General features: G+C 72.7%; 93 protein-coding genes and 2 tRNA genes (2 of these 95 cut by a window edge). 50 read left to right on the top strand and 45 right to left on the bottom strand.

The genetic code is table 11. From position 1 onward, the window contains the following. Positions 1–573 carry the 5' portion of an aldo/keto reductase gene (locus SCA03_RS10090; protein WP_030882738.1) on the bottom strand. 450 nt of this gene lie to the left of the window's left edge, so the window shows 573 of its 1,023 coding nt (coding positions 1–573); it begins with the start codon at positions 571–573; the stop codon falls past the left edge of the window. Positions 574–800: 227 nt separating this feature from the next. Between SCA03_RS10090 and SCA03_RS10085 the strand changes: the two genes are divergently transcribed. Continuing rightward, complete coding sequence (locus SCA03_RS10085; protein WP_086815266.1) at positions 801–1,649, top strand: helix-turn-helix transcriptional regulator; 849 nt, start codon at positions 801–803, stop codon at positions 1,647–1,649. A 3-nt stretch (positions 1,650–1,652) separates the two neighbouring features. Here the strand turns inward: SCA03_RS10085 and SCA03_RS10080 are convergent, their stop codons facing one another. After that, positions 1,653–3,275 carry a CehA/McbA family metallohydrolase gene (locus tag SCA03_RS10080; protein WP_169729627.1) on the bottom strand — a complete coding sequence of 541 codons (1,623 nt, stop codon included), beginning with the start codon at positions 3,273–3,275 and terminating at the stop codon, positions 1,653–1,655. Positions 3,276–3,360: 85 nt separating this feature from the next. On the opposite strand from SCA03_RS10080, the gene SCA03_RS10075 reads away from it, so the two are divergent. The 3 genes from SCA03_RS10075 (at position 3,361) to SCA03_RS10065 (ending at position 8,150) form a co-directional block, all read left to right on the top strand. Next, positions 3,361–4,188 carry a TIGR03619 family F420-dependent LLM class oxidoreductase gene (locus SCA03_RS10075; RefSeq protein WP_086815265.1) on the top strand — a complete coding sequence of 276 codons (828 nt, stop codon included), beginning with the start codon at positions 3,361–3,363 and terminating at the stop codon, positions 4,186–4,188. A 65-nt stretch (positions 4,189–4,253) separates the two neighbouring features. Beyond that, on the top strand, positions 4,254–6,827 hold the full coding sequence (locus tag SCA03_RS10070; protein ID WP_086815264.1) for a bifunctional FO biosynthesis protein CofGH: 2,574 nt from the start codon (positions 4,254–4,256) through the stop codon (positions 6,825–6,827). 177 nt (positions 6,828–7,004) lie between these two features. Next, a complete protein-coding gene (locus SCA03_RS10065) occupies positions 7,005–8,150 on the top strand; it encodes an ADP-ribosylglycohydrolase family protein (protein WP_030891220.1) in 1,146 nt (381 codons plus the stop codon). A 222-nt stretch (positions 8,151–8,372) separates the two neighbouring features. On the opposite strand, the gene SCA03_RS10060 is transcribed toward SCA03_RS10065, so the two are convergent. The 3 genes from SCA03_RS10060 to SCA03_RS10050 form a co-directional block, all read right to left on the bottom strand. After that, positions 8,373–8,579 carry a DUF397 domain-containing protein gene (locus SCA03_RS10060; protein WP_030882755.1) on the bottom strand — a complete coding sequence of 69 codons (207 nt, stop codon included), beginning with the start codon at positions 8,577–8,579 and terminating at the stop codon, positions 8,373–8,375. Positions 8,580–8,941: 362 nt separating this feature from the next. Then, on the bottom strand, positions 8,942–9,802 hold the full coding sequence (locus tag SCA03_RS10055) for a helix-turn-helix domain-containing protein (RefSeq protein WP_030882758.1): 861 nt from the start codon (positions 9,800–9,802) through the stop codon (positions 8,942–8,944). Positions 9,803–10,120: 318 nt separating this feature from the next. Beyond that, positions 10,121–10,897 carry a GOLPH3/VPS74 family protein gene (locus SCA03_RS10050; RefSeq protein WP_030882761.1) on the bottom strand — a complete coding sequence of 259 codons (777 nt, stop codon included), beginning with the start codon at positions 10,895–10,897 and terminating at the stop codon, positions 10,121–10,123. 298 nt (positions 10,898–11,195) lie between these two features. On the opposite strand from SCA03_RS10050, the gene SCA03_RS10045 reads away from it, so the two are divergent. Then, positions 11,196–14,237 (top strand): serine hydrolase, encoded by a 3,042-nt coding sequence (locus SCA03_RS10045; protein WP_230988566.1) that lies wholly within the window; start codon positions 11,196–11,198, stop codon positions 14,235–14,237. Between the two features lie 603 nt (positions 14,238–14,840). Next, positions 14,841–16,700, top strand: a complete 1,860-nt coding sequence (locus SCA03_RS10040) for a DUF8823 domain-containing protein (RefSeq protein WP_230988565.1) — start codon at positions 14,841–14,843, stop codon at positions 16,698–16,700. 58 nt (positions 16,701–16,758) lie between these two features. Here SCA03_RS10040 and SCA03_RS10035 read toward each other — a convergent pair whose 3' ends face one another. Together SCA03_RS10035 and SCA03_RS10030 are read right to left on the bottom strand one after the other, a co-directional pair. Further along, the gene (locus tag SCA03_RS10035; protein ID WP_030882772.1) at positions 16,759–17,154 is read right to left on the bottom strand and encodes a VOC family protein; all 396 of its coding nucleotides are present in this window, start codon (positions 17,152–17,154) and stop codon (positions 16,759–16,761) included. A gap of 257 nt (positions 17,155–17,411) precedes the next feature. Then, positions 17,412–18,053 (bottom strand): flavoprotein, encoded by a 642-nt coding sequence (locus SCA03_RS10030; RefSeq protein WP_051856671.1) that lies wholly within the window; start codon positions 18,051–18,053, stop codon positions 17,412–17,414. Between the two features lie 243 nt (positions 18,054–18,296). Here SCA03_RS10030 and SCA03_RS10025 point away from each other — a divergent pair, with 243 nt between their 5' ends. Both SCA03_RS10025 and SCA03_RS10020 read left to right on the top strand, forming a co-directional pair. Then, entirely contained in the window at positions 18,297–19,541 is a 1,245-nt protein-coding gene (locus SCA03_RS10025) for a helix-turn-helix domain-containing protein (RefSeq protein ID WP_086816318.1), read from the top strand. A gap of 172 nt (positions 19,542–19,713) precedes the next feature. Beyond that, complete coding sequence (locus tag SCA03_RS10020; protein ID WP_086816316.1) at positions 19,714–20,121, top strand: hypothetical protein; 408 nt, start codon at positions 19,714–19,716, stop codon at positions 20,119–20,121. 31 nt (positions 20,122–20,152) lie between these two features. Here the strand turns inward: SCA03_RS10020 and SCA03_RS10015 are convergent, their stop codons facing one another. From SCA03_RS10015 to SCA03_RS09995, 5 genes are all read right to left on the bottom strand, one after another. Further along, positions 20,153–21,457, bottom strand: a complete 1,305-nt coding sequence (locus SCA03_RS10015) for an alpha/beta fold hydrolase (protein WP_141275319.1) — start codon at positions 21,455–21,457, stop codon at positions 20,153–20,155. 183 nt (positions 21,458–21,640) lie between these two features. Next, on the bottom strand, positions 21,641–22,717 hold the full coding sequence (locus tag SCA03_RS10010) for a 2,5-dihydroxypyridine 5,6-dioxygenase NicX family protein (RefSeq protein ID WP_030882783.1): 1,077 nt from the start codon (positions 22,715–22,717) through the stop codon (positions 21,641–21,643). Between the two features lie 103 nt (positions 22,718–22,820). After that, positions 22,821–24,713, bottom strand: coding sequence for an OPT/YSL family transporter (locus tag SCA03_RS10005; protein WP_141275318.1), 1,893 nt, complete (start codon positions 24,711–24,713; stop codon positions 22,821–22,823). A gap of 186 nt (positions 24,714–24,899) precedes the next feature. Further along, the gene (locus tag SCA03_RS10000) at positions 24,900–25,694 is read right to left on the bottom strand and encodes an IclR family transcriptional regulator (protein ID WP_030882788.1); all 795 of its coding nucleotides are present in this window, start codon (positions 25,692–25,694) and stop codon (positions 24,900–24,902) included. An 894-nt stretch (positions 25,695–26,588) separates the two neighbouring features. Beyond that, positions 26,589–26,867: a hypothetical protein gene (locus tag SCA03_RS09995; RefSeq protein WP_141275317.1), complete on the bottom strand. Its 279-nt coding sequence runs from the start codon at positions 26,865–26,867 to the stop codon at positions 26,589–26,591. A gap of 84 nt (positions 26,868–26,951) precedes the next feature. On the opposite strand from SCA03_RS09995, the gene SCA03_RS09990 reads away from it, so the two are divergent. Then, entirely contained in the window at positions 26,952–27,428 is a 477-nt protein-coding gene (locus SCA03_RS09990) for a hypothetical protein (protein WP_030882795.1), read from the top strand. Between the two features lie 34 nt (positions 27,429–27,462). Here SCA03_RS09990 and SCA03_RS09985 read toward each other — a convergent pair whose 3' ends face one another. After that, on the bottom strand, positions 27,463–27,762 hold the full coding sequence (locus SCA03_RS09985; RefSeq protein ID WP_030882797.1) for an acylphosphatase: 300 nt from the start codon (positions 27,760–27,762) through the stop codon (positions 27,463–27,465). Positions 27,763–27,999: 237 nt separating this feature from the next. Continuing rightward, positions 28,000–29,031 (bottom strand): nitronate monooxygenase, encoded by a 1,032-nt coding sequence (locus SCA03_RS09980; RefSeq protein WP_086817904.1) that lies wholly within the window; start codon positions 29,029–29,031, stop codon positions 28,000–28,002. A 399-nt stretch (positions 29,032–29,430) separates the two neighbouring features. Between SCA03_RS09980 and SCA03_RS09975 the strand changes: the two genes are divergently transcribed. The 3 genes from SCA03_RS09975 to SCA03_RS09965 all read left to right on the top strand — a co-directional run bounded on the left by SCA03_RS09975 (position 29,431) and on the right by SCA03_RS09965 (position 33,554). Continuing rightward, a complete protein-coding gene (locus SCA03_RS09975) occupies positions 29,431–30,291 on the top strand; it encodes a LysR family transcriptional regulator (RefSeq protein ID WP_086817903.1) in 861 nt (286 codons plus the stop codon). 527 nt (positions 30,292–30,818) lie between these two features. Further along, positions 30,819–31,814 carry an acrylyl-CoA reductase family protein gene (locus tag SCA03_RS09970; protein WP_051856675.1) on the top strand — a complete coding sequence of 332 codons (996 nt, stop codon included), beginning with the start codon at positions 30,819–30,821 and terminating at the stop codon, positions 31,812–31,814. A gap of 252 nt (positions 31,815–32,066) precedes the next feature. After that, positions 32,067–33,554 carry a CoA transferase gene (locus SCA03_RS09965; RefSeq protein ID WP_230988564.1) on the top strand — a complete coding sequence of 496 codons (1,488 nt, stop codon included), beginning with the start codon at positions 32,067–32,069 and terminating at the stop codon, positions 33,552–33,554. A gap of 174 nt (positions 33,555–33,728) precedes the next feature. Here SCA03_RS09965 and SCA03_RS09960 read toward each other — a convergent pair. The 5 genes from SCA03_RS09960 to wrbA all read right to left on the bottom strand — a co-directional run bounded on the left by SCA03_RS09960 (position 33,729) and on the right by wrbA (position 39,023). Further along, positions 33,729–33,804 (bottom strand) — tRNA-Arg (locus SCA03_RS09960). A 132-nt stretch (positions 33,805–33,936) separates the two neighbouring features. Then, positions 33,937–35,178 (bottom strand): sensor histidine kinase, encoded by a 1,242-nt coding sequence (locus SCA03_RS09955; RefSeq protein WP_141275316.1) that lies wholly within the window; start codon positions 35,176–35,178, stop codon positions 33,937–33,939. 80 nt (positions 35,179–35,258) lie between these two features. Next, positions 35,259–35,930, bottom strand: a complete 672-nt coding sequence (locus tag SCA03_RS09950) for a DedA family protein (protein WP_086815694.1) — start codon at positions 35,928–35,930, stop codon at positions 35,259–35,261. A gap of 405 nt (positions 35,931–36,335) precedes the next feature. Next, complete coding sequence (locus SCA03_RS09945) at positions 36,336–38,201, bottom strand: glycoside hydrolase family 3 protein (protein ID WP_086815696.1); 1,866 nt, start codon at positions 38,199–38,201, stop codon at positions 36,336–36,338. Between the two features lie 183 nt (positions 38,202–38,384). Further along, a complete protein-coding gene (wrbA, locus tag SCA03_RS09940; RefSeq protein WP_030882822.1) occupies positions 38,385–39,023 on the bottom strand; it encodes an NAD(P)H:quinone oxidoreductase in 639 nt (212 codons plus the stop codon). A 322-nt stretch (positions 39,024–39,345) separates the two neighbouring features. Between wrbA and SCA03_RS09935 the strand changes: the two genes are divergently transcribed. The 6 genes from SCA03_RS09935 to SCA03_RS09910 all read left to right on the top strand — a co-directional run bounded on the left by SCA03_RS09935 (position 39,346) and on the right by SCA03_RS09910 (position 48,250). Then, a complete protein-coding gene (locus SCA03_RS09935) occupies positions 39,346–40,014 on the top strand; it encodes a TetR/AcrR family transcriptional regulator (RefSeq protein WP_086815698.1) in 669 nt (222 codons plus the stop codon). Positions 40,015–40,481: 467 nt separating this feature from the next. Next, on the top strand, positions 40,482–42,029 hold the full coding sequence (locus SCA03_RS09930) for an MFS transporter (RefSeq protein WP_086815700.1): 1,548 nt from the start codon (positions 40,482–40,484) through the stop codon (positions 42,027–42,029). Between the two features lie 634 nt (positions 42,030–42,663). Continuing rightward, positions 42,664–43,680, top strand: coding sequence for a sigma-70 family RNA polymerase sigma factor (locus SCA03_RS09925; RefSeq protein WP_030882828.1), 1,017 nt, complete (start codon positions 42,664–42,666; stop codon positions 43,678–43,680). A gap of 565 nt (positions 43,681–44,245) precedes the next feature. Continuing rightward, positions 44,246–45,007, top strand: a complete 762-nt coding sequence (locus SCA03_RS09920; protein WP_086818303.1) for a DeoR/GlpR family DNA-binding transcription regulator — start codon at positions 44,246–44,248, stop codon at positions 45,005–45,007. A gap of 43 nt (positions 45,008–45,050) precedes the next feature. Beyond that, positions 45,051–46,016: a 1-phosphofructokinase gene (gene pfkB / locus SCA03_RS09915; protein ID WP_086818302.1), complete on the top strand. Its 966-nt coding sequence runs from the start codon at positions 45,051–45,053 to the stop codon at positions 46,014–46,016. Next, positions 46,016–48,250 carry a PTS fructose transporter subunit IIABC gene (locus SCA03_RS09910; protein ID WP_141275315.1) on the top strand — a complete coding sequence of 745 codons (2,235 nt, stop codon included), beginning with the start codon at positions 46,016–46,018 and terminating at the stop codon, positions 48,248–48,250. The genes pfkB and SCA03_RS09910 overlap by 1 nt, the downstream gene beginning before the upstream one ends. An 80-nt stretch (positions 48,251–48,330) precedes the next feature. Here the strand turns inward: SCA03_RS09910 and SCA03_RS09905 are convergent, their stop codons facing one another. Beyond that, a complete protein-coding gene (locus SCA03_RS09905; protein ID WP_086815481.1) occupies positions 48,331–49,437 on the bottom strand; it encodes a P1 family peptidase in 1,107 nt (368 codons plus the stop codon). A 47-nt stretch (positions 49,438–49,484) separates the two neighbouring features. On the opposite strand from SCA03_RS09905, the gene SCA03_RS09900 reads away from it, so the two are divergent. Continuing rightward, positions 49,485–49,721, top strand: coding sequence for a hypothetical protein (locus SCA03_RS09900; RefSeq protein ID WP_030891361.1), 237 nt, complete (start codon positions 49,485–49,487; stop codon positions 49,719–49,721). Positions 49,722–49,947: 226 nt separating this feature from the next. Here the strand turns inward: SCA03_RS09900 and SCA03_RS09895 are convergent, their stop codons facing one another. Then, positions 49,948–50,424 (bottom strand): MscL family protein, encoded by a 477-nt coding sequence (locus SCA03_RS09895; RefSeq protein ID WP_230988581.1) that lies wholly within the window; start codon positions 50,422–50,424, stop codon positions 49,948–49,950. Between the two features lie 304 nt (positions 50,425–50,728). Here SCA03_RS09895 and SCA03_RS37185 point away from each other — a divergent pair, with 304 nt between their 5' ends. Next, positions 50,729–50,989, top strand: a complete 261-nt coding sequence (locus SCA03_RS37185; RefSeq protein ID WP_107428998.1) for a hypothetical protein — start codon at positions 50,729–50,731, stop codon at positions 50,987–50,989. Between the two features lie 611 nt (positions 50,990–51,600). Here the strand turns inward: SCA03_RS37185 and SCA03_RS09885 are convergent. The 4 genes from SCA03_RS09885 to SCA03_RS09870 all read right to left on the bottom strand — a co-directional run bounded on the left by SCA03_RS09885 (position 51,601) and on the right by SCA03_RS09870 (position 56,458). Continuing rightward, entirely contained in the window at positions 51,601–52,437 is an 837-nt protein-coding gene (locus SCA03_RS09885; protein WP_037866234.1) for an S-methyl-5'-thioadenosine phosphorylase, read from the bottom strand. A 159-nt stretch (positions 52,438–52,596) separates the two neighbouring features. Beyond that, the gene (locus SCA03_RS09880) at positions 52,597–52,968 is read right to left on the bottom strand and encodes an FmdB family zinc ribbon protein (RefSeq protein WP_078873314.1); all 372 of its coding nucleotides are present in this window, start codon (positions 52,966–52,968) and stop codon (positions 52,597–52,599) included. 68 nt (positions 52,969–53,036) lie between these two features. Continuing rightward, positions 53,037–54,368, bottom strand: a complete 1,332-nt coding sequence (locus SCA03_RS09875; RefSeq protein ID WP_230988562.1) for an MFS transporter — start codon at positions 54,366–54,368, stop codon at positions 53,037–53,039. A gap of 416 nt (positions 54,369–54,784) precedes the next feature. Continuing rightward, positions 54,785–56,458: a potassium/proton antiporter gene (locus SCA03_RS09870; RefSeq protein ID WP_086815482.1), complete on the bottom strand. Its 1,674-nt coding sequence runs from the start codon at positions 56,456–56,458 to the stop codon at positions 54,785–54,787. Between the two features lie 388 nt (positions 56,459–56,846). On the opposite strand from SCA03_RS09870, the gene SCA03_RS09865 reads away from it, so the two are divergent. After that, complete coding sequence (locus SCA03_RS09865) at positions 56,847–59,669, top strand: penicillin acylase family protein (RefSeq protein WP_086815483.1); 2,823 nt, start codon at positions 56,847–56,849, stop codon at positions 59,667–59,669. 147 nt (positions 59,670–59,816) lie between these two features. Here SCA03_RS09865 and SCA03_RS09860 read toward each other — a convergent pair whose 3' ends face one another. Then, positions 59,817–60,428 carry a 5-formyltetrahydrofolate cyclo-ligase gene (locus SCA03_RS09860; RefSeq protein ID WP_086815484.1) on the bottom strand — a complete coding sequence of 204 codons (612 nt, stop codon included), beginning with the start codon at positions 60,426–60,428 and terminating at the stop codon, positions 59,817–59,819. Positions 60,429–60,518: 90 nt separating this feature from the next. Between SCA03_RS09860 and galU the strand changes: the two genes are divergently transcribed. From galU to SCA03_RS09825, 7 genes are all read left to right on the top strand, one after another. Next, entirely contained in the window at positions 60,519–61,421 is a 903-nt protein-coding gene (gene galU, locus SCA03_RS09855; RefSeq protein ID WP_030882868.1) for a UTP--glucose-1-phosphate uridylyltransferase GalU, read from the top strand. Positions 61,422–61,425: 4 nt separating this feature from the next. Then, the gene (glp, locus tag SCA03_RS09850) at positions 61,426–62,763 is read left to right on the top strand and encodes a molybdotransferase-like divisome protein Glp (RefSeq protein WP_030882871.1); all 1,338 of its coding nucleotides are present in this window, start codon (positions 61,426–61,428) and stop codon (positions 62,761–62,763) included. 105 nt (positions 62,764–62,868) lie between these two features. Next, positions 62,869–63,375: a cyclic pyranopterin monophosphate synthase MoaC gene (gene moaC / locus SCA03_RS09845; protein ID WP_030882875.1), complete on the top strand. Its 507-nt coding sequence runs from the start codon at positions 62,869–62,871 to the stop codon at positions 63,373–63,375. 56 nt (positions 63,376–63,431) lie between these two features. Further along, on the top strand, positions 63,432–63,977 hold the full coding sequence (locus SCA03_RS09840) for a MogA/MoaB family molybdenum cofactor biosynthesis protein (protein WP_107429000.1): 546 nt from the start codon (positions 63,432–63,434) through the stop codon (positions 63,975–63,977). Beyond that, entirely contained in the window at positions 63,974–64,606 is a 633-nt protein-coding gene (locus tag SCA03_RS09835) for a GNAT family N-acetyltransferase (RefSeq protein ID WP_086815485.1), read from the top strand. Before SCA03_RS09840 ends, SCA03_RS09835 begins: the two co-directional genes overlap by 4 nt. Before the next feature lie 161 nt (positions 64,607–64,767). Then, the gene (gene sepX / locus SCA03_RS09830; RefSeq protein ID WP_443098229.1) at positions 64,768–66,141 is read left to right on the top strand and encodes a divisome protein SepX/GlpR; all 1,374 of its coding nucleotides are present in this window, start codon (positions 64,768–64,770) and stop codon (positions 66,139–66,141) included. Between the two features lie 72 nt (positions 66,142–66,213). Continuing rightward, positions 66,214–66,287, top strand: a tRNA-Ala gene (locus SCA03_RS09825). 444 nt (positions 66,288–66,731) lie between these two features. Here SCA03_RS09825 and SCA03_RS35500 read toward each other — a convergent pair. Beyond that, positions 66,732–67,826 (bottom strand): hypothetical protein, encoded by a 1,095-nt coding sequence (locus SCA03_RS35500; RefSeq protein WP_174864487.1) that lies wholly within the window; start codon positions 67,824–67,826, stop codon positions 66,732–66,734. Positions 67,827–68,040: 214 nt separating this feature from the next. Between SCA03_RS35500 and SCA03_RS09810 the strand changes: the two genes are divergently transcribed. Together SCA03_RS09810 and SCA03_RS09805 are read left to right on the top strand one after the other, a co-directional pair. Further along, positions 68,041–68,913: a hypothetical protein gene (locus SCA03_RS09810; RefSeq protein WP_141275314.1), complete on the top strand. Its 873-nt coding sequence runs from the start codon at positions 68,041–68,043 to the stop codon at positions 68,911–68,913. A gap of 3 nt (positions 68,914–68,916) precedes the next feature. Further along, entirely contained in the window at positions 68,917–70,047 is a 1,131-nt protein-coding gene (locus SCA03_RS09805) for an SRPBCC family protein (RefSeq protein ID WP_141275313.1), read from the top strand. Positions 70,048–70,514: 467 nt separating this feature from the next. Here SCA03_RS09805 and SCA03_RS09800 read toward each other — a convergent pair whose 3' ends face one another. Further along, positions 70,515–71,276: a DUF2637 domain-containing protein gene (locus SCA03_RS09800; RefSeq protein ID WP_030877258.1), complete on the bottom strand. Its 762-nt coding sequence runs from the start codon at positions 71,274–71,276 to the stop codon at positions 70,515–70,517. 371 nt (positions 71,277–71,647) lie between these two features. Beyond that, positions 71,648–72,490: a LysR family transcriptional regulator gene (locus SCA03_RS09795; RefSeq protein ID WP_308697686.1), complete on the bottom strand. Its 843-nt coding sequence runs from the start codon at positions 72,488–72,490 to the stop codon at positions 71,648–71,650. Positions 72,491–72,676: 186 nt separating this feature from the next. Between SCA03_RS09795 and SCA03_RS09790 the strand changes: the two genes are divergently transcribed. After that, positions 72,677–73,336 (top strand): maleylpyruvate isomerase family mycothiol-dependent enzyme, encoded by a 660-nt coding sequence (locus tag SCA03_RS09790; protein WP_141275312.1) that lies wholly within the window; start codon positions 72,677–72,679, stop codon positions 73,334–73,336. Positions 73,337–73,445: 109 nt separating this feature from the next. Beyond that, positions 73,446–74,339, top strand: a complete 894-nt coding sequence (locus SCA03_RS09785) for a putative RNA methyltransferase (protein ID WP_030877265.1) — start codon at positions 73,446–73,448, stop codon at positions 74,337–74,339. A gap of 108 nt (positions 74,340–74,447) precedes the next feature. Here the strand turns inward: SCA03_RS09785 and SCA03_RS09780 are convergent, their stop codons facing one another. Beyond that, positions 74,448–74,768, bottom strand: a complete 321-nt coding sequence (locus SCA03_RS09780) for a DMT family transporter (protein ID WP_283249782.1) — start codon at positions 74,766–74,768, stop codon at positions 74,448–74,450. A 142-nt stretch (positions 74,769–74,910) separates the two neighbouring features. On the opposite strand from SCA03_RS09780, the gene SCA03_RS09775 reads away from it, so the two are divergent. Further along, a complete protein-coding gene (locus SCA03_RS09775; RefSeq protein WP_086818232.1) occupies positions 74,911–75,705 on the top strand; it encodes an acyltransferase domain-containing protein in 795 nt (264 codons plus the stop codon). A gap of 79 nt (positions 75,706–75,784) precedes the next feature. On the opposite strand, the gene SCA03_RS09770 is transcribed toward SCA03_RS09775, so the two are convergent. Then, positions 75,785–76,678: an NADP-dependent oxidoreductase gene (locus SCA03_RS09770; protein ID WP_030877272.1), complete on the bottom strand. Its 894-nt coding sequence runs from the start codon at positions 76,676–76,678 to the stop codon at positions 75,785–75,787. Between the two features lie 321 nt (positions 76,679–76,999). Beyond that, positions 77,000–77,497, bottom strand: a complete 498-nt coding sequence (locus SCA03_RS09760) for a GNAT family N-acetyltransferase (protein ID WP_030877274.1) — start codon at positions 77,495–77,497, stop codon at positions 77,000–77,002. 173 nt (positions 77,498–77,670) lie between these two features. Here SCA03_RS09760 and SCA03_RS09755 point away from each other — a divergent pair, with 173 nt between their 5' ends. Then, on the top strand, positions 77,671–78,474 hold the full coding sequence (locus SCA03_RS09755; RefSeq protein WP_030877276.1) for an exodeoxyribonuclease III: 804 nt from the start codon (positions 77,671–77,673) through the stop codon (positions 78,472–78,474). Here the strand turns inward: SCA03_RS09755 and SCA03_RS09750 are convergent. Next, on the bottom strand, positions 78,462–79,331 hold the full coding sequence (locus tag SCA03_RS09750; RefSeq protein WP_086818104.1) for a MerR family transcriptional regulator: 870 nt from the start codon (positions 79,329–79,331) through the stop codon (positions 78,462–78,464). The genes SCA03_RS09755 and SCA03_RS09750 overlap by 13 nt on opposite strands. A 463-nt stretch (positions 79,332–79,794) precedes the next feature. Here SCA03_RS09750 and SCA03_RS09745 point away from each other — a divergent pair, with 463 nt between their 5' ends. The 3 genes from SCA03_RS09745 (at position 79,795) to SCA03_RS09735 (ending at position 83,413) form a co-directional block, all read left to right on the top strand. Then, positions 79,795–81,378, top strand: coding sequence for a flavin-containing monooxygenase (locus SCA03_RS09745; protein ID WP_086818103.1), 1,584 nt, complete (start codon positions 79,795–79,797; stop codon positions 81,376–81,378). 125 nt (positions 81,379–81,503) lie between these two features. Then, positions 81,504–82,529, top strand: a complete 1,026-nt coding sequence (locus SCA03_RS09740; protein ID WP_169729695.1) for an alpha/beta fold hydrolase — start codon at positions 81,504–81,506, stop codon at positions 82,527–82,529. Then, positions 82,526–83,413, top strand: coding sequence for an SDR family oxidoreductase (locus SCA03_RS09735; protein ID WP_086818102.1), 888 nt, complete (start codon positions 82,526–82,528; stop codon positions 83,411–83,413). The genes SCA03_RS09740 and SCA03_RS09735 overlap by 4 nt, the downstream gene beginning before the upstream one ends. A 189-nt stretch (positions 83,414–83,602) precedes the next feature. Here SCA03_RS09735 and SCA03_RS09730 read toward each other — a convergent pair whose 3' ends face one another. Further along, positions 83,603–83,803 (bottom strand): hypothetical protein, encoded by a 201-nt coding sequence (locus SCA03_RS09730; protein ID WP_030877295.1) that lies wholly within the window; start codon positions 83,801–83,803, stop codon positions 83,603–83,605. A 276-nt stretch (positions 83,804–84,079) separates the two neighbouring features. After that, positions 84,080–87,559, bottom strand: coding sequence for a S41 family peptidase (locus tag SCA03_RS09725; RefSeq protein WP_141275310.1), 3,480 nt, complete (start codon positions 87,557–87,559; stop codon positions 84,080–84,082). Positions 87,560–87,873: 314 nt separating this feature from the next. Here SCA03_RS09725 and SCA03_RS09720 point away from each other — a divergent pair, with 314 nt between their 5' ends. Beyond that, positions 87,874–90,120, top strand: coding sequence for an MMPL family transporter (locus SCA03_RS09720; protein ID WP_086814309.1), 2,247 nt, complete (start codon positions 87,874–87,876; stop codon positions 90,118–90,120). A gap of 235 nt (positions 90,121–90,355) precedes the next feature. On the opposite strand, the gene SCA03_RS09715 is transcribed toward SCA03_RS09720, so the two are convergent. Then, positions 90,356–90,769 carry an SsgA family sporulation/cell division regulator gene (locus SCA03_RS09715; protein WP_030877304.1) on the bottom strand — a complete coding sequence of 138 codons (414 nt, stop codon included), beginning with the start codon at positions 90,767–90,769 and terminating at the stop codon, positions 90,356–90,358. A gap of 622 nt (positions 90,770–91,391) precedes the next feature. Here SCA03_RS09715 and SCA03_RS09710 point away from each other — a divergent pair. Both SCA03_RS09710 and SCA03_RS09705 read left to right on the top strand, forming a co-directional pair. Beyond that, positions 91,392–92,621, top strand: a complete 1,230-nt coding sequence (locus tag SCA03_RS09710; RefSeq protein ID WP_141275309.1) for a serine hydrolase domain-containing protein — start codon at positions 91,392–91,394, stop codon at positions 92,619–92,621. Between the two features lie 126 nt (positions 92,622–92,747). Further along, positions 92,748–93,209, top strand: a complete 462-nt coding sequence (locus tag SCA03_RS09705; RefSeq protein ID WP_086817262.1) for a MarR family winged helix-turn-helix transcriptional regulator — start codon at positions 92,748–92,750, stop codon at positions 93,207–93,209. 9 nt (positions 93,210–93,218) lie between these two features. Here the strand turns inward: SCA03_RS09705 and SCA03_RS09700 are convergent, their stop codons facing one another. Continuing rightward, a complete protein-coding gene (locus SCA03_RS09700) occupies positions 93,219–94,034 on the bottom strand; it encodes a siderophore-interacting protein (RefSeq protein ID WP_230988561.1) in 816 nt (271 codons plus the stop codon). A 134-nt stretch (positions 94,035–94,168) separates the two neighbouring features. On the opposite strand from SCA03_RS09700, the gene SCA03_RS09695 reads away from it, so the two are divergent. After that, the gene (locus SCA03_RS09695) at positions 94,169–94,816 is read left to right on the top strand and encodes a TetR/AcrR family transcriptional regulator (RefSeq protein WP_086817258.1); all 648 of its coding nucleotides are present in this window, start codon (positions 94,169–94,171) and stop codon (positions 94,814–94,816) included. Positions 94,817–94,837: 21 nt separating this feature from the next. On the opposite strand, the gene SCA03_RS09690 is transcribed toward SCA03_RS09695, so the two are convergent. The 6 genes from SCA03_RS09690 to rsmI form a co-directional block, all read right to left on the bottom strand. After that, a complete protein-coding gene (locus SCA03_RS09690; protein ID WP_086817256.1) occupies positions 94,838–95,761 on the bottom strand; it encodes a 4-(cytidine 5'-diphospho)-2-C-methyl-D-erythritol kinase in 924 nt (307 codons plus the stop codon). Beyond that, on the bottom strand, positions 95,758–96,705 hold the full coding sequence (rsmA, locus tag SCA03_RS09685; RefSeq protein ID WP_211293548.1) for a 16S rRNA (adenine(1518)-N(6)/adenine(1519)-N(6))-dimethyltransferase RsmA: 948 nt from the start codon (positions 96,703–96,705) through the stop codon (positions 95,758–95,760). The genes SCA03_RS09690 and rsmA overlap by 4 nt, the downstream gene beginning before the upstream one ends. 140 nt (positions 96,706–96,845) lie before the next feature. Continuing rightward, entirely contained in the window at positions 96,846–98,723 is a 1,878-nt protein-coding gene (locus SCA03_RS09680) for a resuscitation-promoting factor (RefSeq protein WP_371863908.1), read from the bottom strand. A gap of 179 nt (positions 98,724–98,902) precedes the next feature. Further along, positions 98,903–99,778: a TatD family hydrolase gene (locus SCA03_RS09675; RefSeq protein ID WP_078872862.1), complete on the bottom strand. Its 876-nt coding sequence runs from the start codon at positions 99,776–99,778 to the stop codon at positions 98,903–98,905. Positions 99,779–99,875: 97 nt separating this feature from the next. Next, complete coding sequence (locus tag SCA03_RS09670) at positions 99,876–100,169, bottom strand: hypothetical protein (RefSeq protein WP_086817252.1); 294 nt, start codon at positions 100,167–100,169, stop codon at positions 99,876–99,878. A gap of 205 nt (positions 100,170–100,374) precedes the next feature. Continuing rightward, entirely contained in the window at positions 100,375–101,223 is an 849-nt protein-coding gene (rsmI, locus tag SCA03_RS09665) for a 16S rRNA (cytidine(1402)-2'-O)-methyltransferase (protein WP_030877334.1), read from the bottom strand. A 59-nt stretch (positions 101,224–101,282) separates the two neighbouring features. Here rsmI and SCA03_RS09660 point away from each other — a divergent pair, with 59 nt between their 5' ends. From SCA03_RS09660 to SCA03_RS09620, 9 genes are all read left to right on the top strand, one after another. Further along, positions 101,283–103,040: a dolichyl-phosphate-mannose--protein mannosyltransferase gene (locus SCA03_RS09660; protein ID WP_086817249.1), complete on the top strand. Its 1,758-nt coding sequence runs from the start codon at positions 101,283–101,285 to the stop codon at positions 103,038–103,040. Between the two features lie 617 nt (positions 103,041–103,657). Then, the gene (locus SCA03_RS09655; protein WP_030891436.1) at positions 103,658–105,301 is read left to right on the top strand and encodes a penicillin-binding transpeptidase domain-containing protein; all 1,644 of its coding nucleotides are present in this window, start codon (positions 103,658–103,660) and stop codon (positions 105,299–105,301) included. Between the two features lie 148 nt (positions 105,302–105,449). Further along, positions 105,450–105,992, top strand: coding sequence for a YbaK/EbsC family protein (locus SCA03_RS09650; protein ID WP_086818038.1), 543 nt, complete (start codon positions 105,450–105,452; stop codon positions 105,990–105,992). Next, on the top strand, positions 105,989–106,852 hold the full coding sequence (locus tag SCA03_RS09645) for an EamA family transporter (protein WP_086818037.1): 864 nt from the start codon (positions 105,989–105,991) through the stop codon (positions 106,850–106,852). Before SCA03_RS09650 ends, SCA03_RS09645 begins: the two co-directional genes overlap by 4 nt. A 94-nt stretch (positions 106,853–106,946) precedes the next feature. Continuing rightward, positions 106,947–108,800 (top strand): ABC-F family ATP-binding cassette domain-containing protein, encoded by a 1,854-nt coding sequence (locus SCA03_RS09640; protein ID WP_141275308.1) that lies wholly within the window; start codon positions 106,947–106,949, stop codon positions 108,798–108,800. 525 nt (positions 108,801–109,325) lie between these two features. After that, the gene (locus SCA03_RS09635; protein WP_086818192.1) at positions 109,326–110,036 is read left to right on the top strand and encodes an outer membrane protein assembly factor BamB family protein; all 711 of its coding nucleotides are present in this window, start codon (positions 109,326–109,328) and stop codon (positions 110,034–110,036) included. After that, positions 110,033–110,662 (top strand): PQQ-binding-like beta-propeller repeat protein, encoded by a 630-nt coding sequence (locus SCA03_RS09630; RefSeq protein ID WP_141275307.1) that lies wholly within the window; start codon positions 110,033–110,035, stop codon positions 110,660–110,662. The genes SCA03_RS09635 and SCA03_RS09630 overlap by 4 nt, the downstream gene beginning before the upstream one ends. A gap of 223 nt (positions 110,663–110,885) precedes the next feature. Continuing rightward, positions 110,886–112,643 (top strand): PQQ-binding-like beta-propeller repeat protein, encoded by a 1,758-nt coding sequence (locus tag SCA03_RS09625; protein WP_086818190.1) that lies wholly within the window; start codon positions 110,886–110,888, stop codon positions 112,641–112,643. 248 nt (positions 112,644–112,891) lie between these two features. After that, the gene (locus tag SCA03_RS09620; protein ID WP_037851020.1) at positions 112,892–113,599 is read left to right on the top strand and encodes a LuxR C-terminal-related transcriptional regulator; all 708 of its coding nucleotides are present in this window, start codon (positions 112,892–112,894) and stop codon (positions 113,597–113,599) included. 78 nt (positions 113,600–113,677) lie between these two features. On the opposite strand, the gene SCA03_RS09615 is transcribed toward SCA03_RS09620, so the two are convergent. Both SCA03_RS09615 and SCA03_RS09610 read right to left on the bottom strand, forming a co-directional pair. Beyond that, a complete protein-coding gene (locus tag SCA03_RS09615) occupies positions 113,678–114,031 on the bottom strand; it encodes a hypothetical protein (RefSeq protein WP_371863907.1) in 354 nt (117 codons plus the stop codon). A gap of 22 nt (positions 114,032–114,053) precedes the next feature. Next, positions 114,054–115,343, bottom strand: the 3' portion of a protein-coding gene (locus SCA03_RS09610; RefSeq protein WP_030877365.1) for a sodium:solute symporter family protein. 381 nt of this gene lie beyond the right edge of the window; 1,290 of the gene's 1,671 nt are visible here — the last part of the coding sequence; its start codon lies beyond the right edge, outside the window — the gene reads right to left on this strand; its stop codon occupies positions 114,054–114,056.

The following is a 115,343-nucleotide window of genomic DNA, read 5'->3' as shown; positions in this document are numbered from 1 at the left end:
CAGCAGTGCGGCCTCCGCCCCGCGTGCCAGCATCGAGTACGGCGGCTGCTCGGTGCGCGGCCGGACATGTCCGCGCCGCTCGGCCGTCCACTGCGCCTCGACCTGGAGTTCGGCCGGGAACGTGGAGGTGCCCACGGCGCGGACCTTGCCCGCGCGGACGAAGTCGGTGAGCGTCGCGAGAGTCTCGTCGATGTCGGTGTGCGGGTCGGGCCGGTGCAGCTGGTAGACGTCCACATGGTCGGTCCCGAGCCTGCGCAGGCTGTCGTCCAGCGCACGCGTCAGCCAACGCCTGCTGTTGCCCCGCTCGTTGGCGTGCTCGCTCATCGGCATGCCCGCCTTGGTGGTCAGCACCACCTCGTCCCTGCGCCCCTTCAGGGCCCGGCCGACGATCTCCTCGCTCACGCCCCTCTCGTAGATGTCGGCCGTGTCGATGAGGTCGATGCCCGCGTCCAGCGCACGGTGGACGATCCGCACGCAGTCGTCGGGATCGGTGTTGCCCGTGCCGAACATCATCGCGCCCAGCCCGTACTCGGGCACGGAGATGCCCGTACCGCCCAGGAACCTGCGTTGCACAGCTGTGCTCCTTCGCCGGCCGCACACCGCGGCCACGTCGTCATCTGCCGGTGCGCACCCGCCGTCCCGCCCCGGCCGCGCACGGATGCCGGCGCGGCCGCGGGTGCACAGCTGTGCGCCGGAACCGTCCGGCCCCGCACACCAGAGCCTCGGCGCCGCCGCGGGCGCGAACCAGAGCAGGCGCAACCTGGGTCCGCCGGTACCACCCCGCGGCGGATACTGGGCCCATGCAGCCGGACAGCATGAGCATCAGCGCGTTCCTCAAGGCCCGCCGGGCAGCGCTCGACCCCGCGGACGCCGGCCTCCCGCCGGTGCACAACCGCCGCAGGGTGCCCGGGCTGCGCAGAGAAGAAGTGGCACAGCTGGCGGGCATCAGCGTCGACTACTACATCCGCATCGAACAGGGCCGCGCCCAGGGCATCTCCCCACCGGTGCTCGACGGGCTGGCCCGCGCCCTGCGGCTGACCGGCGACGAGCACGCACATCTGCGCAACCTCGCCGAGCCGCCCGCCGGCCACGACCGGGGGCATCTGCCGGTGGTCCGCCCGCAGATACGGCGGCTGCTGGACGCCATGGACCCGCGGGTGCCCGCCCACGTCGTGGGCCCCGGCCTGGACTACCTGGCCTGGAACCGCCTGGGCGCCGACCTCTGCTTCGACCTGGAGACCCTGCCGCCGGACCGGCGCAACGCGCCGCTGCTGGTCTTCCTGCACCCCGAACGCCGCAGCCTGCACCCCGACTGGGACGACGTCGCCGCGGAGACCGTCGCCGCCCTGCGCTCGGAGACCGGACGCCACCCCTCCCACCCCCGCGTCAGGGACGTCGTCGCCGAACTCCTCGACAGCAGTGCCGAGTTCCGGGAGCTGTGGCAGCGCCAGCAGGTCCGCGAGAAGCTGACCGGCCGCAAACGCATCCGTCACCCGGAGGCGGGCGTCCTGGAGGTCACGTACGAGACCCTTCAGCTGCCCGTCGACGAGGGCCAGACGCTGTGCACGTACACCGTCGAGCCCGGCTCGCCCTCCGAGGCGGTGCTGCGCCGCATCGCCGCCCTCCGGCAGACGTCCCCGGCAGCGTAGCCGTCAGCGCCGACCGCCGCCGAGCCACACCGGGTTGGTCATGGCCGCCATCGCCCCCGGCAGCTGTGCCCCCTTCCCGGCCGGGTGCCGCAACTCGGCCCGCACATAGGTGGCCAGGCGCGGTGTGGTGTCCCAGCTGAGCGAGGGAGCGGGGCCCGTGCACATCTCGCCCTCGTCCGTGAGCAGCCGCAGCGTCGCGCCTTCCGGCGCCCCCTCCGCGCGGACGGTGACGGTCACCCGCCTCCCCGCGTCCGCGTGCAGGGTGCCGCCCGGCAGCGCGTGCCCGCCGTACTCGTCGACGGCCTCCAGCAGCAGAACCACCCGGGAGGACTCGGCCAGATAACTGCGCCCGGCCCGCAGCGCCTCCAGCAGCGGTCCGCGCGCCAGATCGTCCGCGTACACGACGGTCTGCGGCAGCCCGACGTCCTGGCCCTCGCGGTGCGCGTCGCTGTTGCCCATGGCGGGCAGCCAGTCGTCCCGGGCGACCAGCAGGTTGTCCCAGGCGGCCACGGCGTGTTCGTCGTCGGCGGTCCACGGCCCGTTCCACACCTCGACGGCGTCGGACCCCTCGTACCCGAACTTCCACCGGCAGCCCACGAACGGGCAGTGCGGGTGCGCCGGGACGACCAGGCCGCCCGCCCGGTGGACGGCGCGGGCGAAACGGGGCCACACCCCGTCCCGCGCGCGGTAGCGCCAGTCGACGAAGGTGCCCGGGTCGGTTCCCAGCGCCAGCCAGTGCCCGTTGCGGGTGGTGACCTCCTCGCCGCACAGCACCAGCAGATCGTCGCCCCACAGGCCCTCCCAGGCCGCGTGCCCGGAGGTCGTGTTGTGCTCCGTGGTGGCGAGGAAGTCCAGCCCGGCCCGGCGCGCCGCCGCGGCCACCTCGGCCGGGGTGCGGGCGCCGTCGGAGTGGACGGTGTGCAGATGGCAGTCGCCCCGGTACCAGGCCCGGCCCCGGCCGCGGGCACGCTCCGGCGGGTACACGGGCCGCGGCGTGGAGCCGGGGGAGCCGTACCGCAGCTCCACGGTGACCTCGTAGTCCATCCCCCGCGGCGCGACCGTGTACGGGCCGAGCACCACGTGCCACGTCCCCGGGCGCACCGGGCCCGGCAGGTACCCGGGCGTCGCCTTCTCGGCGGAGAGGGTGAACGCGTCGCGGAACCCGCCCGACCACCCGCGGAATCCGCGCCCGCCCAGCTGCGTTCCGCGCTCGTCGAAGACGCCGATGTCCAGCGCGTTGCCGGGCGTCCCGGCGGGCACCTCCAGCCGGTCGTAGCGGTAGCGGACGGTCAGCTCCCGCACCCCTTCCGGCACCCGTACCGGCAGATGCACGAAGTCCGGCGCTCCCGCCGCCAGATGACCGCGCACGGTGCGCCGCACCGGCCGCCCCTGGGCTGCCTCGGCCTCCGCGCCGTCGAAGCCCACAGCCGCGAGCGTCGACACCCCGGCCGCCGCCCCGTACGCGAGCACCGCACGTCTGCCGGGCTCTTCCCGCCCGCCCGTGCCGTCCGGGCCGGGCCCGTCCGCCGCGTCCGGCGAGCGGCCCCCGGCGCCGGGAGTCCGTCCACAGCTGTGCGCGGTCTCGTCCCCGGCAGCGCCCGCCTCTGCGTCCGCGAAGGGATCCATGCCCGGGTTGTACGCGCTCACGGTGTGCGCGGAAAGTACCGCGGGCGTCATGGAGTCCTCCGAAGGGTGAGGGCACAGTGACCCCATGCGGATTTCGACGACGGCGCTCCTCACGGACGAGACGATCCGGCCCGGCCGGCTGGCGGTCGAACTGCAACAGCGCGGCTTCGCCGGCCTCTTTCTGCCCGAGCACACCCACATCCCCGTCAGCCGGCGGACCCCGTACCCCTTCGGCGGGGACCTGCCGCGCGCCTACGGACGCACCCTCGACCCGTTCGTCGCCCTCACCGCGGCCGCGGCCGTCACCGACACCCTGGCGCTGGGCACCGGCATCGCACTCGTCGCCCAGCACGACCCGATCGCCCTGGCCAAGCAGATCGCCACGCTCGACCTCCTGTCCGGCGGGCGCTTCACCCTGGGCGTCGGCTTCGGCTGGAACATCGAGGAAGCCGCCGACCACGGGGTGAGCCGGGGCAGCCGCCGCGCCGTCGTCCGGGACCGCATCGCGCTGATGCGCGCACTGTGGGCGCCCGAACCGACCGCATATGAGGGCGATTTCGGGTCCGTGAGCGCCTCGTACGCCCACCCGAAGCCGACGCGGCCCGGCGGCCCGCGGCTGCTGCTGGGCGGCGCCGCGGGCCCGACCCTGTTCGCGCACATCGCCGCGTACGCGGACGGCTGGCTGCCCACCGGCGGCAGCGGGCTCACGGACGCCCTGCCGCAGCTGCGGGCCGCCTGGCGGGAGGCCGGCCGCGCGGGCGAGCCCGAGATCGTCCCCAGCTACGTCGTCCCGACGGCCGGGAAACTCGCGCACTACCGCGACCTCGGCGCCGAAGAGGTCGTCCTGATGCTGCCGTCGGGCGGCACCGACGAGGTTCTGCGGGCCCTGGACGACTACGCGCAGTACCTGTGAATCACCAGGTCATCCGGCACCGAGCAGCTGTGCCCAGGGCAGCGACGCGGCGCTACGCTCGACGGATGAGCTCACACGGACAGGCGCCCACGGCGAACGCGATGCGCCGCGCCCTCAAGCGCGCCCGCGACGGCGTCGCCCTGGACAGCACCGAGGCCGCCGTCCTGCTGCAGGCACGCGGCGACGACCTGACCGACCTGGCCGCCTCGGCGGCCCGCGTACGGGACGCCGGGCTGGAGGCGGCCGGCCGCCCCGGCGTCATCACGTACTCCAAGAGCGTCTTCATCCCGCTGACCCGGCTGTGCCGAGACCGCTGCCACTACTGCACCTTCGTCACCGTCCCCGGAAAGCTGCGCCGCGCCGGCCACGGGATGTACATGTCCATGGACGAGGTCCTGGACATCGCCCGCCGGGGCGCCGAACTCGGCTGCAAGGAAGCCCTGATCACCCTCGGCGACAAGCCCGAGGACCGCTGGCCCGAGGCCCGTGAGTGGCTGGAGGCCGAAGGCTACGACGACACCATCGCCTACGTCCGGGCCGTCGCCATCCGCATCCTGGAAGAGACCGGACTGCTGCCGCACCTGAACCCGGGCGTGCTCAGCTGGACGGACTTCCAGCGGCTCAAGCCGGTCGCGCCGTCCATGGGCATGATGCTGGAGACCACGGCCGAACGCCTGTGGAGCGAACCGGGCGGCCCGCACCACGGCTCACCCGACAAGGAGCCCGCAGTGCGGCTGCGCGTCCTGGAGGACGCGGGCCGCTCCAACGTGCCGTTCACCAGCGGCCTGTTGATCGGGATCGGCGAGACGTACGAGGAGCGCGCCGACTCGCTGTTCGCGCTGCGCCGGGTGCAGCGTGCCTACCACGGCCTCCAGGAAGTCATCGTCCAGAACTTCCGCGCCAAGCCCGACACGGCCATGCGCGGCATGCCCGACGCCGAACTGGACGACCTCGTGGCCACCGTGGCCGTCGCCCGGCACATCCTCGGCCCGACCGGCTGCCTCCAGGCCCCGCCCAACCTCGTCGAGGGCGAGTACCGGCGGCTGATCGACGCCGGCATCGACGACTGGGGCGGCGTCTCGCCGCTCACCCCCGACCACGTCAACCCCGAGCGGCCCTGGCCGCAGATCGACGAACTGGCCGCGCACAGCGCCGAGTCCGGGTTCGAGCTGCGCGAACGCCTCGCCGTCTACCCCGGGTACGTCCGGCGCGGCGAGCCGTGGCTGGACCCGCGCGTACTGCCGCACGTCGCCGCCCTCGCCGACCCCGAGACCGGCCTCGCCCGCGCTGACGCGCTCGCCACCGGGCTGCCCTGGCAGGAACCCGACGAGGGCTTCACGCCCATGGGCCGCACCGATCTGCACCGCACCATCGACACCGAGGGCCGCACCGGCGACCGGCGCGACGACTTCGACGAGGTGTACGGCGACTGGGACGAGCTGCGCGAGCGCGCGGCCTCCGGCATGGCCCCCGAACGCGTCGACACCGATGTGCGCGCCGCGCTCACGCAGGCGGCCGACGATCCCACGAAGCTCACCGACGACCAGGCGCTCGCCCTGCTGCACGCCGACGGCCCGGCGCTCGACGCGCTGTGCCGCACAGCTGACGACGTACGCCGCGACGCCGTCGGGGACGACGTGACCTACATCGTCACCCGCAACATCAACTTCACCAACGTCTGCTACACCGGCTGCCGCTTCTGTGCCTTCGCACAGCGCCGCACCGACGCCGACGCCTACACCCTCTCCCTCGACCAGGTCGCCGACCGCGCCCAGCAGGCGTGGGACGTCGGCGCCGTCGAGGTCTGCATGCAGGGCGGCATCCACCCCGATCTGCCGGGCAGCGCCTACTTCGACATCGCGCGGGCCGTGAAGGAACGCGTGCCGGGCATGCATGTGCACGCCTTCTCGCCCATGGAGGTCGTCAACGGCGCCACCCGCACCGGGATGTCGATCCGCGAGTGGCTCACCGAGGCGAAGGCGGCCGGGCTCGACTCGATTCCGGGCACAGCTGCGGAGATCCTCGACGACGAGGTCCGCTGGATCCTCACCAAGGGCAAGCTGCCCACCGCCACCTGGGTCGAGGTGATCAAGACGGCCCACCAGGTCGGCCTCGGCTCGACGGCCACCATGATGTACGGCCACGTCGACCAGCCCCGGCACTGGCTCGGTCATCTGCGGCTGCTCGCGCAGATCCAGCAGGAGACCGGCGGCTTCACGGAGTTCGTCACCCTGCCGTTCATCCACACCAATGCGCCCGTCTACCTCGCCGGCATCGCCCGGCCCGGGCCCAGCACCCGCGACAACCGTGCCGTGACCGCCATGGCGCGGCTGCTGCTGCACCCCTGGGTGCCCAACATCCAGACCAGCTGGGTCAAGCTCGGCACCGAGGGCGCGGCGGAGATGCTCCGCTCCGGCGCCAACGACCTCGGCGGCACGCTCATGGAGGAGACCATCTCCCGGATGGCCGGCTCCTCCTACGGCTCCTACCGCTCCATCAAGGACCTCGTCGCGATCGCCGACGCCGCCGGCCGCCCCGCACGCGCCCGGACGACGACCTACGGCGAGGTACCGGAGGAACGCCGCCGCGCGGCGCAGGACTCGGACGGGCATCTGCCGCAGCTGCTGCCGGTGGTCTGAGCCCCGGACGCCCGGCGGGCGCGTACACACCGCCCCAGCTGCGGTGGCGCACGCGCCCGCCGGGAAAACCCCTACAGCAGAGGGGAGTTTTCCCCGCGGCCCGGTGATTCTCTTCGCAGTGCGCCGCCACCGGTGTCCATTAGAGTGCGCCCCGGATCCTGGGGAGGGGGAGCGAGCATGACAGGAACGGACGGTGGCGCGGAGACCGGCCCGGCCGGGGTCACGGCGATCTGGGGCAGGGCCGAGCAGCAGGACTTCCGCAGCAGAGTGCGCGGGTGCCTGCTGGGCGGCGCGGTGGGCGACGCACTGGGCGCCGGCGTCGAGTTCGACTCCCTGGACGCGATACGCGCGGCCCACGGGCCCCAGGGGGTGACGGACTACGTCACGGCGTACGGCCGGCGCGGCGCGGTCACCGACGACACACAGATGACGCTGTTCACGGTCGACGGCCTCATCCGCGCCCATGTACGGCGGGACACCGGCGCCTGGCATCCGCCCACCGATGTGCACGCCGCCTACCGGCGCTGGGCCGCGACCCAGCGGGACTGGGGCCCCGACGAGCGGCGCGAGGAGGACGGCTGGCTGGCCCGCGAGGAGTGGCTCTACGCCCGGCGGGCACCCGGCAACGCCTGTCTGACGGGCCTGGCGGACGACCGCATGGGCACCCTGGAGAACCCGAAGAACCCGGGCTCCAAGGGCTGCGGCACGGTGATGCGGTCGGCGCCGTTCGGCCTGCTGGTGGGCTGGGAGCCGCAGTTGGTGTTCCAGCTGGCGGTGGAGTGCGCGGCCCAGACGCACGGACATCCGACGGGATGCCTCGCCGCGGGCGCCTTCGCCACGATCGTGCACGGGCTGGCGCGCGGCGAGAGCCTGGACGCCGCCGTCCAGCGCACCCTGGTGCAGCTCGCCACCCGCCCGGGACACGAGGAGACGACGGAGGCGCTCAAACACGCGCTGGGCGCCGTACGCCAGGGCATGCCGTCGCCGGAGCGGGTCGCGGCGCTGGGGGAGGGCTGGACGGCCGAGGAGGCGCTGGCGATGGGTGTCTACTGCGCGCTGGTCGCCGAGGACGTCCGGCACGGTCTGCTGCTCGCGGTCAACCACGGCGGGGACAGCGACTCGACGGGCTCCATCTGCGGCAACCTGCTCGGCGCCATCCACGGTGAGACGGCGCTTCCGCCCGCCTGGGTCGCGGAGTTGGAGGGCCGCTCGACGATCCTGGAGCTGGCCGACGACTTCGCCATGGAGATGACGCAGGGCCCCGCCCTGCACGGCCCCGCCGGAGCCTCGTCGGCCTGGCTGAGCCGCTATCCACGCGCCTGACGGCCCGCACACGATGTCCGGGACGCCGCCCCGCCCGGAGGACGGCAGACGGCACCGGAGGGCCCGCGGTGGGCTCACACAAAAGCCCCCTCGACCGGGCGGCGGGCCGGGCGAGGGGGCGGGGCTGTCGATGCCGGGGCGCGGACAGGCCGTGCGGTACGCGGGGAGGCGTGGAACGCGCACGGTCACGGAGCGGTCGCGGCCGACGGGCCCCGGCGCGGCTCAGGCGGTGGCGGAGCCGTCGTCGAGCCGTGCCACGAAGGTCCCCCACACCTCGGGCCGGAAGCTGAGCTCGGGGCCCCGCGGGTCCTTCGAGTCACGCACGGCCACGACGCGCACGGCGGGCGATTTGACCTCCACGCACGCACCGTTTCCGGTGGAGTAGCTCGACTTGGTCCACGTGTGGGTCGATCCCTGCTGAATTGGCATGTCTGCTCCGGTGTTCCGGTGGTTCCTGACGTGCGGGCGACGTTACGCGGCAAAACCAGCTGGGAAGAGCGCCGTTCACTCGACCGGATGGCATATTCCAGAGTGCTCTTCACACTGCACTTGTCACCGGTGTACTCTCTCCGATTTCCGTGCGGTCGTCTGTCCAGCAGCAGATGACGAAACCCCGAAAACCCCCGCAGGAACAGGCGGATCGGCCGCCATTGCCGCGGCACGGATGCGTGGCTGCATGACCGCATGACCGTACACAGATGTGCGGCACACTCCGCCGGGGAGCGTGCCGCACATCTGTGTACGGGAACGAGCCGGGATCTCCGCCGGGCGCCGGGCCGGGCGACGACCGCTCAGCGCCGCGCGTACTCCTTCGCCACGTCGTCGATGAACTCCCGCGTCTGGTCCGGGTTCAGCGCCTGCGCACGCAGATGCTCGTACATCACGCTGTAGCTCTGCACGTCGTTCGCCTTCTCCAGATACAGGTCGCTGGTGACGCCCTCCAGGTAGATGACCGTCGAATCCGAGGCGTCGGGGAATTCCAGAATGGCGTACTGCCCGTTGACCCCGGGATGCGCGCCCATCGAGAACGGCATGACCTGGATCGTCACATGCGGCTGCTGCGAGAGTTCGTTGAGATAGCCCAGCTGCTCCGCCATGGTGTGTCTGCCGCCGACCTCGCGACGCAGCACCGACTCGTCCAGAACCGCCCACAGCCGCAGCGGATTCCGCGTGCCCTGGATGCGTTCCTGACGGCGGATGCGTACCTGGACCCGGCGTTCGATGTCGGCGGCGGTCGCCTCGGGTAGCGCGCCGGCGACGACGGCTTCCGCGTAGGCGCGCGTCTGCAACAGTCCCGGAACCACCTGTGGCTCGTACACGCGCAGCGAAGCCGCGTCCGTCTCCAGCCCGATGTAGACGCTGTAGGGAATGTCGCCGAAAGCGTGCCACCAGCCCTGCTGCCGCGACTCCTTCGCCATCTGCATCAAGGAGTCCACTATGCGGTGGTCGTCGACCTCGTAGACCCCGCACAGGTCGCGTACGTCCCGCTGACTGATGCTGCGCCGGCCGTTCTCCAACCGGCTGATCTTCGACTGCGACACCAGGAGCCGGTCCGCGACCTCCTCGGCCGTCATGCCCCGGTTCTCACGCAGTTTGCGCAACTCCTGGCCCAGCCGGCGGCGCCGGACTGTGGGATTGACGTTCGACGCCACGTGACCGCACCTCCGCGTCAAATACGAATACCTTCCAGCAGATTGCCACCAACAGGCGTGGTGGCGCTGCCAAATGGCAACAGAGAGTGCGGGTTCGAGTACAGCGAATGCAGAAGAATCGCACGTCCGGGGTGACGATCCGGCCGACAGGTTCCTGTTCTGCCGTCCGGATCGTCACCCCGTGCGGTGGTGCGGCCGACCGCCCGGCCCCGTCGGCAGCAGCGGCTTCCCCGGTGACCTGGGGGTGACCAGCCGCCGCTCCACCGGCCGGCGCGAGCGTTCGGAACGGAGCGTTCGAGGGGGGTGGAACGTGGAAGGTCAGCGTGCTCCCGCGCGGACCATTCCGCCGGACACCTGCCGCGCCTGCCCCGGCATCCGCCGGGACGAGGCACCCGCGGGCGCCGCCGTGCGTGCCGCCGGACGCCCCGCGGGAGCCCCCGCGCCGCCGCCCTGGGAGCGCCGTGGCTGCCCCCCGACACCGTTCTGCACATCCATCACCGCGTGGGCGACGAGGCCGCCCATCGGGTCGTGCCTGATCAGATCCCGGAGCCTGGAACGGCACGAGCGTCCCTCGTTCCCGGGATACAGATGCTTGCCGAGCCCGACCGCGTGGGCGAGCGCGGCGAGCGCGGCCGTCCTCGGGTCCGGGGGTACGCCGGTACGGATCGCGGAATCGAGCCGGGCCCTGATCTCCCTGCTGATCTCCGTGTCCGTCGCCTGGTAGCGCGTTGTCGGCAGTACTCCGCACATCTGGCCGGAAACCGCATGCACCATGCCGCACCGTTCCAGATGTGTGAGATAGGTTTGACGAAGCCCCAGGCGGGGCCCGCCGATCCAGTGGACCGCGCGCACCGGACTGCCGCGCCTGCGCAGCAGTTCCAGAGCGGAGTCCAGGGTCGGATCTCCGGTCGGCCGTGGAAGAACCACGGCGATACGATCCCCATCAGGGGCTATCCGTCCTGCCAGAGCCAGCTCCACTAGCTGGGCCCCGGCCAAGCCGAGGTCAAGCGACTGCGGCTGCGCCGTGGTACCCGTGGCCGGGTCCAGGGCGAGCAGCAGAAGCTCCTCCGGAATTGTTCTGCGGCTCCTGCCCATCCATGCCTCCCCGCGTGGATGAATGACAGGGTGACCCCTCTCACAATGGTCTGTCGAGAGTGCGCGAGCGTTATGGACGGGAACCAGTAGGTATGTCGTTCTCGTCTGCCGAGTGGGGAGGCCGCGACAGCCCTCCCGAGCCCGAGTGCCCCACCGAGGGTGGCGGCTTCGGTGCACAGGACACGGTTAACTGGTATGGCGAGCGGCTAGCAGCAAACGGGAGGCACAGGTGGCGGGCGAGTCCCCCGACAGGTCGGAACGGGAGAGGTCGTCGGGGGAGACGACGGTGGGTGGCGGCGTGGTTGCGCGCCCTGAACAGACGGCCGAAAACGAACGGCAGCACGGCGAGACGACCACGGAGCAGGCACCACAGGCCGGTGGAAGCAGCGGCCCGGACGGCGCCGAGGAGGCCCCGAAGGGGTCCGCTGAGCGCGCGGACGGGGCGTCCCCCGGCGGTACCGCGGCGTCGGGCACGGCCGACACGACCAGCACTGACGGGTCCGGCGGAACGGACGAGGCCGCGGCCGGAGCCGGTACGGCCGAGGGCGCCGGAACCCGGACGGACGAGGGCGACGCACGGCTGAAGTCGGCGGTCGCGGCGTGGGTGGCGGGCGACCACGGCCCGGACGGCGACGGCCAGGAGAGCGACGGACGCGGGGACACGGGCGCCGCGAGCGTGCCCGCCTCGCGCAGCGGCGACAGCGGAACCTCCGCCGAGGACGCCAAGGAAGGCAAGGGCGCCAAGGATGCCGAGGACGCGGCGTCGGGCTCTGCCGACGGCTCCTCGGGCGGTACTTCGCGCACCTCGGACACCGAGGACGCAGCGGACAAGGGTGGCGGAAGTGCGCGACGCCCGGCAGCTGCCGACCTTCCCGTGCGGCCCAGGCCCGGCGAGGGCAGCGGTTCCGCGGGCACGGCGGGGGACGACGGAGGCGACAGCCGTTCCGGTGACGACGCCGGGTCCGCCGGAAGCGCCCGGGGCGGCCGCAAGGGCGCGAAGGGCGGGAAGAACTCCGGCGGCAAGGGTGCGGACGCGAAGGACACGGGGAAGCGCGATGCCGCCGTGTCCGGCGGAGACGCCCCCACGGCCATGTTCGGGATCGTCCGCCGGGGCGAGGCCAAGGACAGCGACGAGGCGGCGGCCGAGCGGGCCGAGCGGCTGACGGCCGCGTTCTTCGGCTCGTCGAAGGGCCGTGACGACGCGGAGGAGGCCGAGGCGGAGGCCGCGGACGGCTCGTCCACCAGCGGGGGCGCGACGGGTTCCGGGGGCGCCGCGGGCGCCGGCGAAGCCAAGGCCGCGAAGGCCGCGAAGAAGTCCCAGGGCGCGAAGAGCGCCACAGATGCGGGAAGCTCCGGCGGCGGTCAGGGAGGCCGGAGCGCCGAGGGGAGCGAGGACGCCGAGGAGCGCCGGGCTGCCGACGGCCGTGGTGAGGACGGCGCCGGGCGGGACGGCGGGAAGGACGCCGGCGGCGGTGCCCGGGGCGGGAAGGGCCGGGCGGCGGCGTCCGGTTCCGTCGATCAGGCGACCGCGGTCTTCCGGGTGCCCGAGGGCAAGGACGGCGAGTCCGGTCCGGCAGCGGGTGCCGAGGCGAAGGGCGGTACGTCCGGCAAGGGCGGAAGCGGGCCGGTGGTGGATCAGCCCACGGCTGTCTTCCGCTCCCCGGCGGCGTCCGGCACCGACGGCTCCGGGGCGTCCGGCACCTCCGCGAAGGGCACCGGCGGCCGGGACGGCGAGAAGGCCGGAACGGCTGCCTCCGGCAAGGCCGGTGCGGCGACGCGGGATCCGCGGCTGCCGGACGAGGAGTCGGAGTCGGAGCAGACCAGCACGTTCGTTCCGCTGCGCTCGGCCGACGAGCCGCGCACCCCTGCCGCCTCGCTGCCGCCCGAGTCCTCGTCGGCGACGGTGCCGCCGAAGCCGTCCGCCTCTCCGGCGGCCGGTGCGGGCACGGCCAAGAGCGGCAAGACCGCGGCCCCGTGGTCCTCGGCGCCGCCGATGCCGGCGGGAGAACCGGCCGAGGGCGCGGACCCGGAGCGCACGCGTCAGCAGCAGGCGCCCGGTGCGTCCCCCGAGCCGCTCGATCTGCTGGCACAGCTGACGAACACTCCGCCGCCCCCGGAGACGCCGCTGCGGGCGACCGTGCGCCGGGTGAAGATCTGGACGCCGCTGGTGCTGCTGCTCGCGGTGATCTTCGTCGTGGTGCAGGCCGTGCGCCCGCTGCCGGACCCGAAGCTGTCGATGACGGTGGCGGAGAGCTACACCTTCGAGGGATCCAAGCCGTCCGTGCCGTGGCCTTCCGAGGGGCAGGCCGTGCTGGACGTCGAGGGCCTCGGCTCGCTCGGTTCGTACGGTGCGCAGAAGCCGGTGCCGATCGCCAGTGTGGCCAAGGTGATGACCGCCTACGTCATCCTGCGCGACCACCCGGTCAAGAAGGGCTCGGCCGGTCCGCGCATCCCCGTCGACGAGAAGGCGGAGAAGGACGCCGGGCTGAGCGCGCAGAACGAGTCGACCGTCGACGTCAAGGCCGGTCAGAAGATGACCGAGCGCGAGGCGATCAACGCGATCATGATCGCATCTGCGAACAACGTGGCGCGGCTGCTGGCGCGTTGGGACGCGGGGTCCGAGAAGGCGTTCGTGAAGAAGATGAACGACGCCGCCAAGGACCTCGGCATGACCAACTCGACGTACACCGACCCCTCGGGCCTCAGGCCGGAGACGGTGAGCACTGCCGCCGACCAGGTCAAGCTGGCCAAGAAGGTCATGGACATCCCGCTGTTCCGGGAGATCGTGCGGCAGCCGCAGTACGAGGACATGAACGGCAAGACGCAGCAGAACTGGAACAAGCTCGTCCCGGTCGACGGCGTCGTCGGCATCAAGACCGGCACGACCACCAAGGCGGGCGGCAATCTGGTGTTCGCGGCCGAGAAGGAGATCGGCGGTACCAAGCAGCTGGTCGTCGGCGCTGTGCTCGGCCAGTACAAGCCCTCGATCCTCGACACCGTCCTCGGCGAGAGCAAGAAGCTGATCGACACGGCGCAGAACGCCCTGACGTCCCGCAAGGTCGTCAAGAAGGGCGACGTCGTCGGCTATGTGGACGACCGGCTCGGCGGGAAGACGCCCGTCGTCGCCACCCGTGACGTCTCCGCCGTCGGCTGGTCCGGGCTGAAGGTGAAGCTCGGCCTCACGGACAACGGCAAGGCCGTACCGCACGAGGCGAAGAGCGGTACCAAGGTCGGCACGCTGACGGTAGGGGACGGCCCCGGCCAGGTGAAGGTGCCGGTGGCCCTCCAGAAGCCGCTCGGTGAGCCCGGCTTCGGCTCCAAGCTCACCCGCGTGTCCTGAGCCGCGCACCGCGCGCCGCCTCTCCCGCCCTCCCTTCCGGCCGTCGCTCCCGCGGTGGCGCGGGGGGAGGGCGGGGTCGTTTCCGGCGGCACAGGTGGGGCAGGCGGTGGCGTGGCGAGGGCCGTCCGGTAGCGTCGGGCCGATCCGGCCGCCGCGAGGGGACGCGCGGCACGACAGAGCATCCGGGCTCGACGGGCCCGGGAAGCCGCACGTGTACGGGGAGTCAGCGCAGTGGCCACTGTGCATCCATCGCGGACGCCGGCCTCGACGGCGGACGCGGACAGCGGAGCAGGAGCAGCAGGAGAGGCGGGCAGGAGCGGAACGGTGGGCGCCGCCGCCGAGGGTGCCGAGCGTGAGGCCCTCGGCGCGGGCACGGCACCGTCCGGTGTGCTGCCCCCGCGGCAGACGCCGCGCCCCGGGCCCGGCCTTCCGGACGCCGGGGACATCGCCCCCGGCGGGCCATCGCCGTCCCGGCCCGACACGGGCACGAGCACGCCGGGCACAAAGAGCCCGGGCGGCCCGGCGGGCGGCACAGATGCGGAAGAACAACCGGCGGGCCGGGCCGCGAGGAAGACGGCTCCGGAGGCCCGGAAGGCACCGGGCGTGCCGGAGCGCGGCGCTGACCCCTCGGGCAGGCGGGCCACGGACGCGCAGGGGGACGAGAAGCCGGAACGCCGTCGGATGGCGCGGCGGCCGCTGTTCGTGACAGCTGCGGCACTGCTGGCGGGTGCCCTGCTGCATCTGATCTGGTTCCGGTTCTTCGCCAGCAGTGGCGGGGATCTGGCCGCGCAGGACGCCTGGGCGGAGTTCGTGGGCGAGCACCCGGGTTCCGCCTACAACCTGGCCTGGTACGGGGGGCTGCATCCCGTCTCGTACAGCGTCATCTCGCCGTATCTGATGGCGGTCATCGGGGTGCGGACGACACTGATCCTCTCCGGGGTGCTGTCGGCGGGTCTGCTGGCGCTGCTGTTGGCGCGGACCGTGCACAGGCCGCTGTGGCCGTCCCTGTGGGGCGCGTTCGCGTTCGCGTGCAATGCGGCTTCGGGACGCGTCACGTTCGCGCTCGGGGTGTGTTTCGGGCTCGGCGCCGTGGCGGTGGTGTGGACGTGGCCGGACCGGTGGCGAGGGGCGCGGGCGAGCCGTCTCGCGCGCTGGACGCGGGCCGTGCTCGCCATTCTGCTGGCGGTGCTGGCCACAGCTGCGAGTCCCGTCGCGGGGCTGTTCCTCGAAGTCGTGGCGGCCTCGCTGCTGCTGGCGCGCCGCTACGCGGCCATGCTGTCCGTGGCGCTGCCGCCGCCCCTGGTGGTGGCCTGTTCGGCGCTGCTGTTCCCGTTCACGGGTGTGCAGCCGATGCCGTTCGTGTCGCTGGTCTTCCCGGTGCTGGGCGCCGTCGCCGTGATGCTGCTCGTGCCGAAGAGCTGGGTGGCCGTCCGGGTGGGCGCCGCCGTCTACACGGTCGGGATAGTCCTGACGTGGGCGATCCCGTCCCAGGTCGGCTCCAACGTGGAGCGGCTCGGGCTGCTGTTCGGCACGGTGGCGCTGCTGGCCGCCGCTCCGACGGTCGTCGGCAGCGGAGCGCGGGCGTGGCGGAGCCGCAAGGGTGTCGCCATGCTGCTCGCGCTCGTCGTCACCATCGGCTGGCAGGTCGGGAAGCCGACCTGGGACGTGCTGCACACCACTCCGGAGAGGGCGTGGAACCGCGAACTGAAGCCGCTGGTGCAGCAGCTGCGGAAGGTGGACGCGGACCGGGCGCGGGTCGAGGTGGTTCCGGTCAGCAGCCACCGTGAGGCCTCGGCGCTGGCGCCGTACGTCAATCTGGCCCGCGGCTGGAACCGGCAGGCGGATCTGGAACGCAATCCGCTCTTCTACGACGAGCACCTCAGCCCCGAGCGCTACCGGGACTGGCTGCGCCGCTGGGCCGTGCAGTACGTGGTGCTGCCGGCCGACCCGCCCGACCTGGCCGGGGGCGTGGCGGAAGCCCGGCTGGTACGCGACGGGCTGCCGTATCTGAAGGAGATCTGGTCCGACGACAGCTGGCGGCTCTTCCGGGTGAAGGGCGCGGAGCCGATGGTCGGCAAGGGCGCCTCCGTCGTACGGGCCGACGCGGAGCGGGTGACGCTCCGCGTGAGCAGGAGCGGGCCGGTGCTGGTGCGGGTGCCGTGGTCGCCGTGGCTGGGCCTGGTGGACCGCGCCGGGGAGCGGGTGGAGCCGCCCTCCGAGCACGGCCCCAACCGGTACGGGTGCCTCCGGGAGGCCGAGCCGACGTTCGGCGGGCCGCCACCCGAGGGCGAGGACGAGCCGGTCGTCGACACCTGGACGGTGCTGGACGCCCCGCGCCCGGGCACCTACCGGCTCGCCGCCCCGTACAAGCTGCCGAGGGGCACCCCCTGCCCGGACGGCAGGTCCGGCAGCCCGGCCGACGGCACGCCGCTCCCGTCCGGCACGGCGGACGCCACGCCCTGAGCCCGACCGGCTGCCCGGGCGGGCTCAGGCGGCGGTGCCGACCTCCGCTGTGCGGGCGTCAGCCGGTGCGGCCGTCCGCGCCGTAGTGCTGCGTGATGATCTCCAGGACGTGGCCGTCGGGGTCGAGCCAGTAGACGCCGCGGCCGCCGTCGTGGTGGTTGATCTCGCCGGGCTGCTCGCGCCTCGGGTCGGCGTAGTAGGTGAGGCCGGCCGAGCGGACACGGCCGAAGATCTCGTCGAACTCGGGCTCGGAGACGAGGAACGCGTAGTGCTGCGGGGTGATGGGTTCCTCACCGGCGTCGGCGAAGTCGAGGGCGACGTCGTTGTCCGTGACGACGGGGAGGAACGGGCCGAACTGCGGCTGCACTTCGAGCCCCAGCAGCTGTGCGTAGAAGTCCGCCGAGCGCTTCTTGTCCGTGGCGCGCACGATGGTGTGGTTGAGCTGGACCGGCATGGATGCCTCCCTGTTGCTCGTGCGGCGGGCCCGGCTCCGGTGCCGCGCCCTTGCGAAGTGTCCAACTCCCCGCGGAGCGCCCGCATTTCGCCGATCGGCACGGACCTTCGTCCTACGCCCTGGGACGGAGCATGCGCACCGTTTTCCTGCGCCTGCGTGGATGTGCCTCTTTCTCCAACGCGCAGATGTGCGTGTTTCTTCAGCAGCAGTGGGCCCGGAGCCCTGGCCGAACGGCACCGAGCGCCCGGCGGCGGCTGCTACGGGCGGCCGTGCTCGGTCCGCCCGGGCACACACCGCGCGTGCCGGGCGCCGGCCGGGTCCGCCGCAGCTGTGTGCGGGGCGGCCCCGTCCCCGTCGGCCGTGTCGAGGGCGGCGGACGCGGCCTCCAGGGCGAGCGGCCAGGGGTAGGAATCCGGCCGCCCGCGGCCCGGCGGATTCGGCACGAAACCGCCCTCCCCGTACAGCACCCGCACCCCCGCGTCCCGGAGCGTGGCCAGCGAGCGCGGGAACTGCGGATGGCGTGCGTAGGCGGCGTTCACACACGGCATGGTGACGAGCGGGATGCCCTTGCCGATCGCTTCAGCGGCGAAGCCCACCACGAACTTGTCGGTGAGCCCGAGCGCCCACTGGTTGAGCGTGTTGAACGTCGCCGGGGCCACCAGGGCGACCGAGGCGGGCGGCCACACATCGGGCCGGCCGGGGCGTTTGTAGCGGGAGCGCACCGGGTGACCCGACGTCTGCTCCAGCTGCGGCAGTTGATCCTCCAGCCAGTCAGCAGCCGTCGGTGTGAGCCCCAGGCACACGTCCCAGCCGCGCCGCCGGGCCTCCTCGACCACCGTGCCCGCCTGGAGCACCGGAGGGGCGGCGGAACCGAGCAGATAGAGCACAGGGGGAGCCATGCGGGCATCCCACCACAGCTGCTGCCACGAACCGCGCTCGCGGCGCAAGTCCCCGGAACCCGTTCGAGTGGCACAGCTGACCGGAAAGCGCTCGTACGGCCCGCTCGTGCCTACGGTCCGAACGTCAACTGGGCGTGGGGGACGGGGACGACGGAGCGCAGCATGCACGCACCGCACGGAACGAACGGGCAGCACGCCGGGAAAGCCGCCCCGTCGGCGACGCGGAAGAGAAACGGAGTCCCGATGCGCGGGCCGCACGAAGAGCACGCGGGCGTTCGGATCGCCCACCAGCGCAAGCTGGCCGGCCTCACCCAGCGGGGCCTGGCCGCCCGCCTCCCGTACTCCTACAGCTTGTTGCGGCAGGTGGAGGAGGGACGCAAGAACGCTTCGCCGGATCTGGTCTCCGCCGTCGCCCGTGCCCTGCGGATCGATGTCACCGTACTGACGGGGCAGCCCTACGTCACCGAGCTGCAACAGGACCGCCTGGCCGCCCTCATCCGTCCCATCCGGGAGGCGCTGGACCTCTACGACCTGGAGGACGCCGCGCGCGAGGCCGCGACCGCGGGCGACCCGGCGTCCGACGGGACAGCTGAGCACAGCAGCGGCGGAACCCGCACAGCTGAGGAACTCGCCGCAGAAGCGGACGAGTTGTGCCGCATGGTGCGTGCCACGCATCTGAGCCGGGCGGCGCACGCGCTGCCCGCGCTGATCGCCGAGGTCACCGTGGCCGCGCACCGCGCCCCGAGCACCGCGCTGTGGCGGACCCTCGCCTCCGCCTACCGCACCGCGCACGACATCGCCACGAAGCTGGGCTTCTACGATCTGGCCACCATCGCGCTGGACCGGCTGGGCTGGGCCGCCGAACGGGGCTCGGACCCGCTGCTCGCCGCGGTGCGCCAGTACATGCGGGCCCTCGCGTACTTCCGCGAGGGCGAACACAGCATCGGTCTGCGGCTGATCGAGGCGGGACGTGCGGTGGCCGGACAGGCGCGGGACCAGGACGACCACATCTCTCTGGTGGTGCGCGGCCAGCTGCATCTGGGGGCGAGCGTCATCTCCGCCCGGGCACACGACGCCGACGCCGTCTCCGCCCATCTGCGCGAGGCGCTCGCCTACGCGACGCGTACGGGCGAGGCCGGCCGTGTGCACTGGCTGAGCTTCGGCCCGGCCAACGTCGCCGTCCACGAGGTGTCCGCGCACGTGGAGATGCGCCGCTACGGCAAGGCGCTGGAGAAGTCGCGCGCCGTGCGGCTGCCGCACGACTGGCCGCTCTCGCGCAGAGCGCACTTCTACATCGACCGGGCGCGCGCGGAGATGGAGACAGGCCGCAGCGACGCGGCGCTCACGTCCCTGATGGCGGCGCGCAAACTCGCACCGCAGCAGACCCGTTACCACCCGGGCGCCCGGGAGACGATCAACGGTCTCGTCGCCCAGCGGCGCCGTACCCCCGACTCCCTGGACAACATGGCGGCCTGGCTCGGTCTGTGAGCCCGTGGGCGTTGTGCTCCGCCGCGACGCGAGTCACCGGAGGGGCCCCGGAGAGGCATGCGATCTCTGTGACGAAGCAGATGCGGACTGTCACTTACCAGTGACACTTATCCGTGTCGCCGCCGCGCACCCTGACCGTGTGCCAGGAATCGCGATGACGCCAGGAGAGACCGTGACCGTGACGTGGCCCCTCCCCTCGGGCCCCGATGCCGTCCTGCTGCCCGCAGGCCAGTGGTGGGACGCCGTCCGTGTGCCCATCTACCTGGGCAAGGACGTCTTGAGGCGCCTCGGCTCCGGGTCCGGAGCGGTCATCCGGGACCCGTACGGCTGCCGGCTCTACTGGCTGATCAAACCGGGCAGCGCACGGGAATGGACCTTTCCGGAGTTCGCCGCCGTGCAGGTGCTGTCCACGGCGAGCTGGGTCACCGTCCCGCCCCGCACCCGCCTGCGCCCGCCGGGCCCGCACTGGGCGGTGCCCTGCTGCCCGGGCGCCACCTTGACCTCCACCGGGCAGCTGCACGAGGCGCTGCACGCCACCATCGGACGGATGCTCGGGCCGCGGGAGGGCAGCTCCCTGTGAACGTGCGGACCGGCGCGGGCACCTGCCGGGCTCAGATCTCCCCGCGGGCCATGGCGAGCAGCCGGTCGAAGACCGCCCCGTCGACGCGCACACCGTCGTGCGCATGGGTGTTGGTGATCCACGGCCGCAGTCCGCGCACAGCTGCGGCCGTTTCCAGCGACTGCTCACGGTCGACGAACATGTCGTCGTAGTAGACGGCGGCGGCGACGGGCACCTCGTTCCGCGCCAGCTGGTCGAGGTCGTACAAGGCGGGCCAGTCGGTGCGTTCCGCGAGCAGCTGTGCCGCGTCGCGCAGCGGCACCAGGGCCGGGTCCTCCTCGAACTGCCAGGGGTAGATCATCTCCCCGGTCAGCCGCAGCGGCCGGTCGGTGGCCGGTGCGAACGCCGGGAACTCCTCCCGTATCCGGTGCGCCGACCAGGCCGTCGCCCGCCCGCCCTGCGCGTAGATCGGCTCGTGCAGCACGGCGTACAGCGGACGTTCGGCGAACGACACCGCGGCGTCGACGCCGCGCAGGAAGCCGTCGGAGAGCGTGGGCCCGGCCGGGCCCGGCACGAAGGCGCTCTCCAGCAGATAGTGCAGGGCGTCGAACTTCGAGGCGTTGCCGAGGCCGATGCCGACCGTCTGGAAGCGGCGTACGGTCAGCCGCTCCCCGGTGGGCATCCGGACGTCGTGGGTGTCGAGGTGCGCGGCGATCGCGTCCACGAGGCGCTGGTCGTCCGGGTAGCGGGCGAAATAGCGCTCGTTGTGGGCGAGTACGCGCGCGTAGGCGGCGCGGTAGACGTCGTCGGCGTGGCCGGTGAGCGTGGGCAGCCCACCGGTGATCAGGACCCGCTCCAGTCCTTCCGGGGCCGTGCTCAGATAGCTGAGCGCACAGAAGCCGCCGAAGCTCTGGCCGAGCACCGTCCACGGGCGGTCCTGTTCCCGGTCGCCCCCCAGATGACGCCGGAGAAGCTCGGCGTCGCGCACGATCGCGTCGGCGCGGAAGTGGCCGAGGTAGGCGGCGGTGGCCGCGGCGTCCGGCTGTCCGGCGAGCGTGGTGCGGTCGGCCGGGGTGCTGCGCCCGGTGCCGCGCTGGTCCATCAGCACCACCCGGTACGCGCGCAGGGCGCGGCGCAGCCAGGCGCCGGGTGCCGAGGGGCGGTCCGCCCGGCCGCCGGGGCCGCCCTGGAGCCATAGCAGACGGGGCAGATCCTCGTGTTCCCGCCCGGCGGCGACGACTTCGCGGGCGAAGAGGGTGAGGGCGGGACCGTCGGGGCGGTCGTGGTCGAGGGGGACATCGAGCGTGTGATCGGTGCACACGAGGCCGTCGTGGCGGTAACGGATGGCGTCGGGCACGGTGGCTCCTCACGGGACGCGGACGGACGGGGCGGTGGCGGGCGGGAACGGGAGGGCGGGGGCAAACGGAGCGGCGGGAGGCCGCCGGGCCCCGGCAGCGACCGGGAGCGCGCGGCGGCGACGGAACCGCCGGGGCGTACGGAGCGGCACCGGCCGCCCGCGTACACCCCCGGCGCAGGGCCGTCAGTAGCCGGGCACCTCCAGTTCCTTGCATATCTGCACGAGTTCGGGGTGCACATAGCGGCCGTCGATCTCGATCGCCTCGCCGTCCAGGTAGATGGACGGGCCCAGGATGCTGCCGTCGGTGTGCGCGGCGGCCACCCACGGCTCACCCCCGATCCACGCGCCCTTGGTGCCGATGCCGAGTTCGACGCATCCGAAGACCCGCTCGTCCTCGACGATCCGGCCGGTCGGCGCGGGCACGCCCGGGTTGAAGCCGAGCGACCAGTGCGCCACCCGGAACATGTTCGGGTCGTCGAAGGACTCCATCCAGCTGCGGAAGATCTCCGCTTCCTGCCCACTGCTGTCCGCACCGTCGATGGCGGTGACGACGCCGTCCTCGATCGTGCAGCGCACGGGGGAGCGGAGCAGCCCCAGCTGGTCCGGCGGCCACAGCGCCCCGTCGAACACCAGGGTGCCCTGCTGCGTCTCCTCCAGCGGGTTCCAGGAGATCTGGCCGGAGAGCATCACCGTCTCGCCGGGCCGCTCGGCGGGCTTGCCGCGCAGATTGATGGGCCGGTCGCCGTTGCGTCCGGTGATGTCGGTGCCGTTGCGCGAGGTGATCCGGACCTCGTCGGCCTGCTCCAGCAGCCGTACCAGCGCGTTGCCGAGCCGCATGACCCCCGCGAAGTCGGGGCGTCCGACCGTCGCGACGAGCATGTGCACATCCATGGCGGTCAGGTTCGTGTAGCGGCAGCCGTTCGCCATGGCGGTGCGGAACGCCTCGGAGTGCATCACGTAGGAGACCGCGAACTCGATCCACACATCGGCGTCCGCGATGGCCCCGGCCACGGGCCGCGGCGGTTCCATCGAGGAGCCGGGAAGCGTCTCGTACCAGACGACCACGGGGTGCCCGCCGGCGGCGGCCACGGCCTGTGCGGTGGCGTCCACGACGCGCCGGTCGCTGCTGGTGTCGCCGGTCAGGACGACGTGTTCGCCCGGCTTGACGAGCATGACCTGCTCGACCAGCTTGCGTGCCGCGACGGCGAGTTCGAAACCGAGGTATTCGCCGCGGGGTTCGAGGCGGCTGTGCATCTCCATGGGGTCTTTCTCCTTGCTTCGGCGTCGGACGGTACGGGCGGCGGCGCGGGCGGCGGCCGGGCGCGGGCGGGCCCGCGGGCCGGGGCGGAGCAGGCCACGCCGGTCACCGGGCCCGGAAGATCTGCGAGGTGTCACCGAGCGAACTGCCGGCGATCAGGCCCGCGCCGACGAGGTTCAGCTCCTGGTCGGCGCCCGGGCCGCGGTAGTGGCGGTACAGCACCCGGCCGGCCAGCCCGGCCAGCACGAGCCATCCGGCGTGCGGTGTGAGCATGAGGAGGCCGGTGGCGAACATGACGCCCAACTGCCGCTTCGTTCCGCCCAGCAGCTGGAGCAGGGCGCCGGGAATCGCCCACAGCAGCATGGTGCGCAGCACGCCCGGGTCGTCCAGGCCGTGCTTGACGGTGTCGGCGTACACCTTCGCGATCGGCGGGAAGAGGCCCTGCCGGAAGTACGTCTGCCACAGCACGGCGACGACGGCGATCGCCACGGCGAAGCCGATGAGGGCGGCCCGGAACTGCTCGCGCCTGCCCGCGCGTTCGAACGGGTCCCACGGCCGGTGGTCCCGCCGCAGCAGCCAGCCCGCCTTGAGGTCGTAGCCCATGTCGGCGAAGGCCGGGCCGGTGGCGGACACATAGCCGACCAGGAGCGCCAGCGGTGTCGAGGGGATGCCCAGCAGCAGACCGGCGATGAGGAAGATCAAGGTGACGGCGAACGCGGGAAACCAGCCGGACTGCATGGCCGCCAGCCCCACGATCAGCTCGTGCACCAGCGCGGCGAAGGCGGCGAACAGGACCCAGCCCACGATGCCCGCCGGGCTCATGTCGCCCACGAGCCCGCCGACGAAGGCCAGGACGACCGCACCGGCGGCGAAGAGCAGATAGCCGCGGACGAGCGTGCGGCGCAGCGTCCGCTCGTCGACGGTCGGGGCCGCACCGGCGGCCGTCCCCGGCGCCGGAGCGTCCACAGCTGTGGCGGTGGCCCCCTCGCCCGGACCGGCGGGCACCGCCGTATCCGTGGCGGAGCCGGAAGCGGTCGCGTCGTCCGAGCCGTCGGACACTTCCGCATCTGTGGCGGATTTTCCGCCGACTTCCGCAGCTGTGGAGGCAGTTGCCTGTGCGTCCGGGGCTGCGGTCCCGGTTCGGGACCGGTTCCCTCCGGCGTCCTGCCCGGCCCGGCGGTCGCCCTGGCGGCGCACCAGCAGCACGACGGCCTGCCCGAGCGCGACCAGTCCGGCGCCCACCATGATCCCGTGCGGGACGTATCCCGCGCCGAAGTCGGTGCCGAACAGATGCCCGTACTCGCGCAGGCCCAGGCCGATGCCGAACATCAGCAGTGCCCACACGTTGCCGAGCAGCGCGACACCGGCCGCCATCAGCGGCAGGCCGGCGAAGGAACCGGCGACACCGGCGACCGTGCCGCCCGCCAGCACCACGGCCCGCTTGCCGCCCCGATCGCCCGCCCGGACCGTCTCGGCGGCGGCGGTACCGGGCGGCCAGGCGGCCTCCGCCGGCAGCAGTCGCGAGCCGAACGAGCGGTAGAGCACCCAGGCGTCGATGACGAGACCGGCCACCGAACCGGCCAGCATCGGCCACACGAGGTCGTGCCGGCCGAAGACGTACGGCACGGCGATGGACGTCAGCAGCACGTTCGAGGAGGCGAACGTGGCAGCGGAGATGGCACTCTGCGCCAGGTTCTGCCGGTGCACCGACCGCATGCTCCGCAGCATGGGCAGGGGTATTCGACCCACCAGCATGGCGATGAGCGCCCCCACCACCGAGGTGTTCGCCGAGATGCCCAGCTTGGCCACCAGATCGACGCCGATCAGCGCACCGGCCGCCGAGAGCGCGACCAGCAGGACGCACAGCAGCGGCTCACGGACGCGCGGATGCCGCTGCGGTCCTCCGTCCCGCGCCGTCCCCGCGTCCGCCGCGGTGGACGCGTCCCGCGACGGCGCGGCGGTGGGGTGCTGTGGTGCGGCTGCGGTGTTGTCCGGCACGGTGGTCCACCTTCGGTCGGGCTGCGGTGACGGGGCGGCCGGGCGTACGGGACGCTCGGGCCGGTCCGGCGCACGCGTGCGCGCGTACGCCGCCCCCGCCCGGAGCGCGGCTGCCCGCTCCGGGCGTGTTGTCGAGGGCGTGTGGTCGGGGCTGGTGCGGTGCGGAGGCGCTCGGGACGGCCCGGGCTAGCCCCCGAAGGCCGCTGACGCCTCGGCGGCTCCGTCGGCCACCAGGGCGGTGAGCCGGTCGGCCTCCCGCCCCACGCGGTGCGCGGGGCCGATGACGGTCAGCGAGGCGGCGACGGCGCCGGCCTGGAAGACCGGGGCCGACACGGCCGTCACGGCCTCGTCGTACTCGCCGTGGCTGACGCTCCAGCCGGCCGCGCGCACCTCGGCGTAGCGCGCCAGCAGAGCGTCGATGTCGGTCACGGTGTTGTCGTTGAACCGCTGGAGGGGCGCGGCTCCGAAGATCTGCCGGATCTCCGCCTCGGGGTAGTAGGCGAAGATCGCGTGGCCGGACGCCCCGGCGTGCCCCGGCATCAGTGCGCCGGTGATCGCCGTGTACCGGACGGGACCGGTGCCGTCCACAGCTGCGGCACAGCGGTAGCCGCCGCCGTTGGGCACGTTGAGGACGACGGACTCCCCCGTCTCGCGCAGCAGCCGGGCCAGCACCGGACGCACGAGGGACGGCAGGACACCGCTGTGCTCGCCCACCCGCGCCAGCCGGGAGACGGCCGGGCCGAGCCGGTAGCGCCGGGTGCCGGGATCGCACAGCAGGAAGCCACGCGCGGTGAGCGTGGTCAGCAGCCGCTGTGCGACGGCCTTGTCCCAGCTGTGGTGCCGGGCCAGCTCGCTGACTCCCCACTCGGGCCGCTGCTCGGTGAAGGACAGCAGCGCGACGAGCGCGCGATCGGCGGTCTGCAGGACGCCGCCGGTCTTCCGGGTGTCCGCGCTGCCCGTGGGCTCCGAGGCGTCACGCATGACCCACGCCCTCCTGCATAGCCGGGAGCCGGACCGCGAAGAGCCCGGCCTTGCTGGTGAGCCGCCGTCCCGAGCCGGGACGACGGTGCGCTCAGCGCAACGCCGTTGCGCTGAGGGGCCAGCACTATGAGCCTGCCGCAAAGGGGGTGTCAAGGGTTTGCCGCGCCCTGGGCAGGCCCCCGCACGCCCGCGCCCGCCCCACCGCCCAGCTGCGGCGGGTCCTGCCGCGGCCGGTGCCGTCGGTCCGTCCGGCGGGCCGACAGCACCGGCCCGGTGACGTCCCGGCGGTCACGGAGCGGTCGCGTCTTGGCCACGGGAGGGACGCCGCGTTCATCGACGGGGCAGTATCGGGGCATCCCCCTGGACGACCTCCGACGCGCGGGCGGAACGAGGGCCGACGGCACGCCCGAGTCCGCCACCGGAGGACGCACAGGGCGAAGCAGCGCACCCGCACCCTCGACGACGCACCGTCCGGACAGCGCCCACCACACGCCCGCAGCGGGCAGCACAACAGCTGCCGGACCGGCACCGGCCCACCGTCCGGCGTGGACGTTTCCACGACGGCTGCCGCAACGAAAGGGAGGGAACCGTGCCGGACGCCGGCCGATACGAGCGGAACGCGGCACAGCTGCGGAAGTCGCAGGAACACCCGGCACAGCTGCGGAAGTCGGGCGACCTCGCGGCACGGTTCGGTGCGCTCGCCGAACGTACCCACGGGCCATGGGAGTTGACGGCACAGCGGTGGAACGCCACTGCTCAGCTGGGTGGGTTATCGGTACAGCTGTCGCAGTTCTCCACACAGCTGGGGAAGCGCGCGGTACGGCGCCGAAAGCCTTCAGCCGACCCGGAAGCGGCACACAGTGTGCCGCCCGGTGCTCAACTCACCTACGCCGGTCACTCTTTGGCCTGCTGCTGCGTGATGCACAAGACCGCGTACGTGTCCCGTCCTTGCTTCTGCGCTTCCCGACGGGCCTCGGCCTCTTCGTCCTCGCAGCCCTCCGGAACGCCTCTGTCGACGAGCGACGGACCCGTGGACGTCCCGTTCCCGTGCGAGGGCCGGTCGGGCTCCTCTGCGGGGCCCGGATCGAGGACGAGCGTGCCCACGCCCCCGGCGGCCACCAGCACGATCCATGTGCCGCCGATCCAGCTCCACACACGCCGTGAACCCGCCATTCCCCGTCCTTCGTCGACTCCCGACCGGTCGCAGCAGAACAGTGTTTCAGGCAGCCCACCCAGATGTGAGGAGAGATCACGCCGATGCCGATACCCGTGTGCTCACTGATCCTGAACGAACGCCGGGAACTGGACCCCGGCGAATACCACGTCGTGCGCTTCCCGTTCGGCGGAGGCGAGTCCTACGACGCCGAAGGCATGCACCAGGTCGCCCAGCCCGACGGCTACGAGGTCGGCGACTGGCGTGCGGACGACCGCTCCGGGCTGATCTGGCCCTCGGCGGACGGCTGGGGCATCCTCACCGCGATGATCCAGTGGGAGGCCGGAAGCTACGGCGAACTGCGCGACCAGTTCGTCCGCGACCCGCTCGGTCTGACCGACAACCCCGACGACACGACCGCGACCGACCACAGACCGCCCTCGAAGGGCATGCAGTGCTTCACCAAGACCCACAGCCTGTTCGTCCACCCAGGCGTCCCGTTGGCTCTCCGCGTCAGCCACGACGCCGGCGGCCGGTGCGCCCTCGTCCACGCGCAGTTCAAGCTCTCCATCCACACCTGACCCCTGAAGGCCCGACCGCCCCGGCCGTCCCGTGTCAGGCGGGCGGCTGTGCGGGGCGGGCGTCGGGCAGGATGCGGAAGTCGCCGTGGCCCTCGGGCTCTTCGGGGGCCACGGTGCACCCGGTCACCTCGGCCGCGCCCGGACCGGCGGCCGCCCACCGTACGAGGCGCGCGACCTTGCTCGACGCGCCCTCGAAGACCGCTTCCACATCGCCGTTGTGCAGGTTGCGCACCCACCCCGTCACCCCCGATTCCTCGGCCAGCTGACGGCAGGTGTCGCGGTAGTACACGCCCTGCACGAGACCACGGACGTGAACGTGTCGCTGGATCGGCACGGAGCTCCTCTCGGAAGCAGGGACGGGGGCCGGGTGCCGCACGGCGGGTGCGGCGCGGTCGGTGGCCCGGGAGGCGGTCGGTCGCCGCGTCGGTCTGCTGCGCGGCACGGTCTGCTGCGCGGGATGCGACGCATCCGGCGGACGTGGTGGTGCGGACTGCCCCGCGTGCGGCGCGATGCGGTCTGCTGTGGACGATGGCCCGTGCCCGGGCGGTCGGGTCCGGGCCGTCGTCAGCTGTCAGAGCCGGCCGGCCAGCCGGTCGAGGGTGCGGGCCGCGGGCTCGGCCCTGGCCTCGCGGTAGCCGGTTCCCGCCCACAGATGGATGCGGTCCGTGTCACCGGCGGCGGTGGCCGCCTTGCGCAGCTGCCCGGTGAGGTGGTGCAGGGCCGGGTATCCGGCCGGTGCGTGGGCGGAGTACCGGTCGGTGAAGTGGTTGCGCAGCGCCCTGGCGGGGCGTCCGGTGAAGGCGCGGGTGAGGACGGTGGTGTCGAACGCCGGGTCCGCCAGGGCCGCCTGGTGGGCCGCGGAGGCTCCGCTCTCGTCCGTGCGCAGCAGTACGGTGCCCACCATGACGGCGTCCGCACCGGCCCGGCGGGCGGCGGCCACGTCCTCGGGTGTGGCGATTCCGCCGGTGGCGACGACCGGCAGCCGGACCGCCTGCCGTACCGCGCCGACCAGCTCGGGCAAGGAGACGGACGCGAGCGGTCGTTCGGGCGTGAGCGTGGCCGAGTGCCCGCCGGCGGCCGGCGCCTGCACGATCAGCGCGTCGACACCGGCCTCGGCAGCCAGATGTGCCTCGTCGCTGTTGGTGACGCATTGCAGGACGGTGGTTCCGGCGCGGCGCAGACGCGTGACCGTTCCGGCGTCGGGGATGCCGAAGGTGAACGACACCCACGGGACGGGGTGTGCGGTCAGCAGACCGATCTTGTCCGCCCAGTGGTCGTCGTCGTCCACCGGCTCCGTGTCGGTCAGCGTCAGTCCGTAGCGGTCGGCCTCTTCCTGCACCCTGCGCGCGTAGTCGCGGTACGCCTCGGGGGAGACGGGAACGGCGTTGCGCACGAAGAGGTTGACGCCGAACGGGACGCCTTGGGCCTCGACGGTGTGGATCTGCCCGGCGAGCGCCTGCGCGGTCTTGTAGCCCCCGGCCAGAAAGCCCAGCCCGCCCGCGCGCGCCGCCGCGGTGACCAGGGCGGGCGTGCTCGGCCCGCCGGCCATGGGCGCGGCGAGGACCGGACAGTCGATACCGAGGTCGGTCAGCAGGTTGCTCATCACGTCTCCTTGAGGTGCGGGGCAGGCCGCCGAGGCCGCGGGTGCGGGGGACCGGCCACCGGCCCGGGCGGCGGAACGGCCCGGCCGCCGACCGGGACCGTGGGCGCCGGCACCGCCCGGCCGCACAACTCGCGCAGCTGCGGCGGCCGGACCCCCGGGGGCGCGGCGGGCGCGGAGGGCGGCAACCACGGACGCCCCCGCCCGCGGAGGCGCCACGGGGGCCGGACCGGTGCTGCGGCGTACTCAGCTGCGGTGGTCACGGTTTCGGCGTGCACAGCTGTGGACCGCCTTCCTGCACGCTTGCGTATGCCGCCACCGACACTAGAGAGGCCGTTTTCCCCTGTGAAATGCCCGCTAGGCTGCCGCTATGCATGACGAGCATGGACGCCGGTGACAGCCATGGCCGGCACGGACATCGAACTGCGGCATCTGCGGGCCTTCGCGTCCGTGGCCCGTCACCGCTCCTTCTCCCGGGCCGCCGAGGAACTCCTGATCACTCAGCCCGCGCTCAGCCGCACGATCGCCCAGCTGGAGAACAGGCTGGACGTCCAGCTCCTCGACAGGTCGTCCCGGCACGTCGAACTGACCGACACCGGCGCACAGTTCCTGGAGCACACCGAGCGGGCCCTCGCCGACGTGGACACGGCCCTCGCCGTCGTCCGGCACCGTGCCACTCTCCGGCTCGGCTTCGGCTGGCTGCTCCCGGACCCCTGGGCGCAGCGGACCGTCAGCCGCTTCGAGGAGCACACGGGAGCCTCGGTCACACTGACCCGCACCGACGACCCCGTGCAGGCGCTGCGCCAGCACACCGTCGATGTCGCCCTGGTCAGGGGAGACGCCGAGGTGCCGACCGGGATGCGGGCCGTGCGGCTGTACGACGAGCCGCGCGTCGCCGTCTGCTCGGAACACAGTCAGCTGACGCGCTTTCCCCATCTGGACTGGGCCGACGTCCCGTACTGGCCGCTGGTCGTCAACACGGTCAGCGGCACCACCGGCCCCTGGTCGTGGCCCGCCGAGCGGCGTCCCGCCGAGATCATCGAAACGGCCAACTACGACGAGTGGCTGGAGACGGTCGCCGCCAACCGGGGCATCGGCATCGTCCCCGAGGTCGCACAGCGCCGAACCAAGCACCCCGCTCTCCGCTTCGTCCCCCTCGTCGATGCGCCTCCCAGCCCGGTCAGCCTCGTCCATCTGCCCGGCACCCAGCGCTCACTGATCCGCCGCTTCCTGGAAGCCGCCCTGCGGAGCACGCCCGAGTGACACCGGCTGCCTGACGCGAGTCCGCGTGGCGCTCGCACGCATGCCCGCGCGAGGCGGCGCTTCCCACCGGTCGGGCGCCTCCCCTGAGACATGGCGGTCGCGTGCGGCGTGCCCGCGCCGCAGCAGGCGTCCCGGCTCCCCGCACCGATCGAGCAGGCGGGCGCCCCCCTCCACCGCACCGACAGCCCGGTTGCCCGCGCCCGGCCGACGACGACCCCGAACAGAGACGAACCGGACCGGAACCAGGGCCGAACACGAGCCGTGCCCGAAACGGAACAGGCCGAGCCGGACCGGTCCGAGCCGAACCGGCCCGAGCCGGGCCCGCGTGACGGGCCGGCTCGGGCAACGCGCCGCCGAGTTGCCGCACTGCCGCCCCGCCGCCCACCGCCCCGGCTCACGCTGCCTGCCTCCCGCTATGCCCGCGAGACATGGACGCAGCGCAAGCGGCATTTCCGGGCGCTCGGTCGGCTGCCTAGCGTCGAAGAAGAGAAAGCCCCGGACGCAGACGCAACAGAAGGGCCGACGCCATGACCACCTTCCCCGGCTGGATCGCCCGGGAGACCCCCGACGGGCATCGCACGACCCTCGAAGAGCTCGACAGCGGGATCCTCGACGACGGCGACACCACCCTGCGGGTGCACTACTCCAGCCTCAACTACAAGGACGCGCTCGCCCTGCACGGCCGCCCCGGTGTGGTCCGCCGCCGTCCCCTCGTCGTCGGTATCGACGTCACCGGGGAGGTCGTCGCCTCGCGCCACCCGCGGTGGCGGAGCGGTGACCTGGTCACCCTGAACGGCGCGGGGCTCGGCGAGGAACGGCACGGCGGTCTCGCCGGCCTGGCCGCCGTCGACGGAGAGCACCTCGTCCCCGTGCCCGACCGCTTCACACCGGCCCGGACCGCGGCGATCGGTACCGCCGGGTTCACCGCCGCCCTCAGCCTCCTCGCTCTCGAACGGCAGGGCCTGACGCCGGCACACGGGCCGGTGCTGGTCACCGGAGCCGGCGGCGGCGTCGGCTCGGTCGCCGTGGCGCTCCTGGCCGACTCCGGCTACGAGGTGATCGCCGTGACCGGCCGTCCGGACTCCCTCCACGAGCGGCTCACCACCCTCGGCGCCGCCCACATCGTCGACCGGTCGGAGCTGGACACCGGGGGCAAGCCGCTCGCCAAGCAGCGCTGGGCCGGAGTGGTCGACGCCGTCGGCGGCCCCGTCCTGGCCGGTGCCCTCGCCGGACTGCGGCACTCCGGTACCGCCACCACCTGCGGACTCGCCGCGAGCGCCGCATTCCCCGGCAACGTCATGCCGTTCATCCTGCGCGGCGTATCGCTCCTCGGCATCGACTCCGTCCGCACACCTCACGACCGCCGCGAAGCCGCCTGGCAGCTCCTCGCACGCCACCTCGACCCCGACCTGCTCGACACCGTGACCCGCCACGTCCCCCTCACGGCCGCACAGGACGCCGCCGACGACGCCCTCGCCGGGCACGGGACGGGCCGCACCGTCGTCGACGTCCGCGCGCACTGAACGCCCGGACACGACCTCCACGATCCCCCGGCAGTCACCTCAACCGCCCGCCGCACAAGGAGAAACGGGGCGCAGGAGCGAACGGCGCGCACAGCGGAACGGTCGCGAGACCGCACGGCGCACGACGCCGAACCCGCGCACCGGCCCCGCAGCACGACGGACAGGGCCTCGCCGGGCCCGGACCAGGGGCAGCCGGAGCCGGAACCGGAAACCGGCTGCCCCTGGTGACCGACCGCACCAAGGAAGAACCTCATGAACGAGTCACCCGAGACAACCGAACAGATGAAGACCCCCGAGCCGCCCCGGTCCTCCACCACCCCGCGTGCCTTCGACGAACTGATGGCCCTGCGCGGCGGCGCGGCACCGACACCCGGCGAGGTGACGATCAGCGGCTCCGACCCGCTGTTCGCCTCCCCGTTCCGCATCGGCCGAACCCTCGCCGACGCCCTCGCGGCCCGCGCCGTTGCGGCGAACGACCTGTGGGAGCTGCGGACCGGACGCCGTCAGAAGATCGACGTCGACGTACGGGCGGCCGCCGCCACGGCGCTCGGCGGCGAGGACATGACGCTCGTCCGCGACGCGGCGGGGAAGTACCGGCCCGCGCCGGTCTCGCCCGACGTCGAGCACATGGTGTCCCTCACCCAGCCCTGGCGGACCGCCGACGACCGCTGGTTCGTGCCCCACTTCAACCTTCCGCACCTGGAACGCCGCGTCCTGGACGTGCTGAACTGCGAGGCCACCCCCGCCTCGGTCGAGGCCGCCGTCCGCAGGTGGAAGGCGGACGACCTCGAAGACGCGATCGCCGCAGCCGACGCCTGCGGCGGGATCGTCCGCACCCCGGAGGAGTGGCTGGCACATCCGCACGGCGCCCACCTCGCCGCGCGCCCCGTCGTGGAGATCACCAAGATCGGCGACAGCGCCCCCGAGCCACTGCCCGACGGCTCCGACCCGCTCGACGGCATCCGGGTGCTCGACCTCACCCGCATCCTCGCGGGGCCCACCGCCGCGCTGAGCATGGCCGAACACGGTGCCGACGTCCTCATGGTCACCGCCCCGCACCTGCCCCAGGTGCCGCCGTTCGTCCGCGACACCAGCCACGGCAAGCGCAGCACCTACCTGGACTTCACCGAGCCGGACCAGGCAGCCCGCCTGCGCCAACTCGCCTCAGAAGCGGACGTGTTCATCGAGGGCTACCGCCCGCACCGTCTGGAGGCCCACGGCTTCGGCCCCGACGATCTCGCGGCCATCCGCCCCGGCATGGTGTACGTGACCGTCAACTGCTTCGGCCCGGGCGGCCCGTTCGGGACCCGCGCCGGCTGGGACCAGGTCGCCCAGGCCGTCACCGGCGTCTGCGACCTCCAGGGCCGGGCGACGGGAGCGGACCGCCCTCAGCTGACCCCGGTCTACCTCTGCGACTTCCTCACCGGCTTCCTGGGCAGCTTCGGCGCCATGCTCGCCCTCGCCCGCCGGGCCCGCGAGGGCGGGACCTACCGCGTCCAGGTCTCCCTCAGCCAGTCCGCGATGCTCCTCCAACGCCAGGGCCTGCTCGACGACTTCGACGACGCACCCGGCCGACTCACCCCCACCGAATTCGAACGCTACGCCGTGACCGACGACGCCACCTCCTACGGCGACCTCAAGAGCCTCGGCCCCGTCATCCGCATGTCCGAAACACCCCCGCACTGGACCCGAACAACCCCCGCCCTCGGCACCTCGACCCCCACCTGGCTCCCCCGCTGACTCCGGGACACCTCCGGCCCGACGCCCCGGTCACCCCGAACCAGCCGGTCCCACGGCCGCCCACACCGCCGCGAAGGCACCCCGGCACCTCTCCTCGACCGTGGCCGAATCCCCACTGATGTCGGGCCTGGACACCAAAGGGCACCTACCCAATTCGGTAGGTGCCCTTTGCGCTGGTGCCCCCGGCAGGATTCGAACCTGCGACACCCGCTTTAGGAGAGCGGTGCTCTATCCCCTGAGCTACGGAGGCGGGCTCTTGTGGACGGGTCGGGCACTGCTGGGAGTGGGTGTCCCGTGTGGCAAGAGCTGGGGCGCCGTGGGACGGCGGTCCCAGCAGGATAGCGGATCGGTGGGGGCGTGCGGAGGCGGGGCCGTGGCGGAGTCAGGGGTGGGCCGGGCAGGGGATGTGGGCGGTGAGGACGGTCGGGCCCGCGGCGGGGCTGATGAGGTCGAGGCGGCCGTCGAGCGCGGTCACTCTGCTGCGCAGGCCCGTCAGTCCGCTGCCGTGCGGGTCGGCGCCGCCCGCACCGTCGTCCTCGACCCGGACGGTCAACGTGCCGTCGTGCAGGCGTAGATGAACGTGCACCGCGGAGGCGCCGGAGTGCTTGGTGGCGTTCGTGACGGCTTCGGAGACGACGAAGTAGGCGGCGGTCCGGACGGCCTGCGGCAGCTGTGCGGGGACGTCGTAGGCGATGTGCACGGGGAGGACGCAGCGCTGTGCCACCTCGTCGAGGGTGTCCCGCAGACCGAGGCTGTCCAGGGCGGACGGGTAGACGCGCCAGGCGACCTCACGCAGCTGTGTGAGCAGGCCGGTGGCCTCTGCGTGGGCCTGGGCCAGGAGATCGTCGTGCGCGGCAGCTGTGGGCTCGCCGCGTCTGCGGGCCCGTCCGAGAAGCATGGCGAGGGCGACGAGGCGCTGCTGGACGCCGTCGTGCAGATCGCGTTCGATGCGGCGCCGTTCGGTGTCGACGGCCTGGACGACGGCGGCGCGGCTGGTGGCGAGTTCTTCGATGCGCAGCTGTAGCAGTTCCCGGTCGGACGGGCCGAAGCATGCGCGGGCGAGGCGGGCGTCCAGGGAGTCGACCGCGTTCAGCCCCTGAATGTCGAGGAAGAGCAAAACGCCGCCCAGCAGTGCCTGGGTGAGCAGTTCCCCCGGACCGAGGCTGCCGCGGAGCACCCCGGCGATCAGCACGCCGGCGAGGACGCAGCCGACGGCGAGCAGGGCGACGACGATGCCGCACAGCAGTCCGGCGTAGGTGCGGTGGGCGAGGTAGCGGAGGACGCGGCGGTCGTCGGCGGCATGGTGCCGGGGGAAGGTGTCGCCGAAGAAGACGGAGCGGCGTACTCGCTCCAGCGCGGCCAGACGGCGTGCGCCGGCAGCCAGCGCGCCCCGCGCGCGGGGGCGGCTGCCCGGCCACAGCAGGAGCGGGGCGAGGAGGGTGCAGGCCCCGAGGAGGTAGGCCAGACCGAGCGGGGCGGTGAGGCAGCCGAGCAGGGTGCCGGGAACGCGCCGGGCCCACGGGGAGGCGGTTCCGGAAGGTTCCGCCGGCGGTCCCGCGGCGGAGGCCGGAGGCGTGGGCGTGGGGGCCGCGTCGTGGTGGTCTGCCTGCGCACTGCCGGACACGGTGGGAGCGTAGGGCGGTGGCGCGGACCCGGCAAGATCGTTCGGACGGGGTGACGGAGGCGCGGCCTGCGGTCGTTCGTTCACGGCTCCCGCCGGTGCTTGGCGTACCGGGCCCGCCTTCCCTCGCGGACGCGTACGGCGAGCCAGACGGCGACGGTCAGGACGACCAGCCCGGCGACGGCCTTGGAGAGGATGCCGACGTAGCCCTCCACGAGGTCCCACTGTTCTCCGAGCCAGTAACCGGCCAGCACGAGGGCGGAGTTCCACAGCAGGCTGCCCAGCGTCGTCAGGGCGAGGAAGACCGGCAGCCGCATCTGTTCCAGTCCGGCGGGGACGGAGATGAGGCTGCGGAAGATCGGCACCATCCGGCCGAGGAGGACCGCCTTGGTGCCGTGCGCGGCGAACCATGCCTCTGTCCGCTCCAGATCCGAGGTCTTCACCAACGGCAGTCTGCGCCAGAGCGCGTATATGCGGTCCCGTCCGATCAGTGCACCGATGCCGTACAGCGCCAGCGCTCCCACGACGGAGCCGAGCGTCGTCCACAGCAGTGCCGACAGCAGACCGATGGCTCCGCGGCCCGCGGCGAAGCCGGTCAGCGGAAGGATCACTTCGCTGGGCAGTGGAGGAAAGAGGTTCTCCAGCGCGATGGCCAGGCCCGCCCCGGGGCCACCCAACGTGTCGACGAGATCTGCTGCCCAGCCGGCCACGCCGTCGGCGGGGCCCTGGGGCGCGGCGAGGGGGATGTGCGTCATGCGGGGGCCTCCGGAGTCTGGCCGGTTCGGGCGGGCGCACAGCGGCGCCCGGAGCGGGCGCGCTGCTGCTGCGTCCCGCTTGTCGGTCAGGCTAGGAACGGGAGGTCGGTGCCGGTATGCGGTCCACCCTCGGCTTCACTGCGGAAAACCGCACCCTGCCCCTGCGGCTTCGGCAGGGGCAGGGTGCGGGGGCGTGGCGGTGGCCAGAGCCGGGCCGCGGCCGTCGTGCGAGGGCCGGTCGTCGGCACAGCTGCGGTCCGGCTCCGAACACGTCTCACGCAGCTGTTGCGGTCACAGGGGAGCGGTGGGGACAGCTGCGTGCCCAAGCAGACCGTGGCGCACAGCTGTTGGCGCTTTTCGTGAAAACACGCACAGCTGTGGAGACGGATTCCGGCGCAGGCTCGCTCAGTAGGACAGCCCGTGCCCGAACGGGTGGAGAGCGCGGTCGGGGTTGTCGCGCTCGGGGACGGTGACGGGCAGCCGTCCGGCGGGGTCGAGCCGGCCCGCGAGGGTGCGGGCGAGCGCCTGCATGGACAGGGCGGTGTACGAGTACGTCGCGAGCGTGGCGGGGACGTCCGGGAAGAGGTTCACGTCGTAGGGGTTGCGGACGGCGGCCACGACGAGCGGTGTGTCCGTGGCGTGCAGCGCCTTGATCAACTCCGCCTGCGCCGCTCCCTTTCCGGAGGTGTCGGCGGCGGCGTTGGACAGCACGACGACGGCGTCGTGCCTGCCCGCGGCCTCCACCGCGTCCGCGATCTTCCCGGCGCCGGGTGCGGTGCCCGTCTCCAGCACCGTGGTGGTCCGGCCGGGCTCTTCGCCGAGCGTGCGGGCGAGTTCGGCGAGCGGCTCGGCTCCCCAGCCGGTGACGAGGACCTTGCGCGTGCGCGAGGACCAGGGCAGGGCACCGCCCTCGTTGCGCAGCAGCGTGATCGTCCGCTCCGTGATCGAACGGGCCCTCGCCGTGTGGGTGCGGCTGCCGACGACGCGTGCTGCCTCGTTCTCGTCGACATAGGGGAGCGGGAACAGGCCCCGGCGCAGCTTGTGTTCGAGGATGCGCACCACCGAGGCGTCCAGCCGTCGTTGGCTGATCCGGCCACCGCGTACGGCCTTCAGGACGGCGGCGAACGCGGTGTCCAGCTCGGGCGCGAGCACCAGCTGGTCGCATCCGGCGCTCAGGGCCCGGACGGGGGCGACGTCGGGCGGGAAGCTGTCGCTGGCGCCCTGCATGTCGAGCGCGTCGGTGGCGATCACCCCTTCGAAGCCGAGTTTCTCGCGCAGCAGTCCGGTGACGATGTCGTGGGACATGGTGGCGGGCACCTCGGACGCGTCCAGCGCGGGGACGACGATGTGCGCCGTCATGATCGTGTCGACGCCCTGCCGGATGGCGGCCCGGAACGGCGGGAGATCGATGCGCTCCAGCTCCTCACGGCTGTGGCCGATCTGCGGGAGCCCGGTGTGGCTGTCGACATCTGTGTCCCCGTGTCCGGGGAAGTGCTTGGCCGCGCTGGCGATTCCGCTGTTGTGGTAGCCCCGCACGGTGGCCGGGACGAAGTCGGCGCACAGATCGGTGTCCGAGCCGAACGAGCGCACACCGATGACGGGGTTCGCGGGGTTGATGTTGACATCGGAGTCGGGCGCGTAGTTCTGGTTGATGCCCATCGCCGCGAGCTCGGTCCCGATGATCTCCGCGGACCCGGTCGCGTCGCGCAGCGAGCGCCCGGCGGCGAGCGCCATGTTGCCCGGCAGCTGTGTGGCCGGTTCCCGCATGCGCAGGACGACGCTGCCGCCCTCCTGGTCGATGGAGACGAGCAGCGGCACCCGCGCGCCTCCCGAGAGGGCCGTCCGCTGAAGCCCGTTGGAGAGGTGGGCGACCTGGCGCGGCTGCTGGACGTTGTCCGGCCCGCGGCGGGCGTCGAAGTAGATGACGCCGCCGGGCCGGTACTTGGCGATGACCTCGGCCGGTGTGCCGACGCCGTACAGCTCACGGTTCTTCGCGTGTTCGGTGTCCGCCGACTGCCCGTACACCTCCACGACGAAGAGCTGGCCGATCTTCTGCTCCAGCGTCATGCGGCGGGCGAGCGCCACGGCCCGGGCGCGGAGGGCGGGCCCGGGAGGGGCGCCGGCGGCCGCGGCCGGGCCGTAGGGGGACGACGGGGCGGCCGCGGGCCCGGACGCCGCCGAGGCGGTGGCCGGAACGCCGATCGCCGCCGCGGCTCCGGCCACGGCGGCGATCACGTGTCTGCGGGACGGCTGACGAGGGGACTGCTGCATCGGAACGCTCCTCACACGGATGGGCGGAGTGCACCGGGGCGCATGTGGTGCCTGTGGGGGACGGCCGGGGACGGCCGCCCTGCGAACCACCGGATGCAGCAGCACATCGTCGCAGCGCAGAACCGGCCGGAGAAGACGCCGCGCCAGATTCGCGGTCTGCGCCCGGGGGCCGCCTTCCTCACATCAGCTGTCCGCCTTCCCGCGCAGCAGTGCCCTGGTGGTCCTGACCACTCGTTCGGCCTGCACACGGGCGGCCTTCCGCGCGGTCTCGTCCACCGGGAGCTCGCCCTGCCCGTCCACGTGTGACGTTCCGTACGGGTTGCCGTCCGTGAACTTCGACGGGTCCGTGTAGCCGGGCGGGACGATGATGCCGCCGAAGTGGTAGGCGGCGTTGTAGAGCGCGAGCAAGGTGCTCTCCTGCCCGCCGTGCAGCGTCGCCGACGAGGTGAAACCGCTGTAGACCTTGTCCGCCAGCCGCCCCTGTGCCCACAGCGGTCCGAGTGTGTCGATGTACTGCTTCAGCTGTGAGGTGATGTTTCCGTAGCGCGTCGGGCTGCCGAAGAGAACGGCGTCCGCCCAGTCGCTGTCGTCCGGTGTCGCCACGGCGATGTGAGCGGTCTCCTGGGCGTTCCTGGCCCAGGCGGGATTGGAGTCGATGGCTTCCTGCGGTGCCAGCTCCTGGGCCCGCCGCAGCCGTACCTCGGCTCCTGCTTCCTCGGCGGCCTCGCTGATCTCCTTGGCCAGTGCGGCGATGGTGCCGGTGGCGGAGTAGTAGATGACGGAGACCTTGACGGGCGTAGTGCTGTCGTCGGCAGCTGTCATGTGTCTTCTCCAATCGTGGTGCCGGGGAGACGGCCGGCCCGGGGAACGCTCTGCTGGGGAGCGTTGTTGAAGGTTCACCTTCTTGCGCGGATGTGTGGGCCATGTCCTGTGATGTGTGTCATAAGAGGCCGCGAAATAACCGGGGACGGCCTCCCCGTTTACAACACCGTCTCCGCAAAACGGGGACGAGCTCTCCGGTTGGAGGGCGGTGCACGACCCCGGGGCGGTCAAGCCGTCCCGACGCGAGTGCCCGTCCCTGCCGCCGGCATCACACGACACGGCACGACGCCACCGACGAGACGGACTGAGCGAGGAGCGCAGCATGAGCCAGGCCACCGCATCCCGGGCCGCGACGGCGCGGCGCGGCGTCGGCGTGCCCAAAGCTCGCGCAGATGCGGCCCGGAACCGCGAACGCATCCTGCACGCGGCACGTGAAGCCTTTGTCGCCCACGGGGCAGAGGCGTCGCTCGACGAGATCGCGCGCAGCGCCGGCGTGGGGAACGCCACGCTCTACCGTCACTTCCCGGACCGCGACGTCCTCGTGCACGGAGTGATGCACTTCGTGACCGACCGCATCGTGGAGCTGGGCGAACAGGCCCTGCGGGAGAGTGCGGAGCCGTTCGAGGCCCTCGCGTGCTTCGTGCGCGGCGCGGCCGAGGAACGGATCGGCGCCCTCTGTCCGATGCTCTCCGACCGGTTCGACCCCGACGAGCCGGAGAACCTCGCGTCCCGCCGACGTGTCGAGCAGCTGACGCAGGAACTTCTCCGGCGGGGGCAGGAAGCGGCTCAGGTGCGCGCCGACATCGGAGTCGGCGACGTGATGGTGGCGCTCAGCCAGCTGACCCGGCCCCTGCCCGGCGTCCGGTGCGGTCAACTCGACCGCTTCACCGCACGCCATCTCCAGCTCTATCTCGACGGGCTGCGCGCTCCCGCCCCGTCCCGACTTCCTGGCCACGCCGCGACATTGGAGGAACTCCGCCCCGACGACTGAGCCGACTCCCGCCCATGTGACATACCTCGTACGGGAGTTCCCTTCCGCACCGCTGAATTCCGGGCGGTGTGCGGGTCCTCCTCTGTGAACGTGGCCCGGGAGCCGTACGGCCACAGCTGACGAGGAAGTGCCGCCCGAGACGGGAGCAGCCGGTCAGCTGCGGCCGTGACGCACCGTCTCCGCAACGGCGCCCCGAGGAGCCGACGCCGGCACCACCGGCGAGGCCCCCGGACCACCCACCACGGACACCGCCGTCCGCGCTCCGCCGCTGTCGCCCCACCGGCCCGCTCGGCCCGAAGGCGACCGGCCCGGCACCCGGCCGCCGCCCGGCGGCTCGCGAGCCGGACGCACCCGTCCACGCCACCTCTCCACCCCTCGGGACCCGTGCGCCCTCCGGGAGCACAAATCCCGATACACAACTTCATCGCACCTTTCGTCACACTCCGCACCGTTAGGCAGACCCAGACATGTCGAACGCTCCATCGGCCTCCGTCACGGCCGGTCCCGACCCCAGACGCTGGAAGGCGCTGGCTTTCATCGCCATCGCGCAGCTCATGGTGGTCCTGGACGCGACCATCGTGAACATCGCGCTTCCCTCCGCCCAGTCCGACCTGGGCATCTCCGACGCCAACCGGCAGTGGGTCATCACCGCCTACGCCCTGGCCTTCGGCGGACTGCTGCTCTTCGGCGGCCGCATATCCGACCTGTGGGGCCGCAAGCGGGCCTTCGTGACCGGACTCGCCGGCTTCGCCGCCGCCTCCGCGCTCGGCGGAGCAGCCACCAGCGAGACCATGCTGCTGGGCGCCCGTGCGCTGCAAGGCGCCTTCGGCGCGCTGCTCGCGCCGGCCGCGCTCTCCCTGCTCGCCGTCATGTTCACCGACGGCAAGGAGCGCGCCAAGGCATTCGGGATCTACGGCGCCATCGCCGGCGGCGGCGGCGCCATCGGCCTCATCCTCGGCGGCGTCCTGACCGAGTACATGGACTGGCGCTGGACCTTCTACGTCAACGTCCCGTTCGCCGTGATCGCCGCTCTCGGCGCCGTCCTCGTCGTCCGCGAGCCCTCCGTGACACGGAACCGCTCCGCGCTGGACATCCCCGGCGTCGTCCTCTCGACGCTCGGCCTGGTCTCCCTCGTCTACGGCTTCACCCGCGCCGAGACGGACGGCTGGAGCGAGGGCGGCACCATCGGGATGTTCGTCGCCGCCGCGGTGCTCCTGACCGCGTTCGCCCTCGTCGAATCCAAGGTGCGGGCGCCGCTGCTGCCGCTGCGAGTGGTCACCGACCGTAACCGTGGTGGTGTCTTCCTCTCGCTGGGTCTCGCCACGATCGCGATGTTCGGCCTGTTCCTGTTCCTCACCTACTACCTGCAGATCGTGCAGGGCTACTCGCCCGTCAAGACGGGTGTGGCCTTCCTGCCGATGGTGGCCGGGATGATCACCGGGTCCACGCAGATCGGTGCCCGTCTGATGACGCGGATACCGCCGCGGTTGCTGATGGCGCCCGGCTTCGTCCTCGCCGCGGGCGGCATGCTGCTGCTGACCCAGCTACAGGTCGACAGCTCCTACCCGGCGCTGATCCTCCCCGCCGAACTGATGCTCGGCCTGGGCCTCGGTACGGCCTTCATGCCCGCCATGTCCCTGGCCACGCTCGGCGTGCGGTCCAGCGACGCGGGTGTCGCCTCCGCGATGGCCAACACCTCGCAGCAGGTCGGCGGCGCCATCGGCACCGCGCTCCTCAACACCATCGCGGCCAGCGCCACCACCTCCTACGTGGCCTCCCACATGGCGGAGGCCACCAGTAAGCCCGCACAGCAGATGCTGAAGCTGGAGGCCATGGTGCAGGGCTACACCTCCGCGATCTGGTGGGCCGTCGGCATCCTGCTGGTGTCCGCCGCGCTCGTGACCGTCCTCGTCAACACCCGCGGCCCCGGCGGCTCCGCGGCGAAGACGGACGGCGCGGCCACGTCCGGTGACGCCGCCGGGGACGCGGAGCCCGTGCTGGTGGCGATGCACTGATCCGGCCCGTCGCACCCGACCCCGCGCCGCGTCGGCGCGGGCGGGCGGCGGCGCCACGGAACGCCGGAACGGGCGGGCCGCGCACACACCGTGCGGGCCCGCCCGTTCTCCATGACTGCAAACGACCACGCACAGTAGTCGTTGGGTTGCGGAGTCCCGTATCGGCGCCTCCGGGGGGCGCGGCGCAGAACGGCTCACGCCGGTCGGAGGGGCGCGGCACGCAAACCGGAGCGCGGGCGCGGCGGTGATCCGAGGGGCGGGGGCGGGCAGGGCCCCGGCCTCAGGGAGGACTCCGCGCCCCGCGACCGGGCACGTGCGGCTTCCGAGGGCCGGATCAGGCAACCAACGGGCCGCCCGCACCGTCTAGACAGGTGAAGGTCGTCGAAGAAGACGCCTCCCCGTCGAGCCGCCGATGCTCCGGGACGGTCCGCACACCGCTCCGACCAGCACTTCTGCGCGGGGACCGGGCAGTGACCCCGATGTGAAGCGTGCAGGGTACTGCATGATCCGAAAAATGTTGCGCGAGTTGGGAATTTAGTCCGGATTCCAGCCGTTGAGATCTACGCAAGGCGGGCACTCGGGGAGTGTCCATCAGCCACCAGGCCAGTTTCAGACCACTCGCAAGGGAGCACGCATGGCAACCCGTGCCGTCGCCCGTCGTCAGGAGAACACGACCGGTGTCTCCGACACGGCAAGCAGTGTTCGCGCCGCAGGCAGCGAAGTCGCGGACCGCGACCTGGTCGGCATGTATCTCGACGAGATCGCCCGGACTCCGCTGCTCGACGCGGCCAAGGAAGTAGACCTCTCGCTCGCCATCGAGGCGGGTGTGTACGCCCGCCGGATCCTGGACGGGTTGGAGGAGCCCCCCGCTGAGGACTCGCCCAGTGCCAAGGCCGACCGCGCGGAACTCGAAGCGCTCGTCGCCGAGGGGGAGCGCGCCAAGGACGTATTCATCAGGTCGAACCTCCGTCTCGTCGTGGCCGTCGCCCGCCGCTACCCGCGCAGCGGCCTTCCCCTGCTGGACCTCATCCAGGAAGGCAACGCGGGACTCGTACGCGCTGTGGAGAAGTTCGACTACACCAAGGGCTTCAAGTTCTCCACCTACGCGACGTGGTGGATCCGCCAGGCCATCACCCGCTCCATCGCCGACCAGTCGCGCACCATCCGGCTGCCCGTCCACCTCGTCGAGGAACTCGGCCGCATACGCAGGGTTCAGCGCGAGTTCAACCGTGAGCACGGCCGGGACCCGGAGCCCGCGGAGATCGCCCAGGAACTGAACTCCACCGCCGAGCGCGTCACCGACGTCCTCGACTGGGCACGCGACCCGGTCAGCCTCAACATGTCGGTGGACGACGAGGGCGAGACCCAGTTCGGCGACCTCCTGGAGGACACCTCCGCCGACTCCCCCGAGCAGTCCGTCCTCACCGTCCTGCGCAGGGAAGAGCTCGACGACCTCATCAGCCGCCTCGACGACCGTACGGCCTCCATCATCAAGGCCCGCTACGGCATGGTCGACGGCCGGGAGCGCACGCTCACCGAGGTGGGCAAGCAGCACGGCCTCACCCGCGAACGGATCCGCCAGATCGAGAAGCACGCCCTGCTCGAACTGAAGAAGATGGCTCATGACACGGGCTTCGACGAGGCGGCCTGACCCCGCCCTCTTTCCCGGTCCCCCCGCCCACCCCCGAGACCGAGCCCCGGCGCATTCCCCCCGAGCGCCGGGGCTCTTTGCATGCCCGAGTCCCAGGCCCGAACGGCGAGCAGGGCAGCCTGGCCCCCTCCTGAGCGGGTGAAAACCGCACTGGATCCCGCTCCGTACGGCGGCTCCGATCTTGCCCATCCGGAACATGAGCGTTCCTCCGGCTGGCTCGGCCTCTTGCCCGGAGTCGACTGAGCCGGGTCCGACGGCCGGCGGGTTGGAGTCTCCGCTTCGGTACCTGCCGATCTGCCGACGACCGCGAGCAGGGGAGACATCGGCGTTGGTGCCAGTCGGGCCCGGGCAGGGGCGGCAGCACCCGCCCCTTCAGCGGCTCCGGGCACCCTGCGCCGACATGGACTTCAGCTGAGCCGCATGACTCGATCACCTTCGAGCGCCGGACCAGGTCGGCTCTCGCTCCTCCTCGGCAACTCCGTCCGAACATGTTTACTTTCCACCTCTGGAGGCCTAGCCTCCCCCTGAAACCACACAGTCGGGCATGGAGCGGGCTCAAAACAACATGTACGCACCTGAGCGTCAGCAGGAGATCGTCCGGCTTGCCGAGCAGGACGGCAGAGTCGATGTGGTCTCTCTGGCGGCCGAGTTCGACGTCACAGCGGAAACGGTGCGTCGCGACCTCAAGGCGCTGGACAAGGCGGGCCTTGTCCGACGGGTACACGGTGGCGCCATCCCGGCCGGTCGGACCGGTTTCGAGCCCGACCTGGCAGCCCGGGAGTCGGCCGCCACCGACGAGAAGGAACGCATCGCCCGCGCGGCGCTGGACGAATTGCCCGTGGACGGCAGCGTCGTGCTCGACGCAGGCAGCACGACCGCCCGCCTCGCCATGGCCATCCCCATGGATGCGGAGCTGACGGTGGTCACGCATGCTCTCCCCACTGCCGCTCGGCTGGCCGACCACCCGGGCATCGATCTGCACATCGTCGGGGGACGTGTCCGCAACCGGACCCGTGCCGCCGTCGACGCCTGGGCCTTGCGTACCTACGGCGAGCTCAACGCCGATGTGCTGTTCCTCGCCACCAACGGCTTCTCCGCTGCCGGTGGGCTCAGCACTCCCGATCTGGCCGAAGCCGCGGTGAAGCGCACGATGATGGCCGCCGCCCGTCGGATCGTTCTCCTCGCGGACTCCTCGAAGGCCGGGCAGGAACACTTCGCCCGCTTCGGCGACCTCTCCCGTGTCGACCTCCTCATCACCGACACAGGTCTCGGGCCCGAGGCCGTACGCGAGATCGAGGGGCAGGGGCCCCAGGTCAAACGCGTCTGACCTGTCTTCCGACCCGCACCACCGCAACGACTGGATCCCGTTCATGACCGTCCTGACCGTCACCCCCAACCCCAGCCTCGACCGCACCTACGAGATCCCGGCCCTCGTGCCGGGCGGGGTGCTGAGGGCCGACGGTGACCGTGTCGACCCCGGCGGGAAGGGCGTCAACGTCTCGCGTGCGGTGGCCGCTGCCGGGCACGCCACCGTCGCCGTTCTTCCTGTGGGCGGGCCCGAGGGAGCGTTGCTCACCCAACTGCTGGCGGAACTGGGCGTCGAGGTGTCTGGCGTTCCCGTTGCCGGATCCACCCGCGTGAACATCTCGCTCACTGAGCCGGGTAGGGCGCTCACCAAGGTCAATGCGCCCGGGCCGGAACTCACTGCCGACGAGTCGCGGGCGCTGCTGGAGGCCGCCGCGGCTGAGGCGGTCAACTGCGGTGCCACCTGGCTGGTGTGCTGCGGCAGCCTTCCCCGCGGCGTCCCCTCCAGTTGGTACGCAGACCTCGTCGCGCGTAGCCGCACCGAAGGTGTGCGTGTCGCTGTCGACACTTCCGGCTCGGCCTTTGCGGCGTCGCTGGCTGCCCGGCCTGATGTGGTCAAGCCGAATGCCGAGGAACTGGCGGAGTTCGCCGGTCGCTCTCTGGCCACCGTGCAGGACGCGGTCAAGGCGGCCCACCAAGTGCGCGAGGCCGGTGCGGGGGCCGTGCTGGCGAGCCTCGGCGCCACGGGTCAACTCCTCGTCGACGACAGCGGGACGTGGTTCGCCAGCGCGCCTGTTGCCACCGTCCGCAGCGATGTCGGCGCCGGTGACGCTTCGCTGGCGGGTTTTCTCACAGCCGGCGGAGGGCGCGAGGAGGCGCTTGCGTCCGCCATCGCCCACGGGGCGGCAGCAGTCCAGCTTCCCGGGAGCCGGATGCCCACTCCGCGGGACATCCGTCCGGAAACGGTCACCGTGACCACCGACGTTCCCTTCGATCTCCCCTTGTCCCACAACGTCAACGGAGCCGTGTGATGAGCCAGTTGATCACCGAGGAGCTGGTCGAACTCGACCTGTCCGCGGACACCAAGGACAGCGCCACCCGCCAACTCGCGGAGCTTCTCGTGGCATCCGGGCGGGTCACGGACCTGGAGGGGTTCCTCTCCGACGTGGCCGCGCGCGAGGCCCAGATGCCGACGGGACTGGAGGGCGGCATCGGGATTCCGCACTGCCGGAGCGAACACGTCACCGAGCCGAGTCTGGCCTTCGGACGTGCCGCCGACCCCGTCGACTTCGGCGCGGACGACGGCCCCGCCGATCTGGTCTTCCTCATCGCTGCTCCTGCCGGGGCGGACAGCGACCACCTGAGCATTCTGTCGTCGCTCGCCCGCAGCCTCGCCGTTCCCGAGTTCACCGCTGCTCTCCGGCAGGTCAGCGATCCCCGCACCGCGGCGGCCCTCATACGTGGCGACGCCGACGACCTCGCGGAGCTCGTCGCGTCCGGCGGCGAGGCCGGGAGCAGTGCCTCAGAGACCGGCGCCTCCAGTCCGGCTGCCCCTCCGGAGCCGTCCGGTGAATCGGCGGAGTCGGCCGCTGCCCGGTCCGCACTGCCGGCGCAGCGCACGAGCCAGACGGCGGACCGCGCGGCGGAGGCATCCGGCGAGGGCAAGCACCCCTCCATGGAGGAAGGGGCACAGAAGAACGCCGGAGGACCGCTGTTCCGCGTCGTCGCCGTCACCTCCTGTCCGACAGGTATCGCGCACACCTACATGGCCGCCGAGTCCTTGGAACGGGCCGCTGAGGAGAGCGGCGGGAATGTCGAGATCACCGTCGAAACCCAAGGGTCCGCCGGGTTCGCGCGCATCGACCCGGCTCTCATCGCGGCGGCCGATGCCGTGATCTTCGCCCACGATGTGGAGGTCCGGGAGCGGGAAAGGTTCGCCGGTAAGCCCACGGTGGACGTGGGGGTGAAGGCGGCCATCAACCGGCCCGCCGAACTCGTCGCCGAAGCCCGTGCCAAGGCCGAGCGCGGGGAGGTCGCGGTCGGGCCGGGGGAGGGGGCAGGCGTCCCCATGAGCCAGGCAGGCGGGGAGGGTGACGGGTTCGGTACTCGGCTGCGCACATGGCTGATGACCGGGGTCAGCTACATGGTTCCCTTCGTCGCCGCGGGTGGGCTCCTCATCGCGCTCTCCTTCGCCCTGGGCGGCTACGAGATCACCGAGGCGAAGTCCGTCGCCGACCACTTCGTGTGGACGGAGGCCCACAGCTGGGCCGCGCTCCTCAACCAGACCGGGAATCTCGCGTTCGGCTTCCTCGTGCCGGTGCTCGCCGGGTACATCGCCTACGGCATGGCGGACCGGCCGGGTCTCGTGCCCGGTTTTGTGGGTGGCGCCCTCGCCGTGGAGATCGACGCGGGGTTTCTGGGCGGCCTCGTCGCCGGTCTGCTCGCCGGTGGCGTCGTCGCCGCGATCCAGCAGGTGCGTATCCCGGCTGTGCTGCGCGGCATCATGCCGGTGGTCGTGATCCCGCTGGTCTCCTCCGTGATCGTCGGCGTGCTGATGTTCCTGGTCGTCGGCAAGCCGATCGCCGCGGCGCAGAAGGCCATGACCGACTGGCTCGGCGGGCTGACCGGCACCAACGCGGTGCTGCTCGGGCTGCTGATCGGTCTGATGATGTGCTTCGACCTGGGCGGACCGGTCAACAAGGTCGCCTACGCCTTCGCCACCGGCGGTATCGCCAGCGCCGACCCCGGCAACGGCAGCCTGATGGTGATGGCCGCCGCGATGGGAGCGGGCATGGTGCCGCCACTGGGCATGGCGCTGGCCACCACGGTGCGGGGGAAGCTCTTCAACCACGCCGAACGGGAGAACGGCAAGGCTGCCTGGGTGCTCGGGGCCTCCTTCATCACCGAGGGCGCCATCCCGTTCGCCGCGGCTGACCCGCTGCGGGTCATCCCCGCCTCCATGGCGGGCGGAGCCGTCACCGGCGCACTCTCCATGACGTTCGAGAACACTCTGCGGGCGCCGCACGGTGGCGTGTTCGTCGTCCCGCTGATCGGCGCTCCGCTGCTGTACCTCGTTGCCGTCGCCGCCGGAACCCTCGTCGCCGCGGCGGTTGTGGTGTTCCTCAAGAGCCTGCGTAAGCAGCCGGACGACGTCCACACCACTGGGGACGAACGGAACGCAGGCGCCGGGAACGCCCTCCAGTCCGCACGGCCCTCGGCAGCCGGGGAAGCAGGGGACCGGGCGACCGCGGCCGCGGGGAGCTGAGCGCCGGGCCGCCGGGCGGCGCGGTGACGATGCGGGCGGTCGGAGGGGCAGGACCGGAACGCGCGGTCCCGTGGGAGGCGTCAGTCCTCCGGCAGACAGGGTTCCGCCGTGTCCGTGCCCGGTGAGCTGTACAGATCCCGGTACGCGGGGAAGACCCCTCCCGGGCCGTCCACGCCCTCCGCTGCCCGTACTGCCTTGACCACCGCTCGGGACACCGCGTCCGCCCCGGCCGCCAGGATTTCGTTGAACTCGCCCTCCGCCAGCGGACGTTGCGTCGTCGACAGCGCGAAGAACGCGTCCCCGTCGTGCATCAGGTGTATCGGCCGGACGGCGCGAGCCAGCCCGTCGTGTGCGCTGCCGGCCAGCCGTTGTGCCTGCGGCCGAGTGAGTATCGCGTCGGTCGCCAGGACGCCGAGTGTCGTGTTGAGCGGGGGCCGCAGGGTGCCGGCGGTCCGGCGTGCGGTCTCCTCGCGGGCCTCGGCGAGAAGCATCTGCGCCTCGGTGTGCTCGTCCTGTGTGGGCAGATGAGGACGTCCTCCGGTCAGCTCCCCGTACAGGGCGCCCGTGTCCGGGTCCGTCGCGGAACCGGCGGCGTTGAGGACGACCAGTGCGCCGACGACCGCGCCCGAGGCCAGCGTCACGGAGGCCGTGCCGATGCCGCCCTTCAGTCCGCCGACAACCGCACCCGTCCCCGCACCGACACAGCCCTCCGGCACGGCAGCACCGGAGCCGGAGTCGGCCGCTGCCTGTGCGGCTTCCTTGCCGAGCGCCGCGTCCGGTCGCGCCATCCACCGACCGCCCCGGCCCAGGTCGAAGACAACGGCCGCCGGCACCAACGGGACCACCTGGGAGGGCTCCGGGCCGACGGGCACACCGCGGCCCTGCTCCTCCAGCCAGCTCATCACGCCGGATGCGGCATCCAGCCCGAAGGCGCTGCCACCACTGAGGACCACGGCGTGGATGCGTTCGACGAAATTGCGCGGGTCCAGCGCGTCGGTCTCCCGGGTGCCCGGGGCGCCGCCCCGGGCGTCCACACCCGCTACCGCGCCGTCCGGCGGGGCCAGCACCACCGTCGTGCCCGTCAGCCAGCCGTCCTCCGTGCGCTGTGCATGACCCACACACAGGCCCGGGACATCCGTCAGAGCGTCCCGCAGCGGGCGTGCGGCCAAGGCGTCGTGAGTATCCATGGAGCATGGATACCAGTGGCCTCGCCACCCGGTCGTACGCTTGCAGCATGAACGCCGATCCGAAGACCGCCGACGACCGCGGCGACGAGGGAACCAGCGGCCCGGCGGACGGGCAGAGCGGGCGCCGTGGGGCGCCGGCCTCGTTGATCTTCGACGATCCGCTGAGCCGCCCCTCCGGGGACGACACCGACCGGGGCTGGGGCGAAGGTACGGACGGCCGGGCGGAGGGGGCCGACGCCGACCTGCGCCGATTCCTCGACGAGAAGCCCCCGCACCACATCTGAGCCGGACGACGGACAGCGGCCGCCAGCCCGCGCGGCCGGTGCCGGCCCTCCGCGGGGTCGGCAGGCTGAGGACCGCGGCTGTCGTGGTGACGCGCGGACCAGGGCCCTGCCCCGCTCCGTACGGCCGGACACGGCTGCCCGCAGACGGCCGCGGGCGCTGCTCGCCGGCACCGGCGGCCCACCACCCGGGCCGCTTCGGCCCATGTGGACAGCCGCCCGGACGCCGTCAGGCGTCGGTCTGCTTCTCCGTGCTCACGCCGCCTTCGCGCTGCGGCGCCACGGTGGCCTGAGCCTGGGAGCCGGGCTCGTCCTCCGCCGTGCGCTGGGTGATCAGCGCGTCGCGGATCTCGGTCAGCAGCTCGACCTCGGTCTTGGGCACCTCCACCGGCTCCGCCTTCGCGGCCTGCCGCTCCTTGTACTTGTTCATGGGCAGGATCATCAGGAAGTACACGACCGCTGCCGTGATCAGGAACGTCAGCGAGGCGCTGAGCACCGGGCCCCAGTTGAGCAGCACTCCGGTTGTCGTGCCGTCCGGGCCCACCTTGCACGAGCCCTTCAGGCAGGAGTGGTACTTGTCCAGGTCCTGCGTCCCGATGGCACCGACCAGCGGGTTGATGAAGCCCTGCACGACAGCATCGACGATCTTGCTGAAGGCGGCTCCGACGACGACGGCAACGGCCAGCTCGACCACGTTGCCGCGCATCAGGAATTCCTTGAACCCGGCCAGGATGCTCTTCTTCTCCGGGGGCGGAGTCGTAGTGCTCAACGGACAGCCTCTTCCAGAACCATGTGACGACGGTTTCGGCGAACGGGAGGCGGACGGAGCACGGACCGAGCGGCAGGCGTGAGCACCGAGGGGCGTTCGCGCGGCCGGGAGGGGTGGACCGGCGGGCACGGCGGGGCAGGCCACGGGACCCGTTGGGGATCAACACAGGGTCACCGCCAGCCGGGAGTCGGCTGCCGCCCCGGCGAGGACCGTCGCCGTCCGCCGTGGCACCGAGACCACGATCAGCGCTCCGTCGGCTCCGTCGCCCGGCCCAGTGTCGCCGGACTTCGGCACATGGGCCACTCGGACAGACGAGGCCACGACCCGGGCAGAAGTGTCCTCGGAACCGATCATGAGCACGTCGACGCAGTCGCCCGGGCTCAACAAGCGGACTGTGGCGGCGTCTGCGATCCGGATCGGTGCCGACACCGGAGATTCAGCGGAAGCCCGCGGTGTGACAGATCTCTCATCGCCCGGGTCGGTGCCGGTGCTCGCGTCGTGACCGACGGCCGAGCGGTCGCTCCAGCCGGGAGCCGTGGTGGCGAGCCCGGCAGTGCAGACGGCAAGGGCAGCAGCGAAGGCCCTGCGTCGCCCGGCGGTTCCGCGTCGCAGCAGGCGCCGTCGCCCTCCCGGCGGCCGGATCGGTGCGAAACCGGGGACAGGGGCGCGAGGAGCAGCACGGGCGGGAGAAGGGCCCGGGGAGTGGGGTCGAGGTCCGGTTCGGGGCACGGCGGTCACCACCAGCCATCGCGAGGAAGCCGCTTGGTTCAGGTCTCGTGCGCCAAGGTGCCCCGACCCGGCGATTCCTGCTGAACGCCGCCGAATTCTGTGGATGAGCGGGCGGCTGTGGAAAACCTCGTCACTCGCGAGCGTGAATCCCGGCCCTGGCCGCTCCTGCCCGGGCGAGAATCGGCTCACCGGCTCACCGGCTCACCGGGCCCGCGCTGCGGGCGATCGGGCCCAGGCGTGCCCCGCCGGCGTCGGTGGCAGGCAGGCGCCCCCGAAGTCGGAAGAGACGGTCCGGAGGCGAGGTGAGGCGAGGCGGAACGGCTCAGCTCGCAGTCTGCTCGCGGTCGGATCCCGGTGAAAGCGGGCGGAAACCGGAGGGCGTGCTCAGGGGAGTGCGAAGCCCGTGTCCTGCCCGCCGAGCGCCGCGTCGCAGTGGCAAGCGCGTGCGTCGGAGGCGGGCAGGTGGCGTACCGCGTCGAAGAGGACGTCCCGGAGCCGGGCGATGTTCTCCCCGAACACCCGCAGAACCTCCTCGTGGGACACGCCGTCTCCGGTTTCCGCGCCTGCGTCGAGGTCCGTCACCAGCGCCAACGAGGCGTAGCACAGGCCCAGTTCACGGGCGAGGACGGCTTCGGGGTGGCCGGTCATGCCGACGACGTCCCAGCCCTGGGCGGCGTGCCAGCGGGATTCGGCGCGGGTGGAGAAGCGGGGGCCCTCGATGACGCACATGGTTCCGCCGTCGACGGCTTCCCAGGCCCGTCCGCGGGCGGCACGCAGCGCTGCATCGCGTCCCGTTTCGCAGTACGGGTCGGCGAAGGTGGCGTGGATGACGGGCGGAACGGTGCCGTCCGGGAGCGGTTCGCCGTCGAAGTAGCTCTGGGTGCGGCCCTTCGTGCGGTCCACCAGCTGGTCGGGGACGACGAGTGTGCCGGGGCCGTACTTGGGGCGGAGCCCGCCGACGGCGCAGGGGCCGAGCACCTGGCGCACGCCTACGGAGCGGAGGGCCCAGAGGTTCGCGCGGTAGTTGATGCGGTGCGGGGGCAGGTGGTGGCCGCGGCCGTGCCGGGGGAGGAAGGCGACGCGGCGGCCGCCCGTCTCCCCGAGGAACAGGGAATCGCTCGGCGGTCCGTAGGGGGTCTCGACGGTGATCTCCGTCACGTCGTCGAGGAAGGAGTAGAACCCGGAACCGCCGATGACGCCGATCTCTGCCTGTTCACTCATGCGGCTCAGCCTAGGGCCCTCGTCCGTGCCCGGGCAGTGCGCGGGTACAGGTGTGCGGACGGGGGAGGGCCGGACCGCTCGCGCGCTCGGGCTCAGGGCCCCGCGCCCCGGTGAGCGGACAGCTTCCGCGGTGCCGGGGCGGTCGGGCCGCTGGGGCGCTCAGGCCGAGGCTGCTGCCTTGGTCGAGCTCTTGCTGTCGGACGAGCTCTTGGAGCTGCTGGAGGACGAGTCCGAGGAGGAGCTCGTCGACGAGGACGAGGACGAGGAGTCGCTCGAACCCGAGTCGCCTCCGCTCTTGGACGAGCTGTCCGAGGACGACGAGCCGGAGGAGCCGGAGCTGCTGCTGGACGACGAGCCGCGGCTGTCGTTGCGGTAGAAGCCCGAGCCCTTGAAGACGATGCCGACGGCCGAGAACACCTTCTTCAGGCGTCCCTCGCAGCTGGGGCACTCGGTGAGCGAGTCGTCCGAGAACTTCTGCACGACTTCGAGGCCCTCGCCGCAGTCGGTGCACTGGTACTGGTAGGTCGGCACGTTCTTCCTCCTGGCACTCTCACTTGTTGAGTGCTAACGACGCTCCATAGTGCAGCATTCCCCGTGTGTCAGTCCACCGTGACGGTCGTTCGGTGACCGACCCCACGCGCTGCCACGAGCCCGCTGTGCGGCGTGTGCAGCGCCTTCCGGAAGATGAGGACCACCACGAGGGCGAGCGCCGTTCCGGCGAACGGGGCGAGGAACCCGGCGCCGGCGCCGGAACGGTCGGCGAGCTGTCCCGCCACCGTCGAGCCCGTCGCCTGGCCCAGGGCGATCGCGCCGGTCAGCCAGGTGAACGCCTCCGTGCGGGCTCCGGCCGGCACGAGGGTCTCGATCAGGGTGAAGCTGGTGATCATGCACGGGGCGATGCACAGGCCGGTCAGCGTGCCCAGGGCCCCCAGGACGAGGACCCACGGGTCGAGCTGGGCTGTCCCGGCGACCAGTGCGGCGGCCACGACGAGGGCCGGGTAGCCGGCCAGGAGCCGGGTCTGCGGGCCGCGCTTCCACCGGATGGCGCCCACGGCCACGGCGGCCAGCATGTTGCCCGCCGCGAACGCCCCGTACATCAGTCCGTTGATGCCGGGACGGCCGATCGACTCGGTGAACGCCGTCAGCGAGACCTGCATCCCGCCGAAGACCATGCCGATCCCGAGCACCGCGACCACCAGGACCCGTGCCCCGGGCACCGCCAGCGCCGACTGCGGGCGGGCCTGGTCGGAACGGGCGCTCTCCGGTGCGTCGCCCGCCCGGGCGCTGGCCGGCTGTGTGCGGCGCTGTGCGGCGAAGATCAGTCCGCCGACGAGGGAGACGGCTGCTTCCGCGATCAGACCGGCTGCCGGGTGCACCCCGGTGCACAGGGCCGTCGCCAGGACGGGCCCCACCACGAAGGTGAACTCGTCCGTCACCGACTCGAAGGCCGCAGCTGTGGTCATCAGCGGGGAGCCCTGTAGCCGGGCCGCCCACCGGGCCCGCACCATCGGGCTGATCTGCGGTGCCGTGGCTCCCGCCGGGACGGCGGCGACGAAGAGGCTCCACAGCGGAGCGTCCGTCGATGCGACGGTGATGAGCGCAGCGATGGTCAGCGCGTGCAGGAACACCTGCGGCACCAGAACGGCGCCCTGGCCGAAGCGGTCGGCCAGTTTGCCGCTCTGGGGCGCCAGGAGCGCCATCGCGATACCGGCGGTCGCCGAGACGGCGCCGGCCAGGCCGAAGGAGCCTGTCGTGTGTTCGACCAGCAGGACGATGCTGATCGTCAGCATCGCGTAGGGCTGGCGTGCGAGGAATCCGGGGAGGAGGAAGGACCACGCGCCGTCGGTGCGCAGGAGCTGCCCGTATCCGGGGCGTCCTTCCGGCCGCTGCGTGCGGCTCGCGGTGTCTTTCGTGGTGGCCGGGGATTCCACGGCCGGGCCTTTCTGCCGCCTGGTAGCGCGTGTCACGGGTGACGCGCCGAGAGCTGTCCTCTCGCGCAGGACCGGGGTAGATACCACCTGCTCCGGGTGCGGGGTGTGCCTCCGGACCGTGGCCGCCGAGCGGTCGCGCCAGCTCTGCATCAGACAGAGTTGGGGTGCATCTTTCCGCAATGAGGATAACGGGCTTTTCGCCCTGTCGGAAAACGCGGCGGTGAGACCGGGGGCGTTCGGTTTCTGTGCGGAAGGGACAGCGGCGCCTCCCGAACGTCCGCAGCTGTGCCGGAAGATGCCCGGACGTGCCCAGCAGGCGGTTGGCGGTGCGCGGGCGCACAGCTGTCGGCCGACGAGGACTCCGTTGCCCCGGGGTTGCCCCGGGCCGGCGCCGGCCCGGGGCAACGGACGGCCGGCTACTGCCGTAGTGCGGTGCTGCCGGCGGCGCCGAGCCAGCCGGCGAGCTTGCCTCCGCGGCTGACCGAGAGCAGCCGCCGTTCGGCGGCGTCGCGTACCTGGTCGGTCGCCACGACGAGCAGTTCGTCGCCGTACTGAAGGACGGTCGACGGGGCGGGCACGAAGCTCGTGCCGTTCCGGACGACCAGGGTGACCGCGGAGCCCGTGGGGAGCCGCAGTTCGGTGACCTCCACGCCGTGCATGCGCGAGGAGCGCGGTACCGAGACGGACAGCAGATGCCCGCGGAGACGGTCCAGCGGGGCGGATTCGATGTCGACGTCCGCCGCCTCGTCCGACTCGTCGAGCCGGAGCTTGCGCGCGAGCCACGGCAGCGTCGGGCCCTGGAGGACGGTGAAGACCACGACCAGGACGAAGACGATGTTGAAGATGCGCTGGCTGCCCGCGACATCGGCGACCATCGGAATGGTCGCCAGCACGATCGGCACCGCGCCGCGCAGCCCCGCCCAGGACAGCAGCACTTGATCCTGCCAGGGCATGCGGAACGGCCCGATGCACGTCAGGACGGACAGCGGGCGGGCCAGCAGTGTGAGCGCCAGCCCCACGAGGACGGCGGGCCAGAAGTCCTTCCACAGATCGTGCGGCGTCACGAGCATGCCGAGCAGGACGAACAGCCCGATCTGCGCGATCCACGCCATGCCGTCCGCGAAGCCGCGAACGGCCGGGCGGTGCGGCAGTTTTCCGTTGCCGAGGATCAACGCCGCCACATAGACCGCCAGGAAGCCGGAACCGTGCACCAGCGAGCCTCCGGCGTAGGCGAGGACGCACAGTGCCAGGACGGCGATGGGGTAGAGGCCGGAGGCCGGCAGCGCGACCCGGCGCATGCCCAACTCGCCCAGCTTGCCGACGACGAGGCCGGCGATCAGGCCGATGGCGAGCTCCATGACGATCTCGCCGACGAGGAAGTACCACGGGTGGTGTTCCGTCCCCATCGAGGAGAAGGTCACGACGAGCAGGACGACGGGCGCGTCGTTGAAGCCGGATTCGGCTTCCAGGACGCCGGTCAGCCGCCTGGGCAGCGGTACCCGGCGCAGTACGGAGAAGACCGCTGCCGCATCTGTGGAGGAGACCACGGCGCCCATGAGGAGCGCGGCCTGCCAGTCGAGGCCCACCAGGTAGTGGGCTGCCACAGCTGTGACGGTCACGCTGACGGCGACTCCGCACGTGGAGAGCACCGCGGCAGCGGGGACGGAGGGACGGATGTCGCGCCACTTCGTGCTGAGCCCGCCCTCGGCGAGGATCACCACGAGTGCGGCGTAGCCGAGGACTTGGGTCAGTTCGGCGTTGCTGAAGCTGAAGCCGATGCCGTCCTGGCCTATCGCGACGCCTATGCCCAGGTAGATGAGCAGGCTGGGCAGCCCGCTGCGCGAGGAGAGGCGGACAGCTGTGACGGCGACGAGCAGAACGAGGGCGCTGAAGAGCAGTAGCTGGTTGAGGCTGTCGACGGTCAGGGCGCGGTCCTCTCTCCCGGGGGCTTCTCTCCTTGTGCACGAGGTGTGCCGGTCGGTGCGGGCGGTGCGGGCACGGGGCCGCCGCGGTACGCGAACGGACGGTGCCGGTGGGGGTGTGCGCAGCGCGGTGCCCGGCCGAGGGCAGTACCTGCTGTGCTGCGTCATCTGTGGGCACACGGCGCCGAGGGGCGTGCGGTCCGGTGTGCGTGGCGCCCGCTGTGCATGACGGGCACAGCGGGAGGTCGCGGACACGGCGCACGGCCGACGGGGCGCGTGGGTGCGCAACTGGCTCTCCCTGACGGCCTCCTGATGTCTTCCTAACGACTTCTTAACGCTGTGCCCATGATGCGCCCCAGGGGAGGAGTGCACAGGGGGAATCCCAAAATCGTTTGGGTGGCTAACAATTTACCATCACTTGAATATGCCCGGCCCTGGGTTGTGCAGTCGGTGACTCGCTGTCCGGGCAGTGGGGCGCTCGGCCTATGGTTGCTCCGTACGAATCGGCTCCCGCCGGTCGTCGAGACCAAGGTCCGCTGCCCCTCGAAGGACAGAGATGCCCGCCAAGAAGTCCTCGCGACGCGCCCGTCTGATCGTGATCGCAGTCGTGCTGCTACTTGTGGCAGGCATCGGGGGAGGCACCTACTGGAGTATCAGCACCGTGCGGGACTCGTTTCCGCAGACCACGGGTTCGCTCAAGATCAAGGGCCTCGCGTCGCCGGTCAGCGTGCAGCGCGACGGGAGCGGTATCCCGCAGATCTACGCCGAGAAGTCCGAGGACCTCTTCCTGGCCCAGGGCTACGTCCAGGCGCAGGACCGCTTCTGGGAGATGGACGTCCGGCGCCACATGACGGCCGGGCGGCTGTCGGAGATGTTCGGCGCCGACCAGGTCGAGACCGACGCCTTCCTGCGGACGCTGGGCTGGCGCGAGGTGGCGAAGAAGGAGTACGAGCAACTCCCCCGGAAGACCAAAGACTTCCTCAAGGCGTACTCCGCCGGCGTCAACGCCTATCTGAAGGACCACAAGGGCTCGGCGCTCTCCGTCGAGTACAAGGCCCTCGACATAGCCGGCAAGGGGTACGAGCCCGAGAAATGGTCGCCCGTCGACTCGGTCGCCTGGCTCAAGGCGATGGCCTGGGACCTGCGCGGCAACATGACCGACGAGGTCGACCGCGCGCTGATGACCAGCCGGCTGACCAAGAAGCAGATCGAGGACCTCTACCCGTCCTACCCGTACGACCGCAACAAGCCCATCGTCGACAAGGGCGCGGTGGACCCGGCCACCAAGGAGTTCGACCCGAAGTCCGAGGCGGACACGTCCGGCACCCAGGGCGCTCCGGGCACGGGCGGTTCGACGCAGCCCGGCAACGGCACCGGGACGGCCGGTACGGGTACCTCGGAAGGCGCGGGCGGCGCGGCGGGCACCCCGGCCGGCTCCGGTGGCGCGACGACGCCCGGAGGGGCCGCTCAGGGGGCGCACACACAGCTGGGGCAGGTCGCCGACAAGCTCGACAGGATCCCGGGGCTGCTCGGCCCGAACGGCAGCGGTATCGGTTCCAACTCCTGGGTGGTGTCCGGTAAGTACACGACGAGCGGCAAGCCGCTGCTCGCCAACGACCCGCATCTGGCGCCCCAACTGCCGTCCGTCTGGTATCAGATGGGGCTGCACTGCCGGACGGTGGACGCTTCGTGCCCGTTCGACGTGTCCGGGTTCACCTTCTCCGGCATGCCCGGCGTCGTCATCGGCCACAACCAGGACATCTCCTGGGGCCTGACGAACCTGGGCGCCGATGTGACCGACCTGTACCTGGAGAAGCTCAAGGACGGGCACTACCTGTACGACGGCAAGCAGGTGCCGTACCGCACCCGTGAGGAGACCATCAAGGTCGCCGGCGGCAAGAGCCGGAAGATCACCGTGCGGGAGACCAACAACGGGCCGATCATCTCCGACCGCGACACCGAGCTGCGCAAGGTCGGCGACGAGGCGCCGGTGGACACCCAGGCCCCGGACCGCGGCGACGGCTACGCCGTCTCCTTGCGCTGGACCGCCCTGGAGCCGTCGAAGACCATGGACGCGGTCTTCCAGATCGACAAGTCGCGCAACTTCAGGGAGTTCCGCAAGGCGGCCCAGGAGTTCGCCGTGCCGTCCCAGAACCTCATCTACGCGGACACCAAAGGCAACATCGGTTACCAGGCGCCCGGACGTATCCCCGTGCGCGGGGCGGGCGACGGACGCTACCCGGCGCCCGGCTGGGACCCCCGCTACCGGTGGAAGGGGTACGTCCCGCAGCGCGCGCTGCCGTGGGAGTACAACCCGCAGCGCGGCTACATCGTCACCGCCAACCAGGCCGTGGTGGACCGCGACAAGTACCCGTATCTGCTGACCGACGACTGGGGCTACGGCGCGCGCAGCCAGCGCATCAACGACCTCATCCAGTCGAAGATCAAGGACGGCGGGAAGATCTCCATGGGTGACATGGAGACCATGCAGATGGACAACAGCAGTGAGATCGCAAAGCTGCTGGTGCCGTATCTGCTGAAGATCGAGATCGACGACCCGTATGTGCGCGAGGCGCAGAAGCTGCTGGAGGGCTGGGACTACACCCAGGACTCCGACTCGGCTTCCGCGGCCTACTTCAACGCCGTCTGGCGCAATCTTTTGAAGCTCGCCTTCGGCGACAAGCTGCCGAAGGAGCTGCGGGTCAAGGGCGAGTGCCTCAGCGTGCCCCCGTCCGACGACTCCGGGCCGCTCGACGATCTGGACGGGAACGCCCGCCTGGTGCGCGAGTGCGGCCAGCGCTCCCCGGACACGGCACAGCCCGACGGCGGCGACCGGTGGTTCGAGGTCGTCCGCCGGCTCATCAAGAAGCAGGACAGCGAGTGGTGGAAGACCCAGGGTTCCGCGCGCCGGGCCGGCGACAAGAACCGTGACGACCTGCTCGCGCACGCCATGAAGGACGCGCGCTGGGAGCTGACCTCCAAGCTGGGCAAGGACATCGACACCTGGAGCTGGGGCCGGCTGCACCGTCTGATGCTGAAGAACCAGACACTCGGCACCGAAGGCCCGGGCGTCGTGCAGTGGCTGCTCAACCGCGGTCCCTGGGACCTCGGCGGCGGTGAGGCGGCGGTCAACGCGACCGGCTGGAACGCGGCAGGCGGGTACGACGTCACCTGGGTGCCGTCGATGCGGATGGTCGTCGACCTGAGCGACCTCGACAACTCCCGCTGGATCAACCTCACCGGGGCGTCCGGCCACGCCTACAACGAGCACTACACCGACCAGACCGACAAATGGGCCAAGGGCGAGCTGCTGAAGTGGCCGTCCAGTGAGAAGGCCGTCAAGAAGGCCGCTGAGGACGAGATGGCGCTCACCCCGTAGACGGCGGCGGACGGTCGCCCCGTCGGCCCCGGAGAACGCAGCTCCCCCGTACCACCCGGTGCGGGGGAGCTCTGCTGTCGGAGAACCGCCACAGAGGCGGACGTCGGAAAACTGCCGCAGATGCGGAAGTTTTCCCCGCGCGGCGGTTCAGCGCTCGTGGCGGAAGTAGCGCACTCCGGCCGGTGTCACCACGGCGTCGACGGAGCGGTCGTGGGCCTCGCCCGGTACGTGGTCGACGACTTCGCCCTCGTGCAGCAGCACAGCTGTGAAAGGCGGCCGGGGCGCGGCGGACGCGCGGCTGAGGGCGCGGTCGTAGCAGCCGGCTCCGCGGCCCAGCCGCAGCCCGCGTGCGTCCACGGCCAGGCCGGGCAGCAGCACCACGTCCACATCTGTCACCGCCCGCGGTCCCAGCCGCGGCCCGGAGGGCTCGCGCAGCCCGCGTCCGGCCGGTACCAGGGATTCGGTGCCCTCGTGGACGGCCCAGTCCAGGTCGTTGTCGTCCATCAGCACCGGCAGCAGGACGCGTACCCCGCGCGCGTGGAGGGCCTCCAGCAGTGGCCCGGTGCCCGGTTCGGTGCCCACGGACGCGTACGCGGCGACGCCGGCCGCCTCGCGTACCTCGGGCATCCGCAGGACGTGCCGCGTCAGCGCGTCGGCGGTTTCTGTGAGGTCATCTGCGGTCAACGTCGCCCTCGCCGCGAGGACATCGCGTCGCAACGTGCGCTTATTACCCTGGTCAGGCGCCTCTTGGCGGGTCATGTGGGGTCAAACCTTTCCCATGTCCGCATATCGCAACAAACTCACCGGACGTTTATCTTTCCCCGCAAGCCAGCGGTTATCGTTCCGGACATGACTACTACCCGTACTCGGATCAGCAAGGCCGTCGTGCCGGCCGCCGGCCTGGGCACCCGGTTCCTGCCCGCCACCAAGGCCACTCCCAAGGAGATGCTGCCGGTGGTCGACAAGCCCGCGATCCAGTATGTGGTCGAAGAAGCCGTCACCGCCGGTCTCTCCGATGTCCTGATGGTCACAGGCCGCAACAAGCGCCCGCTGGAGGACCATTTCGACCGCAACTACGAGCTGGAGCAGGTGCTGCGCGACAAGGGCGACGCGGCCAAGCTCGCCCGGGTCGAGGAGTCCAGCGATCTGGCCACCATGCACTATGTGCGCCAGGGCGATCCCAGGGGGCTCGGTCACGCCGTCCTGTGCGCCGCCCCGCACGTCGGCGATCAGCCGTTCGCCGTTCTGCTCGGTGACGACCTGATCGATCCGCGGGACCCGCTGCTGGCGCGCATGATCGAGGTCCAGGAGCAGTACGGCGGCAGCGTCATCGCTCTGCTGGAGGTCGACCCGGACCACATCCACCTCTACGGTGCCGCAGCGGCGCGGCCGACCGGGGACGACGACGTGGTGCACGTCTCCGACCTCGTGGAGAAGCCGTCGGCCGAGGAGGCCCCGAGCAACCTGGCGATCATCGGCCGGTACGTGCTCGACCCCGGCGTCTTCGAGGTGCTGCGCAAGACCCGGCCCGGACGCGGCGGGGAGATCCAGCTGACCGACGCGCTCCAGGCGCTCGCGTCCGACGAGTCGCTGGGCGGCCCGGTGCACGGCGTCGTCTTCAAGGGGCGCCGCTACGACACCGGTGACCGCGGGGACTATCTGCGTGCCATCGTCAGGCTTGCGTGCGAACGTGAGGACCTCGGGCCCGACTTCCGGGCCTGGCTGCGCAGTTACGTCACCGAGGAGATGTAGGCCATTGAGCAGGACCTGGTCGGTCGATGAGCACCTGGAGGACATCCTCCGCAGCATCCGCCCCCTCGAACCCATCGAGTTGAAGCTGCTGGACGCGCAGGGCTGCGTCCTGGTCGAGGACGTCATCGTGCCCACGGCCCTCCCGCCCTTCGACAACAGTTCGATGGACGGATACGCCGTCCGGCTCGCCGATGTGCAGGGCGCGAGCGAGGAGTTCCCCGCCGTGCTCACCGTGATCGGTGACGTGGCCGCCGGCAGCGGTGAACCGCCGACGGTCGCCGCCGGCCAGGCGGCCCGCATCATGACCGGTGCACCGATCCCGCCGGGCGCGGAGGGCGTCGTTCCGGTCGAGTGGACCGACGGCGGCCTGGGCGGCGGCGCCGTCGACGGCATGACGGCCCGGAGCCTGTCCGCCGGCGGCGCGAGCGGCGAGGTCCGCGTCCACCGCCCGGTCGTTCCCGGTCAGCACGTGCGGGCCCGCGGCAGCGATGTGCAGCCGGGAACGGTCGCGCTGACCGCCGGCACGGTCCTCGGCCCCCCGCAGATCGGGCTGCTGGCGGCCATCGGGCGCGGCGCGGTCAAGGTGCGCCCCCGCCCGCGTGTGGTCGTCCTGTCGACCGGCAGCGAACTCGTGCCACCCGGCGAGACGTTGGAGACCGGCCAGATCCACGACTCCAACAGCTTCGTGCTGACCGCGGCGGCACGCGACGCGGGCGCGATCCCCTACCGCGTCGGCTCCGTCGACGACGACGCGGAAACGCTCCGCTCGACGATCGAGGACCAGCTGATCCGCGCCGACATGATCGTCACCAGCGGGGGCGTCAGCGTCGGCGCCTACGACGTCGTCAAGGAAGCGCTCTCGCAGGTCGATTCGTTCGGAGCGGAGCAGGAGGGGCGGTCCGACGGCGCCACGGGCGGGGTCGAGTTCCGCCGGCTGGCCATGCAGCCCGGAAAGCCGCAGGGCTTCGGCCTCATCGGCCCCGACCGCACGCCGATCCTGACCCTGCCGGGCAACCCGGTGAGCGCCTACGTCTCCTTCGAGCTGTTCGTCAGCCCCGCCCTGCGCGCCATGATGGGCCACGACCCGGCCCGGCGCCGCGCCGTACCGGCACATCTGGAGGGCACCGAGCGGCTGGAATCACCGCTGGACAAGCGGCAGTTCCTGCGCGGCCTCTACACGCCGCCCGCGCAGCCCGGTGAGACGGGCACGGTGCGCGCGGTCGGCGGTTCGGGCTCCCATCTGATCGCCTCGCTGGCGCAGGCCAACGCGCTCATCGACATCCCGGAGAAGACGACGGAGGTCTCACCGGGCGAGAGCGTGACGGTCGTCCCGCTGGACTGACGTCAGCGGTACGGGCAGGGTCCCTCGGGCCGTCGTCGGGCGCCGGTCCGGCCGAGGGGCCCTGCCGGTACCGTGTCGGGGCACAGCACAGGACCGGGGAGAGCCATGACCAGCCCGCAGCAGCACCTCACGCATGTCGACGCGTCCGGCGCGGCCAGGATGGTCGACGTCTCGGCGAAGGACGTCACCGCGCGGACCGCGCGCGCCACCGGGCGTGTGCTGGTGACGCCCCGTGTGGTCGAACTGCTGCGCGGCGAGGGCGTTCCCAAGGGGGACGCGCTGGCCACGGCGCGGATCGCGGGCATCATGGGCGCCAAGAAGACGCCGGATCTGATTCCGCTGTGCCATCCCCTCGCGCTCTCCGGCGTCAAGGTCGATCTCGCGCTCGCCGACGACGCGGTCGAGATCACGGCCCGGGTGCGCACGACGGACCGCACAGGCGTCGAAATGGAGGCCCTCACCGCGGTTACGGTCGCCGCCCTGACGGTCATCGACATGGTGAAGGCCGTCGACAAGTCCGCCACCATCACGGACGTACGTGTCGAGGAGAAGACGGGCGGCAAGTCCGGAGACTGGAACCGGCGGCGTCCGACGAGCGAGGAGGACAGGTGAGCAGCCCCCAGCAGCAGACCCCCGACGAGCCGTACACCGGGTTCGCGACGGGCCCGCTGGAGTCCGGTACGGGCCGCTACCGGGCCCTGGCGGTCACGGCCTCGAACCGCGCGGCAGGCGGCGTCTACCCGGACCGCGGCGGGCCGTTGCTGGTCGAGGGCCTGAGCGCGATGGGTTTCGCGGCGGAGGGGCCCGTGGTGGTCCCGGACGGTCAGCCGGTCGGCAGGGCGCTGCGCGAGGCGGTGGAGTCCGGCTACGCAGTCGTCGTCACCACGGGCGGCACCGGTATCTCGCCCACCGACCAGACACCGGAGATGACCCGCGGGGTGCTGGACTACGAGATCCCCGGCATCGCCGAGGCGATCCGCGCCGAAGGGGTGCCGAAGGTGCCCACGGCGGCCCTCTCGCGTGGCACGGCAGGCGTCTCCGGGCGCACGCTGATCGTGAACCTGCCGGGCTCGACGGGCGGCGTGAAGGACGGGCTCGCGGTGCTGGCCCGCCTGCTGCCGCACGCCGTCGACCAGATCCACGGTGGTGACCACCCCGCGTCCGGTGCCTCTCCCGAGGACCCCGGCGAACCCAGAGGGGAAGACCTTCGCTGAACGCCGCTCCGTGGCCTGCCGAACTGGCGGACGGCCCCACGGCCCTCCGCCCCATACGGCTGCGTGACCAGCGGGCCTGGCGCGAGGTCAACCAGCGCAACCGGGACTGGCTGCGCCCCTGGGAGGCCACCATCCCGCCCGCTCCGCCGGGCCATCTGCCGCCCCGGCGCCCGACGTTCCGGCAGATGGTGCGTCATCTGCGTGCGGAGGCGCACGCGGGCCGGATGCTCCCGTTCGTGGTCGAGTACGAGGGCCGGCTGGTGGGGCAGCTCACCGTGGCGGGAATCACCTGGGGCTCGATGTGTTCCGGCCATATCGGGTACTGGATCGATCGCTCGGTCGCCGGACGTGGCGTGATGCCGACAGCTGTGGCGCTCGCCGTCGATCATTGTTTCGGCGCGGTGGGGCTGCACCGTATCGAGGTGTGCATCCGGCCCGAGAACGCGCCCAGCCGGCGGGTGGTGGAGAAACTCGGCTTCCGTTCGGAAGGCACGCGCCCGCGCTATCTGCACATCGACGGTGCGTGGCGTGACCATCTGGTCTTCGCACTGACGGTGGAGGAGGTGCCGGAAGGTCTGCTGAACCGCTGGCGGGAGGCCCGGCCGGGTCGCTCCACTGGAATAAAATAAATGTTCGATATTGCTCACCGAATGGCCCCCTCACAGTCATTCGACGAGCACATTCCGCGACGTTCCGTACGGGCAATCACAAAAAAAGTTCGAGAGATCAGCCAGATCGTGCGACACACCGCCCTGTTTGGCAGATGGGCTCATGCAATCCCCTCTACCGTGTGAGGGTGAGCAGCAGTGGCCTCATCTACGCAGTCATCGTCGGGGCCTGGGCCGCCTATCTGGTGCCGATGTGGCTCCGCAGGCAGGACGAGCTCAACGAGGCCCGTCCGACGGAACGCTTCAGTACCGCCATCCGGCTGTTGTCCGGCAAGGCGGGCATGGAGCGCCGTTACGCGAAGGACGCGGAGCGGCGTGCGGCGCGCGCCGCACGGGAGGCGGACGGTCTCTCCGCGCCGGACGCCCGCGCGGAACCCGGCGCCCCCGACGACGACGCGTACCGCAGCGAGCCGGACGAGCCCGACACCACGGTGGACGTCCGGGCCTTCGCCGACCCCAAGACGATGGTGAAACCGCCCGGTTCGGAAGCGCCGACGCAGGTGCACCGGCCCCGCTCGGACCGGGACCCCAGGGCGCCGGCCCGTTCCAGGACCGCGGAAGCGGCCGGTCCCGGCGGTCCGGCGCGGCCCGGCGCGCACACCCCGGAGACGGACGCCGAGCGGGCGGACGCCAAGCTCTCCCGGCAGGCGAAGCGTGCCAAGCTCCTCGCCCGCCGGCGCCGCACGACGATGGTGCTCTTCCTCGCCTTCACCGCCGGCGCCGTCGTCGCCGCCGTCGGCGGGGTCGCGCTGCTGTGGGCTCCCGCCGTGCCCGCCGCGCTGCTGAGCGCCTACATCGTCTATCTGCGGGCCCAGGAGCGCCGCCGGTTCGCCGCCCTCATGGACCGCCGCCGGGCCGAGGAACTGGCGCGGCGCCGCAGAGAGGGACGGCCGCCCGGCGGCGGAGCACCCGAGGGGGGCGCGCGGCGTGAGGCACCTCACCACGGCGACGCTCCTGCCCGCCCCGCCCAGCGGCACGCGCGCGGACGCTCCGAGCGCCCCGCGCGCGGCGACCGCGCCCCCCGAGCCGAGGCGGACCCCTACGCCGGTCCCGACACCGAGCCGCTCGCCGAGGCACCCGACGAACCGCGGGAGGCCGCGCGCCCTCGCGCCGAGGAGCAGGAGGCGGCCGAGCGGCGGGCCGTCGTCGAGCAGACCGACCACGCCGAGTGGGTCGACCAGCAGCGCGCCCCGCGCCGCGAACACCCCGAGGGCGAGGGCTGGGAGCCCGTCCCCGTGCCGCTGCCGACCTATGTGAGCGCCCCCGTCGCGCCCCGCTCCACGCGCGGTGTCGACCTGGAGGCCCCGGACACCTGGAGCTCGGCCCGCTCCAGCACCGTGCCGTCCGCCGCCCCGGAGCCCCGGCGTACGCCCCCAGCGGACCGCGCCGGCCGGCCCCGCCGCCCGCGCGACCGCAGCCGCACCCCGCTCTTCGACCAGTACGAGGACCCCGAGGCCCGCGGGGACGAGGACCGCCCGCGCGCCGCCAACGAATGACCCCACTGTGACCAGCACAGGAACGGATTTCCTCACGGCCGGGCGATGGTGCTAAGGTTTCACACGTCGCAAGGGCCTGTAGCGCAGTCCGGTAGCGCATCTCGTTCGCAACGAGAGGGTCAGGGGTTCAAATCCCCTCAGGTCCACAGCGGATCGGCTTGAGTCTGCTCAAGTGCGGTCGATGAGGTCCCGGTGATCAATACGATCACCGGGACCTTTGTTGTTTCCGGGGCCTGGCCGGGCCGTCAGGGATGCTGGTTCCCGTCGTCGGGGTCGGGGTCGGGGTGTTGTTCGGTGGCGTCGTGGGTTGTTGTGGTTTCGGTGCCGGTGAGTTTCGTGGCGAGTGTGTAGTCGATGCGGGCGTCGCGGTACTCGACGCCGGCGGCTACCCGTTCGGGTAGGTGGACCCGGGTGCTGCGGGAGACCGAGTGGCGGCCCGGGGTGCCGTGGAAGGTGACCTCAGTCTGCGGTTCGGCCGGGAAGCGGAGGCTGTTGGTCCGTACCGAGGCGGTGAACTCGATGTCGGGCGGGGCCGATTCCGGGGACTCGTCGGCCGTGGCCGGCTGATCCTCCGGTGCCGCGCCGGGAGTTCAGGGCGGCTCCTGCTTGCGCCGGGTGGCCTTGCGGACCGTCTTGCGGGCGGCCCTGCCCGCGCCGCCCGCCCCGGCTGATTCGCCCGCCTTGCCGACGGTGTCCTCGGCGGCCGAGGCCGCGGCGCCGCCCGTCTCGCGTACGGTGTCGCCGGCCGCGCCCGCTGCCTTGCCCGCGCCCTTTCCGGCCGCCTCGGTGGCGCTGCCCGCGCCCTCGCCCACGTCTCCCGCTGCCTTGCCGACGCCCTTGCCCGTGTCCTCGACCGCTTCGCCCGCTCCGGCGCCGATGCGGCCGGCGGCCTCGCCGGTGCCGCCGCCCACCTCCTCGACCGCCGTGCCGGCTCCGCTGCCCACCTCGTGGACCGCGCCGCCCGCGCCCTCGCCGACGTCCTCGACGGCCTCGCCCGCGCCCTTGCCGACCTCTTCGACGGCTCCGCCGGCTCCCCGTCCGACCTCTTCGACCGCGCCGCCCGCGCCCTTGCCGACCTCCTGGACGGCCTCGCCCGCGCCGCCGCCGATGTCCTCCACGGCCTCGCCCGCGCCCCGGCCCAGTTCGCCGACGGCGTGCCGGGCGCCGCTGCCGACCTCCTGGACGGCGGAGCCGACGCCGCTGGTGATCTGCTCCAGGATCTGCGGATTGTGGTCGATGGTGCGCAGGACGCGGTCGATGATCCGGGCGACGTTGTCCAGCCGCACCTTCAGCAGGGCCTGCGCGCGGACGCCCTTGATCTCCAGCTGGACCCGGCCCAGGCTCGCGTCGGCTCCGACGTTGAGCTTGAGCAGGTCGAGGACCTCGGCCTGGAGGGAGACCCGGGCGCGGAGGTCCTCCACCTCGAAGTTGATCTCGTCGACCTCCAGGAGGGGGACGTCGAGGAGCACGTCCGGGTCCCGTGCGGGCTGGTCCCCGGTGGGGAGGAGTTCGCCCTCGGCGGGCTCCTCGCGGGTGTCCTCGGCGGGCTCCCCGCGGGCGTCGGCCCTCTCCGGCCTGGAGCGGTTTCCGGCCCGCTGCACAGGGCCCCGGTCGTCGGCCGGGCGGGATGCCGCCGCGGTACCGGTCTCGTCGGGTTCGCCGGTCTCGCCGTAGTCCTGGTTCATGGCACGGCCTCGCTGTCGTGGATTCCGACCCTCGGTACGGATAGCTGCTCATCTGGCATTCCGTACTTTCCACCGTAGAGCGGGCACGGGCATCTGTCGCCGCGTGGGCGGTACGCGCGCGGAGAGCGGGGGGTTCCCCGGACAGGCGAGCAGGTCGCGCGGTATCCGCCGGGGCTCCGCAGACTGGTCGCAGGTCTCCAGGAGGGACGCGCACATGACGGACAAGTCGTCCAGCACGTCGACCGCGCTGGCCACCAGCCTCATCGGCGGATATCTGCTGGGCCGCGGCGGACGGACGAAGGCCGCGCTCGGTATGGCCGCCTACCTCGCGAGCAAGAAGCTGTACAGCAGGTCACGGCGGCACGAGCAGCAGGAGCAGCACGAAGACGACGGGCACGGCAGGCACGGCAAACACGGTGGCCCGTCGCGGGACGGGAAGTCCGGGTCCGCGCTGGGCCGGCTGAGCCGCCAGGTGCGGGGCGAGCTGCTGAGTGCGGGGAGGGCGGCGGTGTCGGCCTCCGTCAACCGCAAGGTGGACGCCTTCGCGGATTCGCTGATGGCCCGGACCCGGGAGCTGGAGCGTCCGGAGGAACAGGCCGACGAGGGCGAGGAGCCCGAGGCGGAGCCGGACCGGGGGAAGCGGGCCGGGCGGGGGCGCGACGATCGCGAGCGGGACGAGGAGCCCGAAGAGCGCCGGCGGAGTGAGGAGCCCGACGAGCAGGAGCCGGACGAGGACCGGGGCCGAGGACGGGGCGGGCGCTCGGACGCCGGGGAGGACGAGGAGCGGGGTGAGCGGGAGCGGAGGCCCGGCGGGGAACGGCAGCGGGTGCGGGAGGGGCGTTCGTCGGCGGCGGAGCGGCAGCAGCGGCGGCGTGCCGAGCCGCGGGCCCGCTCCGGGGCCGTCCGCACCGAACGGCCGTCGCGGGCGTCCTCGGCCGGGGAGCGGGACGGGGTTGCGGGGCGCGCGCCGCGCAGACCCGCCAGGCCGAAGCCTCCGGAGCGGCCGGGTGTGCGGGAGCGGCGGCCGGGGTCGGCGGACCGCGGTACCGGTCAGGGATCGGCGGGCGACGCCGGGCAGGAGGGTTAGGCCATGCCGGAGAAGAGCGACGGGAACGGCTCCCAGGGCGCGGCCGGATCGGGTGTGAGCAAGCTGGGGGAGGCGCTCAAGGGGTATGCGCGGGCGCGAGCCGGGCGGTATGTGAAGGCGGCGGAGGGCAAGGTCGCCGAGGTGACCGAGCGGCTCAGCGAGGCGGCGGGCGGTGGGGGCGCCGTGTCCCGGGCGGGCGCGCGGGTCCTCCAGGGGGAGTCTCCGGTGAAGGCCGTCACGGACGAGGGCGGCAGAAAGCTGGAGGGCGTCAAGGACAGCGTGAAGGCGAACGTCAAGGAGAACGTGGGGGGTACGGCGAAGGCCGCGATGGGGCTCGGCGGAGGCGGAGGCGGGGGAGGGGCGGGGAAAGCGGGCGACAAGAAGGTCACGAACATCGTCGAGACGCTCGACATCGGGCTGCCACTGCGCACCTGTTACAACCACTGGACCGAGTTCGAGAACTTCAGCGACTTCATGAAGGGCGTTGTGGACGCCCGCCGTTCGGACGACGGGGACGGCGGCGGTGACGGCGACGACGGCGGGGGCGGGGACGGGACGGAGTCGGACTGGAAGCTCAAGATCGCTTTCTCCAACAGGAGTTGGAAGGCGACCGTTCAGGAGCAGGTGCCGGACGACCGGATCGTATGGACGTCGGAAGGCGACAAGGGCACCACGCACGGCGTCGTCTCCTTCCACGAGCTGGCTCCCCGGCTCACCCGCATCGTGGTCGTCGTCGAGTACACACCGGCCGGGTTCTTCGAAAAGACCGGCAACCTGTGGCGCGCGCAGGGGCGCCGGCTGCGGCTGGACCTCAAGCACTTCCAGCGTTACGTCTCGCTGGGCGCCGAGGAGGAGCCGGAGGGCTGGCGCGGGGAGATCCGGGACGGCGAGGTCGTGCGCAGCCATGAACAGGCGCTGGAGGAGGAGAACGAGGGGGACGGGGAGAGCGGGGAGGGCGCGGGAAGCTCAGGCGAGGGGGACGACCGCGGGGACAGGGGCGGGGGCGGATTCGACGACGACGGGGACGAGTTCGACGAGGAAGGCGACGAAGGCGACGGAGGGGGTTACGAGGAGGGCGGCGGCTACGGAGAAGGCCGGGGAGAGGGGCGGGAGGGGAGTCGGCGGAGGGGGTGAGTGCGGCGTGGGGGGCGTGCGGGTGGGGCGAGGCGCGGTGTGGGGGGTGCGAGGTTCGGGTGTGCGCCGTTGAGTGCAGGCTCCGGGGCGTTGCTGGGGCGGTGGGGGCTGCGCCTGGGGCGGGGCTTCGGCGTCCAGGGCGAGGTCGGTCGGACGACGAAGTCCGTTGTGTGGAGCCGAGGTTGGGCTGGTCGAAGGTCGTGTGGTGCGGGGACTCCGGTGCCTGGAGAGGTGTTGGCGCGCGGTCGGGGGCCGGTCGGGTGGTGTGGTGTCCGGGAGGTGCCCGGAGGTGGGGGTTCCGGCCGGGGTTGGTGCGGTGAGGCGTGTTGTTTGTGGGGAGGTTGTGGTTCGGGCAGGGGGAGGCCGTCGGCCTGTGGTGGGGGCCGACGGACTCGGGGTGCCGGGGAAACGGTTCTCGCGGGGGCCGGGAGGGGGCCCGGAGAAACGGTTCTGGTGGGGGCGGCAGGTCAGCGGGGCGGTTTGTGGCGGTGGGAGCCCCGGGTGGGGCGGGCGTGCCGGGAGGTCGCCATCGGGCCCGGGATCAGGTCCAGTTGGCGCACCAGCTGGTGGAAGCAGAGCAGTGCGGTGATGGGCGGCAGCCCGGCGACGGCCATCCCGGCGGGGGTGGACGGTGCCTCGGCGACGCACAGGGCCGAGGCGAGCGCGGCGAAGAAGAGCACCACGAGCCAGGAGTGCACGGTGCGGCGGCGGTAGACGCGGGTCCGCAGGATGGAGAGCGTCGCGGCCAGCCAGGGCGCGTAGATCAGCATGGGCCAGGCGTGTGCGACGCCCGGCGGGGCGATGTCGTCCGCCAGGTCGTACAGCGGTGGGTAGGACGCCTGCGCGCCGAGGAAGCTGACGAGGACGACGATCAGCGCGGTGAGCGTGACCGTGAAGGAACTCAGGATGCTGCGCCAGGACAGGCCGGCCGGGTTGCTCTCGCGGAGGCGTTCGAGGGCGGTGTCCTTGCGGTGCCGGGGCCGGCCGAGGCCGTCGGCCGGTGCGTCCACGAGGGCGGGCTGCTCGACGGTGTCGAGGAAGTAGGCGAGTTCGGCGTCCAGGTCCGGTGGTTCCTCCGGAGAGGGGTGGGGCGGGGCGGCGAGACCGTCACGGAAGAGCGAGGGGTCCGGCGTGGCCCCGGCATCGGGCTCGCGCGGTGTCCTGGTACCGGGCATGCCGAAGGTGGCGCGGGGCACGTACGTGACGTAGGTGTGTGAGGTCTCGGTCACGGCGGAACTCTCTTCTCCTGGACGCGTTCACGCGGGGGCGTGCGGAGCCGGCGGTCGTCCGCCCGGGGAGGGTGGCCGCGCAACAGTCCGTGCGGGAGGGGCTTCAGGGGAGAAGCTGCGGTATGCGGCTGATGCCCGTGATGACCGTGTCGGATCCAAATCGTCAACGAATGCCCCAGGGAGCGGAAACCCCCGAGCCGAGTACTCAGACTTATGAGCATGGGGTTTTCGTGATGATTGGGCCGTGTGGGGGCCCGGTGTCGGTCAGGAGAACGAGCCCCGGCCGACCGGGTGTGCGGGTGGGAACGCGGCGCACATCCGGGCCAGCAGGGCGCGGGCAGCCGGGCCGGAGGGACCGCCGGTACGCCATGTCAGGGAGATACGGCCCCGCAGCCGGGGGCGTCGAGCGGGACGGTGCGCAGCCCCAGCGCGCCGGCGGTCTCCGCGGGCACGTCCGGTAGCACGGCGACGCCGAGTCCGCGTGCCGCGAGCCGGGCCAGCAGCGGCGGGGCGGCCGCCTCGAAGGCGACGCGGGGCCGGAACCCGGCCGCGGCGCAGGCACGTTCGAGCGCGCCGCGGATCCCGGTGCCGTGCGGCAGGCAGATCAGGGAGCGCTCGCGCAGCGCGTCGAGCGGGACGGGACGCGGGGCCACGGCGGCGAGGGGGTCGTCGGGGGACACGGCGGCCGCCAGGGGGTGGTCGAGGACGCAGACGGCCGCGGTGCCCGGCGGAGGCTTCTCGTCGGCCAGTCCCAGCAGCGCGAGATCCAGTTCGCCGTCGCGCAGGGCGGCGAGCATCCGCTCGGAGGTGTTCTCGGTGAGGTGGATGTCCACCCGCGGGTGCGCGTCGTGGAAGTCCGCCAGGACGCCCGCGACATCGAGTCCTTCGGCGGCCGTTCCGGAGACGGCGGCGACGCCGGACACCACGCCCACCCGGACCCGGCCGCGCAGCAGACCGGCGAATTCGCCCGCCGTCTGCCGGACCCCTTCGGCCGCCTCCAACGCGGCGCGTGCGTACGGCAGAACAGCTGCGCCCGCTTCGGTGACCCGTACTCCCCTGCCCGATCTCTCCAGCAGCTGTTGGCCCAGTTCCCGCTCCAGTCGGCGTATCTGTGCGCTGATGCCGGGCTGTGCGAGGTGCAACCGCTCTGCTGCGCGGGTGAAGTTGGCCTCTTCGACCACGGTGAGGAAGTAGCGCAGCTGACGCAGGTCCATGCCCGGCAGGCTATAACTCGCGCTTCTGAGACCGAGAACAGACCGCTCTTGGACTTATGGCCCCACAGCTGGGGACGCTGGTTGCGCGCACGCGAGCCGGTCCGGGGCCGGACAGCTGTGCTGCGGACGAGGCGCGAGAGCGGTCGGTGGCCGGGACGGTCGTCGGTCACGGGAGAGGGAGCGGCGATGGACATCACGAGTGCGACAGCTGCCGAACGCACCGAGCTGGCCGAGGTCTTGGACGGGCTGTCCGACGGCGACTGGGACGTTCCGTCGCTGTGCGCGGGGTGGCGGGTGCGTGAGGTCGCCGCGCACATGTCGTTCGGTTTCCGTACTCCGCTGCCGCGGATGCTGAGGGAGCTGGCAGCGGCCCGTGGCCGGCTGCACCGGATGACGGACAGCTGTGCGCGCAGAGATGCCGCGGCCCTCACGCCGGCCGCGCTCGCCGCGGCGCTGCGGGACAACGCGCACCATCCGTGGAAGCCGCCCGTCGGCGGTCTCGTCGCCGCACTGGGGCACGACGTCGTCCACGGCCTGGACATCACCGTCCCGCTCGGGCACCGGCGCAGGGTGCCGCCGGAGCGGGTGCGGCTGCTGCTGGAGAACGTCACACCCAGGAGCGCGAGGTTTTTCGGCGCTCAGCTGGAGGGGGTCACGCTCCGCGCCGACGATCTCGACTGGACGTTCGGCAGCGGTCCGCCGGTGCACGGGGCCGGCCAGGATCTTCTGCTGCTGGCGTTCGGCCGTACGTTGCCCGAGGGCCTGCTGCGGGGCGAGGGCGCGCGGCGGTTCGTGCGCGGGGCGCCGCGGGATGCCGCGGGGCGGGGCGGCCCGGGGGACGGCTGACCGTCCGGACGCCCGGCGGGGGAGGGGAACGGCGGCGGTAATCTGGCGGCGGGGCGTGCGCGGGGCGACCGGCCGTTCCGCACATCGACAGCTGTCCGAGGAAACGCACATGCCCGAGCCCGCCGCGGGGGTCCGCACACCGTGGATCCGTCTGCTGGACGTCGTCCGCTGTCCCCTGTGCGGGCAGCGGCTCGCGCCGGAGGGCAGGACGCTGCGCTGCCCGCAGCGGCACACCTTCGACACGGCGAAGCAGGGCTACATCGGTCTGCTCGGCGGCGGGAAGCGGGCAGCACCTGCGGACTCCGCCGACATGGTGCGGGCGCGGGCGGACTTCCTCGATGCGGGCCACTACGCGCCGCTGGCCACCGCGCTCGCCGACGCCGCCCGGGAACTGTGCCCGGCGCGGGGCACGGTGCTGGACGCCGGAGCGGGGACCGGGCACTACCTCGCGGCGGTCCTGGACGCCGTCCCGGAGGCGGTGGGGCTGGGGCTGGACGCCTCGGTGTACGCGCTGCGGCGCGCGGCCCGGGCGCACGACCGCGCGGGGGCGGCGAGCTGGGACGTGTGGCAGCCGTTCCCGCTGCGCGATGCCGCCGTCGATCTCGTGCTGAATGTGTTCGCACCGCGCAACGGTGCCGAGTTCCGCCGGGTGCTGCGGCCTTCCGGCGCGCTCCTCGTCGTCACGCCGACCGTGCGGCACCTCGCTGAACTGCGCGGGGAACTGGGGCTGCTGGAGATCGACCCCGCCAAGGAGGAGCGTCTCCAGCGCACCCTGGAGGACCGTTTCGTTCCCGAAAGCTCCACACAGCTGGAGTACGCGATGCGGCTGTCCGCGCAGGACATCGAGAACCTCGCGCTGATGGGCCCGGCCGCGCACCATCTGGACGCCGGCGAGCTGAGGGAGCGCGTCGCCGCTCTCGGTGAACCCCGGGCCGTGACCGCGTCGTTCACGCTCTCCGTGCACCGGCCCGCGGGCCGGACGGCGCGCGCGGGCGACAGCTGAGGCTCGTCGCCGCGCGCACGCCGCTCCTGCCGGTCAGGCCGGTCGGGCCGGTCGGGGTCCGGCTCGGGCGGCCGGGACGCCCCCCGTCGAGTGACCCGCGGCCGAGGGTCAGTGGATGAGCTTGAGGCCGACCACCCCGCCGACGATCAGCAGCAGACACAGGATCCGGGCCACGGACGCCGGATCACCCAGCGCGACCATGCCGTAGACCGCCGTTCCGACCGCGCCGATGCCCACCCACACCGCGTAGGCCGTGCCCAGCGGAATGTGCGTCACCCCGTACGAGAGCCCCGCCATGCTGCCCGCCAGGGACACCAGGAAGAGCAGGGACGGCCCCAGCCGGTGGAAGTTCTTCGACGCCTCCAGCGCTGTCGCCCACAGCGTCTCCAGACACCCCGACACGATCAGTACCGCCCACGCCAGGCCCATCCGTGATCCCTCCGGTCTCATATGTCGCTCGTGTTCGCTCGGTACCCCCACCTTCTGTCCAGGCGGGGCGTACGGCATCCGGGGGCGGCGTACCGGCGGACGCCACTGGCGCGCGACGGCGGGATCGGGCCAGGCTGATCCCATGAGCATCGCCTTTCTCTTCCCCGGCCTGGGTGCACAGCGAGCCGGAATGCTGCACAGGCTGCCCGACACCGCTGCCGCCGCGACCGTCCTGGCCGAGGCGGAGTGGGCACACCCGGGCGGCGTCGCCGAACTGGACACCGCGGCGGCCCTGGAGGAGTCCGAGGTGGCCCGTCATGTGGCGCTGCTGACGGCCGGGGTCGCCGGTGCCCGGGCGCTGACCGAGGACGAGGGCGTCACCCCGGACGTGGTCGCCGGCTACGGCCTGGGCGGCTTCGCCGCCGCCGTGACCGCCGGGCTGCTCACGCTGGAGGAGGCGCTGCGTGCGGTGCGGGTGCGGGCCGAACTGCTGGAGCGGGCCGAGGAATCGGTGCACGACATCGGCATCCGCATGGCGCAGCACCTCGCCACCGTGCGCCGTCGGACGCACTCCGTCGCGTATGTGACGACGACGGGCGGGCAGGTGCTGCGGGGCGACGCGAACGGGGTCTTCGACGATCTCGCGCGGTGTGTGGCGCTGCCGCCCGCGGGGGAGCGGATCGCCGCCGCGCTCGCCGCCGATGTGCCGTCCGTCGTCGTCGAACTGCCGCCCGGCCGGGAGCTGGGCGTGCGGCTCGGCCTGGCGGAGGCGGACGAGGAGCCGCCCGGGGAGGACGCCGGGGCGCCGGACGGGCTCCGGGTGATCGCCGTGGAGAAGGCGGGGATCGCCGAGGCGGCGCGGGCGGCCCGCGTGCACCGTGACCCGGCGGCCGGTGCGGGCATCTGGGAGGACGCCGAGGCCCCGGCCGACTGGTGACCGGGGCTTTCGCAGGAACGGCGGCCCGGGGCAGGAGACCGGCGGGGCGAGTGGGGCGGGCAGGGCGGCAGGGGCCGGGTCAGACGACCAGGACGCGGCGTCCGCGGGTGTGGCCGGCGCGGCTGTCGGCGTGCGCGGTGGCGGCGTCGGCGAGGGCGTAGGTCCGCGTGACCGGGATGTGGAGCTGTCCGTCGGCGAGAAGGCGGAGGGTCTCGGCGAGCGCGTCCGGCACGCTGCCGGCCTGGCCGGAGAAGCGGACGCCGTGGTCCGGTGCGCCGAGGTCGGCGATGGAGACGACCGCGCCGGGGTCCCCGGTGAGTTCCACGAGCTGGGGGATCACACCCGAGCCGGCCAGGTCGAGCGCGGCGTCGATGGGGCCGAACCGCCGCACCCGCTCGACCCAGCCTTCGTCGTAGGTCGTGGCGTGGGCGCCGAGGCCGCGCAGATAGTCCTGATTGGCGGCTCCCGCCGTGCCGATCACGGTGATGCCGCGTGCCCGGGCGATTTGCAGCACGGCGGAGCCGACCCCTCCGGAAGCGCCGCTGACCAGCAGCGTCCGGCCGGGCTGTACGCCGACCTCGCGGAGGATGCGCAGCGCGGTCTCCATCACGGAGGGGTAGCCGGCCGCCTCCTCGAAGGACAGGCCGTCGGGCAGGGGCGCCCAGGCGGTCAGGACGGCGAACTCGGCGTAGGTGCTGTGGCCTTCGCCGAAGACGCGGTCGCCGATGCCGACGCCTTCGACGCCCGCACCGATCGCGTCCACGACGCCGGCGGCGTCCAGTCCGAGGCCGGAGGGCAGCTCCACCGGGTGGGCGCCGAGCTTCTGGCCCTCGCGGATGCGCCAGTCCGCGGGGTTCACGCCCGCTGCCCGTACGGCGATACGTATCCGGCCGGGGCCGGGTTCGGGCTTCTCGGTCTCTGTGAGGCGGAGGACATCGGGGCCGCCGAACTCGGCGAAGGTCACCTTCTTCATGCCGGCGAGCGTAACACTAACCGTTAGGGTTTTGGAGTTGTTCGTCTTCCGTTGTTGTTAGTGCGGGCGGGGGGTGCGGCTGTGTGCGGGCGCGCGGGGGCGCGGGTGCGGGCCCGGGGTGGGCGGAGGACGGCTGCGGCGGCGCCGGGGCAGCACGAGGAGCCGCGGCGGCGGGCGGGGCGTTCGCGGTTGTGGAGCCGACGTGCGCGCGCCGGGTCGTGAAGGGAGGGGCCACCGGCCGTTCGCGGTGGGAGACGCCTTTGCTGAGGGCGGCGGCGTCGGGTGTGCGCGGGCGGGGTCGTACCGGGAGGGAGCGGGTGTTTACCGGTTGCCGGGGGTGAGCGGTTTGATGAAGCAGCGGCTCTCGTCCTCGAAGCGGTAGAGGCCGAACTTCTCGGGGGCCGGGGTGTAGCCGGACGAGGTGTACAGGGCGATCGCCTCCGGCTGTTCGATGCCGGTCTCCAGCACCATGCGGGTGCGGCCCGCCGCCCGGGCGTCCTCCTCCAGCAGCGCGAGAATCCGCCGCGCGAGGCCCTGGCCGCGCGCCTCACGCACGACGAACATGCGCTTCAGCTCGGCGTCGCCGTCCGCGTAGTTCTCCTCCCCGGCCTCCATCGACCGCCAGCCGCCCGTGGCGACGGGCCTGTGGTGCTCGTCGTAGGCGAGCAGGTACAGGCCCTGCGGCGGACGGAACATCTCCGGGGTGAGCACGGTGACGTCGCCCTCCGGGTCGCCGTACCGCTCCGCGTACTCCTGGAGCACGATCCCGTTGAGCTTCAGCGCGTCCGGGTGGTCGAAGGGGACGGGGAGGATCTGCATCCCTGCATGGTACGGCGGCTCGTACAGGTGACCGATCGGATTCCGGGCGGTGCGGGAGGACGGCGAGACGAACGCCACAGGCGCCCGGTCCGGTGCGGGGGCCGTCCGGACGGGTTCCGGCGGGCGCGGACGCCGTAGGGTGCACGGGGTTCGTTCACTGCTGGGAGCACGTCTTGCGCAAGGTGACAACGGTCAACGTCAACGGTCTGCGGGCCGCGGCCAAGAAGGGGTACGTGGAGTGGCTGACGGCCACGGACGCGGAGGTGGTCTGCCTCCAGGAGGTCCGTGCCGAGTCGCACCAGCTCGCCGACGCGGTACGGGAGCCCGAGGGCTGGCACGCCGTCTACGCACCCTCCTCGGCGAAGGGCCGGGCGGGTGTGGCGCTGCTCACCCGCAGGGAGCCGGACGCGGTGCGGGTGGGCTTCGGTACGGCCGAGTTCGAGGACTCCGGCCGCTACGTCGAGGCGGATCTGCCCGGGCTGACCGTCGCCAGCCTCTATCTGCCGTCCGGGGAGGTCGGCACGGAACGGCAGGACGAGAAGGAGCGCTTCATGGCCGCGTTCCTGCCGTATCTGCGGGAGCTGCGGGTGCGGGCGGCCGCTGCCGGGCGCGAGGTGCTGGTCTGCGGCGACTGGAACATCGCGCACCAGGAGGCGGATCTGAAGAACTGGCGCGCCAACCGCAAGAACTCCGGCTTCCTGCCCGAGGAGCGGGAGTGGCTCTCCGGCGTCCTCGACCCGGCGGACGGCGGCTACACGGACGTCGTGCGGGCGCTGCACCCGGAGGTCGCGGGGCCGTACTCGTGGTGGTCGTACCGGGGGCGCGCGTTCGACAACGACAGCGGCTGGCGCATCGACTACCACATGGCGACCCCGGGGCTCGCCGGCCGCGCGGTCAAGGCGTACGTGGAGCGGGCCGCCACGCATGACGAGCGGTGGAGCGATCACGCGCCGGTGACCGTCGTCTACGGGGACTGACCGCCGGGGCCCGGCCCGCCGTCGGCCTCCTGCCGCGACTGCTGTGCCCGCTCGCCGCTGTGTTCCGGCTGCTGTGCCCGCTCGCCTCCGTACTGCGACTGCTGTGCGTGCTCGGCTCCGTGTTCCGACTGCTGTGCGCACTCGCCTCCGTGTTCCGACTGCTGTGCCCAGTCGGCCAGTTCGGCGCGGACGCGGCGGTCCAGGGCCAGGCCCAGTTCGGCCTCGATGACCTGCTTGGCTATCGGGGCGACCCGGGCGAGCAGCTCGCCCACCGCCTCCTCGCCCGCGGCCTGCCGGTGCGGCAGCAGATGGGCGCGGAAGAGGCCGGCGAAGAGTGCGGCGATGTCGTCGGTCCTGCGGCGCAGTTCGCGGCCGGCGTCCAGGACGGCGGCCAGCGGGACGCCCTTGGCGACCAGTTCGGCCGAGCTTTCCAGGAGCCGGCGGCTGGTGTGCACGAACTGGTCGCCGTCGACCGCGACATAGCCGATGTCCAGGGAGGCCGCGAGGTTGTCGACGGTGACCTCGTCGCCGAAGTAGTCGGCCAGCTGCTCGGGGCTGAGCCGCACCGGGGTCTCCTCCGAGAACGGGGTGGACAGGGCGCCGCCCAGGCCCATGACCTCGGCGGCGTCCCGTGCGTCCCGGGCCTTCTCGAACGTGGCGAGCAGATCGGCGATGCCGCCGAGGGTGTGTCCGCGGGCGAGCAGCGCCGTGATGGTGCGCAGCCGCGCGAGATGGTGTTCGTCGTACCAGGCGATACGGCCCTCGCGGCGCGGTGGGGGCAGCAGTCTGCGTTCGCGGTAGAAGCGGAGGGTGCGGGTGGTGATGCCCGCGGCCTCGGCCAGTTCGGCCGCCCGCAACTCCCGTCCGCGGCCCCCGGCTGCACCGCCCGGGGACCCGTTCCGTCCGGCGGGCCGTCCCTTCTCCCGCGACGTCTGCTGCGTACGGCCGGGCGCCTTCTGCCTGGCGGCCGGCTCCGGCTTCGTCCCCGGTGGGGTGTCCTGGCCGGTCGGCCGGGTCCGATTCCGTCGTTCGTTCGAGCTCACCACGCCCTCAGCCTAGGCGCAGCCGGCACCGCCGCGTGCGGGTGCAACCGGCGGTAACTTTCCTGCGCCGCACCCCTACCCATGGGTATTCCGCTGCTTTACGCTCCCGACAGTGCCAGTGATTACTGGCACGGTTCGCGGCGCTGAGGCGCACGGGAACCAGCGACAGCAGTGCACGGAAAACGGCACAGCTGTGGCCGGAGAACGGCACAGCTGTGCGCGGAAAACGGCGCGCGGGAGCGCACACGGCAGTACGCGAGAACCCGGGAGGCGCGGCATGGCGGCCGAGCACGAGCAGGAGCACGTACGGGTGGCGGTGATCGGATCCGGATTCGGCGGCCTGGGGGCCGCGGTCCGGCTGCGCCGGGCGGGAGAGACGGACTTCGTCGTCCTGGAGCGCAGGGACTCCGTGGGCGGCACCTGGTACGACAACACCTATCCGGGGTGCGCGTGCGACATCCCGTCACATCTGTACTCGTTCTCCTTCGCGCCCAACGCCGAGTGGCCGCGCTCCTTTTCGCCCCAGCCGGACATCCGGGAGTACCTGGAGCGGGTCGCGGACACCTTCGGGCTGCGGCAGCACATCCGACTGGGCACCGAGGTGCAGCAGATGAGCTGGGACGCCGAGGAGCTGTGCTGGCGGGTGGAGACCTCGGCCGGACCGCTCACAGCTGATGTCGTCGTCTCGGCGACGGGGCCGCTGTCCGAGCCGAAGCTGCCGGACATACCGGGCCTGGACGGCTTCGGCGGCAAGGTCTTCCACTCGGCGACCTGGGACCACTCCTACGACCTGCGCGGCAAGCGCGTCGCGGTCATCGGCACGGGGGCCTCGGCGATCCAGATCATCCCGGCCGTCCAGCCCGTCGTCGGCGAGCTGACCGTCTTCCAGCGCACCCCCGCCTGGGTGCTGCCGCGCCGCGACCGCCGCATCACCGGCCTGGAGAAGAAGCTGCACGCGCGCTGGCCGCTGACGCAGAAGCTGCGCCGGCTGTCGCTGTGGGGCGTCCGCGAGCTGGAGACCTACGTCTTTGCGAACCGTCCGAATCTGCTCCCCCTGGTGGAGAAGGTTTCCACGCTGCACATGAGGCGGGCCGTCAAGGACCCGCAGCTGCGGCGGAAACTGACGCCGGACTACCGCGTCGGCTGCAAGCGCACCCTGCTGTCCGACGACTACTATCCGGCGCTCGCCCAGCCCAACACCCGGGTGATCGACTCCGGTCTGGCGGAGATCCGGGGCAACACCCTGGTGTCGGCGGACGGCCGGGAGGCGGAGGTCGACGCCATCGTCTTCTGCAGCGGTTTCCACGTCTCCGACATGCCGGTCGCCCAGCTGGTCAAGGGCGCGGACGGCCGGACGATGGCGCAGTCGTGGGCCGAGGACGGCATGAACGCGCTGCGCGGCACGACGACGACGGGGTTCCCCAACTTCCTGTTCGTCATCGGCCCGAACACCGGCCTGGGCACCAGCTCGATGATCCTGATCATCGAGGCACAGCTGAACTATCTGGTCGACTATCTGCACAAGCTGGACACCCTGGGCGGCGGCGCCGGCGGCCGGGTCGCGCTGGATGTCCGGCCCGTCGCACAGCACCGCTACAACGCCCGGCTGCGGGAGCGCATCGAAGGCAGCGTGTGGGAGACGGGCTGCACCAGCTGGTACCTGGACGCGCAGGGCCGCCCCGTGGCCGTCTGGCCGGGCACCACCGGCGAGTTCCGCAAGGTCACCCGGGAGGTGTGGCTGGAGGAGTACGAGGTGCTGCGGGCCGCCGCCGGGCCGGGCCGCGCGGCTCCCCGGTTGGCGGGCAGCGTCAGCAGGGGCGCGGCGACGGCGGCCTTCCACACGGCGGAGGACGCCCGGTGAGCCGCCCCGCACGCGCCCTGGACGCGGCCCCGATACCCCCGGCCGCCGACGACGTGCCGGCCGGTGCGCGGACGGCGACCACGCTCACGGCGGGGGCGGCCCCGGCGGTCGCCGCCCCGCGCGGGCTGACGGGCCGGTACACGCCGCCGGTCCCCGACCGGGAGCTGACCGCGCGCTCCGGCGACGGCGTCGCCTTCCCCGTCGAGGTGTACGGCCCCGGCGGTGGCTCCGCAGCGGGCGGTGCGCCCGCTCCGGCGGTCGTCCTCGTGCACGGCTGGACCTGCTCGACGCTGTTCTGGGCGCCGGTCATCCGCGAACTGACCGCCACCGGGCACCGGGTCATCGCCTACGACCAGCGCGGCCACGGCCGCAGCCCGGCCCCGGCGACGCCGGCGGCCTGCACCACCGCGATGCTCGCCGACGATCTGTGCGCCGTGCTGGAGACGGCGCTGGAGCCTGGCGAACGCGCGGTCGTCGGCGGGCACTCGCTGGGCGGCATGACGATCATGGCAGCGGCCGGACGGGCCCGACTGCGCGCCCACGCCGCCGCGTTGCTGCTGTGCAGCACGGGAGCGCAGCATCTTCCCGGGCAGGCGCGGGTGTTCCCGCTCCCCTCCGAGCGGGCGCGCGCGGTGGCGCACCGGTTGCTGCTGCACGCCCGTACCCCGCTCGGTCCCGTCACACCGCTCAGTCGTAAGGCCCTCGCCTACGGCACGCTGGGCCGCGCGCCGCGCCCGGACACCGTCGAGGCGACCGCGGCCCTCGTGCACGCCTGCCCCACGCCGGTGCGCGCCGCCTGGGGCGCCGTACTGGCCGGGCTGGACCTGGCGGCCCGGGTGCCGCGGCTGGAGGTGCCGACCGCCGTGGTGGCCGGCACCCACGACCGTCTGACCCCGCTGCCGCACGCCCGTCGCCTGGCGGCGCTGCTGCCGCACTGCGCGGGCGTGCACGAGCTGGCGGGCCGGGGCCACATGACGCCGCTGGAGGAGCCGGAGACGGTGAGCGCCGTCCTGGCCGGGCTGGTGCGCGACCACCTCCCGCGTCCGGCCGGCGGCGCGGCGGCGAGCGGGACGGACGGCGGGACGGGCGCGGCCGGGACGGCCGGGCCCGGTGCGGCAGCGGCGACGAGCAGCACGGAGGAGAGCGCATGAGCAGGGTGAGCCTTCAGGGGCAGGTCGCGGTCGTCACGGGCGCGGCCCGCGGGGTCGGCGAGCTGCTGGCACGGAAGCTGTCGGCGCGCGGTGCCCACGTCGCGCTGGTGGGTCTGGAGCCGGACGAGCTGGAGCAGGTGAGCGCCCGGCTGCACACGGAGTCCGCCTGGTGGCACGCCGATGTCACGGACCACGAGGCGATGGCGCGGGTCGCGGCGGAGGTGAAGGACCGCTTCGGGAAGGTCGACGTCGCGGTCGCCAACGCCGGGGTGGCCACCGGCGGCCCGTTCATGGACTCCGACCCCGTCTCCTGGCGGCGGGTCATCGAGGTCAACCTCGTCGGCGGCGCCGTCACCGGGCGGGCGTTCCTGCCGGCGCTGGTGGCCTCGCGCGGCTACTTCCTCCAGGTCGCCTCGCTGGCCGCGATCACTCCGGCGCCGATGATGACCGCCTACTGCGCCTCGAAGTCCGGCGTGGAAGCCTTCGCGCACAGCCTGCGTGCCGAGGTCGGCTACCGCGGGGTAGGGGTCGGGGTCGGTTATCTCAGCTGGACGGACACCGACATGGTGCGCGGCGCCGACCGGGACGAGGCCCTGCGCGAAGCACGGCAGCGGCTGCCGTGGCCGACCAACCGGACGTATCCGCTGGGGCCGGCCGTCGACCGGCTCGTCGACGGTATCGAGCGGCGTTCCGCGCATGTGTACGGGCAGTGGTGGCTGCGCGGGATGCAGGGCGTCCGCGGCTATCTGCCGTCGCTCATCGGCGGGGCGCTGGGACAGCGCGAGATGAAGGCCCTTGCCGCCCGCGTCACCGGGCGCGGCCTCGGCTCCGGCCTGGTGGGCGCGGGCGGCGCGGCCGACGAGAAGGAGCGCGCGGCACGGTGAACGGCGCCCCTGCCCGTGCGCCGTGGGGGCGCGGGCCGGGGCGTGAGCCGAGGAAGAACGCCGGGGCCCCGGGGAGCGGCCACGCCGGTCGTGGCGCGGACTCCCGGGGGCCCAGGGCGCGTTCAGTGCGGGAACGGCGGAGCTCGAAGGCTCCGGGCCCCGGGGTGCCAGGGCCCGGAGCCCCGGGGCTCAGCTCTCGTGCCCGCCCTTGCCGGTGTCCTTGTTGCCGGTGCGCTCCTTGGCCTGCTGCTGGGCCTTGTCCTTCATCTCCTCGGTCTTGCCGCCCTGCGAGCGCTGCTCGCCGGACTGCTCCTTGGAGTCGCCCATCTTTTCCTTGGCCTTGTTCTGGAGCTGTTCGGCCTTGTCCTTGAACTGGTCCGAGAGACCCATCGTCACTCCTTCGGGGACAGCGTTCAGGTGGCTTCTTCCAGCCTGGCACGGGGTCGCAAAGCTCGCATGTCCGGCATTTGCCGTAACGCTGCCACCCCTGATCCGGACCGCGGCACGGGACCGCGGTGCCGGTTCCGGTACAGGCCCCGCACGGCCTTCGGCCCGGGCTCGGGCCCGGACCCGGGCGCCGTGGCCCACCGCGGGGCTCCGGCGCCGGACGGGCACACCGGTCGCGCACGCGGGGAATCCGGGCCGGGTCCGGGACGGAGCCAGGCGTCATTCCCGGGGCGGCAGCGGCGGACGGGAGCGGTCCGGTACGTCGCTGTAGTCCGGCGGGGTGCGTGCCGGGTGGCGCTCCAGCAGGTCGAGCGCGGTGCGTACGGCCGTCTCCAGCACCGAGTGGCGGCCCTCGGCCCAGTCCAGCGGGGTGCGCAGCACCTCGATGTCGGGCGCGACCCCGTGGTTCTCGACGGACCAGCCGTAGCCGTCGAACCACGCGGCGTTCATCGGCACGGTGATGACGGTGCCGTCCACCAGCCGGTGCCGGCCGGTCATCCCGACGACTCCGCCCCAGGTCCGGGCGCCGATCACCGGGCCGAGCCCCAGCAGCCGGAAGGCGGCGATGATCATGTCGCCGTCGGAGGCGGTCGCCTCGTCGGCGACGGCGACGACGGGCCCGCGCGGTGCGTTGCTCGTGTAGGAGACCGGCTGCGCGTTGCGGGTCAGATCCCAGCCGAGGATGTGCCGGGTCAGTTTCTCCAGCACCAGCTCGCTGATGTGCCCGCCGGCGTTGCCCCGGACGTCGACGATCAGCGCCGGCCAGGACACCTCCAGCCGCACGTCCCGGTTGAACTGGGCCCAGCCGGAGCCGCCCATGTCGGGGATGTGCAGATAGCCGCACTTGCCGCCGCTCAGCTCGCGGACGACCTCGCGGCGGCGTGCGACCCAGTCCTGGTAGCGCAGCGGACGCTCGTCGATCAGCGGCATGGCGGCCACCCGCCGCGGCCCCTCCTGCCGCACCGACAGCTCGACGGTCGTCCCGCCGGCCGCGGCCAGCAGCGGCCCCGGCCCCGCCGCGTCGTCCACGGGGCGCGCGTCCACATGGGTGAGCACCGCGCCCTCCCGTACCGGCGTCCCGGCCAGCGGTGAACGGGCCCGGGAGTCCGAGGAGTTGCCGGGCAGGATGCGGGCGATCTTCCAGCCCTCGGGGGTGTGCACCAGGTCGGCGCCGAGGAAGCCGATGGGCCGCTGGTAGTGCGGGGGCCCCTCGTCGCGCCGGGCCGGGGTGACATAGGCGTGCGAGGTGCCCAGCTCGCCCAGTACCTCGCGCAGCAGATCGGCGAACTCGTCCGGGGAGGCCACGCGTTCGACGAGCGGGCGGTACTGGTCGAGGATGCCGCGCCAGTCGATGCCGCTCATGCCCGGGTCCCAGAAGTACGCCCGGATCAGCCGGCCCGCCTCCTCGTACGCCTGGCGCCACTCGGCGGCCGGGTCCACGTCGTGCAGGATGCGGCGCGGGTCGATGTGCGTGGTGGAGTTGGCGTCGGCGCTCTCGTCGGCGGGCACGGCGCGCAGGTCGCCCTCGTCGTGGACGACGAGCCGGGTCCCGTCGCCGCTGACCGCGAACCAGTCGATGTCGCTGGTCAGTTCGGTGCGTTTGGCCGTGGTGAGGTCGAAGTGCTCCAGGGTGGGCCGGCCCGAGGTGTCCGCCGGGTTCACGAAGGTCTCCCCGAGCGCACCGGAGATGGGGAAGCGCAGCCAGATCACCCCGCCCCCGGCGACGGGTTCCAGGGCCGAGTACTTCGACGCGGTCACCGGGAACGGCGTCACCCGGTTCGCCAGCCCCTCGGTCTCCACCAGCACCGTGGTCTCCGGCCCCTCGTCGCCCGTGCGGTCCTGCGGATCCATGCCGCCGGCGGCCGGCCGGCCCTCCGGGGTGAGCGCGAACGGTGACAGCGTCGCCGACGAGAGCGGCACCAGGTAGGGACGGCAGCCCAGCGGGAAGGACAGATCCCCGGTGTGCACGTCGTAGACCGGGTCGAAGCCGCGCCAGGACAGGAAGGCGAGATAGCGCCCGTCGCGGGTGAAGACGGGCTGCTCGTCCTCGAACCGGCCGTCGGTGACGTCGGTGATCCAGCCGTCCGGCACCTTCGCGATCTTGATCTGGGCGAGCGAGCGGCCGACGCCCGGGTGTGCCCAGGTCAGCCAGCGGGAGTCGGGCGCCCAGGCGAGGTCGCCGACGGGCCCGTTCAGGGAGCGGATCAGCTCGGTGATGCCGCCGGGCGGCTCCTCCGCGGCCTGCCCGGCGCCGTCCTCCGGGCGCCGCCCCGCGTCGTCGCCGCCGTCGTCCGGCGGTTCGAGCGGTGCGCCGACGCCGCTGCCGTCGTCCAGCGGTGTGCGCGGTGTGTCGGAGACGTCGACGAGCAGCAGCCGGCCGTCGTGCGTGGCGACGGCGACGGTGTTCCCGTCCGGGGAGGCGGCCGTCTCCAGCACCCGGCCCAGCGCCCCGGCCGCCACCCGGCGGGGCGGGCGCGGCGCCGTCGCCCGGGGCAGATCGGCGATCTCGATCGCGTCCGCGCCCTCCGCGTCCGTCACATAGGCGATCCGGCCGGTGCCGCCCAGCATCCGCGGCAGCCGGACCCGCACCCCGGGGGTGTCCGCCAGCGCACGCGCCGGCCCGTCGCGGTGGGTGAGCCAGTACAGGCTGCCGCGCACGCCCACCGCGCTGGCACGCCCGGTCGGGTCCACGGCCAGCGCCTCGACGTGCGCGGCGGCCGGGATCTGGTAGCCGCGCCGCCCGGTGCGCGGCCCGCCCAGCCGCAGCCGCAGCCGGCGGGGGCGCGCGGTGTGCGAGAAGTCGTCCACCAGCCACAGTTCGCCCGCGCACTGGTAGACCACCCGGCGCCCGTCGGTGGCGGCGCGCCGGGCGTAGAAGTCGGCGTGGTCGGTGTGCCGGCGCAGGTCGGAGCCGTCCGGCAGACAGGAGTAGAGGTTGCCGATGCCCTCGTGGTCGGAGAGGAAGGCGATCCGCTCCCCGACCAGCATCGGGGCCTCCAGATGGCCTTCGAGTCCGGGCAGCAGCCGCGCGCCCTGGAGCCAGAGCCGGCCCGTCGCCCCGCCCCGGTAGCGCTTCCAGGAGGCGGGCTCGTGCGGGGGCGTGCCGGTCAGCAGCAGGGTGCGGCGCTCGCCCGCCTGCTCGCCGACGGCGATGTCGGAGACCGGTCCCCAGGGCAGCCGGCTGCCCGGGCAGGAGGGCTCGTCCCGGCCGGGCGGCGGTGCGTCGGGCCCGTGCACCGGCACCCGGTACGACCAGGCGTGGTGGGCGAACGGCTGGCCGTGCGAGGCGACCGCCAGGACGTCGCCCTCCGGCGTCCAGCCGCGTACGCGGGTGTCGGTCGCGCCCCAGTGGGTCAGCCGCCGTGCCGGGCCGCCCTCGGCGGGCACCAGATGGATCTCCGGGTCGAGGCTGCGCCAGGTCGTGAAGGCGACGAGGGAGCCGTCCGGCGAGAAGCGGGGATGTGCCACCCGGGTGCGGTCGACCGTCAGCCGCCAGGCGCGCGGCGGGGGCTCGCCCGGCGCGGGCAGCGGGCAGATCCACAGGTCGTCCTCGGCGACGAAGCAGAGCCGGTCGCCGTGCAGATGCGGATAGCGGAGGTAGTCACCGGCCGCGGGCGCCGCCTCGGCCGCCCGGGCCTGCGGGGCCGGCCGAGCCGGGTCCGCCGTGTGGGATGCGCGGGCCGCGCCGTCCTCGGTCATCTCTCCCATGGTTCGACGCCCGCAGCGCACCGGCAAGTTGTGACCTGCGCCTCACTTCCTGGCCGGAACTCATCGTTCTCCTGCGAGTCCGCGTCGTTTGACATGAACTCTCATGTTCCGGGCGCCGGTCGGCCGGTGGGCCCCGCCCGCCGGTCCCGCGCCCCGCTCGGCCGGTCGGCTCCGCCGGTCCGTCCGCAGGTCCGCTCGCCGGTCCGCGGCCGGTGCTTCGCCGGCCCGCCCGCCCGTCCGCCCGCCCGTCCGTCTGCCCGATCCGCCCGTCCGTCCGTTCCGCCTGGAGACCCGGAGACCCTCACGTGGCCACCTTTCTCTACAAGCTCGGCAGGCTCGCCTTCCGGCGCCGCCGCATCGTCGCCCTCGTCTGGGTGGCGCTGCTGGTCGCGGCCGGTGTGGGCGCGTCCACCGCCTCGACACCGCCCGACGACGACTTCGCCCTGCCCGGCACCGAGGCGCAGCGGGCCTTCGACCTGCTGGAGGAACGCTTTCCCGACACCCACGCGGAGGGCGCGACGGCCCGGATGGTCTTCCGCGCGCCGACCGGCGAGAAGATCACGGCGACCCGCAACAAGGAGGCCGTGCGCGAGACCGTCCGCGAGCTGGGCGGCGGCCAGGCCGCGCAGGTCTCCGACCCGTTCGAGGGCGGCGGGGCCATCAGCAAGGACGGCAGCATCGCCTACACCTCGGTCACCTACAAGGCCCCGGCCCAGGACCTCACCGACGCCACACGCGAGGGCATCGAGGACGCGGCCCAGCAGGCGCGGGACGCCGGGCTGACCGTCGAGACCGGTGGGGACGCGCTGCTCACCGAGCCCGACATGGGCAATGCCGAGATCATCGGGATAGCCGTCGCCGCGATCGTGCTGATCCTGACCTTCGGATCGCTGATCGCGGCCGGACTGCCGCTGGTCACCGCGCTCATCGGGGTCATGATCGGCATCTCGGGGATCGCCGCGCTCGGCGCCACCCTCGGGCTGTCGGCCAACACCTCGACGCTGGCCATGATGATCGGCCTCGCCGTCGGTATCGACTACGCGCTGTTCATCGCCTCCCGGTACCGCGCCGAACTGAGCGAGGGCCGCGCACGCGAGGAGGCCGCGGGCCGCGCGGTCGGAACGGCCGGCTCCGCCGTGGTCTTCGCCGGGCTGACGGTCGTGATCGCGCTCGCCGGGCTCTCGGTCGTCAACATCCCGGTGCTGACCAAGATGGGCCTGGCCGCGGCCGGCACCGTGGTCATCGCCGTCCTCGTCGCGCTCACGCTGGTGCCGGCCGCGCTCGGCCTGGTCGGCAAGCGGATCTTCGGACGCCGGGTGCGCAAGGCCAACCCGCTCACCGGGGCGCCGCCCGCCGCCGGAGCTGCGGGGGAGCGCCCGAAGGCCGGGGCGCGCTGGGCCGGCTTCGTACTGCGCCGGCCGGTCCTGGTGCTGGTCACCACGGTGCTGGCGCTCGGCGCGCTGGCCGTGCCCGTCGGCTCGATGAAGCTCGGCCTGCCCGACGAGGGCAACCAGCCCGAGAGCACCACCCAGCGCAAGGCATACGACCTGCTCTCCGACGGCTTCGGCCCCGGCTTCAACGGCCCGCTGACGGGGGTCGCCGACACCCGCGGCGCGGAGGACGCACCGGCCGCGCTCGCCGAGATCACCAAGCGTCTGGAGCGGGTGGACGGCGTCGCGGCGGTGACGCCCGCGACCCCCAACAAGGCCGGGGACACCGCCACGTTCACCGCCGTCCCGGAGTACGGGCCCAGCGACGCGCGCACCGAGGACGTCGTACACGCGATCCGCGGTCAGGCCGGTGAGATCGAGTGGGAGACGGGGGTGAAGCTGCTGGTGTCCGGCTCGACGGCCGTCGCCATCGACTTCTCCCAGGTCATGAACGACGCGCTGATCCCGTATCTGGCGCTGGTCGTCGGGCTGGCGTTCCTGCTGCTGATGCTCGTCTTCCGCTCGGTGCTGGTGCCGCTGAAGGCCGCGCTCGGCTTCCTGCTCTCGGTGCTGGCGGCGCTCGGCTCCGTCGTCGCGGTCTTCCAGTGGGGCTGGGCCGCCTCGCTGCTCGGCGTGGAACAGACCGGGCCGATCATGAGCATGATGCCGATCTTCATGGTGGGCGTGATCTTCGGCCTCGCGATGGACTACGAGGTCTTCCTGGTGAGCCGGATGCGCGAGGCGTATGTGCACGGCGAGGGTCCGGGAGCGGCCGTGATCAGCGGCTTCCGGCTGGGCGCCCGGGTCGTCTCGGCGGCGGCCGTCATCATGATCAGTGTCTTCGCCGGCTTCGTCGGCGCCTCGGAACCGATGATCAAGATGATGGGCTTCGGCCTCGCCGTCGCGATCCTGTTCGACGCCTTCGTGGTGCGGATGGCGCTCGTGCCCGCCGTCCTCGGGCTGCTGGGCCGCCGGGCCTGGTGGCTGCCGCGCCGGCTGGACCGTCTCCTGCCGAACGTCGACGTCGAGGGCGAACGCCTCCGGCAGCGCCTCGGCGACGGACAGCCGGGCCCCGCACCGCACATCCCGGCCCAGCGCCGCCCGGAACACACCCGCGTCTGACGCCGAACCGACACAGGTGACGCGGTGACCCCGGGGGCCGACGGCTCCCGGGGCGCCGGTGCGTCCGGAGGCCGGACGCATTCGGTGTCGCCGGGTGACGCCGGTGCGCCCCGGGGTGCCGGGTGGCGTCGGTGAAGTCCGGGCGCCTGGTGCCGGGTGGCGTCGGTGAAGTCCGGGTGCCGGGGAGCGCGGCGACCGCCGGGCGGAGCGCCGTACGGTTCCGCCCGGCAGGGGTTCAGACCCCGCGCAGCAGGCTCGCGAGCCCCTCGTCCAGATCGAGCCGGGCGCTCTCCCCGCCGGCCGGGACCAGTTCGTAGGAGCACTGGAGAAAGCCCCACAGATCCGCCGCGCGGAACTCCAGCACGGCGACGCCCTCCCCGGTGTGCAGCTCGATCACCGTCTGCTCCAGCCCGCAGGGCCACACATGGACATCGCCCTCGCCGGCCGGGCCGCGCAGGCCCTCGGCGAGCAGCTCGCGGGCGAACACCCAGGAGACCTCGGCCCCGTCCAGGGAGATGTCCGGCGGGAAGACGATGCGCACGGCCAGCGGATCCAGCTCGTCGTAGCGGAGGGCAGGCGTGAGGGACCGGGTCGTGGGCGGGTTGGTGATGAGCTGGGCCTGCACGGTGTGGTCGATGACCTTGTACACATCTGCTCCTCTGGGTCGGGAACACCCGGGCTGTTCACCGCGGGACCGCGCGCACCGGGTTGCCCCTTCGTCTGGACAGACGCGCGGCGGGCCCGGACAGTCACCCGGGACGGCAGGTGAGGTGCACCACAGCCGGTCAGGAAGTGACCCGGCTCACTCACAAACCGGTCATTCGTGAATACTCTCCCGCCTCCCCGCGCTGTGATCTCGCACGGGCGTGCGCGGCACTCGGGGGTGCCTGCCCGCGTGCGACCCGGCGCGCGGCACCCTCGACACCCTCCCAGCGCCACCGGATCCGCCACCACGACCGACGCGCCCGCGCCCCGCCCGAACGCCTGCGCGACCGGCCGCGTGTCCGCCCGGGCGGGGCCGGGTGACGCCGTACCCCCGCGCCCTGTCCGCCGCGGCGCCGTAGGACGATGGGGACACGCACGAGACGGCTCGGGACGAGGACCGCGCGAGCGGAGGCCCCCGCACTCCCGGCGCTGTCCCGTCACACGGGGCGGGCCGGGCGGGGCGGGGTGCCGGAGTGCGCGGGGCGGGGTGCGGGGGCCGAGGGTGCGAAGGCGCGGGTGTCCGGCGGGCGTACGGCGCCGGTGGAGTCGACGGGAGCGAAGGAAGCGTGGCAGCAGTCGTTCACGGAACGGTGGCGGACGGGTACGAACCCGTCCGCGATGCCTTCGTACGGAACTTCGAGGAGCTCGGGGAGGCGGGCGCGGCCGTGGCCGTGCACCGGGACGGCCGGAAGGTCGTCGATCTGTGGGGCGGTACCACCGACCCGCGCGACGCGACGGCTCCGCCGTGGGAACGGGACACCGCGGTCGTCGTCCGCTCCGCAACCAAGGGTCTCGCGGCGGCCGTCCCGCATCTGCTGCACCAGCGCGGCCAGCTCGACCTGGACGCGCCCGTCGGCACCTACTGGCCGGAGTTCAAGGCCAACGGCAAGGAACGCGTGCTGGTCCGCCATCTGCTGGCACACCGCGCCGGACTGCCCGCGCTCGATACGTCCCTCACGCCTGAACAGCTGCTCGACGGGGCGCACACCGCCCGGGCGCTCGCCGCCCAGGCCCCCGAGTGGACACCCGGCACCGCACACGGCTACCACCCGCACACCTACGGCTGGCTGCTGTCCGCACTGATGCGCAGGGCGACCGGCGGGCGCGGGCTCGGCCGCTGGTTCGCCGACGAGATAGCCCGTCCCCTCGGCCTCGACGCCTGGATCGGGCTCCCCGACGCCGTCGCCGCCGCCGCTGCCGCACCCGGATCCGCCCGGATCGCCCGCGTTGCCGAGGGTGCCGCCCCGCCACCGGCCCGCGGCGCCGTACGGACCCGCCCCAAGCGGGCCGTCCTCGACGCCTGGGCCGACCCCGGTTCGCTGACCCGGCGCGCCTTCGACGTCGTGCTCCCGCACCCCGACGAGAACGACCCCGCCTACCGCGCCGCCGAACTCCCCGCCTCCTCCGGCGTCGCCACCGCCCGTGCCCTCTCCCGCTTCTACGCCGCGCTCATCGGCCCCGTGGGAGAGGAGCTGACCGGGCCGCCCGAGAGCGAGGGCCGGCGGCTGTTCACGCCCGCCACCCTCACCCAGGCCCGCTCCCAGGAGTCCGAGGGCCCCGACCGGGTCCTCCTCGTCTCCACCCGCTTCGGCCTCGGCTACATGCTCCACGGCCCGGCGGCGCCGATGTACGGCCCCGGCTCCTTCGGTCATCCGGGCCGCGGCGGCTCCCTCGGTATGGCCGACCCGGAGTCCGGCCTCGCCCTCGGCTACGTCACCAACACCCTCCACAAGTCCGTCACCAGCGACCCCCGGCCCCAGGCGATCCTCCGCGCCCTGCGGGCCGTGGTGGGCTGAGCCGAAGGGTGCCCGGGTCCGGCGCGGGGTCGGCCGGGGCCGCACGGGCGGCCGTTGACTTCAACTTGGCTTCAACTTCTAGGTTTCCCTCGTCAGCAGTCGGAACCGTGGACGAGGGAGTCGGCCGTGGAGTACTCGCACAGCGATGAGGAACTGATCCGGCAGCCCATCGGGTACTGGAGCTGGGCCGCGGCGAAGGCCGTGGTGTCGCGGACGCGCGGGGCGCTCGCCGGGCTCGGGCTGAGCCAGCCGCAGTGGTGGGTGCTGGCCCGGGTCGCGGCGTCGGCCGGTGAGGGGCGGACGCGGGGCGAGGTGACCGAGGTGCTGCGGGGGTATCTCGACGTGGGCGACCGGTCGTTGGGGGAGGAGATCGACGAGGCGGTCGTCCGGGGGTGGCTCGTCGAGGACGCCGCAGGGCGGCTGCGGCTCACGGCCGAGGGGGAGGAGCTGTACGCCGGGGCGGCGCGGCTCCAGGACGAGTTGTGGGCCGAGCGGCACGCGGGGATCTCCGACGAGGAGTACCTGGTCACCATGAAGGCGTTGCAGCGGTTCATCCACAACACCGGTGGGCGGGCCTGGCACCACTGACGGGCGGGCTCACCCGGGGGAGGAGCGGCCGGTGCGCCAGTAGCCGACGAAGGCGACGTCGGACTTGGCCCAGCCCCGTTCGCCGACCAGATGGCGGCGCACCCCGGTGGCCAGCCCGGCCTCCCCGGCCACCCAGGCGTAGCCGGGCGCCTCGGGCAGGTCGGCGCGGCGCACGGCGTCCAGCGCCAGGCGCCCCGGTATCGAGGGGGTGCGGGGATCGTCGTCCCGCGGGAGCCAGTGGATGCGCAGGCCCTCGCGGGCGTCGAGCCCGGTGCCGGTGCGGATGTCGTCGGTCCCGGGCACCTCCAGGAAGACCTCGGCGCGCAGGGACGGAGGAGCGTCGTCGAGGATCGACAGGACGGCGGGCAGCGCGCTCTCGTCCGCCACGAGCAGCTGCCGGTCGGCGTGCCGCGGCGGCAGGTAGGTGCGGCCCAGGTCGAAGATGCCGGCGGGGTCGCCGGGCCGGGCGCGGGTGGCCCAGGCGCTGGCGGGGCCCGTGCCGTGCACGGCGAACTCGATGTCCAGCTCGTGCTGTTCGGGCCGCAGCCGGCGCACGGTGTAGTTGCGCACCCAGGGCCTGCGGCTCTTCGGCAGCAGCATCAGCTCGACCATCCACGCGTTGCCGGCGAGGTTGGGCATCCGGAGGTCCTCCTGTCCCTCGCGGGGGAAGAACAGCCGGACGCCCTGGTCGTAGCCGGAGTGCTCCAGATGCTCCAGCTCCGGGCCGGCGAGGGTGATGCGCCGGAAGTGCGGGCTGATGCGGGTGTTCTCGTGCACCCGGAGGTTGATCATCCTGCGGGTCTCGGGCAGCTGGATTCGTGGCATGTCCGCACGCCTCTCGGGTGGATCGCGGCACCAGGAGGCCGGTGACATCGGCGTCCTCGCTGGTCAGGGCATAATTATGAGCAATTGCTCGCCTTGTGCGGTACTCGCTTTCCCGATGCGTCACAGGAGGTGCCATGGCAGCGGACGGGCGGCGGCTGCGGCCCCGCAAACAGCCGAAACAGGCCCGGGCCGAGATAACCCGGCAGCGGATCCTCCGAGCGGCTGCTCACGTTTTCACCGAGTACGGCTACGCCGCGGGCACCACCAACCGGATCGCGGAGGCCGCCGGGATCTCGATCGGCTCGCTGTACCAGTACTACCCGAACAAGGACGCGATCCTGGCCGAGTTGACGGCGCAGCACCTCGACGCGGGCATGGCCGCGGGCGCGCGGGTGCGCTCCGGCGAACTGCCCGAGTCGCTCGACGCCGTACTGCGGCTGTTCGTGCGCATCGTCCTGGGCAACCATGTCGAGCCGCCGGAGTACCTCCGCGTGCTCGCGGAGCGCTCGCCCCGGACGCCCCAGGTGATGGCGATGGTCCAGGAGCACGAGGACGCCAACATCGCCTATCTGCGGGAGGTGTTGGAGACCCACCCCGAGGTGCGGGTGGCCGACACCGCCACCGCGGCCGTGCTGATCGCGAGCACGCTGGAACTGGTCGTCCACCACGTCGCCTCCCGCACCGGACCCGCCGTCGACCGCGACCGCTTCGAGAACGAACTCGTCGCCATGATGAGCCGGTATCTGCGGGGAGAGGCGGAACCCCCGGGGCCGACGGCCTGACGGGCGGCGGCCCCGTCGGCCTCAGACGAGCGTCGCGCCCGCCGCCGGGCCCACCGCCGGGCGTGCGGTGCGGCAGGTGCCGGAGGCGAGCAGGGCCTGCGCGGCGCGGGCGGCCGAGGCGGCGTCCTGGACGAGGAACGCACAGGTGGGCCCCGAGCCGGACACCAGTCCGGCGAGGGCACCGGCGGCGAGCCCGGCGTCCAGGGTCTCGGCGAGCGAGGGGCGCAGCGAGACGGCGGCCGGCTGGAGGTCGTTGCGCAGGGAGGCGGCCAGCGCGGCGGCGTCCCCGGCGCGCAGCGCCGTCAGCAGCGCGGGATCCGGTTCGGGCTCCGGGACGGCGTCCGCGCCCCGCCCCTCGGCCTGCCGCAGCCGGTCGCACTCGCGGTAGACGTCCGGGGTGGACAGCCCGCCGTCGGCGACGGCGAACACCCAGTGGAACTCCCCGCCGGTCTCCAGCGGGGTGAGCAGTTCGCCGCGGCCACGGCCGAGCGCGGCGCCGCCGGTGAGGCTGAAGGGCACGTCGGAGCCCAACTCGGCGCACAGCGCGAGCAGTTCCTCGTGCGGGGTGCGGGTGCCCCACAGCCGGTCGCAGGCCAGCAGGGCACCGGCCGCGTCGGCGCTGCCGCCCGCCATACCGCCCGCGACGGGGATGTCCTTGGCGATGTGCAGATGCACGTCGGGCTCCCGGCCGTGCCGGTCGGCGAGCAGGCGTGCGGCGCGGACGGCGAGATTGCTCTCGTCCAGCGGGACGAGGGCGGCGTCCGGGCCCGAGACGGTCAGCCGGGGCGCGGGCGCCGGGGTCGCGCTGACGGAGTCGTACAGGCCGACGGCCAGGAAGACGTTGGCCAGGTCGTGGAATCCGTCCGGGCGCGGTCCGCCGACCGCGAGCTGGACGTTGACCTTGGCCGGTACGCGAACGGTGACGGTGGCGGCGGGCTCGGTCACGCGGGGGGCTCCTCCTCGTCCTGTCGTGCTGGGTGTGCGGTGACCGGCGGGGCCGTGCGGCCGGCCGGGCCGGGCGCCTCCTTCTCCGGGCGCGGGCCGGCACCGGCCCGGGGGCCGTGCTCGGCGACCGCCGCGAACTCCTCGACGGTGAGCGACTCGCCGCGCGCCCGCGGGGAGACGCCGGCGGCCAGCAGGGCCTGCTCGGCGGCGGCCCCCGAACCGGCCCAGCCGGCCAGCGCGGCCCGCAGGGTCTTGCGCCGCTGCGCGAACGCGGCGTCCACGACGGCGAAGACCTCGTCGCGGGAAGCGGTGGTGCGCGGCGGGTGCGGGCGGCGTACCAGCGAGACCAGCCCCGAATCGACGTTCGGCGCGGGCCAGAAGACGTTCCGGCCGATCGCGCCGGCCCGCTTCACCTCGCAGTACCAGGCGGCCTTGACCGACGGCACCCCGTACACCTTCGAACCGGGCGCTGCCGCCAGCCGGTCGGCGACCTCCGACTGCACCATCACCAGCGTCCGTTCGATGCCGGGGAACGTCGCCAGCATGTGCAGCAGGACCGGAACGGCCACGTTGTACGGGAGGTTGGCGACGAGCGCCGTCGGCGCCGGGCCCGGCAGCGCGGTGACGCGCAGCGCGTCGTCGTGCACGAGCGTGAACCGGCCGGCCCGCTCCGGCAGGCGCGCGGCGACCGTCGCGGGAAGCGCCCCCGCCAGCACGTCGTCGATCTCGACGGCCGTCACCTGGCGGGCCGTCTCCAGCAGCGCCAGCGTCAGCGAACCGAGGCCGGGGCCGATCTCCACGACGACGTCGTCCGGCCGCACCCCGGCCGCACGGACGATACGGCGCACCGTGTTCGGGTCGATGACGAAGTTCTGGCCGCGCTGCTTCGTGGGGCGCACCCCCAGCGCGGCGGCCAGCTCGCGGACCTCGGCGGGACCGAGCAGCGCGCCGCCGTCCCCGCCGCCGCTGTCCGCGCCGCTGTTGTCCGCACCGCCGGGGGCGGTGCCGGACCCGGCCTCTCCCGCCGGTGCGGGACGGGTGCCGGGGTGGCCGTCGGGGCCGTGCGGTGGGGAAGGGGCAGCGCTCACCGCGACAGTTTACGGCCGCACACCGGCCACGGGCTCGCCCCCCGTGCGACGTACAGCTTCTTCGCGCGGTACGTCTGCTCGGCGGCCGGGGCGTCCTGCGGGCGGCCGCTCCCGCCGAGCCCGCGCCAGGTGCGGGCGTCGAACTGGTAGAGGCCGCCGTAGGTGCCGGAGGAGTCGACGGCGTCGGGGCGGCCGCCCGACTCGCAGCGGGCCAGCGCGGACCAGTCGAGCCCCTCGGCGCCCGCGACCGGGGGCGGCCCGGTGCGGGTGCCGACCCGCACCACCTGGGTACGGGGCTCGCGCAGCACCTCGGCACCGGTGCGCCGCGGCTTCATCCGCACGCCGTTGACGGTCCGCAGCGCGTAGGTGATCCGCCGCAGCCCCGGCCTGCCGCGCTGCGCGATCACCTGGGTGCCCTTGCGCAGCCGCGGGTCCTCGCGGTGGACGGTGGTGAACGGGATGTGTTCCTCGCGGACCTGCTCGCCGCCGGTGATCCGCATGACGGTGACCGTCTGCCCCTCGCGCGGAAAGCTGTCCAGCGGCACGGACGCCGTGTCCTCGCCGCGCAGCCGCACCCCGGCCGCGCGCAGCAGCTCCCCGACCGTCTCCGCGGTGGTCCGCACCCGCCGCTCGCGCCCGTCGGCCAGGACGCCGACGGTGCGTTCCGTCCACACCTCCAGCTCGCGCCCTGAGCGCGGGACCCGCGCCGTGAGCGGGGCCGAGATCCGCGCGCCCGCGGCGCGCACCCCCAGCTCGCGCAGGGCGCCGCCCACCGTCCCCGCCGTCGTCCACACCCGGTGGACCCGGCCGTCCAGGGTGAGCCGGAGGGGCCGGCCGGAGCGGACGGTCACCGTGTCGCCGTGTGCCAGCCGCGCGTCGCGGCCCGGCTCGACGGCGTCGTGCCCGCCCGGCCGTACGCCCTCGTCCGCGAGCAGTTGGGAGACGCTGCCCGCGAACGTGTGCAGGCTGTGCCGCTGTCCGTCGACGTCCAGCTCGACGGCCTTGTCGTGCGCGACGAACGCGGACGTCCCGCCCGCCAGCACCGCCACCACCGCGGCCTGCGGGACCAGCCGCCGCCACGCCTCCCCTCCCTGGCTCTGCGTCCCGGCCCGGCGTGCGCCGCCCGCGCGACGGTGGGCCCGGCCGGCGGTCGGGTGGCCGGCAGGCGTGTGCGGCAGCACGTACGCCCCGCCCACCGCGTACGGCACGGGAACGGGCGCGGGCCCGCACGGGCCCTCGGGTGCGCCCGGGGACACGACGGGAGACGCGACGGGAGACGTGTCCAGGGACACGGTGGGAGGGCAGACGGGAGGGACGTCGAACCGGGGGAGCGGAATGGTGGGCTCCGGCGTCTCCGCGGGGCCGGGCCGCAGCCGGTGCCCGGCCGACTGCCCCGCGCCGTCCCCGGCTTCAGCAGCGGACGGCGACCACGGCGACCACAGCTGAGCGGGTTCCAGCTCCCCGGTCCGCGCCCAGGAATGCGCCGGAGACTGCGCCCACTGCTGTGTCCCCTGCTGTGTCCCCTGATGCGTCCCCTGCTGTGCCCAGTGCGCTGCCCCCTGAGGCGTCCCCTGCTGCGTCCACTGCTGTGTGAGTTGCCGAGTGGGCTGCTGGGCCGATTGCAGGGGCACGTGCTGCGTCGACTGCTGTGCCGACTGCTGGGCCGACTGCTGCGTCCAGGGTTCTTCCGGCGGCCGTACGTCCTCCCACGACCACGACTGCGTCGGCTGTCGCCCCCACTCCTGTGCCCACGCCTCCGGCCACTGCTGTACGGGCTCCCACTGCTGTACGGGCTCGTGCGCCGGTGCGTGGTCCCCCGGCCGCTGTGCCCAGGAGGCGTGCGGGGCGTACGGCAGGGTGGGGGTCTGGCTCACGGCGCGCTCCAAGGGTCCGGCCGGTGGGAGCCTGTCGGACAGGCCCGGCGGGCGCGGACTGTAGCGGAGCCGTCGTCACCATCCAAAGTCGGGCGGTCACCCTGTGTCGTGAACCGCGGCCGTGTGGCCGGGTGTTCGGGTGTTCGGGCCCGGGGCCGCGCGGCCCCGGGCCGGTGGAATCAGTACCCGAAGGCGCGGGCGGTGTTGGCCGCGACGTGCCGGGCGAGGGTCTCCTCCGTCATGCCCTTCGTCTCCGCCATGGCCCGCAGCGTGACCGGAACGAGGTAGGGCGCGTTGGGCCGCCCCCGGTACGGCGACGGTGTGAGGAACGGCGCGTCCGTCTCGACGAGGACCAGCTCCGGCGGGGCGACGGCCAGCGCGTCCCGCAGCGGCTGCGCGTTCTTGAACGTGACGTTCCCCGCGAAGGACATGAACCAGCCGCGCTCGGCGCAGTGCCGCGCCATCTCCGCGTCGCCCGAGTAGCAGTGGAAGACGGTGCGTTCGGGGGCGCCCTCCTCGTCCAGGATGCGCAGCACATCGGCGTGCGCGTCCCGGTCGTGGATGACGAGCGCCTTGTTCAGCCGCTTGGCGAGCGCGATGTGCGCCCGGAAGGAGCGCTGTTGGGCCGCCTTTCCCTCCTCGCCGGTGCGGAAGTGGTCGAGGCCCGTCTCGCCGACGGCGAGCACCTGGGGCAGCGCCGCCAGCTTCTCGATACCGGCGAGCGCCTCGTCCAGCGCCTCCTCACCCTCCTCGGCCGCCAGCCGGGGCGCCTCGTTGGGGTGCAGCGCGACGGCCGCCCACACGTTCTCCCAGTCGGCGGCCACATCCGCCGCCCACCGGGAGCGCTCCAGATCGCAGCCCACCTGGATCACCGTCGTCACACCGACCGAGGCCGCGTCGCGGAGGGCCTCGGCGACGGACGGCACCTGCATGTCCAGATGGGTGTGCGAGTCGGCGACGGGCACCGCGAGGGGCTCGGGCAGCGGGGGCGGCTCCTGCTCTGCTCGCGGCTTGGAGCGGGCTGCGGACGGGGAGTCGGCGGAGGGGGTGGACATGCCCGCGATGATAATGCGGCCCCGGCGGCCCGCTCCGGTCGGCCGTCCGGCGTCCGCACCCGTCCGGAAAACGCCGCCCGGATGCCCGGGGAAATACTCAGTGGTGCAACTGGGCCGCTTCCGCCGTGGAAACCCGGCCGGAACGCATGATGCGCACGAGATGCCCCTCGCAATTGCGGCAGGTGGGCCGGGTGAGCGGTGAAGGAACGCGCTCGCCGTCGGCGTAATAGGCGATCAGCGGCCGCCCGTCGGCATATTCGAGGTGGCGTATTTCGTATTCCTGCTCCCAACCGTGACCGCACTTCATGCAGGCAAAGGAGTACGCCTCGTGCGCGGTCCGGTCCGTGGTCCGGGCCGCGGTGGTGTGTGCGCCGCTGACGTCGTGCTTCATGGCAACTCCTCTCTCCGGGCGGTGACGCCCGCCTCCCAGTGGACTCCCGGTCGGAGAGAAATGCAGCAGCTCTGCCCCTCTATTGGCGCAGATTTTGTTCCGGCGTCAGAAAACCCGGTCGCCGCGAGGAGTTCTCTTTGCCCCGGCGCGCAAGGTTTTTACCCGCGGCCGGGAACAACCGGCCGTGCACCGGGCGGCCCCCCGGTCACGGCTTCGCGTGCTTCCGCGCCACGACCGCGTCGAAGACCTCACGTTTGGGAACGCCCGTCTCGCGCGCCACCGCGGCGATCGCCTCCTTGCGCCGCTCACCGGCCTCCTCGCGGGCCTCGACCCGGGCGACGAGATCCGCGGGACCCAGCGCGCCCGGATCCGGCGGCGCCGCGCCCCGCACCACGACCGTGATCTCCCCGCGCACCCCCTCGGCCGCCCACGCGGCCAACTCGTCGAGCGGGCCGCGCCGCACCTCCTCGTACGTCTTGGTCAACTCCCGGCAGACGGCGGCCTCCCGGCTGCCGCCGAACACCTCCGCCATCGCGGCCAGCGTGGCGTCCAGCCGGTGCGGCGCCTCGAAGTAGACGAGGGTGCGCCGCTCCTGCGCCGCCTCCCGCAGCCGCGCCAGCCGCTCGCCCTGCTTGCGCGGCAGGAAACCCTCGAAACAGAACCGGTCCACCGGCAGGCCCGAGACCGCCAGCGCCGTCAGCACCGCCGAGGGGCCCGGCACCGCCGTGATCCGCACCCCCCGCTCCACGGCCGCCGCCACCAGCCGGAACCCCGGGTCCGAGACGGACGGCATGCCCGCGTCCGTCACCAGCACCACCCGGGCGCCGCCCGCCAGCTCCTCGGCCAGCTCCGGTGTGCGCGCCGACTCGTTCCCCTCGAAGTACGAGACGATCCGGCCGCCCGGCTCGATCTCCAGCTGACGTGTCAGCCGGCGCAGCCGCCGGGTGTCCTCGGCGGCGATGACATCGGCCGCGGCCAGTTCGGCGGCCAGCCGGGGCGGGGCGTCCAAGGGGTCGCCGATCGGGGTCCCGGCGAGCACGAGCGTTCCAGTCACCCGCCCATCCTCGCAGCGCCCGCCACGCGCCCGAGCACAGCGCCCCGGCTATCCCTACGATGGCCCGCGTGACGAGCAGCGACACCGCGACGGACACGCGGCAGCGGCAGGACGGCAGCCGGCAGCCGACCACCTGGCAGGCCCGCCTGCGCCGCTTCGGGTACCTCCCCCGCCCGCGCCCCGGTGTCCGCGACCGGCTGCTGCCGCCGTTCCCCACGCCCGACCCGCGGCTGCCGGCCCTGTTCGGGCTGCGGCCCGAGACCGCGGCCCGGTTCGCCCGCTGGGCGGCCTGGGGCGGTCCCGTGCTGGTCGCGCTGGTGGCCGGGGTGCTGCGGTTCTGGCAGCTGGGCTCGCCGCACGCCGTCATATTCGACGAGACGTACTACGCCAAGGACGCCTGGTCGCTGCTGCACTACGGCTACGAGGGCACCTGGCCGGACGACGCCAACGCCCGGATCCTGGACGATCCGCAGCGCATCCCCCTCTCGCCGGAGGGCTCCTACGTCGTCCATCCCCCCATCGGGAAATGGATCATCGCGCTGGGCGAATGGGCCTTCGGGCTCGACCCGTTCGGCTGGCGGTTCATGACGGCCCTCCTCGGCACCCTCTCGGTGCTGATGCTCTGCCGCATCGGGCGCCGGCTGTTCCGCTCCACCCTGCTGGGCTGCCTCGCCGGCGCCCTGATGGCCGTCGACGGGCTGCACTTCGTGATGAGCCGCACCGCGCTGCTCGACCTCGTCGTCATGTTCTGGGTGCTGGCCGCCTTCGGCTGCCTCCTCGTCGACCGCGACAGAACCCGCGCCCTCCTGGCACGCAAACTGCCCCCGCTCGTCGCCGACGGCGACGGCACGGGCCCGCACGACGGCGAACTCGCGCCCGACGCGCACATCGGGGACAGCGCGAGCCTGGGCGTGCGGCCCTGGCGGCTGCTGGCCGGGCTCTGCCTCGGCCTCGCCTGCGCCACCAAGTGGAACGGCCTGTACGTGCTCGCCGCGTTCGGGATCCTCACCGTGCTGTGGGACATGGGCGCACGCCGCACCGCGGGCGCCTCCCGCCCCTTCCTCGCCATGCTGCGCAAGGACTCCTACTGGGCGTTCCTCTCGCTGCCGGTCGTCGCCCTCGTCACCTATGTCGCCTCCTGGACGGGCTGGTTCGCCACCTCCGGCGGCTACTTCCGCAACTGGGCCGCCGAGGAGGGCGCCGGCGGGCCCTGGGGCTGGCTGCCCGGGCCGCTGCGCAGCCTGTGGCACTACGAGGCCGAGGTCTACGACTTCCACGTCAACCTCACCTCGGGGCACACCTACCAGTCCAACCCCTTCAGCTGGCTCGTCCTGGGCAGGCCCGTCTCCTACTTCTACGAGTCGCCCGAGGCCGGGCAGGCCGGCTGCCGGGACCGCGAGGGGTGCGCGCGCGAAGTGCTGGCGCTCGGCACGCCCGTGCTGTGGTGGGTGGCCTGCGCGGCCCTCGTCTACGTGCTGTACCGGTGGTTCTTCCGGCGCGACTGGCGTGCCGGGGCCGTCCTGTGCGGGGTCGCCGCCGGGTACCTGCCCTGGTTCATGTACCAGGAGCGCACCATCTTCCTCTTCTACGCCGTCGTCTTCCTGCCGTTCCTGTGCCTGGCGGTGGCCATGGCGGCGGGGGCGGTGGCCGGGCCGCCCGGCACCGGGGACAGACGGCGGACCGTCGGTGTCGTCGGTACCGGGGTCGTCGTACTGCTCGTCATCTGGAACTTCATCTACTTCTGGCCCATTTACACCGGGCAGACGATTCCGATGGAGGCGTGGCGGCACCGGATGTGGTTCGACACGTGGATCTGAGGGGGCGCTGCGCCGGCTCTGCCTCGGTGTGGTTGCTCTTCCTTCGTGTGCTCGCCTTGCCGGGTGTTGCTTGCCTCACCGGGCGTGTTCTTGCCTTATCGCGTAGTGGGGCTCACGTTCGCTGTTCCTTGCTGACTGTTCATCGCTTCGCTCCTGTTATGGGGCTTCGCCCCTTTCCCCGTTGGCCTCGCCGGCCGGGCGTCGGGGGGGGCTTTCGCCCCCTCTAGGAGACCCCCGCTGCGTGGTGCCTGCTGGTTGTCGTCGCGCCTGTTGCGGTGGGTGGGAATAACGGGGGGCCGGGGGGTGGTTGCGGGGGGTGTGAGGTGTGGGGTGTCGGTGTGGAGCGGGGGGAATCGGGCAAGTCGGGGGCTGGGGTTCAGAGATGGTCAAAGATCTGGAACCAGACGGCCCGTGGTGCGCGTCTGCCCTCCGGGCAGGCGGAGCGGTTCCTTCCGACGGCCCGAACTCCCGGAACCGGTGAACCTGGGAAGCCTCACGACCGGTTTTCGGGTTCAAGCGGGCATACCGGCACACGATCTGTCATGAGCGTGCTCTAGGGTGCCTCGCAACAGGACCTCGGCGCGTGGGCCGAGGCTGGGTGGAGGGGCAGATTTCGGATGCGGGACTCTCAGAAGATGGCCGTCATCGGCGGGGTGGCCGCCGCCGTCGTCGGGCTCACCGGCGCCGGCGTGTGGGCCTTCGTCGGCAATGACGACGAGGGGGGTGACACCAAGGGCAGCGTCGCCGCCGACGGCAAGGCACCGCGCGAGGTGAAGACCGGCCCGCTGAGCGCCTCCGAAGTACGCAGCGGTGCCAAGGAGTTCCTCGGCGCCTGGAAGAGCGGCGATCTGAAGAAGGCCGCCGACCGCACCGACGACTCCGAGGCCGCTGCCAAGGCGCTCGCCGACTTCCGCAGCAAGGGCCACGCCGCCTCGGTGGATGCCACGCCCCAGGCGGCCAAGGGCGAGGACGTCCCGTTCGCGCTCACGGCCCGGATCAGCTACGGCAAGCAGAAGGCCGTGCTGAACTACGGCTCGTCCCTCCATGTCGTCCGGGACAAGAGCAGCGGCGAGCCCGTCGTCGAGTGGAAGCCGTCCGTGCTGCACCCGCAGTTGAAGAAGGGGCAGTCCATCCGGACGGACAAGGCGGGCACGCCGCCGGTGCGCGCGGTGGACCGCAACGGCTCCCCGCTGAGCAAGGACGAACACCCCACTCTCGGTGATGTCATCGACGACCTGGGGCGCCGCTACGGCGACAAGACCGAGGGCTCGGCCGGGCTTCAGACGCGCATCGTCGACGCCAAGGGCAAGACGCAGGGGCCGGTGCTCAAGCAGCTGTCGCGGCCGAAGCCGGGCGAGCTGAAGACGACGATCGACGCGAAGGCGCAGTCGGCGGCGGAGGACGCCGTCAAGGGCAAGGCCAAGGCGTCGGTCGTGGCGGTCAAGCCGTCCACGGGCGAGATCCTGGCCGTCGCCAACTCCCCGGCCACCGGCTTCAACAGCGCGCTGCGCGGTTCGCTGGCGCCGGGCTCCACCATGAAGATCGTCACCAGCGCCATGCTGCTCGACAAGGGGCTGGCCTCGCCGGGCCGGGCGCACCCGTGTCCCAAGTACGCCTCGTACGGCGGCTGGAAGTTCCAGAACCTCGACAAGTTCGACATCAAGGGCGGCACGTTCTCGCAGAGCTTCGCCCGCTCCTGCAACACCGCGTTCATCACGCAGGCGAAGAAGCTCAAGGACGACGACCTGACGAAGGAGGCCCGGGACGTCTTCGGTATCGGCCTCAACTGGAAGACGGGCACCGGCACGTTCGACGGCAGCGTGCCCGTCCAGTCCGATGCGCAGATGGCGTCCTCGCTGATCGGCCAGGGCGGTGTGCGGATGAACCCGCTCACCATGGCGTCCGTCTCCGCCACCGTGAAGGACGGCAGCTTCAAGCAGCCGTACATCGTGTCTCCTTCGCTGGACAAGCGGACCCTCGCGAAGGCGCCGCGCACGATGAAGCCGCAGGTGAACAAGGACCTCAAGGGCCTGATGCGGACGACGGCCACCAGCGGTACGGCCGCTGGCGCGCTGCGCGGCCTCAGCGGTGACGTGGGCGGCAAGACCGGCTCGGCCGAGGTCGACAACCAGAAGAAGCCCAACGCCTGGTTCACGGCCTACCGGAACGACGCGGCGGCCGCCGCCGTCGTCCCCGCCTCGGGGCACGGCGGTGACAACGCGGGCCCGATCGTCCGCAAGGTGCTGGAGGCCGCGGGCTGACGCGCCCTCCGGTGCGGACGACGCCGGGCGGTCCGTGCGCGGGCCGCCCGGCGTGCGTTTTCCGGGGCGGAGCGCACGGGAGATATGCCGCGGAGCGCGGGAGATATGCCGTCGCGGGGGCGCGGGGCGCGGCGGTAGCGTCCGGTGTATGACACAACCGGCTGCTGCTCACCCCCGTTTCGCACGCGCTCTCGACGCTCTCGGCCTCGGCGAGGTGGAGGTCCGCGCCTTTCCCGAGGCGACGCGGACGGCTGCCGAGGCCGCCGCGGCGATCGGCTGCGAGCTGGAACAGATCGTCAAATCCCTGGTGTTCGAGGCGGACGGCAGCCCGGTGCTGGTGCTCATGGACGGCGGTTCGCGGGTCGATGTGGCGCGGGTGAGCGAGGTGCTCGGCGGGGCCGAGGTGCGCCGGGCCACGGCGAAGACCGTGCGGGAGGCGACGGGTTACGCGATCGGCGGCGTCCCGCCGTTCGGTCATGCGACGACGATGCGGGTGCTGGCCGACCGCGGGCTCCTCGCGCACCACACGGTCTGGGCCGCCGCCGGCACCCCGCACGCCGTCTTCCCGCTCGACCCCCAGGCGTTGATCGCACACGCGGGCGGCACGCTCGCCGAGGTGCGCGAGGGCGCGGCGGACGAGGGGATCCGCCGGGCACCGGCCGCCGGAACGAGCGGTGCGGGTGAACGGTGACGCCGCTGGTCGTCGCGGCTGTTCTGCTCGCCGCGCTGGCCCACGCCACCTGGAGCGCGCTGGCGCACGGCATACGTGATCAGCTGCTGGCCTTCACGCTGGTCGGCGGGGGCGGCGCGGTGTGCGGCGCGCTCCTCGCGTGCTTCGCGCCGCTGCCGGCCGCGGAGGCGTGGCCGCCGCTGCTGATCTCGGCCGTGCTGCACGTCGTCTACATGACGCTGCTGATGCGCTCCTTCCAGCTGGGCGAGTTCGGACAGATGTACCCGATAGCGCGGGGCACGTCGCCGCTGGTGGTGACGGTGCTGTCGGCGGTCTTCCTGCACGAGCTGCCGGACGCGTGGCAGCTCACGGGCGTGCTGCTGGCCTCGGCCGGGCTGCTCGGGGTCTCGCTGTGGGGGCTGCGCGGCCGGCGGGCCGCGCCGGGGGCCGGTGCGCAGGGGCCCGCGCTGGTGGCGGCGTTGTGCACGGGGCTGGCGATCGCCACGTACACCACCGTCGACGGGGTCGGGGTGCGGGCCTCGGGCTCCGCGCTCGGCTACATCGCCTGGCTGATGATCTTCGAGGGGCTGGCCATCCCCGCCTACGCGTTCGCGACCCGGCGCCGCCGGCTGGTCGAGCAGCTCCGCCCCGTCGCGGCCCGTGGCCTGCTGGGCGGCGCGCTGTCGGTGGCCGCGTACGGGCTGGTGCTGTGGGCGCAGACGCGGGCGCCGCTCGCGCCGGTGGCGGCGCTGCGCGAGTCCTCGATCATCGCGGGTGCCGCGATCGGTGCGCTGTTCTTCAAGGAGCGCTTCGGATGGCCGCGGACGGCGGCGAGCGTGCTGATGGTGGGCGGTATCGCGCTGATGCTGCACGGCAGTTGATCTTCGTTCGGGGTACCGGGAACGCTTTCGCGCCACGGTGACTACCCTGGAGCGTTGGCGCCGGATCCGGGGCCTCGTAGGCAACAGGAGAGAGATGGCTGTCAACCTCGTCAACCTCGAAGCCGTCGACAAGGTGTACGGCACCCGAGCCCTGCTCGACGGCCTCTCGCTCGGCGTGAGCGAGGGCGACCGGATCGGTGTCGTCGGCCGGAACGGGGACGGGAAGACGACGCTGATCCACGTCCTGTCCAAGCTGGAGGAGCCCGACGGCGGCCGGGTCACCCATGCGAACGGCCTGCGCCTGGGCGTCCTCACCCAGCACGACGCGCTCGACCCGGCGGCCACCGTCCGGCACGAGGTCGTCGGCGACATGGCCGACCACGAGTGGGCCGGCGACGCCCGGATCCGCGATGTGCTCACCGGCCTGTTCGGCGGGCTGGACCTGCCGGGCTTCCCGCTGGGCCTGGACACCGTGATCGGCCCGCTCTCCGGTGGTGAGCGCCGCCGGATCGCCCTGGCCAAGCTGCTGATCGCCGAGCAGGATCTGATCGTGCTCGACGAGCCCACCAACCACCTCGACGTCGAAGGCATCTCCTGGCTCGCCGCCCATCTGCGCAACCGCCGCTCCGCGCTGGTGTGCGTCACCCACGACCGCTGGTTCCTCGACCAGGTCGCCACCCGCATGTGGGATGTGCAGCGCGGCACCGTGCACGAGTACGAGGGCGGCTACTCCGACTACGTGTTCGCGCGGGCCGAGCGGGAGCGCATCGCACAGCAGGAGGAGACCAAGCGGCAGAACCTCGTCCGCAAGGAGCTGGCGTGGCTGCGCCGCGGCGCCCCGGCCCGCACCAGCAAGCCGCGGTTCCGGATCGAGGCCGCGAACGCGCTGATCGAGGGGGAGCCGCCGCCGCGCGACAGCCAGGAGCTGATGCGCTTCGCCGGCTCCCGGCTCGGCAAGACCGTCCTGGACATGGAGGACGTGACCCTCCAGGCCGGTGACAAGCTGCTGCTCAAGCATCTGACCTGGCAGCTCGGGCCGGGCGACCGGATCGGCCTGGTCGGCGTCAACGGCGCCGGCAAGACCTCGCTGCTGCGGGCCCTCGCCGAGACCGCGCACACGGCGGGTGAGCACACCTCCCCGCTGGTCACCGGCGGCCGGATCAAGGTCGGCAAGACGGTGAAGCTGGCGTACCTCTCCCAGGAGGTCGCCGAGCTGGACCCCGCGTGGCGGGTGCTGGAGGCCGTGGAAGCGGTGCGCTCCCGGGTCGATCTCGGCAAGGGGCGCGAGATGACCGCCTCCCAGCTGTGCGAGAAGTTCGGCTTCACCAAGGACAAGCAGTGGACGCCGGTCGGTGATCTCTCCGGCGGTGAGCGGCGCCGGTTGCAGATCCTGCGGCTGCTGATGGGCGAGCCGAACGTCCTCTTCCTGGACGAGCCCACCAACGACCTCGACATCGAGACCCTCACACAGCTGGAGGACCTGCTCGACGGCTGGGCCGGCTCCCTCGTCGTCATCTCCCACGACCGCTACTTCGTCGAGCGCACCACCGACCGGGTCTTCGCGCTCCTCGGCGACGCCACGCTGCGGATGCTGCCGCGCGGTATCGACGAGTACCTGGAGCGCCGGGCACGTATCGCCGCGGCGACAGCGGGACCGGCCACCGCGTCCCCGGCCTCCGGTACCGCGGCGGGTTCCGCGCCGGCGGCGGCGTCCGCCCCGGCCAAGCCGGCCGGGCTCTCCCGGGCCGCGCAGAAGGAGATGCAGCGCATCGAGCGTCAGCTGGAGAAGGCCGAGGCACGCGAGACGGAGCTGCACTCCGCGATGGCCGAGCACGCCACGGACTTCGAGCGCGTCGCGAGCCTGGACGAGGAGCTGCGGGAGGTCCGGGGCCAGCGCGAGGAACTGGAGCTGCGCTGGCTGGAGTTGGCCGAGTCCGAAGGGGCGTGACATGTCCACGGTGGCCGGTGGTACAAAGGGTGCCGCTCCGTAGCCGACCGACGGCGGGCGGTGCCCTCGACCGCTGACACCACCGTGGAGCCGGGCCCGCCCCGTCGCCCCACCGACGCCGAGGTCCCCATGTCGCAGCAGCCCCCGCCCCCGCCGCCGTCGCAACCGCCGTCGCAGCCACCGGGCGGCGAGCCCGGTCGGCCCCCGGCCCCGCCCGGCTTCGGCCCGCCGCCGGACGTCGGCCCGCCCGCGGGAAACCCCGCGGAAACCCCGGCCACGGGCGGCGAAACCCCGGCCACGGGCGGCCCGCCTGCCGGACCTCCGCAGCCCGCCGCGCCCGCACCGCCTGCCGGGCCTCCGTCCCCTGCCGGACCGCCGTCTCCTGCCGGACCGCCGTCTCCTGCCGGACCGCCGTACCCGGCAGCTCCGGCAGCTCCGCCGGTCCCGCCCGCTTTCCCACCGCCCGGTCCGGGCGGCGCCCCACCCGGCGGTGGCGGAAACCGCAACCGCACGCTGCTGGGGATCGTGGCCGCCGTCGTGGCCGTCGCGCTCGTCGCGGGCGGCGTCCGGCTGTTCGGCGGGGACGGCGGTGACGGGGACGGCGGCGGTCCGGGCGGGGACGGGAAGGCGGCGGGCGACCATGTCGCCGGCGGGAAACCGGCCGAGCAGCTGTTCTCGCTCAAGCAGCCGGACACCCACGTCAAACGCGAGGACGCCCCGCTGGCCGCGGGCAGTTGGATCACCCGCAAGATCTATGCGAAGACCAGCCTGAACGCGGTGGAGGGCCACCGCGTCGACGGGGGCAGGCGTGCCTGGAACCTGCCGCTGGCCGGTCCTTCCTGCGCGGCGTCCCCGCACATGACCGACGAGCACGTCACCGCCATCGCCTTCGACAAGGGCAGCGACGGCTGTAGCGCGGTCGCGGCCTTCGACGTCGACACGGGCGAGAAGCTGTGGGAGAAGCCGCTGGCCGAGGACGAGTTCGGGTTCGGCGGTGGCGATGTCAATCTGACGGTCGCCGACGGGGTCGTCGCCGCCACCTGGATCGGCGGCCATGCCGCCTACGACGTCACCAGCGGCAAGAAGCTGTGGAAGGACAACGTGGAGGAGACGTGCAGCCACGCCCGCTACGGCGGCGGTGCGCGGCTGCTGGCGGTCCTGGAGTGCGGCCGCAAGGTGAGCATCCACGAACTCGATCCGCGGACGGGCAGAGGGACGTGGAGCTGCCGCAGGTGAGCGACGGGCGTTCGGTACGGCTCGTCGACACCGACCCGGTGGTCCTGCTGCTGGGCACCGACGGCGACCGGGACGAGGTCATGACGGTGACCGAGCAGGGCGAGGTGGCGGCGAGCATCAACCTCGGCAACCACTACGAACCGGGCTGTCTGCTGGGCAACATGGGCAGCGAGTCGTGCGCGAACATCGTCGCCGTGGGCGACACCGTCGTCGTCTCGCGTGGCGAGCACTCCGGCAAGGAGGGCTCCTCGGGCGACACCAACGAGGCGGTGGGCTTCGACTTCTCCAGCGGCAAGCCGAAGTGGAAGGTGGACGCGGGCGAGGGGCGCACGATCTTCCCGGTGGCCGTCGAGGACGGCAAGGTCATCGCCTACCGGCCGGCGCCGGTGGTCGGGGAGACCGCCGGCGACGTCGTCGGCATCGACCCGGCGAACGGCAAGGAACGCGGGCTGCTGCGGCTGCCGGACTCCGGCGTGGAGAAGGAGCAGGAGTTCTCGATGCCGTCGCGCTCGTGGACGCCGACGGCGACCTATGCCGAGGGCCGGTTCTTCCTCCAGGAGGATCTGCTGCGCGGGAAGGACGAGGACACGAAGAAGCCCCTCGCCCTGGCGTACGGGCCGCGCTGAGGCCGTGGCGAGCGCCGCGCCGGGCCCCTCGGCGCGGCGCTCGCGGCGGGGACGGACGTATCGATTCCGCCACGGAACCGTGGACTGGCCGGATCGTGTCCGATGGTAGAAAGAACTTCCGCTCAACTGTCTGCCACGGCAGGCCAAATGTCCGATTCGCTCGGCCCTACGGGGGTTTGAGGGGTGCCGGGCGTTCGGTCTGCCCTTTTACGAGGGATTGTTCATGTCGCAGCCGCCTCCTCCGCCTGATCAGCCGCCGTCCGGAGGCTTCGGCGCACCGCAGGAACCGCCGCAGGGACAGCCGTCCTACGGCTACCCCCAGCAGCCGGGCACACCGCCGCCGCCTCCCCCGCAGCCGCCGCAGGCCCCCGCGGCCCCGCCGGGCATGCCGCAGACACCACCGCCGTCCCCGCCCGCCTCGCAGTCCGGCTACGGCTACCCGCAGCAGCCGGGTCAGCAGCCCGGCTACGGCTATCCCCAACAGCCGGGTCAGCCGGGCGGTTTCGGCGCCCCGACGCCGCCTCCGCCGCAGGGCCCGTACGCGCAGCAGCCGGGGATGTACCCGTCGTACGACACCTCCGGCGGGATGCCGGGCGGCGGCGGGGGCGGCCGGAGCAACTCGAAGGTCATCGGCATCGTCGCCGCCGTCGTCGCCGTGCTGCTCGTGGCGGGCGGCGGCGTCTTCTTCCTGACGAAGGACGACGGCAAGAAGGACGAGGCCAAGGGCGACGACAAGGCCAACGAGCAGTCGGACGGCCCGCAGAAGCCCAAGAGCACCAAGGGCTCGCAGATCGTCGACTGGGATGCGCCCACGGTCAAGGACATCACCACCGTCAGCGGCAACTGGGCGACGGACAAGGTGTTCGCCAAGCCGTCGCTGCGCAAGCTGGTCGTCCAGGACCTGGACAGCGGCAAGAAGACGGACGTGCCGCTGCGCGGCAACGTGTGCGCCGCGTCCAACAACATGACCAAGGACCACAAGATCGCGCTGGTGGTGCAGGAGACGATCTCCAACAGCGCGGACTGCACCCGGATGGTCATCGTCGATCTGGACGCGAAGAAGATCGCGTGGGACAAGACGATGCCGAACGCGGACACCCGCAGCAACGAGAACGTGGCGATCAGCGGGGACACGGTGGCCTCGGCGTGGATCGGCGGTTCGGCCGGCTACAAGATCTCCTCGGGCAAGAAGCTGTGGGAGGCCAAGCCGAGCGACTGCCGTGACAAGGGCTACCAGGGCGGCAAGTCGCTGGTGGCCGTCGTCGAGTGCGGCTCGGACTACGACAAGCCGCAGGTGTCGGTGCAGAAGCTCGACCCGGACACGGGCAAGGCGACGTGGAAGTACGAGCCGCCGAAGGGCGTGAAGAACGTCCGGGTGGCCTCGACCGATCCGCTGGTGCTGGTCGTCGGCGCCGGTGACGAGCTGACCAGCGATGTGATGGCCATCAGCGACGACAAGAAGCTCCAGAGCAAGATCTCGCTGGGCGAGCGCTACAACAAGCCCTGCGAGCTGGAGGTCAACGCCTGCTACGCGATGGCCGTCGGGCCGGACACGATCTATCTGACGACCACGCAGCACACGGAGCCCAGCGCCGACGGCTCGGCGCGGACGAACGACGTGATGGCCTTCGACATCTCCACCGGCAAGCCCAAGTGGAAGTCGGCGGCGGGCAAGAACCGGGAGATCATCCCGTTCCGGATGGAGGGCGGCCACATCCTGGCGTACAAGCTGCCGCCGTACGACGCGGGCGGCCAGATCGTCTCCCTCGACCCGAAGGACGGGAAGCAGACGAAGCTGCTCCAGATGCCGCGGTCCGAGGTGGGCCAGGGCGAGCAGGCGTTCTCGGTCAGCCCGGACTCGGTCGACCAGCCGCTGCTGTTCGAGAACGGCCGGTTCTTCCTGAGCGACAACCTCGTCTCCGACCGGGAGCCGTCCGACGGGGAGGTCCCCAAGCTCGCGGCCGGTTTCGGCCCGAAGTGAGCCGCCGGGACCGCACCGTCTGACCCGACAGCCCGTTTCGTACCGCGAGTTCGGCCCGCCACGCACGCCGTGGCGGGCCGACGCGCGTCAGGGACCGGTTTCCGCCCGGTGTGCGGCGCCGTCCGGTCTCCCGCGGGGATTTCGTTTCGTAGGGGGCGCGGAACGCGCGGTGAGCGTGTAGCTTCCCCCGGACAGGAAGGGCGGCTGGGGGAGCCGGCCCTTCGACGTGGAGTCTGTGGGGGGACGTGATGAGCGTGCGGCTCATGGTGGTCGACGATCACCGCCTGCTCGCCGAAGCCCTGGCCTCGGCGCTGAAGCTCCGCGGCCACCGCGTGCTGGCGGCCGCGGCACCGAGCGCGGGCGCCGCCGACCTGGTGATCAGCCGGGCGCCCGAGGTGTGCCTGCTGGGCACGGCGTCCCCGGCGGAGCCCGGGGTGTTCGACCCGGTGGTGCGGATCAAACGGGAGAAGCCGCAGATCGCGGTGGTGGTGCTGGGCCCGGTGCCCAACCCCCGCGGGATCGCGGCGGCGTTCGCGGCGGGTGCGTCCGGCTATGTGCGCCACGACGAGCGGATAGAGGGCGTCGAGCGGGCGATGGTCAAGGCGCGGGCGGGGGAGGCCGCGGTGGCGCCGCAGCTGCTCCAGCAGTCGTTCACCGAGCTGTTGAACCCGGTCGGCGAGCCGGACGACGAGGGCGCCCGGCTGTTGCAGATGCTGACGCCGCGCGAGGTGGAGGTCCTGGTGCGGGTGGCCGAGGGCGAGGACACCCGGCTGATCGCCGCGGGGATGAGCATCGCCCCGAGCACGGCCCGCACGCATGTGCAGCGGGTCCTGATGAAGCTGGGCGTCGGCTCCCGGCTGGAGGCGGCGGCGCTCGCGGCCCGCACGGGCCTGCTGGAGCGCGCGGGCCCCGCCCCGTCGGGACCGGGGGACGAGCCGGGCCCCGCCCCTTCCTGACACCGGCGTGCGCCGGGGGCGGGAGGGGACGGGGCCCGGATGCGCCGGGCCGCCCGACTCACGGGCGGGAGGCGGCTGTTACCCGGTGCCGTTCTCCTTCGGCTGCTCCTCGTCGGTCGCCGAGGGCGGCGGGATGGTCGGGCTGAGCCGCAGCCAGACGAGGAAGACGATGCCGAGGACGAGCATGGCCAGCCCCGTCCACAGGTTGATGTTGATGTCCTGGGCCTTCTTGAGGTCCGCGTCGGAGGCGAAGACCCCGGCGAGGGTCACGATCACGCCGTAGACCACGAACAGGCCGCCGATGATGCGGCGTACGTCGAAGAGGCGGGCGGCGGTCTCGGAGCGCCGCTCCAGCTCCTCGACCTCCTTGGCCATCCGTTCGGCCGCGGTCGCTTCCGTGGTGCCGTGCTGGGGAGTGCTGTTGTCGCTCATGGGGCTCGGTGTCCTTCGCTGCTCAGAAGGAGAAGGGGATGTAGCAGACGGCGGCGAGGATGATCGCACCCCAGCCCAGCAGGGCGGGCTTGCGGTACCACGCGTCGTCGCCCTTGGCCGGCGGTTCCTCCAGGCCCGGCGAGACGGTCCCGTAGACGAGTCCGGCGAGCTGGTCGGCGGGCTTCGGCCGGGTGACGAGGGTGACGACGAGCATCACGACGGCGCCGACGACGAAGGCGACGATCGAGGAGACGAAGTTGGCGCCCTGGTCGCTGGGGATGTCGATGACGCCCTGCTTGTAGAACCAGAAGTAGTTGATCATCGCCGCGACGGTGCCGGACAGCAGGCCCCAGAACCCGGCGGCCGGGGTGGTCCGCTTCCAGAACATGCCGATGATGAACACCACGAACAGCGGGACGTTGAAGAAGGAGAACAGCGTCTGGAGGTAGTTCATGATGTTGCTGAACGAGGACGCGATGAACGCGGTCCCCATGCCGATCAGCACACCGACGACCGTGACGACGCGGGCCGTGCGCACGTAGTACGCGTCGGGCTTGTCCTTCTTGAGATAGGCGGCCCAGATGTCGTTGGTGAACACGGTGTTGAACGAGGAGATGTTCGCCGCCATGCCCGCCATGAACGCGGCCAGCAGGCCGGTCACGGCGATGCCGAGCACACCGTTGGGCAGCAGATCGCGCATCAGCACCGGGATGGCGTGGTTGTAGTCGAGCCCGCTGCCCGGCTTGCCCAGCGCGGGCTCCATGACGAGCGCGATCAGCCCGGGGACGACCACCACGGCCGGGATGAGGATCTTGGGGAAGGCGGCGATGAGCGGGGTGCGCCGGGCGGCGGAGAGGTTCTTCGCCGACAGGGCGCGCTGCACCTCGGCGAAGTTGGTCGTCCAGTAGCCGAAGCTCATCACGAAGCCCAGACCGAGCACGATGGTCAGCCAGTTGGCGCCCAGTGGATTGTCCGAGCCGATCCCGGTGCCCTCCCAGGCGGTCATGAAGGCGTTGCCGTGGTCCCCGGTGAGTTTGTCGCTCATGCCGTCCCAGCCGCCGACGCGCTTGAGGCCGACGATGGTCAGCGGGATGAGCGCGGCCAGGATGACGAAGAACTGGAGCACCTCGGTGTAGATGGCCGAGGAGAGGCCGCCGAGGGTGATGTAGGCGAGGACGAAGAAGCCCGCGACGACGATGGCGACCCACTCCGGCCAGCCCAGCAGCGCCTCCAGCACGATCGCGAGCGCGTAGAGGTTGACGCCGGCGATCAGTACGGCGGAGACGGCGAAGATGATCGAGCTGAGCAGATG

This window comes from Streptomyces cacaoi (assembly GCF_006539165.1).
In the GTDB taxonomy this organism is placed as follows: Bacteria; Actinomycetota; Actinomycetes; order Streptomycetales; family Streptomycetaceae; genus Streptomyces; species Streptomyces cacaoi.
The sequence above is the reverse complement of the archived record's forward strand: the minus strand, read 5'-3'. Positions and strand labels throughout refer to the sequence as shown.

Coding starts and splice junctions, on each gene's coding strand:
- SCA03_RS10085 (WP_086815266.1), top strand. CDS start 801: ATGCAGCCGGACAGCATGAGCATCAGCGCGTTCCTCAAGGCCCGCCGG.
- SCA03_RS10080 (WP_169729627.1), bottom strand. CDS start 3,275: ATGGATCCCTTCGCGGACGCAGAGGCGGGCGCTGCCGGGGACGAGACC.
- SCA03_RS10075 (WP_086815265.1), top strand. CDS start 3,361: ATGCGGATTTCGACGACGGCGCTCCTCACGGACGAGACGATCCGGCCC.
- SCA03_RS10070 (WP_086815264.1), top strand. CDS start 4,254: ATGAGCTCACACGGACAGGCGCCCACGGCGAACGCGATGCGCCGCGCC.
- SCA03_RS10065 (WP_030891220.1), top strand. CDS start 7,005: ATGACAGGAACGGACGGTGGCGCGGAGACCGGCCCGGCCGGGGTCACG.
- SCA03_RS10060 (WP_030882755.1), bottom strand. CDS start 8,579: ATGCCAATTCAGCAGGGATCGACCCACACGTGGACCAAGTCGAGCTAC.
- SCA03_RS10050 (WP_030882761.1), bottom strand. CDS start 10,897: ATGGGCAGGAGCCGCAGAACAATTCCGGAGGAGCTTCTGCTGCTCGCC.
- SCA03_RS10035 (WP_030882772.1), bottom strand. CDS start 17,154: ATGCCGGTCCAGCTCAACCACACCATCGTGCGCGCCACGGACAAGAAG.
- SCA03_RS10030 (WP_051856671.1), bottom strand. CDS start 18,053: ATGGCTCCCCCTGTGCTCTATCTGCTCGGTTCCGCCGCCCCTCCGGTG.
- SCA03_RS10025 (WP_086816318.1), top strand. CDS start 18,297: ATGCGCGGGCCGCACGAAGAGCACGCGGGCGTTCGGATCGCCCACCAG.
- SCA03_RS10010 (WP_030882783.1), bottom strand. CDS start 22,717: ATGGAGATGCACAGCCGCCTCGAACCCCGCGGCGAATACCTCGGTTTC.
- SCA03_RS10000 (WP_030882788.1), bottom strand. CDS start 25,694: ATGCGTGACGCCTCGGAGCCCACGGGCAGCGCGGACACCCGGAAGACC.
- SCA03_RS09995 (WP_141275317.1), bottom strand. CDS start 26,867: ATGGCGGGTTCACGGCGTGTGTGGAGCTGGATCGGCGGCACATGGATC.
- SCA03_RS09990 (WP_030882795.1), top strand. CDS start 26,952: ATGCCGATACCCGTGTGCTCACTGATCCTGAACGAACGCCGGGAACTG.
- SCA03_RS09980 (WP_086817904.1), bottom strand. CDS start 29,031: ATGAGCAACCTGCTGACCGACCTCGGTATCGACTGTCCGGTCCTCGCC.
- SCA03_RS09975 (WP_086817903.1), top strand. CDS start 29,431: ATGGCCGGCACGGACATCGAACTGCGGCATCTGCGGGCCTTCGCGTCC.
- SCA03_RS09970 (WP_051856675.1), top strand. CDS start 30,819: ATGACCACCTTCCCCGGCTGGATCGCCCGGGAGACCCCCGACGGGCAT.
- SCA03_RS09965 (WP_230988564.1), top strand. CDS start 32,067: ATGAACGAGTCACCCGAGACAACCGAACAGATGAAGACCCCCGAGCCG.
- SCA03_RS09950 (WP_086815694.1), bottom strand. CDS start 35,930: ATGACGCACATCCCCCTCGCCGCGCCCCAGGGCCCCGCCGACGGCGTG.
- SCA03_RS09945 (WP_086815696.1), bottom strand. CDS start 38,201: ATGCAGCAGTCCCCTCGTCAGCCGTCCCGCAGACACGTGATCGCCGCC.
- wrbA (WP_030882822.1), bottom strand. CDS start 39,023: ATGACAGCTGCCGACGACAGCACTACGCCCGTCAAGGTCTCCGTCATC.
- SCA03_RS09935 (WP_086815698.1), top strand. CDS start 39,346: ATGAGCCAGGCCACCGCATCCCGGGCCGCGACGGCGCGGCGCGGCGTC.
- SCA03_RS09930 (WP_086815700.1), top strand. CDS start 40,482: ATGTCGAACGCTCCATCGGCCTCCGTCACGGCCGGTCCCGACCCCAGA.
- SCA03_RS09925 (WP_030882828.1), top strand. CDS start 42,664: ATGGCAACCCGTGCCGTCGCCCGTCGTCAGGAGAACACGACCGGTGTC.
- SCA03_RS09920 (WP_086818303.1), top strand. CDS start 44,246: ATGTACGCACCTGAGCGTCAGCAGGAGATCGTCCGGCTTGCCGAGCAG.
- pfkB (WP_086818302.1), top strand. CDS start 45,051: ATGACCGTCCTGACCGTCACCCCCAACCCCAGCCTCGACCGCACCTAC.
- SCA03_RS09910 (WP_141275315.1), top strand. CDS start 46,016: ATGAGCCAGTTGATCACCGAGGAGCTGGTCGAACTCGACCTGTCCGCG.
- SCA03_RS09905 (WP_086815481.1), bottom strand. CDS start 49,437: ATGGATACTCACGACGCCTTGGCCGCACGCCCGCTGCGGGACGCTCTG.
- SCA03_RS09900 (WP_030891361.1), top strand. CDS start 49,485: ATGAACGCCGATCCGAAGACCGCCGACGACCGCGGCGACGAGGGAACC.
- SCA03_RS09895 (WP_230988581.1), bottom strand. CDS start 50,424: ATGCGCGGCAACGTGGTCGAGCTGGCCGTTGCCGTCGTCGTCGGAGCC.
- SCA03_RS09885 (WP_037866234.1), bottom strand. CDS start 52,437: ATGAGTGAACAGGCAGAGATCGGCGTCATCGGCGGTTCCGGGTTCTAC.
- SCA03_RS09870 (WP_086815482.1), bottom strand. CDS start 56,458: ATGACGCAGCACAGCAGGTACTGCCCTCGGCCGGGCACCGCGCTGCGC.
- SCA03_RS09865 (WP_086815483.1), top strand. CDS start 56,847: ATGCCCGCCAAGAAGTCCTCGCGACGCGCCCGTCTGATCGTGATCGCA.
- SCA03_RS09860 (WP_086815484.1), bottom strand. CDS start 60,428: ATGACCCGCCAAGAGGCGCCTGACCAGGGTAATAAGCGCACGTTGCGA.
- galU (WP_030882868.1), top strand. CDS start 60,519: ATGACTACTACCCGTACTCGGATCAGCAAGGCCGTCGTGCCGGCCGCC.
- moaC (WP_030882875.1), top strand. CDS start 62,869: ATGACCAGCCCGCAGCAGCACCTCACGCATGTCGACGCGTCCGGCGCG.
- SCA03_RS35500 (WP_174864487.1), bottom strand. CDS start 67,826: ATGAACCAGGACTACGGCGAGACCGGCGAACCCGACGAGACCGGTACC.
- SCA03_RS09810 (WP_141275314.1), top strand. CDS start 68,041: ATGACGGACAAGTCGTCCAGCACGTCGACCGCGCTGGCCACCAGCCTC.
- SCA03_RS09805 (WP_141275313.1), top strand. CDS start 68,917: ATGCCGGAGAAGAGCGACGGGAACGGCTCCCAGGGCGCGGCCGGATCG.
- SCA03_RS09795 (WP_308697686.1), bottom strand. CDS start 72,490: ATGGACCTGCGTCAGCTGCGCTACTTCCTCACCGTGGTCGAAGAGGCC.
- SCA03_RS09790 (WP_141275312.1), top strand. CDS start 72,677: ATGGACATCACGAGTGCGACAGCTGCCGAACGCACCGAGCTGGCCGAG.
- SCA03_RS09785 (WP_030877265.1), top strand. CDS start 73,446: ATGCCCGAGCCCGCCGCGGGGGTCCGCACACCGTGGATCCGTCTGCTG.
- SCA03_RS09780 (WP_283249782.1), bottom strand. CDS start 74,768: ATGGGCCTGGCGTGGGCGGTACTGATCGTGTCGGGGTGTCTGGAGACG.
- SCA03_RS09775 (WP_086818232.1), top strand. CDS start 74,911: ATGAGCATCGCCTTTCTCTTCCCCGGCCTGGGTGCACAGCGAGCCGGA.
- SCA03_RS09770 (WP_030877272.1), bottom strand. CDS start 76,678: ATGAAGAAGGTGACCTTCGCCGAGTTCGGCGGCCCCGATGTCCTCCGC.
- SCA03_RS09760 (WP_030877274.1), bottom strand. CDS start 77,497: ATGCAGATCCTCCCCGTCCCCTTCGACCACCCGGACGCGCTGAAGCTC.
- SCA03_RS09745 (WP_086818103.1), top strand. CDS start 79,795: ATGGCGGCCGAGCACGAGCAGGAGCACGTACGGGTGGCGGTGATCGGA.
- SCA03_RS09735 (WP_086818102.1), top strand. CDS start 82,526: ATGAGCAGGGTGAGCCTTCAGGGGCAGGTCGCGGTCGTCACGGGCGCG.
- SCA03_RS09730 (WP_030877295.1), bottom strand. CDS start 83,803: ATGGGTCTCTCGGACCAGTTCAAGGACAAGGCCGAACAGCTCCAGAAC.
- SCA03_RS09725 (WP_141275310.1), bottom strand. CDS start 87,559: ATGACCGAGGACGGCGCGGCCCGCGCATCCCACACGGCGGACCCGGCT.
- SCA03_RS09700 (WP_230988561.1), bottom strand. CDS start 94,034: ATGCCACGAATCCAGCTGCCCGAGACCCGCAGGATGATCAACCTCCGG.
- SCA03_RS09695 (WP_086817258.1), top strand. CDS start 94,169: ATGGCAGCGGACGGGCGGCGGCTGCGGCCCCGCAAACAGCCGAAACAG.
- SCA03_RS09675 (WP_078872862.1), bottom strand. CDS start 99,778: ATGTCCACCCCCTCCGCCGACTCCCCGTCCGCAGCCCGCTCCAAGCCG.
- SCA03_RS09670 (WP_086817252.1), bottom strand. CDS start 100,169: ATGAAGCACGACGTCAGCGGCGCACACACCACCGCGGCCCGGACCACG.
- SCA03_RS09660 (WP_086817249.1), top strand. CDS start 101,283: ATGGCCCGCGTGACGAGCAGCGACACCGCGACGGACACGCGGCAGCGG.
- SCA03_RS09655 (WP_030891436.1), top strand. CDS start 103,658: ATGCGGGACTCTCAGAAGATGGCCGTCATCGGCGGGGTGGCCGCCGCC.
- SCA03_RS09650 (WP_086818038.1), top strand. CDS start 105,450: ATGACACAACCGGCTGCTGCTCACCCCCGTTTCGCACGCGCTCTCGAC.
- SCA03_RS09640 (WP_141275308.1), top strand. CDS start 106,947: ATGGCTGTCAACCTCGTCAACCTCGAAGCCGTCGACAAGGTGTACGGC.
- SCA03_RS09625 (WP_086818190.1), top strand. CDS start 110,886: ATGTCGCAGCCGCCTCCTCCGCCTGATCAGCCGCCGTCCGGAGGCTTC.
- SCA03_RS09620 (WP_037851020.1), top strand. CDS start 112,892: ATGAGCGTGCGGCTCATGGTGGTCGACGATCACCGCCTGCTCGCCGAA.
- SCA03_RS09615 (WP_371863907.1), bottom strand. CDS start 114,031: ATGAGCGACAACAGCACTCCCCAGCACGGCACCACGGAAGCGACCGCG.